Origin of the sequence: Salmonella sp. SJTUF15591, assembly GCF_043356435.1 — a bacterium.
Taxonomy (GTDB): domain Bacteria; phylum Pseudomonadota; class Gammaproteobacteria; order Enterobacterales; family Enterobacteriaceae; genus Salmonella; species Salmonella enterica.
The window spans coordinates 115,344-230,686 of sequence record NZ_JBEUJO010000004.1 but is presented as its reverse complement, the minus strand read 5'-3'; the positions used below and the strand labels follow the sequence as shown (position 1 = coordinate 230,686).

Below are 115,343 nucleotides of genomic sequence, written 5' to 3'. Positions count from 1 at the left end.
GTACTTGCGGCATTCGGTTTCTCGATAAACACGCTGACGATGTTCGGGATGGTGCTCGCCATCGGCTTGCTGGTGGATGACGCCATCGTGGTGGTCGAGAACGTCGAACGTGTTATGACGGAAGAAGGCCTTCCGCCGAAGGAAGCGACGCGCAAATCCATGGGCCAGATTCAGGGCGCATTGGTGGGTATCGCGATGGTACTGTCGGCGGTATTTATTCCGATGGCCTTCTTTGGCGGCTCAACCGGGGCAATTTATCGTCAGTTCTCTATCACCATCGTATCGGCGATGGCGCTGTCGGTGCTGGTCGCGCTGATCCTGACGCCTGCGCTGTGCGCGACGATGCTCAAACCCGTCGCCAAAGGCGATCATGGCGAAGGGAAAAAAGGCTTTTTCGGCTGGTTTAACCGCCTGTTTGATAAGAGCACGCATCACTACACCGATAGCGTAGGCAATATTCTGCGCAGCACCGGGCGTTATCTGCTGCTCTATCTCATTATCGTCGTCGGTATGGCTTATCTGTTCGTTCGTCTGCCAAGCTCTTTCTTGCCAGATGAAGACCAGGGCGTATTCCTGACAATGGTCCAGCTCCCCGCCGGCGCGACGCAAGAGCGCACGCAAAAAGTGCTGGATGAGGTCACGGATTACTATCTGAACAAAGAGAAAGCCAACGTTGAATCGGTATTCGCCGTCAACGGCTTCGGTTTTGCAGGGCGCGGTCAGAATACCGGTATTGCATTCGTGTCGTTGAAAGACTGGGCCGATCGTCCAGGCGAAAAAAACAAGGTTGAAGCGATTACCCAGCGGGCAACCGCAGCGTTTTCACAAATTAAAGATGCGATGGTCTTCGCCTTTAACCTACCGGCGATTGTTGAACTGGGCACCGCAACCGGGTTTGACTTCGAGTTGATTGACCAGGCGGGACTTGGTCATGAAAAACTCACCCAGGCACGTAATCAGTTGTTCGGCGAGGTGGCGAAATATCCTGATCTGCTGGTCGGCGTTCGACCTAACGGCCTGGAAGATACGCCGCAGTTTAAAATCGATATCGACCAGGAAAAAGCTCAGGCGCTGGGCGTGTCTATTAGCGACATTAATACCACGCTGGGCGCAGCATGGGGCGGCAGCTATGTAAACGACTTTATCGATCGCGGTCGTGTGAAGAAAGTTTACGTGATGTCCGAAGCGAAATACCGCATGTTGCCGGATGATATTAACGACTGGTACGTTCGTGGTAGCGATGGTCAGATGGTGCCGTTCTCCGCATTCTCCTCTTCCCGCTGGGAATATGGTTCGCCACGTCTGGAACGCTATAACGGTCTGCCTTCGATGGAAATTCTGGGTCAGGCGGCGCCAGGCAAGAGTACTGGTGAAGCGATGGCGATGATGGAAGAACTGGCCAGCAAGCTGCCGTCAGGCATTGGGTATGACTGGACCGGGATGTCCTACCAGGAGCGGTTGTCCGGCAACCAGGCCCCTGCCCTGTATGCTATCTCGCTGATCGTCGTCTTCCTGTGTCTGGCGGCATTGTATGAGAGCTGGTCTATCCCGTTCTCCGTAATGCTGGTTGTTCCGCTTGGGGTTATCGGCGCGCTGCTGGCTGCGACCTTCCGCGGACTGACTAACGACGTTTACTTCCAGGTGGGCCTGCTCACAACCATTGGGTTGTCGGCGAAGAACGCGATACTTATCGTCGAATTCGCCAAAGACTTAATGGATAAAGAAGGGAAAGGTCTGGTAGAAGCGACGCTGGAGGCCGTCCGGATGCGTTTGCGCCCGATTCTGATGACCTCGTTAGCGTTCATGCTGGGGGTTATGCCGCTGGTTATCAGTTCCGGCGCGGGTTCCGGCGCGCAGAATGCGGTAGGTACTGGCGTACTGGGCGGGATGGTAACGGCAACCGTACTGGCTATTTTCTTCGTACCGGTCTTCTTCGTGGTGGTACGCCGCCGCTTTAGCCGTAAAAGCGAAGATATTGAGCATAGTCATTCGACAGAACATCGCTGATTTGCTCACTGTTGATAAGGCCGCGCAAGCGGCCTTTTTTACGCAAAAATCATAAAATACGCTTATTGTTAGATTGATTATTTTTTGCCATATTAATAAAAGGTATAATCCTTACTGCGTTAAAGGCTTTTCTTAGGAAAGTTGGCCATTTCTTAATTCAGCCATTAATTAAGAAATATTAAGAATATTCCTGGCTATTTTCTCCTGTCAGAGTCTATTGTTTTAGCCTGAAAAGCTAAAAAACGTTAACCCAATGATTACACAAACAATAAAACTGGTTCCTTTTTAGGCGACCGACGATCACTGTTAAAATTCGAAAAAGTATGGCAACACGCGGCTTTCACGCAATTGTAATTTTTCGTAATATGACGATGAAAAGTTTTTTAGAGTAGATTATAGTTAAATCATAAGGTGACGTGGGAAGTACCAGGTTAGTTAGTTGTATCCATCCCGAAGGTGTTCGGTTAGTTTAAGCCACTAAAAAGGGGATGCATTATGGACGAATACTCACCCAAAAGACATGATATAGCACAGCTTAAATTTCTTTGCGAAACCCTGTATCATGACTGTCTTGCAAACCTTGAAGAAAGCAACCATGGCTGGGTTAATGACCCGACCTCAGCAGTCAACCTGCAGCTCAATGAGCTGATAGAGCATATTGCAACTTTCGCGCTTAATTATAAAATTAAGTACAATGAAGACAATAAATTGATTGCGCAGATAGATGAATACCTGGACGACACCTTTATGTTGTTCAGCAGCTATGGTATTAATACGCAGGATTTGCAAAAATGGCGTAAATCGGGCAACCGCCTGTTCCGTTGTTTCGTCAACGCCACCAGGGCTAATCCTGTTAGTTTGTCTTGTTAAAAATTATTACAATCATAGGTAGAATTTATGTCTGATAAACCATTAACTAAAACTGATTATTTGATGCGTTTACGGCGCTGTCAGACAATTGACACTCTGGAGCGCGTCATTGAGAAAAATAAATATGAATTGTCCGACAATGAGCTGGCTGTATTTTACTCAGCTGCGGATCACCGTCTTGCAGAATTGACGATGAACAAACTCTACGACAAGATCCCCTCTTCAGTATGGAAATTCATTCGTTAATCACGCTACATTACTTTTTAGAGAACACGCAGGTGTTATCTGCCTCCTCGTTCTGGCTAATAACACAACGGGCTATTATAGAACAGTGATATAGATCACATACCAATAGCAGGGAACGTTCCCTCTAATACTTTATTATTGCTTCTATTGCGATAATATCCACCAAGGGGAGCGCGCGATGAGTGACGAAAAACAAAAAATGATCGCTGGGGCACTGTATTGCCCGACCGATGAAACTTTATGCCAGGATCGACTGCGGGCGCGTCAACTCATCCATCAATACAATTATACTACGCCTGATGAAATAAATAAGCGTCAGGCGATTTTACGCGACCTGTTGGGTCGATGCGAAGACGCCTATATTGAACCTTCCTTCCGTTGCGACTACGGCTATAATATTTTTCTTGGTCACTCCTTTTACGCTAACTTCGACTGCGTCATGCTTGATGTTTGCCCAATTCATATTGGCGATAATTGTATGCTCGCGCCAGGGGTACATATCTATACCGCCACGCACCCGCTGGACGCCGTCGAACGCAACAGCGGCAGAGAATTAGGTAAACCCGTCACTATCGGAAATAACGTCTGGATAGGCGGACGAGCCGTCGTTAATCCTGGCGTAACCATCGGCGATAACGTCGTCGTCGCTTCAGGCGCTGTGGTGACAAAAAACGTACCGCCAGACGTCGTGGTAGGCGGAAACCCGGCGCGAATCATTAAAAAATTGTAGTCAAAATGATAACTGTTATGCTAATTCGTGGTTAATCTGTTACTTTTTTCACGTTACACCTCCCTTTAAAATGGGCTGTTATTACCCTATGTCGCAGAAATCATGAAGGCAAAAGATGACAGAGATACAGCGCCTGCTTAGCGAAACTATTGATGACTTAAACGTCCGTGAAAAACGCGATAACAGGCCGCGTTTTAGTATCAGTTTTATCCGCAAGCATCCTGGGTTATTTATCGCGATGTATGCAGCCTGGTTTGCGACGCTGGCGGTCATGCTGCAATCAGAAACGCTGGTGGGGTCAGTATGGCTGTTAGTGGTGTTATTTATCGCATTTAATGGCTTCTTCTTTTTCGACATCGCCCCGCGTTATCACTATAACGACATCGATGTGCTGGACCTCCGGGTCTGTTACAACGGCGAATGGTACAACACCCGCTTTGTTCCCCCCACGCTCATTGAGACGATTCTTCAGTCTCCACAGGTGGATAATGAACATAAAGTCCAGCTGCAAAAAATGGTTGCCCGTAAGGGCGAACTTTCCTTCTACGATATTTTTACGCTGGCCCGCGCAGAAGCCAGCCGGTAATAAAAAAGTGCGCACCCTCCCTGGTACGCACTGCTTTCCCTGAACTGTTGGTTTTTTAACGTCTTTTTTTACGCCCCTGAACCGCCTTAAAACGCGGATTTGTTTTACAAATCACGTATAAGCGTCCTTTGCGTTTGACTATCTGGCAATCCGGATGCCGTTGTTTTGCATTGCGAAGTGAGTTTAACACCTGCATTTCATTTACCCCCGTTTAGCGCCGATAAAATGACCGAAACGTTTCTGGAAGCGTGCGGCGCTACTTTCGCTATCAAACGTTTTCTGTCTACCGGTATAAAAAGGATGCGATTTTGATGACACATCAATAGTGACATACGGATATGTCACGCCGTCCAGTTCGATTTCACGTTCAGTTTTGATAGTTGATCCCACTTTCACATATTCATTTGCGCTGGTGTCGTGAAATACGACGGTGCGGTATACAGGATGAATATCAGGTTTCATTGCGCTCTCTCAATTATGTTATAACATAACAATAAAATACGCTATCAACGCTCCTTTTTCAACCGGTAAACATTCACGATCTCTTCCTGGCGGCAAAAGCAACGTGGCGTAACGCGTTAGTCTGGCCCCTGTATCTGTAAAATCGATAAAATAGCTTTATCATTCAAGGGCGCGATTTACGATCGGATATACTTTCTCTACGCTGTGTTTATAAGGACATCACTGTGACAACACGACATCTGGTCAGCCTGGTAACGGGAGTGCTTATCCTGTCTGTCCTTTTCCCGATAGGATTGAGCCTGTGGCTGGCGCACCGTCAAGTTGAAAAAAGGTTTAACGAAGAGCTGGATATCTTCTCGTCCCGGGTGGCGCTACGTACAGAAAGGGTCAGTGACCAGGCAAAAGCCGCGTTAACGCATATTGCCTCCTTTAAAGGCGAGCCCTGCAGCAGCGCCCATTTACTCGCCATGCGCCGCGTGTCTTATAGCTTTCGGTATGTCCAGGAAGTTCTGTATCTTAAAAATTCGATTCCCGTTTGTTCCTCACTTGAAAAAGAGAGCCATATTCCCGCGTTCCCTCCGCCCATGAAAATCACTCGCGACGGTTATCGCGCCTGGTTTACGGCGCAAAACGATCTGGGTATAAAACGCTATATGGCGGCACTCGGGAGCGACAGCTATATCGTGATGATCGACCCGGCGTCCTTTATCGATGTGATTCCGTTTGGCGCATGGCCGATTGACGTCGCTATTATTGGCCGGGAACGCAATACTGTGGTTGCCAGCAGCGGTAACCTTGACCCCGCTATTCTTCCGCTCATTCACCATGAGACGCCCCTGCGGCTGGAAAACCGAGGCATTCAGTATGCTATCCACCCCTTTCCGGAAATGGGCATTACTATCGTAAGCTGGGCACCGACCGCTCCGCTGGAAAGGAGCTGGTATCGACAGGCGTTTATCTGGCTACCGGCGGGCATCGTAACGGGTCTGCTGGCCGCGGCCTTTATTCTGCGTATTTTGCGTCGGCTACAGTCGCCCCGCCACCGTCTCCAGGATGCGATAGACAATCGCGAAATTAACGTACACTATCAGCCTATTGTCTCCCTGAGCAGCGGAAAAATTGTCGGTGCCGAAGCCTTAGCTCGCTGGCAACAGGCGGACGGCACCTTCCTTTCGCCGGAAATTTTTATCGCGCTGGCTGAACAAACCGGGCTCACGGAGCCGCTAACCCGGCTAATCATCGAAACCGTTTTTGAAGACATGGGGAGTTGGTTAAAGTCCCATCCCGAACAACATATTTCAATCAATCTTGAGGCATCCGATCTGGCGTCGGAAACGTTGCCGACGCTGTTAAGCACGCTGCTGAACCGTAGCCAAATTTCTCCGTCGCAAATCGCGCTTGAATTAACGGAACGCGAGTTCGCCGATCCGAAAACCAGCGCGCCAATTGTCGCCAGATACCGTAACGCGGGACATTCAATTTATATTGATGACTTTGGCACCGGCTATTCCAGCCTCAGCTACTTACAAAATCTGGATGTGGATGTCCTTAAAATTGATAAATCTTTTGTCGATGCGCTGGAATATAAAAACGTCACGCCGCATATTATTGAAATGGCGAAAACGCTCAAACTCAAGATGGTCGCAGAAGGCATCGAAACGACCAGGCAAGAACAGTGGCTACGCCAGCATGGCGTACATTATGGTCAGGGCTGGTTATACAGTAAGCCCCTACCCGCTACGGCATTTATTCTTTGGGCGGAACAGCGGCTATAACGTCGCACAGCAGAAAAGAACAGTGTGGAGAGGCACAAATGGGTGGGGGCCCTGCCAGCTACATCCCGGCACACGCGTCATCTGCCTTGGCTGCTTCCTTCCGGACCTGACCTGGTAAACAGAGTAGCGTTGCGGGAGAACCAACAGAGCCCCCATTGAGAGCGTTGTGAACCAACGCGCAGGCGCATTATCACTGCTATATCGTGCAATTGCAACCCATCAGGCATCGGATGCTGGTTTCTTGCGCATCCGGGCTTTCCTCTCCCCTTATTCCAGATTATCCTGAAGCATTAACGCAGGATTCTATTATGGATATTCAGGACACATTTCCTCAACGCGTCTGGCAAATCGTCGCTTCTATCCCGGAAGGATTTGTCACGACCTACGGTGATGTCGCCCGGCTTGCCGGTTCGCCTCGGGCGGCGCGTCAGGTCGGCGGAGTTTTAAAACGTCTGCCGGAAGGCAGCACTTTACCATGGCATCGGGTGGTGAACCGCCACGGCGCAATATCACTTACCGGGCCGGATCTACAGCGGCAACGTCAGGCATTACTGGCGGAAGGCGTGGTGGTGTCGGGAAGCGGACAAATCGATTTACAACGCTATCGCTGGGTGTATTAACCCTCTCCGTAACGGAGAGGGTTGGCGCAGGATTAATACTGGGTAGGCGCAGGAACGGCAGAAGACGGATTGACCTGGGTCGGCGAAGTCGATGGAACCGTCGTCGTCGCACCACCGCCGGCCTGCACAGGCACCGCCGTTTGCTGTACCGGTACCAGCGTCAGATCCGCTTTAGTGCCGCCATTATTAATCACCGGTTTCACGCTATCGGTAATAAATACCAGCTTATTATCAACGGTGATGGCCGCGCTCAGGAGAATGCGCGCGTTAGGTTGAATATCTGATGGGTTAAACGGCAACACAAAACTGAAAGGCGCCTGTTTACCTTCGGTACGTACCGCTTTTTGCGACAGCACCTTAGACGGCGCATCAGCCAGCGAAGCATCTGAAAGCGTCACGGTCAGCACCGCATCTGGCGGCAGAGCGACCTTCTGGCGGATCCAGACGGTACCGGAAACATTGGGTTGCTGAATAGTAGACTGGTTAGCTGTAATCGACATGTTAGGGTTTGGCGCAGGCGTCTGGATATCAGCGCTTTTATCAGCGCAGGCCGCCAGAGATATCGCAACCGCTAAACCACTTACGATGTGCACGAGTTTCATTCAATTCTCCTTATCATCAATGCACCAGCAGGCCTTTCCCCCCGCCGGAAGAGTGGTTAACAGAAACATAACGTGATTAAGTGTGGCACATGTCACTCATTTTTGCCTGGAATTGGTCTGTTATTCAGACTTTTGTACCCATCGGACCACTTGCAAAATTGCGTTATACTCTGCCCTACCTCGCTTCGGCATCGTTGTCACCTGGAGAGTATGTATGAGTCAGACACTGAATAATTTGCTGACATTATTGAATCTGGAAAAAATTGAAGAAGGACTCTTTCGGGGCCAAAGTGAAGACTTAGGGCTGCGCCAGGTATTTGGCGGTCAGGTGGTGGGCCAGGCGCTCTATGCCGCCAAAGAAACGGTGCCGGAAGCGCGACTGGTGCATTCATTCCACAGTTATTTTCTGCGGCCAGGCGACAGCCAAAAACCCATTATCTATGACGTAGAAGTGCTGCGCGATGGGAACAGCTTCAGCGCCCGCCGCGTTGCCGCTATTCAGAACGGGAAACCCATCTTTTACATGACCGCCTCATTCCAGGCGCCGGAACCGGGTTTTGAACATCAAAAAACCATGCCGACGGCAGTCGGGCCGGAAGGACTACCGTCAGAAACGGAAATCGCGCAATCGCTGGCGCATTTACTGCCGCCGATTCTGAAAGAAAAGTTTCTCTGCGATCGCCCGCTGGAAATTCGTCCCGTCGAATTTCACAATCCGTTGAAAGGTCACGTCGCCGCGCCTGTGCGTCAGGTATGGATTCGCGCCAACGGCACCGTTCCGGATGACATTCGCGTCCATCAATATTTACTGGGATACGCCTCGGATCTGAATTTCCTTCCCGTCGCGCTTCAGCCTCACGGCATCGGTTTTCTGGAAAAGGGCATTCAGATCGCCACTATCGATCACTCTATGTGGTTCCATCGTCCGTTCAATTTTAATGAATGGCTACTTTATAGCGTGGAGAGCACTTCCGCCTCCAGCGCCCGGGGCTTTGTTCGCGGCGAGTTTTATACTCAGGATGGCGCGCTGGTCGCTTCAACCGTGCAGGAAGGGGTAATGCGTAATCACAATTAAAAAACATGCTGCTATGCGGCGTTAATGGCCTGATGACGCTGCGCTTATCCGGCCTACGGTAGACTGGGTAAGCGCAGCGCCATCAGGCATGTTGCGCAATCACGCGTTATACGCATTCTCGCCGTGACTGTTCACATCCAGCCCCTCACGCTCCTGCTCTTCCGGTACACGCAGTCCAACAAGGATATCCGCCAGTTTGTAACCAACAAACGCGACAACGCCGGACCAGACGACCGTAATAGCAATACTTTCCAGCTGTACCATCACCTGATGTCCCATCGTAACGCCGTCGACAAAGCCAACGCCGCCCAGCGAACTGGCGGCAAAAACGCCGGTCAGGATACAGCCGACTATTCCGCAAACGCCGTGAACGCCAAATACGTCGCACGGATCATCTACCCGTAGCAGACGTTTAAGCATGGTGACTCCCCACAATCCCGCCAGACCCGCAATAACGCCGATAACCAGCGCGCCGCCAACGCCAACATAGCCACAGGCTGGCGTCACGCCGACCAGACCGGCAATCGCGCCGGAACACGCCCCCAGCAGGGAAGGCTTACCGCGTAGCGTCCACTCGCCGATAATCCACCCCAGAATCGCGGCGGCGGTCGCCACCACGGTGTTCACAAAGGCCAGCGCTGCTATCTCGTTTGCGCTCCCCGCAGAACCCGCGTTAAATCCAAACCAGCCGATATACAGAATCGCAGTACCGATAAAAACCATCGGCAGGTTATGGGGTTTAAATGCTTCTTTCCCAAAGCCGACGCGTTTGCCAATTAAATAAGCCCCCACCAGCCCGGCGATAGCGGCGTTAATATGCACCACCGTACCACCGGCAAAATCCAGCGCGCCGTGAGCAGCCAGCAGGCCGCCGCCCCACACCATGTGCGCAATCGGGATATAAGAGAGCGTGAACCACACCACGACAAAAATCAGTACCGCCGAAAAACGAATACGCTCCGCCAGCGCGCCGACAATCAGCCCGACGGTAATACAGGCGAAAGATCCCTGAAACGCGACATGAATATACTGATAAATCGTACCCGTTACCGCCGTCAACGCGATATTCTTCAACATCGCCCCATCAGCATTACCGAAGAAATGATTCCCTTCGCCAAAAGCCAGCGAATAGCCGTACACCACCCATAAAATACAGACCAGCGCAAAGGTGACGGTCACTTGCGTTAACATTGACAGCACGTTCTTGGCGCGAATTAATCCGCCGTAAAACAGCGCGATACCCGGTATCGTCATGAACAGCACCAGCGCGGTGCAAATCATCATAAAAGCACTATCCGCTTTATCGGCAACCGCTGGCGCGGCTATCGTTAGCCCAGGCAGCAGCGCCAGTGAAGCCAGTGTGGTTTTTATCATCGCTATCTTCATTTTTTCATTTCCTGTTGCTGTGTGGCGGGTCTTACAGCGCTGCTTCGTCAGCTTCGCCGGTACGAATCCGAATAACGCGCATGAGCTCCGCGACGAAAATTTTGCCGTCGCCAATTTTTCCGGTGTAAGCCGCTTTACTGATGATATCGATCACCTCTTCCAGTTGGTCGTCGGCGATAGCCACATCAATTTTGACCTTCGGCAGGAAATTCACGCTGTACTCCGCGCCGCGATACAGTTCGGCGTGTCCTTTCTGACGGCCAAACCCTTTCACTTCGGTGACGGTCAGTCCCTGAATGCCAATGGAAGAAAGCGCCTCCCGCACGTCCTCCAGCTTGAACGGTTTGATAATCACGGTAACCAGCTTCATAGAACCCTCCAGTCAGAATTAGGTAACGGCTGCCGCCGCGCATGGACTCTTCAGAATGGATATTGCAAAGGATGTGCCAGAAGCTGGCGAGCGAGGAAAAGCGCGGTTAGCGGCGCGTCTTTATATTGACGCGCCCCAAAATCGAAGCAGGGAAAGAAAAACGCACCACGACGGTGCATGATGGGCGAGGCTTTGCCCTGTGGTGCCAAACCTTATGCCGCAGGGCCGGGTTCTTCGTGTACGCTGGCGGCTAACTCCTCGCCAACTAACTGTAATTGATACATTTGCCAGTAGCGCCCTTGCGCCGCCAGCAATTGTTGATGCGTCCCGCGCTCCACCGCCTGGCCGCGATGGAGAACCAGAATGGTATCCGCCTCCACGATTGTCGATAGCCGATGGGCAATAACCACCAACGTGGTGCGCTCGCGAATCGCCGCCAGCGCCTGCTGTATCGCCTGCTCAGTGCCGGAATCGATGCTGGCCGTCGCTTCATCAAGAATTAATATTTGCGGGGCGTCAACCAGCACGCGCGCCAGCGCCAATAGCTGTTTTTGCCCGACGGACAACGTATTTCCCTGCTCGCCGAGATGCGTATGCAGCCCGTCGCTCAGCCCGCGCGCCAGGTCTGCCAGTTGTACCGTTTCCAGCGCCTGCCACACCTGCGCCTCGGAGACATCGCGCCCCAGCGTCACATTAGCCAGAAAGGTATCCGCCATCACTACCGGGTCCTGTTGAACCATCGCCACGCCCTGGCGTAAAACGCGATGATTAAGAGAGGCGATTTCTCGCCCATCCAGCCGAATTTCGCCTTGTGTCAGGGGGTAATACCCCATTAATAAGCTGGCGAGCGTGCTCTTCCCGCTGCCGGTGTGCCCCACCAGCGCCACAAAGCTACGGGACGGTACTGATAGCGTAATGTCCTGTAAAACAAGATTATCGTCGCGGTAAGCAAACGACAGATGATCAATATCAATCGCCCCGCTTTGTAACGGCCTGTCGTCGCTGCCATAGCGCTGGCGCGGGCGATCCATCAGTTCAAAAACACGTTCTCCCGCCACAACCGCCTGCTGTAGCATGGATTGCTGGGTGGTCAGTTCAATGAGCGGCTCGTTCAGACGTGACAAATAGCTAATGAACGCATACAGCACCCCGACCTCAATCGTGCCGGCAGACGTAAAGCTGAAAAGCATCAACAGACCGCATAAAATGAGCGCGGAAAAGAGGCTAAGCAGCGGACGCAATAAAAAGCCGTCTAAGCGCAGCGTCTGCATCCGAGCCATGTAGTGCGAGCGGCTGGCCTCGCCCATGCGTTCGCCGAAGCGCGCCTGCTGGCGAAACTGCTGAATTACGCTCATCCCGTTGATGATTTCGTTAAAGCCGTCGTTAATATCCGCCAGGTATGCCCGCACGCGGCGTACAATCGGCGTGCTGTAGCGCTGATAAATGATCATCACGGTCAATACCGCCGGAAAAATCAAAATCGCCACCAGCGCCATCCGCCAGTCAAGGCTGAACATGGCGACCAGCATGGCGCCGATCAACGCCGCGCTACGTAATACCGTTGCGACGACCGTGACGTACAGATCGCGGATGACTTCCGTATCGTTGGTCACACGTGAAATTAATTGTCCGACAGGCTGCGTGTCGAAAGCGCTTAGCGGCTGGCGCAAGGCGGCATCCATGACGTCCGTGCGCAAGGACTGAACCACGCCAACGGCCGCCCGGTTAAATAATAAAGACTGGGCGTAATGGAGACCCGCCGCCAGAAACTGTAGCCCCACATAGGCGGCCGCCAGCCCCGCGACCTTGCCCAACGGTAAATGGTGGCGGGCCACCATGTTATCAATGAAATAGCTGATCAGCAGCGGACCGCTAACCTCCGCCGCCGCCGCAATCCACAGCATCATCACCGCGACAGAGAGCGGTTTTCGCCATGGCGAGCCATACGCCAGCAACCGTTTCAGCGTCGGCCATAGCTGTCCAAAACTACGCATTCACCGCCTCCTCGCCGCGTTCCGGCGCGTCATCCAGAGCGGCCTCCAGTTGCTGATAGCGATACATATCGCGATACCAGCCAATCTGCTGCGCCAGTTGATCGTGATCGCCGCGCTGAACAACATGACCATGTTGCATAACGATAATTTCATTGGCGTCGGTCAGCGCGGATAAACGATGCGCGCTGATGATGACCGTACGCCCTTCGCCCCACTGGCGCAAATTATGCAAAATCTGATGCTCCGTGCGGCCATCTACTGCAGAAAGCGCATCATCGAGAAGCAGAATTTCCGCATTTAACAGTAGCGCTCTGGCAATCGAGATACGCTGTTTTTGCCCTCCCGATAACATGACGCCACGTTCACCTACCTGCGTGTCGTAGCCCTGAGGCAAGCGGAGAATATCCTCATGTACGCTGGCTAAACGCGCCACCTGTTCAATCTCCTCCTGAGTCGCCTCCGGGCGTCCGAGCGCAATATTATTGGCAATAGAGTCCGAGAACAAAAACGGCGTCTGGCTGACGACCGCCAGTCGGCTACGCCAGCTATCCAGTTGCAGATGCGTCAACGGCACGTCATGGAAACGGATCTCTCCCTGCGTCACATCAAAATGGCGCTGGATAAGCGACAATATTGTGCTTTTCCCCGCGCCGGTCGGACCGCATATCCCCAGCATCTGACCCGGTTTAAGACGAAAGTTCACATTCTCCAGCGCCGGATGAGTCGTTTGCGGATAGCAAAACTCACGAATGGCCGCCGTCAGTTCGCCACGCCCCGCCGGGACCGGCTCTTCGCCATCCTTAACTACCGGCGCTTCCGCCAGCATGGCGCGGATGCGGCTGTATGCGGCGCTACCCCGCTCCACGATATTAAACATCCAGGCCAGCGCCAGCATCGGCCAAATCATCAACCCCAGATACATCATAAAGCTGGTGAGTTCGCCCAGCGTCAGGCTGCCGTTAACCACCATCCAGCTTCCGCCGCTAATCGCGAGCAGGTTCGCCATGCCAATGGCGATGTAAATGGTTGGATCAAAACGCGCGTCAATACGCGCCACGCGCATATTTTTCTTGCCGGTATCTTCGGCATCCGCCGCAAACAGCGAAGACTGGCGGTCCTCCAGACCAAACGCTTTGATCATGCGGATGCTGGTCAGACTCTCCTGCGTGCGGTCGTTCAGGCTGGAAAAGGCAGCCTGCGCCAGTTTGAAATAATCATGCAGCCGATCGCCGTAACGTTTGATCATCAGCGCCATAATCGGCATCGGCAACAGCGCTAATAGCGTTAGCTGCCAGCTAATTTGCGTCGACATAACAATCAGTACCGCGCAGCCCATTACCAGCGAGTCAACCAGCGTCAGAACGCCCTCGCCCGCCGCAAATACGACGCGATCCACATCATTCGTCGCGCGCGCGATAAGATCGCCCGTTCGATGGCGCTGATAAAATTCAGGATGCTGACGACTCAGCTGGCGATAATAATCTTCACGCAGTTCGACGGCTAATTGATAAGAAGCACCAAATAGCAGCACGCGCCAGACATAGCGCAACAAATAGACCACTACGGCGATCAGGGCAATGGTGCCAATCCACATCGCTATTCGGCCTGGAGTAAAATGCTGTGCGGTTACGCCATCCACGACAATCCCCACCACTTTGGGCGGGATCAGCTGAAGCATCGCAATAAGCATAAGCAGGGCCACCGCGCCAAGATAGCGACGCCATTCCCGGCGAAAGTACCAGCTTAATTGAGCAAATAATCGCACGCGTTATTTCCTGATATGATTTCCGGCAATACCGGGAGAATTATTCAATGGGCAGAGAGGTGGTGTACTTAATCTGTTCCATCGCAAAACTGGAGGTGACGTCTGACAGTCCTGGGACGCTATTGACCAGACGTTTATAGAAGTCGTCATACCGCTTCATGTCGGCCACCTGAACTCGCATCAGATAGTCGTATTCCCCCGCCATCCGCCAGAAGCCAAGCACTTCCGGCATCTCAGAGACGACGGTCACGAACCGACAGTACCATTCACTGCTGTGGTGCTGCGTTTTTATCAACACAAAAGCGGTTAATCCCAGACCCAGTTTTTCCGGGTCCAGCAGCGCGACCCTGCCAAGCAGGATACCGTCATCTTCCAGGCGTTTAAGCCGCTTCCAGCAAGGCGTTGTCGTCAGATTAACGGCATCCGCCAGCGCCTGCAAAGAGAGGGTACAGTCCTGCTGCAATAAGCAAAGCAGTTTACGGTCAATTTTATCTAACATACCCACTCCATAGAGAATATTTTTCTCCTTACATTGTAATTTAAAGGTCAAATAGCAACAATTTTTTCCGTACTTTTCGCTACTCTTGGCACAAAATGATAAATGGATATTAATGATGAGTAGCAATTGGGTTAAAAATGCCATTAATGAAATTAACGCTGACCACCAGCGCTCGGCGGATACGCATCTTATTCGTTTGCCCCTGTCGGCATTTCCAGGTATCCAGCTTTACCTGAAAGACGAAAGCACGCATCCCACCGGTAGCCTCAAGCATCGTCTGGCGCGCTCGCTGTTCCTTTATGGGCTGTGCAATGGCTGGATTAAAGAAGGCACTCCGATTATTGAAGCGTCATCAGGCTCAACGGCGATTTCCGAAGCCTGGTTCGCGCGTTTACTGGGACTGCCGTTCATCGCCGTCATGCCCGCCTGTACCGCAAAACGTAAAATCGAACAGATTCAATTTTACGGCGGCCACTGTCATTTTGTGGAGAGCGCCTGCGAAATTTATGCCGCCTCCGAGCGGCTGGCGCATGAACTGAACGGTCACTATATGGACCAGTTTACCTACGCAGAACGAGCTACCGACTGGCGGGGCAACAATAATATTGCCGACAGTATTTTCCGCCAGATGCGCAACGAACCCCATCCGGTACCGCGATTTATCGTCATGAGCGCCGGAACGGGCGGAACCTCTGCGACGATTGGGCGCTATATTCGCTGCCAGGGCTATGATACTCAGCTCATGGTGGTGGATCCGGAAAATTCCGTCTTTTTACCTTACTGGCAGGATCGCGACGCTTCATTACGCAGCCCGGTGGGCAGTAAAATTGAAGGAATTGGTCGTCCGCGAGTAGAGCCTTCTTTTATTCCGGATGTCGTGGATGAGATGCTGCGCGTGCCGGACGCCGCCAGCGTTGCCACCGCACACTGGCTGGAAACGCAGCTAGGCCGTAAAGTCGGCGCCTCTACCGGCACGAATATGTGGGGAGCGCTGCAGCTTGCGGCCCGGATGCGCGAGGCTGGAGAAACCGGCGCTATCGTGACGTTATTGTGCGATAGCGGCGATCGCTATCTGGATACCTATTACCATCCGTCCTGGGTTAGCGACCATATCGGCGATTTGACGCCGTGGTCAGCGGCCATCGCAAAATTACTTACCGGCGACTAGAAACCAAAAAAAAGCCAGACTGAATGTCTGGCTTGCTGGAAGAGATCTCTCATTCGGGGGAATAAGGTAGATGCGGATTGTCCAGCCAATGCGTCAAAAAGTGTGATACCGCTTGATTACCACAATGTCCGATAACCGAAAGGTGTGGCAGCGCGGCGATAAGCTGCGGCATGGCATTGCCCATAATGAGCCCCCGCCCGACGCTGCCCAGCATTTCCCGATCGTTCATCGCGTCGCCAAACGCCATGCAATCTGCCAGTGAAAGCCCTAAATGGTTGCTCAATACCGCCAGCGCCGATCCTTTATTGCACCCCAGCGGTAGCACTTCCAGGCAGTCGACGGCAGAGAAACAGAGGTGCGCGCGTTCTTCCAGCGCCTCATTGAGCTGAATGCGCAAACGGATCAGATCGTCATGATCGCCGCAAAAACAGATCTTCGTCACCTGATGGGCCGGAATACTTTTTATATCGATAACCTGATAACGAAAGCCGCTGTAGACGTGCGCCTGGAGTAGCGCGGGGATCTCCTGGCCTGTAAACCAGCCGTTGTCATTAAACACATGCATACTGGCTCGGGTATCCCAGGCATGGTGCATCACCGTATCGGCAACCTGAGGATCGAGATCCTGACGATGCAGCACGTCGCCTTCCAGCGAGTGAATTCGCGTCCCGTTACCGGTAATAAGATAAGCATCCAGTGAAAGCGTCCCCAGAATATGCCGCATCTCCAGCACGTGACGACCCGTAGCGAATGTCAGGGTGATATCGCGTTCGCGCAGACGCGCCAGCGTGGCGATCGTTTCTCTACCCAAATGGTGATCGGGCATTAATAACGTGCCATCCATATCAAATGCTGCCAGACGGGCCATCTCTTTCTCCACACTGTGACGCGGTTAACTTGTTGTTCAGTATTACCTGAGATATACGGAAGTAATAGTGAACAGATAAAAGGAAGTGTTCCGGGTTTCTATGAGGCTACTGAATCGGCTTAATCAATATCAACGCCTCTGGCAGCCTTCCGCCGGGGAAACGCAACATGTCACCGTTAGCGAACTGGCCGAACGCTGTTTTTGTAGCGAGCGCCATCTGCGAACGCTGCTGCGTCAGGCCCAGCAGGCGGGTTGGCTAAGATGGGAGGCGCAGTCCGGGCGCGGGAAACGTGGACGGCTCCAGTTTCTGGTCACGCCGGAATCGCTCCGCACCGCCATGATGGAACAGGCGCTGGAAAAAGGGCAGCAGCTCAACGTACTGGAACTGGCGCAGCTGGCGCCGGGCGAGTTACGGGCGATGCTCCAGCCTTTTATGGGCGGCCAATGGCAAAACGATACGCCGACATTGCGTATTCCCTACTATCGTCCGCTTGATCCGCTGCAGCCGGGTTTTCTGCCAGGACGCGCGGAACAGCATCTCGCAGGGCAAGTTTTTTCCGGGTTAACGCGCTTCGACCGCGACAGTCAATATCCTTGCGGGGATTTGGCGCATCACTGGGAGGTTTCCGCCGACGGTTTACGCTGGGATTTTTATATTCGCTCCACGCTGCACTGGCATAATGGCGATGCGGTGGACACCGCGCAGCTACACGAACGCCTGGAAAGGCTGCTTACCCTACCGGCGCTAAGCAAATTGTTTATTAGCGTCGCACGGATCGAAGTAACGCATCCTCAGTGCCTGACCTTTCTCCTTCACCGACCTGATTACTGGCTGGCGCATCGTCTGGCGAGCTATTGTAGCGGTCTGGCGCATCCTGACCTGCCGCTTATCGGCACCGGTCCTTTTCGCCTGGCGTTGTTCACGCCGGAACTGGTGCGTCTGGAAAGTCATGACCATTATCACCTCAGCCATCCGCTGCTGAAAGCGATTGAATTCTGGATCACCCCGCAACTGTTTGCCCAGGATCTGGGCACCAGTTGCCGCCATCCGGTGCAGATTGCCATCGGCAAACCGGAAGAGCTGGCGACGCTGAGTCAGGTAAGTAGTGGTATCAGCCTGGGCTTTTGTTATTTAACCCTCAAAAAGGGCTCACGGCTCAACGTACAGCAGGCGCGGCGTCTGATACATATTATCCATCATACTTCGCTGCTGAAAACCTTGCCGGTAGATGAGAACTTGATTATGCCAAGTCAGGGGCTGCTACCCGGCTGGACAATCCCGCAATGGCAGGACGTTGATGAAACGCCATTGCCGAAAAAACTTACCCTGGCGTATCACCTTCCCGTAGAGCTGCATACGATGGCGGAACAGCTTCGACATTACCTGGCGACGCTCGGCTGTGAGTTAACGTTGATTTTTCATAATGCCAAAAACTGGGATAACTGCCCTGCGTTGGCGCAAGCGGATCTGATGATGGGCGACAGGCTGATCGGCGAAGCGCCGGAATATACGCTGGAGCAGTGGCTACGTTGCGATCAGATCTGGTCACATGTCCTGGACGCGCCTGCGTTTTCCCATCTGCAGGCTACGCTTGACGCTCTGCAAATTCAGCCCAATGAAAAAGATCGCCGCGCCGCGCTACAACAAGTTTTTGCCAACCTGATGGATGACGCCACACTTACGCCGCTGTTTAATTATCACTATCGCATCAGCGCCCCACCGGGCGTTAACGGCGTTCGACTCACCCCTCGCGGCTGGTTTGAATTTAGCGAAGCCTGGCTTCCGCCGCCTTCGCCGTGAAGAAGCTGGTCGGGATTATCCGTACGCGTTACCATATTGGTTTTCGTCATTGATCAGGATAACTATGAAACGCGCCGTTGTTGTATTTAGTGGAGGTCAGGACTCCACCACTTGTCTGGCGCAAGCGCGGCATCAGTATGATGAAGTGCATTGTGTCACGTTTGATTATGGTCAGCGCCACCGCGCAGAGATTGATGTCGCGCGCGCACTGGCGTTAAAACTTGGCGCACGCGCGCATAAAGTGCTGGATGTCACTTTGCTGAACGAACTGGCGGTCAGCAGCCTGACGCGGGATAGCATTCCGGTGCCGGACTATGAACCGAACGCTGACGGTATCCCCAATACTTTCGTACCGGGACGCAATATTCTCTTTCTGACGCTGGCGGCGATTTACGCTTATCAGGTCAAAGCCGAGGCGGTGATCACCGGCGTTTGCGAGACCGATTTTTCCGGCTATCCAGACTGTCGCGATGAGTTCGTCAAAGCGCTGAATCACGCGGTGAATCTGGGCATGGCGAAAGATATCCGTTTCGAAACGCCCTTAATGTGGATCGATAAAGCTGAAACCTGGGCGCTGGCCGATTATTGGGGCCAACTGGATTTGGTTCGCGAAGAGACGCTGACCTGCTATAACGGCATTAAAGGCAATGGCTGTGGTCATTGCGCGGCCTGTAATCTGCGCGCTAACGGCCTGAATCATTATCTGTCGAATAAAGCGGCGGTGATGGCGGCAATGAAGCAAAAAACCGGGTTAAGGTGATTGTTTTGCCGGATGGCGGCGCACGCGCCTTATCCGGCCTGGCGATATGCACCATGGTCAATATCGCCAGGCCGAACAAGTTCAACGCCATCAGACAGCGAGGCGTTATTGCACCATCTGTTCCAGCTTTTCACGCAATTCGCCTTCCAGCGGCAGCGCTTTTTGCGTTTTTAAATCAATACAAACAAACGTGATGAGCGCATCAGCCACCACCTGCCCTTCTGGCTCCAGCGTAATCGTCTGGCTTAATACGCCGCTTTTACCGTTAAGCTGTTGTACCTGGCTGGTCACGGTCAGTAGATCGCTCAATACCGCCGGGCGACGGTAATTTATATTGATGTTTACCACCACAAAGGCAATATTGCGGGCCGTCATCCACTGAAAGCTGTCGCTGTTTTCCAGCCCATCCCAACGGGCCTCTTCCAGAAACTCCAGATAGCGGGCATTATTAACATGTTGATAAACATCAAGATGATATCCACGAACTTTGATTTGTGTTTGCATAGCGCAATAACCTTACGTTGTTGTTATAAGTAAACGACAAGTACAGAGGTCATAACTGGTATGACCTCTACAGTCTGGCAAATTTTGGCCACTGTGCAAGTGATTACAATGTTAAAACTGCCAGATTACGCTCCACCAGCGCGCTTCCCATTCCCGGCACCTGCTTTAAATCATCCACCGTTTTAAAAGGACCATACTCCTCCCGATAGCTCACAATAGCCTGCGCTTTTTTCAGCCCAACGCCGTTCATCACCCGCGCCAGATCCTCCGCAGACGCGGTATTAATGCTCACCCTGGTACCTTCATCATCGCTGGCTTTAGCAGGTAATGCCGCTTTGGCGGAGGATGAAGAAGGCGTATCCGCTTTTGTTTCCACCGCTGCATTTTTTGCGACAGGCGTCGCCGCCAGCGCGCTATGGGCCATGCCCGCGCAGGTTAAAGAAAGCGTAATAAGCAGTGCTTTAATTCCGTGTTTCATACTGTTTTCTCCTTGTTTGTTAACAGTGCAGCCACGATAGCGGGGCGGAGAAAAACGAACAAACGGCAATTCTCAGAAATGGAAAAGGCCGCGAAAGCGGCCTTTGTGGGATACAACGTTTTGCAATTTTTTGCGAAGCGCCTCGACGATTACTGCTGTTCCAGAGCGTCGCCGATTTTGATTTTCGCCTCTTTACGCAGATTGCTCATCAGCGCCTCAAAGACAATTTGCGCATTGTTCTGCGTGATGCCCTGCACCATCGCTTTTTTCTGCGCTTCCGGCATGGCGCCCGCTTTCACCTCGTCAAACGCCAGCAGAACGACGTTACCCTGCATATCGTTCGCCACGCCATAAACTGGCTTATCTTTCGTCGGAAGGCTTAACGCAAAGGCCGCCTGACTCACCGGATCCTGACTGGTACGACTTAACGTTTTAGGCTCGCCAAAACTCAGACCCGCCGCTTTCATCGCTTCCGCGCCTTTGCCCGCTTTCAGCTCGACCAGCAGTTTTTCCGCATCCAGCTTCGCCTGTTGTTCCGCTTTGTTATGCTTTACCAGGGCAGTGACCTGTTCTTTCACTTCTGCCAACGGCTTCACGGCTTCAGGTTTATGTTCGCTCACGCGCACAACAAAAGCCCGGTCGCCATCTACGGTGATAATGTCTGAATTCGGCCCCGGCGTACCGTTTTCGCCCACCAGACCGCCATTAAAGATAGCATCGGCTACCGGTTTGAAGTTCAGCTCTTCCGGTAAGGTGTCACGGCTAAACCAGCCGGTTTCAACCGCTTTTACGCCAGCGACCTGTTCAGCGCCTGCTAACGACTCATTGTCGTTGCTTGCCGCATCGCTCACCTTCTGCTGCAACGCATAGTAAGCATCCAGCGCTTTTTCTTGTTTCACTTTCGCGGCAATGTCGTCGCGAACCTCGCTTAACGGTTTCACTTTGGCAGGCTGAATATCATCCAGACGCGCCACCAGAAAACCGACAGACGACTTAATCACGCCAGATATCTGGCCTTTTTCTTTTAATCCGGCGTTTTTCAGTTCCGGCACCGTGGCAGACTCTTCCAGCCAGCCCATATCGCCGCCATTACGCGCAGAGATGATATCGGTGGATTTCTCTTTCGCCAGCGTGGCGAAATCTTCGCCCTTGTTCAGCGCATCCAGTACCGCTTTCGCATCATCTTCCGTTTTGGTCTGAATAATGCTGTAACGAATGCGCTCCGGCTGAGTAAACTGATCTACATGCTGGTCATAATAGGCCTGAATATCCGCATCGCTGACCGGTGCCTGCATCGTCGCGGCATCCAGCTTGATATAGCTTACGCGGAACTGTTCCGGCGTCATAAAGCGGACTTTATTCTGATCGTAGTAGCTGGACACTTCCTGATCTGTTACCTGCTGCTTCGCCGCCAGCGCGTTGACATCAATAACGGCTTCACGCACCACGCGCTGTTGAGAGACTAATGCCGCCAGTTCGTCGGTTTCCCCTTTCAGCATAAAATCAGTACCGGCCACGCCGTTGATCAGTTGCTGAGTGGTAAGCTGGTTACGCAGCGCCTGAGCGTACTGATCGGCGGTCATTCCCATCTGATTCACAATCGCGTTATAGCGGTTGTTGTCAAACTTACCGTCCACCTGAAAAGCGGGAGTGGCGAAAATCGCCTGTTTTACCTGCTCATCGCTGATGCCCAGTTTCAGTTCGCGGGAATATTGATCCAACAGCGCTTCATCTATCAGACGATTCAGCACCTGCTGGCGCAGGCTTTTCATATAACCTTCGTTGGCCGCCAGTTCAGAATACCTGTCGCCCAACTGCTGCTGCATACGGTTACGTTCGTTATTAAACGCATTCTCAAACTGTGCCCGGCTGATTTCCTGGCCATTCACTTTTGCGGCGTAGTTATTGCTTCCGCCAATCAGGTAACCACTAACGCCGGTCAAAATGAACGACACGATAATGATAACGAAAATAATCTTGAGCACGAGACTGTTTGCAGCCGTGCGTAAGCTGTCCATCATGGTGTAACCACACTCCGCTGTAGGTGACTTTACACTTTATCTTTCAGGCGGCTTCTCTGCTGGCTACCGAGTGATTCGCTCAGTTGCCGCGTCGACGCAACCTGAATGATTTGCGTATAGAGACTTCACGCGCATCGCATTTTCTGAACGCGGCGCACAAAAGCCTATTGTGACAAGAAACGAGGGCAATTGTCAGCCCGCAACGCACAGAAAGTCCCGAATCGCCAATAAAAAAGGCACATCAGTTGATGCGCCCTTGTACTTTGTCACATCCCCCGAGGGGATCACGCTTAGTTTACCGCGTCTTTCAGCGCTTTACCTGCACGGAAACTCGGCACTTTGGCAGCGGCGATGGTGATCTCTTTACCTGTTTGCGGGTTGCGACCAGTACGGGCAGCACGCTCTTTAACAGCAAAAGTACCAAAGCCTACCAGTGCAACGTCATCCCCTTCTTTCAGAGATTCGGTAACAGAAGCAATAATCGCATCTAACGCACGTCCAGCCGCAGCCTTAGAGATATCAGCCCCTGCAGCAATTTTTTCGATCAGTTGAGATTTATTCACTCTTCTCTTCCTCTTTATAATTTATATCGCACCTGAATCCTTCGAAGTACGACCGCGCAGCAGTTATATCAGGCCTGCCACGCCCTTACAACACCCGTTAATGGTGGCAGACCCAATCAACCATCTAAATTAGCTATACAAAAAAAGGCTGGCAAGTCCGAAATAGCCTGCCAGCCCTGTTTTTATTAGCGCTATTTGCGCGAGGTCACTATTTTGCGGTTACAACCTGCATTCCAGACGGTTCGTTTTGCAGAGCAAGCGTCAGAACTTCCTCAATACGCTTAACCGGATGAATATCCAGATCGGCAATGACGTTGTCCGGAATTTCCTCCAGGTCACGTTTATTTTCGAATGGAATTAAGACCGTTTTAATCCCGCCGCGATGCGCCGCCAACAGTTTTTCTTTCAGGCCGCCGATCGGCAACACCTGACCACGCAGCGTGATCTCACCGGTCATTGCCACATCTGCGCGCACCGGATTACCAGTCAGGCAGGAAACCAGCGCGGTACACATCGCGATACCGGCACTTGGACCGTCTTTCGGCGTTGCGCCTTCCGGCACGTGAACGTGGATATCGCGTTTTTCGTAAAAGTCCGGATTAATACCCAGTTTTTCCGCGCGCGCGCGCACCACGGTCAGCGCCGCCTGAATAGATTCCTGCATCACTTCACCGAGCGAGCCGGTGTAGGTCAACTTGCCTTTGCCCGGTACGCAGGCGGTTTCGATGGTCAACAGATCGCCGCCCACTTCCGTCCACGCCAGGCCCGTCACCTGACCTACGCGGTTTTCGCTATCCGCGCGGCCATAATCAAAGCGCTGCACACCGAGGTAGTCGTGCAGATTATCGCCGTTAATTTCGATATGTTTTAACGACTTATCGAGCAACAGTTGTTTAACCGCTTTGCGGCACAGTTTGGAGATTTCACGCTCCAGACTACGAACGCCCGCTTCACGCGTGTAATAGCGGATAATACCGATAATCGCGCTATCGTCGACCGTCAGTTCGCCTTTCTTCAGCGCGTTACGCTCGATCTGCTTCGGCAGCAGGTGACGTTTAGCAATATTCAGCTTCTCGTCTTCGGTATAACCGGACAGACGGATCACTTCCATACGATCCAGCAGCGGCGCCGGAATGTTCATGGAGTTGGAAGTGGCGACAAACATCACATCGCTGAGATCGTAATCCACTTCCAGGTAATGATCGCTGAACGCCACGTTCTGCTCCGGATCCAGCACTTCCAGCAGTGCGGAAGCCGGATCGCCGCGCATGTCAGAAGACATTTTGTCGATCTCATCGAGCAGGAACAGTGGGTTTTTAACCCCCACTTTGGCCATTTTTTGGATCAGTTTACCCGGCATAGAGCCAATGTAAGTCCGGCGATGACCGCGGATTTCCGCTTCATCACGCACGCCGCCCAGCGCCATACGGATATATTTACGCCCTGTTGCTTTAGCGATGGACTGGCCCAACGAGGTTTTACCTACCCCCGGCGGCCCCACCAGACACAGGATCGGCCCCTTGATTTTATTTACACGGCTTTGAACCGCGAGATACTCAAGGATGCGGTCTTTCACGCGCTCCAGACCATAATGGTCAGTATCGAGGATTTCCTGCGCCTGACGCAGGTCTTTTTTGACCTTGCTACGCGCATTCCACGGCACTTGCACCATCCAGTCGATGTAGCCGCGCACCACGGTCGCTTCCGCCGACATCGGAGACATCATTTTCAGCTTCTGCAGTTCCGCTTCCGCTTTCTCTTTCGCCTCTTTCGGCATTTTCGCCGCGTCGATCTTACGCTTCAGCGCTTCGTTTTCGTCCGGCGCGTCGTCCATCTCGCCAAGTTCTTTCTGAATCGCTTTCATTTGCTCGTTCAGATAGTACTCGCGCTGGGATTTCTCCATCTGCTTTTTCACGCGGTTGCGAATGCGTTTCTCAACCTGCAGCAGATCGATTTCAGATTCCATCATCGCCATCAGATATTCCAGACGTTCGTTAACGTCGGACATCTCCAGTACGGACTGTTTATCCGCCAGTTTCAGCGGCATATGCGCGGCGATGGTGTCAGCCAGACGTGCAGGGTCGTCAATGCTATTGAGTGACGTCAGCACTTCCGGCGGAATTTTTTTGTTCAGCTTGATGTAGCCTTCGAACTGGCTGATAGCGGTACGCACCAGCACTTCTTGTTCACGCTCATCAATGGCTGGCGAATCAAGGTACTCCGCCTTCGCGGAGAAATGTTCGCCGTTGTCAGACAGCGCGGAAATACGCGCGCGCTGTAACCCCTCGACCAGCACTTTTACGGTGCCGTCAGGCAGTTTCAGCATCTGCAAAATAGAGGCCACGGTCCCGACGGTGAAAAGATCGTTTACACCCGGCTCATCCGTTGATGCTTCCTTCTGGGCGACCAGCATGATTTTTTTATCATGGTCCATAGCCGCTTCCAGACAACGGATAGATTTTTCCCGCCCTACAAATAAGGGTATGACCATGTGCGGATAAACCACCACATCGCGCAAGGGCAATACGGGGATTTCAATGCGTTCAGAACGCTCAGGATTCATAGAGCTCTCTCTTAGTTTAGTGTCCGCCAGGTAATCAGATAGTATAGCTGTGCTCCATACCACCTATAACATGTACGTCAGTATATGGGGATGTTTCCCACACATTCAACGGCGTGTTTACAGGAAAAACGAAAGGGGAGATAAAATCCCCCCTTTTTTGGCTAACTGATTGTATGAATGTTTAATTATTCGCCAGAAGCCTGCGCTTCCGGTTTGCCGTAAATCAGCAACGGCTTACTCTGACCGGCAATAACGGACTCGTCGATCACCACTTTTTCGACGTCTTCCATAGATGGCAAATCGTACATGGTATCCAGCAGCGCTGCTTCGACGATAGAACGCAGGCCACGGGCGCCGGTTTTACGCGCCATTGCTTTCCTGGCGATAGCGTCCAGCGCTTCGTCACGGAATTCCAGATCGACGCCTTCCAGGTTAAACAGCGCCTGATACTGCTTGGTCAGCGCATTTTTCGGCTCTTTCAGGATTTGAATAAGCGCTTCTTCGCTGAGTTCGTTCAGCGTCGCCACCACTGGCAGACGACCGATAAACTCAGGAATCAGACCAAATTTGATCAAATCTTCCGGTTCAACCTGCGACAACAGCTCGCCTTCGCTGGCTTTGTCGGACTTCGCTTTCACCGTCGCGCCAAAACCAATGCCGGAGCCGGTTTCAACACGGTTAGCGATCACTTTATCCAGACCGGCAAACGCGCCGCCGCAGATAAACAGAATCTTAGAGGTATCTACCTGTAAGAACTCCTGCTGCGGATGTTTGCGACCGCCCTGCGGTGGAACCGCGGCGACGGTGCCTTCGATCAGTTTCAGCAACGCCTGCTGTACGCCTTCGCCGGAAACATCGCGGGTAATGGACGGATTGTCTGATTTACGCGAAATCTTATCGATTTCATCAATGTAGACAATCCCACGCTGCGCTTTTTGCACGTCGTAGTCGCATTTCTGCAACAGTTTCTGAATGATATTCTCGACGTCTTCACCGACGTAACCCGCTTCGGTCAGCGTGGTTGCATCCGCCATAGTGAACGGCACATCCAGCAAGCGCGCCAGCGTTTCCGCCAGCAGCGTTTTACCGGAACCGGTCGGTCCAATCAGCAGAATGTTGCTTTTGCCTAACTCGACGCCATTGCTGGTATCGCCGTTACGCAGACGCTTGTAGTGGTTATAGACCGCCACCGCCAGCACTTTTTTCGCCTGCTCCTGGCCGATAACGTAATCGTCCAGGTGAGTACGAATTTCATGCGGCGTCGGCAGCGCACTACGTTCACGGTGCGGAGCAACTTCTTTAATTTCTTCGCGAATAATGTCGTTACATAAATCGACGCATTCGTCGCAGATATACACGGATGGACCGGCAATCAGCTTGCGCACTTCATGCTGGCTTTTGCCGCAAAAAGAGCAGTACAACAATTTGCCCGAGCCATCTTTGCGTTTATCTGTCATGAGTCAAAACCTCTTCTTTGTTCTTTGTGCCGCACACGACGACGCAAATGCCATTCTCAGGCGCAAGCCGCTAATCAGCGTTGTGCCGCCCTTCATTAGTATATACACAAAATCATTCGAGCTACATCAAGGCGGCAACTCAGCGACTCCGCAGGCGCTTACATAAGTAAGTCACTGGGAGGCGCGCTGGCAGCCAACACCGAGGTAGCGTGAAGGATGAAGTGTATAGCGGCACACTTGCGTCCAGGGCATCAATTACGATGGGTCAAAATTGAGTCAACCAAACCGTACTCTACCGCTTCAGGCGCGGAGAGGAAGCGATCGCGCTCAGTATCACGTTCAATCTGCTCAAGAGATTGACCCGTATGATGCGCCATAAGTTCATTCATGCGCCCTTTTACTTTCAAAATTTCGCGGGCGTGAATTTCAATATCCGTCGCCTGGCCCTGGTAGCCGCCCAGCGGCTGGTGGATCATGACGCGAGAGTTCGGCAAGCAGAAACGTTTGCCTTTCGCCCCGGCAGTCAGCAAAAACGCCCCCATAGAGGCCGCCTGTCCCATACAAATGGTGCTGACGTCTGGCTTAATAAACTGCATGGTGTCATAGATGGACATCCCCGCAGTAATTACGCCGCCAGGAGAATTAATGTACAGATAGATATCTTTTTCCGGGTTTTCCGCTTCCAGGAACAGCATCTGCGCCACGATCAGGTTAGCCATATGGTCTTCGACCTGGCCGGTCAGAAATATGACGCGTTCCTTAAGTAGACGAGAATAGATATCAAAAGAGCGCTCACCGCGTGAGGTCTGTTCAATGACCATCGGCACCAGCGCCATATGAGGGGCCAAATTATCTCGTTCTCCGCTGTATGACATTTCCGTCTCCTGGATAAAAATTGAAAAAATCTGCTGTACTGATTGTAACCTGATGGACGGATTATCAGCCAGTCCCTCTGTAATGGGTACGGCATCGCCATAATTCAAGCATAACAATCTTTTGCTCTAACGCTAACACTGAAACGCGGTTTTCGCACCCTTACCATGCAAAATGCGTGACAAAAAAAACCCGTCACTGAAAGGTGACGGGTTTTTGTGCAAATTTCGTGCTTTTAACGCGAAAAATTACGCCTGCTGGTTCATCAGCTCATTGAAGGAAGTGGCTTTTTCAGACACTTTCGCTTTTGCCAGAACCGCTTCAACAGCCTGTTCTTCCAGAGCGACGTTACGCATATTGTCCATCAGCTCTTTATTTTTGCTGTAGAACTCAATCACTTCTTTCGGATCTTCGTAAGCAGACGCCATCTCTTCGATCAGGCCTTTAACGCGTTCTTCGTCCGCTTTCAGCTCGTTGGTACGAATGACTTCGCCGAGCAGCAGACCGACAACTACACGACGCTTAGCCTGTTCTTCGAACAGTTCGCGCGGCAGCTCCAGAGCCTGTTTCTCGTTACCACCAAAACGCTGCGCAGCCTGACGACGCAGAACGTCGATTTCGCTGTCGATCAGCGCAGCCGGTACGTCGATGTCGTTAGCTTTTACCAGACCTTCGATCGCCTGAGACTTAACGCGGTTACGCACCGCGCCTTTCAGCTCGCGTTCCATGTTTTTACGTACTTCAGCGCGCAGACCGGCTACGGAACCATCTTCAACGCCGAAACGTTTGATGAATTCTTCGGTCAGTTCCGGCAGTTCGCGTTCTTCAACTTTCTTCAGGTTGATAACGAACTTAGCCGCTTTACCTTTCAGGTTTTCAGCGTGGTACTCTTCCGGGAAAGTCACATCGATAGTGAACTCTTCGCCAGCTTTGTGGCCTTTAACGCCGTCTTCAAAGCCCGGAATCATACGACCCTGGCCCATCGCCAGAACGAAATCGGTCGCTTTGCCGCCTTCGAACTCTTCGCCGTCTACAGAGCCGGTGAAGTCGATGGTCACGCGGTCTTCCGCATCAGCAGCGCCGTCTTTTTCTTTCCAGGTCGCCTGCTGCTTACGCAGGGTGTCCAGCATCACATCAACGTCAGCGTCGGTGACTTCAACAACCGGCTTTTCAACTTCGATAGACTCGAGGCCAGTCAGCTCAACTTCCGGATAGACTTCAAACTCGACGGAGTAAGTGAAGTCTTCACCCACTTTGTATTCGCCCGGAACATAGTTCGGCGCGCCTGCCGGGTTAATTTTTTCTTTGATGATCGCGTCAACGAAGTTGCGGCTCATCAGATCGCCCAGCACGTCCTGGCGAACAGAAGCGCCATAACGCTGAGCGACGATATTCATCGGTACTTTGCCTTTACGGAAGCCGTCAATACGTACTTTTTTCGCTACGTTGACCAGCTCGCTTTTTACAGCGGTCTCGATGCTGTCAGCAGCGATTGTAATCGTTACACGGCGGCCAAGGCCCTGAGTGGTTTCAACTGAAACTTGCATCTTGTTACCTCAAAAAATCACAGTGCTCGGTCAACTCTACTCCGCAAGCACGTGCTATTTGCTTCGCGGAACCGGGATGTTCTCATAATCAATCACATTCCCTGTCGTCAGAATCATCCCGAAGACGTTCATATATAAGACGGCGCATTATAGCGGCATCACTTTTGTGAGTCGAGAACGGTGATTGTGCGATGCTGCGGCGGTTTTCACAATTCTCGGCTAATTTTTGTCTGAATACTGTACGACACGCTCAAAATTCAGACAAAACAAAACGGCCCGCAGGCCGTTTTCACATAATTCTGTAGCAACATACTGGAAAAGCGGAGGTAGTTGCAAATCCGTTTTGCTACGCGATGCTTCCCGCGCCGCGACAAGGAGGCGACGCGAAGATAGTATCCTGCAACCCTTCCCACTCTTTGAGGGTATAAGTATGCAGTGCCAGCGCATGTACGGTTGTGGAGAGTTCCGCCGTTAACGTACCGTAAATCATCCGATGACGATTAAGAAAACGTTCGCCTGTAAAGCGATCGCTCACCAGCACGACCTTAAAATGGCTTTCCGATCCTGCAGGAACATTGTGACGATAGCTTTCATCCACAACTTCGAGAAACACGGGGTCGAACGCTGTCCTTAATTTTTCTTCTATTTGCTCACGTATCATCATGAAAATCTCCTCCGACAACGCTGTGATGTCACCCATCCCTTTAAATACTAGCCGCTTTTACCGTTTCCATTACAGCATGACAACAAAAATTTAGCTTTCGTCTGATTATTTCAGCCAAACGTATGAAGTTTACTGCCTTAATCATTCTTTTAGCGCTCAAAATCCCCGCTCGCGCCGTTATCGATACCAAATCGGACATTACGACGAATTTACCTGCGTTGACCACTTCCCCTCGCCGTTAGCGGTGTTATGATGGCGGGAATTTTTACCTATCACGTTTTAAGCGTCATTGAGAGCCTGAATATGTTAAAAAAACTTCTCTTTCCGTTAGTCGCTCTGTTTATGCTGGCAGGATGCGCCACACCGCCGACGACCATTGACGTCGCGCCGAAGATCACCTTGCCACAGCAGGACCCGAGCCTGATGGGCGTCACCGTTAGCATTACCGGCGCGGACCAGCGCCAGGATCAGGCGTTAGCGAAAGTCACGCGTAACAACCAGCTGGTAACGTTAACAGCCTCCCGCGATTTACGCTTCCTGTTACAAGAAGTCCTGGAAAAACAGATGACGGCACGGGGCTATATGATCGGGCCTAACGGCGCGGTTAATCTGCAGATTATTGTTAACCAACTGTATGCTGATGTTTCCCAGGGCAGCGTGCGCTACAACATCGCGACCAAAGCGGATATCGCGATTATTGCGACCGCGGCAAATGGCAGCAAGATGACCAAAAACTATCGCGCCAACTACTCTATTGAAGGGGCGTTCCAGGCCTCTAACCAGAATATTGCCGACGCGGTAAACAGCGTTCTGACCGATACCATTGCTGATATGTCTCAGGACACCAGTATTCACGATTTTATCAAGCAAAACGCCCGTTAATAGCAACAACAAGACCCGGCAGAAGCCGGGTCTGTAGATGCCTATGTCAAGTCAATATTTACGTATTTTCCAGCAACCGCGCTCAGCCATTCTGCTGATATTGGGTTTTGCCTCTGGCCTCCCGCTGGCGCTCACCTCCGGTACGCTACAGGCGTGGATGACCGTCGAGAATATCGATCTTAAAACGATTGGCTTCTTCTCGCTGGTTGGTCAGGCCTATGTGTTTAAGTTTCTCTGGTCCCCGCTGATGGACCGCTACACGCCGCCTTTTTTAGGTCGTCGTCGCGGTTGGTTACTCGCCACCCAACTGTTGTTACTGGCGGCGATTGCGGCGATGGGCTTTCTTGAACCCGGCACGCAGCTACGCTGGATGGCGGCGCTGGCGGTGGTGATTGCTTTTTGCTCCGCCTCGCAGGATATCGTATTCGACGCCTGGAAAACCGATGTTTTACCCGCAGAAGAGCGCGGCGCTGGCGCGGCAATCAGCGTGCTTGGCTACCGGTTGGGGATGCTGGTTTCCGGCGGACTGGCGCTATGGCTGGCCGATCGCTGGCTCGGCTGGCAGGGCATGTACTGGCTGATGGCGGCATTGCTGATCCCCTGCATTATCGCCACCTTACTGGCGCCGGAACCGACCGATACTATCCCCTCCCCGAAATCGCTGGAACAGGCCGTCGTCGCGCCGCTACGCGATTTCTTTGGCCGTAACAACGCCTGGCTGATTTTACTGCTCATTGTGCTTTATAAACTGGGTGACGCCTTCGCCATGAGCCTGACCACCACCTTTTTGATTCGCGGCGTCGGCTTTGACGCCGGCGAAGTCGGCGTGGTCAATAAAACGCTGGGCCTGCTGGCGACGATCGTCGGCGCGTTATACGGCGGCATATTAATGCAGCGTCTTTCGCTGTTTCGCGCGCTGCTGATTTTCGGCATTTTGCAAGGCGCGTCCAACGCCGGTTACTGGTTGCTCTCCATTACCGATAAAAACATGTTCAGCATGGGCGCGGCGGTCTTTTTCGAAAATCTGTGCGGCGGGATGGGTACTGCCGCCTTTGTCGCCTTATTAATGACGCTATGTAATAAGTCGTTTTCCGCAACACAGTTTGCCCTACTGTCGGCCCTCTCCGCAGTAGGCCGCGTTTATGTTGGTCCTGTAGCGGGCTGGTTCGTTGAAGCGCACGGCTGGCCGACATTCTACCTCTTCTCGGTTGTTGCCGCCGTTCCCGGGCTGTTACTGTTGCTGGTCTGTCGGCAAACGCTGGAATATAGCTGGCAGAGCGAGCGTTTCATTCCCCGCACGCAATACCGTGGCGCCTACAATTTCGCGCTTTCAATCCTGCTCGCGGGCGTCGCTTTGCTGGCGGTATGGGTACTCCTGCTGACCATGAACGCGTTGGATTACACTAACTTCTCATTCCTGTCCGGATTGCTTGAGACTGCGGTAGCGGTTGCCGTGTGCGGCATTGTCTTTGGCGGGTTGCTGGACTACCTGGCGCTACGAAAAACACGCCTGCTGTAAAACATTATTTGCCGTTGTAATAACGACCCGGAATTATAACGGCTAAATAACCATCAATTGATAAAAAATATATTTGTCTTTTTGTGCGCAACAGAATTTTGGAAATTATTGGTAATTTCTACGCTACCTATTTTCTTTACACGATTCAGCCGATTAAATTTAAATTTCTGCCGTTGATTGTCCTTTTATTGATAATAAATTGTTAAGTAATTGTTTTATTTTTACATTGGTTATACCAATTATCCCTCAACATCCCACTTACAGACCTCATCCGTTATAACGCAAAGTTTCAACAGTGTCTTAAAGTTATTTCGACATACTTGGCAACATATGTGACATGCGCGGCAGAACTTGGTAACACAGAACCAATCATGTTTACAGTAATGTAACCTTACCGTAAAATGCCCCTACACTTTAAACGCCACCAGGTCCCGTGGAATTGAGGTCGTTAAATGAGACTCAGGAAATACAATAAAAGTTTGGGATGGTTGTCATTAATTGCAGGCACTGCATTACTCAGTGGCTGTAATTCTGCGCTGCTGGATCCCAAAGGACAGATTGGACTGGAGCAACGTTCGCTGATACTGACGGCATTTGGCCTGATGTTGATCGTCGTTATTCCCGCCATCTTGATGGCTGTTGGTTTCGCCTGGAAGTATCGTGCGAGTAATAAGGATGCGAAGTATAGCCCGAACTGGTCACACTCCAATAAAGTGGAAGCCGTGGTCTGGACGGTGCCTATCTTAATCATCATTTTCCTTGCCGTACTGACCTGGAAAACCACGCACGCGCTTGAACCAAGCAAGCCGCTGGCGCATGACGAAAAACCGATCACCATCGAAGTGGTTTCCATGGACTGGAAATGGTTCTTCATCTATCCGGAGCAGGGTATCGCCACCGTCAACGAGATCGCCTTCCCGGCGAACACGCCGGTTTATTTCAAAGTGACCTCCAACTCCGTGATGAACTCCTTCTTTATCCCGCGTCTGGGTAGCCAGATTTATGCCATGGCCGGTATGCAAACACGTTTGCATCTGATCGCCAACGAACCCGGAACCTACGATGGCATCTCCGCCAGCTATAGCGGCCCGGGCTTCTCTGGTATGAAGTTTAAAGCTATCGCCACCAAAGACCGCGCAGAATTCGACCAATGGGTCGCAAAAGCGAAGCAGTCTCCGAACACCATGAATGATATGGCGGCGTTCGAGAAAGTGGCTATGCCAAGCGAGTACAACAAGGTGGAATATTTCTCCAGCGTGAAACCAGATTTGTTCAAGGACGTTATTAACAAATTCATGGGCCACGGTAAGAGCATGGACATGACCCAACCTGAAGGTGAGCACAGCTCGCATGAAGGAATGGAAGGTATGGACATGAGCCACGCGGAATCCGCCAACTCCAAGGGTTGAGGAAGATAAGATGTTCGGAAAATTATCACTGGATGCAGTACCGTTCCATGAACCTATCGTCATGGTAACGATCGCTGCAATTATCGTCGGGGGACTGGCGATACTGGCAGCGATTACTTACTTCGGTAAGTGGACCTACCTATGGAAAGAGTGGTTAACGTCGGTTGACCATAAACGCCTCGGCATCATGTATATCATCGTCGCGATTGTGATGCTGTTACGTGGTTTCGCCGATGCCATCATGATGCGTAGCCAGCAGGCGCTTGCCTCCGCCGGCGAAGCGGGTTTTCTACCGCCGCACCACTACGATCAGATCTTTACCGCTCACGGCGTAATCATGATCTTCTTCGTGGCGATGCCCTTCGTTATCGGTCTGATGAACCTGGTGGTTCCGCTGCAGATCGGCGCGCGCGACGTTGCGTTCCCTTTCCTGAACAACCTGAGCTTCTGGTTCACCGTTGTCGGCGTTATCCTGGTTAACCTCTCGCTGGGCGTGGGTGAATTCGCGCAGACAGGGTGGCTGGCTTATCCGCCGCTATCGGGAATAGAGTACAGTCCCAGCGTCGGGGTCGATTACTGGATATGGGCGTTGCAACTCTCGGGTATTGGTACGACGTTAACCGGTATCAACTTCTTCGTGACGATCCTGAAGATGCGTGCGCCGGGTATGACAATGTTCAAGATGCCGGTCTTTACCTGGGCTTCTTTGTGCGCCAACGTACTGATCATCGCCTCTTTCCCGATTCTGACGGTTACCGTCGCGTTGCTGACCCTGGATCGCTATCTGGGCACCCATTTCTTTACCAACGATATGGGCGGCAACATGATGATGTACATCAACCTGATTTGGGCCTGGGGCCATCCGGAAGTGTACATTCTGATTCTGCCGGTCTTCGGGGTATTCTCCGAAATCGCAGCGACCTTCTCGCGTAAACGTCTGTTCGGCTATACCTCGCTGGTTTGGGCGACCGTCTGTATTACCGTACTGTCGTTTATCGTTTGGCTGCACCACTTCTTCACGATGGGCGCAGGCGCGAACGTTAACGCCTTCTTCGGTATCACCACCATGATTATCGCCATCCCGACCGGGGTGAAGATCTTCAACTGGTTGTTCACCATGTATCAGGGCCGTATCGTCTTCCATTCCGCAATGATGTGGACCATCGGCTTTATCGTGACCTTCTCGGTCGGCGGTATGACCGGCGTGCTGCTGGCGGTACCGGGCGCGGACTTCGTCCTGCACAACAGCCTGTTCCTGATTGCGCACTTCCATAACGTGATCATCGGCGGCGTGGTGTTTGGCTGCTTCGCGGGTATGACCTACTGGTGGCCGAAGGCGTTTGGCTTCAAGCTGAACGAAACCTGGGGTAAACGCGCCTTCTGGTTCTGGATTATCGGTTTCTTTGTAGCCTTTATGCCGCTGTACGTACTGGGCTTCATGGGCATGACCCGTCGCCTCAGCCAGCAAATTGATCCGCAGTTCCATACGATGCTGATGGTTGCCGCCGCCGGTGCCGCGCTGATTGCGCTGGGTATCCTGTGCCAACTGATTCAGATCTTCGTTTCTATTCGCGACCGCGATCAGAATCGCGATCTGACCGGCGACCCATGGGGTGGCCGTACGCTGGAGTGGTCAACCTCGTCTCCGCCGCCGTTCTATAACTTTGCCGTTGTGCCGCACGTTCACGAACGTGACGCCTTCTGGGAAATGAAAGAAAAAGGCGAAGCGTACCAACAGCCTGGACAGTATGAAGAGATTCATATGCCGAAAAATAGCGGTGCCGGTATTGTTATCGCCGCCTTCGCGACGGTATTTGGCTTCGCCATGATCTGGCATATCTGGTGGCTGGCGATAGTGGGTTTCGCAGGCATGATCATCAGCTGGATTGTAAAAAGCTTTGATGAAGATGTGGATTACTACGTGCCGGTCCCGGAAGTCGAAAAACTGGAAAACCAGCATTTCGATGAGATTACTAAGGCAGGGCTGAAAAATGGCAACTGATACTTTAACGCACGCGACTGCCCACGCGCACGAACACGGGCACCATGACGCAGGCCAGAACAAAATCTTCGGATTTTGGGTCTACCTGATGAGCGACTGCATTCTGTTCTCTATTCTGTTTGCTACCTATGCCGTTCTGGTGAACGGCACCGCTGGCGGCCCGACAGGTAAGGACATTTTCGAACTGCCGTTCGTTCTGGTTGAAACCTTCCTGCTGTTATTTAGCTCCATTACCTACGGCATGGCGGCGATCGCCATGCACAAGAACAACAAGAGCCAGGTTATCTCCTGGCTGGCGTTGACCTTCTTGTTCGGTGCCGGATTTATCGGGATGGAACTCTATGAATTCCATCACCTGATTGTTAACGGTATGGGCCCGGATCGCAGCGGCTTCCTGTCTGCGTTCTTCGCGCTGGTCGGCACGCACGGTCTGCACGTCACTTCCGGTTTGATCTGGATGGCGGTGCTGATGGTGCAAGTTGCCCGTCGCGGTCTGACCAGCACTAACCGTACCCGCATCATGTGCCTGAGCCTGTTCTGGCACTTCCTGGATGTGATTTGGATTTGCGTATTCACTGTTGTTTATCTGATGGGGGCGATGTAATGAGTCATTCTACCGAGAGCGGCGGCGCATCCCACGGCAGCGTAAAAACGTACATGACCGGCTTTATCCTGTCGGTCATCCTGACGGTTATTCCATTCTGGATGGTGATGACCGGCGCTGCCTCTCCGGCCGTTATTCTGGGATCTATCCTGGCAATGGCAGTGGTGCAGATTTTGGTGCATCTGGTGTGTTTCCTGCACATGAACACCAAATCTGATGAAGGCTGGAACATGACGGCCTTCATCTTTACCGTGCTGATCATCGCCATCCTGGTTGTGGGCTCCATCTGGATTATGTGGAACCTCAACTACAACATGATGATGCACTAAGAGCGGCGAGTATGATGTTTAAGCAATACCTGCAAGTAACGAAACCAGGCATCATCTTTGGCAACCTGATCTCGGTGATCGGGGGATTTCTGCTGGCCTCAAAGGGCAGCATTGACTATCCCCTGTTCATCTATACGCTGGTCGGGGTGTCACTGGTTGTGGCGTCGGGTTGTGTATTTAACAACTACATCGACAGGGATATCGACAGGAAGATGGAAAGGACCAAGAATCGGGTGCTGGTCAAAGGCCTGATTTCTCCTGGCGTCTCGCTGGTATACGCCACCCTGCTGGGTATTGCTGGCTTTATGCTGCTGTGGTTTGGCGCTAATCCTCTGGCCTGCTGGCTGGGGGTGATGGGCTTCGTGGTCTACGTTGGCGTGTACAGCTTGTACATGAAGCGTCACTCCGTCTACGGAACGCTGATTGGTTCTCTCTCCGGCGCAGCGCCGCCGGTGATTGGCTACTGCGCCGTAACGGGCGACTTTGACAGCGGCGCGGCGATTCTGTTGGCTATTTTCAGCCTCTGGCAGATGCCGCACTCTTACGCCATCGCCATTTTCCGCTTTAAGGACTATCAGGCGGCCAATATCCCGGTTCTGCCGGTGGTAAAAGGAATCTCAGTCGCTAAAAACCACATTACGCTGTACATCATTGCGTTTGCCGTTGCAACGCTAATGCTCACGTTGGGTGGTTATGCCGGTTACAAATACCTGGTGGTCGCCGCGGCGGTCAGCGTTTGGTGGCTCGGCATGGCGCTACGCGGTTACAAAGTGGAAGATGATAAGGTCTGGGCGCGCAAGCTGTTCGGCTTCTCTATCATTGCGATTACCGCGCTGAGTATCATGATGTCCGTTGATTTTATGGTGCCGAATTCGCAGAATCTGCTGACTTACGTCTGGTAACAAGCGTTGCTATTGAAAAAACCGCCGTGTCACAAACGGCGGTTTTTTTATTCATTTCATCAGGCAGTAACGCCCCACGACTTATCAATTCTGAATAATATGTAAATTATCCGTTTTCAGTAAATCAACTTTTTTACCATTGATTGTTGCCGTCGCTGACTTCACGGTGAAAGTAAGTTTATGGTAATCACACAAGTCACCGTTTTTCATCAAGATATATCCCATCGACTTAAAAGAATCCCCCATACCCTGTTCAGCACCCAGAGTATTGAGACCCAAAGGAGGAAAAGCGACCATTCTTTCGTCGCTAACTCCAACATCATTTTTTAATATCAATTCCACACGTAAGTTCGCAACATGAATTAACTTATTCGTATTGACAACAAATCCAATCTGACACAGAGGAATATTATCAATCCTGCCAAATAATCCCGCATATTTTTCTAATGTTAACTCAGGAAGTTGCTGACTAAAATCATTACGGCGCTTTCGATCTTTTTCACAATAATCAAGATAATCGCGTTGTGTCATCTTTTTTATATAGCTGTTATCGTAATAGTGCCAGGATTGTTGGCAATCGACATCTACACTCTGGCCATTAAAATACATCTGTGCTAAATAATCAGCGGCCGCCTGTAATTCTTTATCATAAGCTTTTTTAAAAAAATACAGCGCTTTATCGTAATCAACGTTAACCATTACGCCAGAATAGTACATACGACCTAACGTATACAATGCTTCTCCATTACCTTGCTGCGCCGCCATTTCATACCATTTCCGGGCTTTCTCTCCATCTGGTTGTAATCCCAATCCGGCGTGTTCATAAAGAAAACCTAACAGCGTCTGTGAGTCGGCATCCCCCTTCTCGGCCGAAATTCGGAGCCATTTCAGCGCTTCAGCAATATCTATCGTTTTCGTTTCATTATTAAAATACAAAGTAGAGACCAGTTTTGCCGTCTGATACGCGACCTCAGGATCACCCTCTCTCGCCCAGAGTATCGCTATCCGCGCAAGATGTGATGAGTCAAAACCTATTCGACTCAGCAGTTTTCGCTCATCTGATTGCGGGGCATAAAAATAGAAACTTAAGCCTTGAATAAAATGAGGACGAAATGAAAGGTCTCTATATGCCTCAAGTTTATTACTATAAACACTCCCAATTATACGTTCACTCACCTTTTTATCGAGATTGATATTGGATAGATTAATTTTTTCTCTAAGCTGTTTTGCTAATGTTTTCGCTTGCGTAATGTCCTTTTGGGTACCGATGCCATATTCATAGAAATAAGCCGCATTAAAGCAACCATAATCACCGTCCAAATCACAAGCCTGCTCGTAGTACTTTATTGCTTGCGGAATATCCACAGATACTGAAACGCCGTACTCATAAATAAACCCCAGTTCTGCCAGCGCCTGGGCGTTATTATCTTTGGCTAACGCTTTTAGCTCATTTAGCGCCTGAATATCTTTCTGCGCAATACGGCTATACAACGCGTCAATATCATCACCTGCCTGGCATACCGATGCGAAAGAAAGCCCAAGCAGAAGCAAAAGATTCCATTTCCGTTTTATCATTTTTCATTCCCTTATTCTTTATCTAAAAAGCGCACACTGTCAGCTTTCAGTAAATCGACATTCTTACCGTTAATCGTTGCCGTAGCGGATTTCAGCGTAAAATGGATATCGTCAATCCCGTGACAAAAATCTTGCGTATACAGCGGGAGATCGTATGGGGTAACGAGAGGATCAACATCATGATTTTGCATATCTATCCCCAGAGTATTCAAACCGAATGGCGGAATCATCAACGTTTCCTCAGTTGCCATTCCATCAGCATTCTTCAGTTCAAGCGTAATATGCAAATTCGCCATGTTACGGATTTTATCTGTGCCAATCTGAAAAATTAGTGCGCATTCTTTCGGTTTAGCCGTTATCCCGCGAGAGAAAATACTCTCTTTTTTCAGGGTTACTTTAGGTAAAGCATCCGCGTTGTTTTTTCGACTCTGAATATCCGCTGCGCATTTACTTAAAAATATTTTTTCCTCAACTTTCTTACCTACATATCGAGATGCTTTCTTGTAATACGACCAGGCTTTATCACAATCAGGTGCAGTACCTAAACCGTTATAATACATCCAACTCAACGGCATCGTTGAGCGCGAATTAGTACCATCATTTTCAACCTGCGTAAATAATGCCAGCGCTTTAGCGTAATCAGTGCGCCCTGTTGCGCCAGAATAATAGATTTTACCTAACGCAGTCTGTGCATCGCTGTCCCCCTGCTTAGCCGCCTGTCCATACCATTTTTGTGCTTCCTGAATGTCTGGCTTAATCCCCCACTCATCGCCCTCTCCCCCCGAATAAATACCCCCCAAGAGAGATTGGGCCTCAACGACGCCTTTTTCCGCGGCGGCGCGAAACCATTTCAACGAGGCTGGCCTGGCCTTATAAGGCTCATCCACATAATGACCAGAGAAATCATTAAGGGTGAGTAACCCCAGTTGATAATCCATTTGTGGATCGCCGTCCTGCACCCATAGCGTAGCAAGGCGGAACGTTTTTTCCTGATTAAATCCGATACGACTAAAAAAAAGCGCATCGCTCTCTGGCCTATTATTTAGAAGATTAAATAGTGCATTAATAAATTCTGGTCGCTGCGATTTATCCGTATCGGCCAATACTTTTGCCGTGAAAATTTCTTGCGAAAACTTATCGATATATTCTTGCTCAATCAATAAATTATCCAGATTCATTTTTTTAGCATACTTATTGGCCTGAGCGCTATCTTTGGCCACTCCGTCGCCATACTGATAAGCATACTTCACATTATAACAGCCGTAGTTACCGCCAAGTTCACAGGCCTGCTTGTAATACTGCAACGCCCGCTCGCGATTCATCGGCACACCAATACCGTATTCATGGATAAACCCCAGTTCATCCAGAACCGAAGCTCTTTTTTCCACAGGCAAAGCATCAAGATCCTTCTGGGTAAGCGCAGCATATTTTACATCATCTTTACCGTTGTTATCTGAAGCATTCACCTGGCTAACAAATAAAATACCCGCCAAAATACATAATGATAAATATTTAATTTCCATAACGAATTCACTCCTTGAATAATATAATAAATGCGACTGCTGACGAACCTTCTGCCTGATAAACGCGCGCCATCACGCAGAAAGTTTGCTATCAGTCTCGGCGTTGTTGAATAAATCAAATTATCAGAAGATGGACGAATCTGATCATTGCAGTCGTTTCAGAATCGGGTTCCTATGGCAAAGCAAAAGTTTAAAATCACCCACCGGCCAGCCACACTCAGGCAGCGCGGTTCGCTGACAGTCTGGCTTGACGAGTTCTGCTATTGCAACAGGGAGCAACAGCGCACACAGCCTGAAGGCCGTGGCTAACCGCTACACTATACTGATATGGCTCAGATAGCCACTACAGCTCAAGGAGATCGGAATATGAATGAGCACAAGGCTATGCTGGCTCTCCCGATCGCCCCTATCGTGTTAACAATTTATCTCTTGTTTAGCTCAACTGTTTCAAAAACATAATATTTGCTAATTAACCCTCTATTTACCCGGCACACTCCCCGCACTACACTACTCCCAGCTTTTATACAGAGGTGGCAATGAACGATTATAAAATGACGCCAGGGGAGCTGCGCGCCACATGGGGTTTAGGGACCGTCTTTTCGTTGCGTATGCTGGGCATGTTTATGGTTCTACCAGTACTGACCACATACGGTATGGCGCTACAGGGCGCCAGCGAAGCATTAATCGGCATTGCGATCGGCATTTACGGGCTGGCGCAGGCTATCTTTCAAATTCCCTTTGGGCTGCTGTCCGACCGCATTGGCCGCAAACCGCTGATTGTCGGCGGACTGGCGGTATTTGTCGCGGGTAGCATCATTGCCGCGCTCTCCCACTCTATCTGGGGCATTATTCTGGGGCGAGCACTACAGGGGGCCGGCGCTATTGCCGCCGCCGTCATGGCGCTCCTGTCTGACCTGACCCGCGAGCAAAACCGCACCAAAGCGATGGCGTTTATCGGCGTCAGCTTTGGTATCACCTTCGCGATTGCGATGGTATTAGGGCCGATCGTTACCCATAGTCTGGGATTGAACGCGTTGTTCTGGATGATCGCCGCCCTCGCCACTCTGGGCATTCTTCTGACGATCTGGGTGGTTCCCAACAGTACCAACCATGTGCTGAATCGCGAATCCGGGATGGTCAAAGGCAGCTTCAGTAAAGTGCTGGCGGAGCCGAGGCTGCTCAAGCTCAATTTCGGCATTATGTGTCTGCATATTTTATTGATGTCCACCTTTGTCGCCCTGCCCGGCCAGCTTGCCGATGCCGGTTTCCCTGCCGCCGAACACTGGAAGGTGTATCTGGCAACCATGGTGATCGCCTTTGCCGCCGTCGTGCCTTTTATCATCTATGCTGAAGTCAAACGGCGGATGAAGCAGGTATTCCTGTTCTGCGTGGGGCTCATTATCGTCGCGGAAATCGTGTTGTGGGGAGCGGGCCAGCATTTCTGGGAGCTGGTGATTGGCGTACAACTCTTTTTCCTCGCCTTTAATCTGATGGAGGCGCTGCTGCCTTCGCTGATTAGCAAAGAGTCGCCCGCGGGGTATAAAGGAACGGCGATGGGCGTCTATTCTACCAGTCAGTTTCTTGGCGTGGCGCTTGGCGGCTCGCTGGGCGGCTGGATAGACGGCACGTTTGATGGGCAAACCGTTTTCCTTGCCGGGGCCGTACTGGCGATGGTATGGCTGGCAGTGGCAAGTACCATGAAAGAACCGCCCTATGTCAGCAGCCTGCGCGTGGAAATTCCAGCGGATATTGTTGCTGACGACAGGCTAAAACAGCGGCTGTTAGCAATGAAAGGCGTAAGCGAAGCGCTGATCGTGGCGGAAGAGCATTCCGCTTACGTCAAAATCGACAGCAAAGTGACCAATCGCTTTGAAGTTGAACAGCTTATCAGCAAAGGATGAATGCTGCATTGCCGGATGGCGGCGAGGCTCTATCCGGCATAACAACTTAATCGCGGAAGTTTTTGAACTGGAACGGCTGGCCCAAATCGCCGCCGCGAACCAGCGCCATTACCGATTGCAGATCGTCACGTGATTTGCCCGTCACGCGAATCTCTTCCCCCTGAATTTGCGCCTGCACCTTCAGTTTGCTGTCTTTAATCAGCTTGACGATTTTCTTCTGCACGGCGCTTTCAATGCCCTGCTTCAGCTTCGCTTCCACATACCAGGTTTTACCGCTATGCACGAACTCGTCCGATACATCCAGCGAAGCGCCTTCAATACCGCGTTTAAGCAGCTTGGCGCGCAGAATATCGAGCAACTGATTGACCTGGAAATCAGACTCGCTCAGCACCTTGATGGTTTTATTGGCATCGTTCAGTTCAATAGTCGCCTCTACGCCACGAAAGTCAAAACGAGACTCAACCTCGCGAACCGCGTTATCCACGCCGTTACGCGCTTCCTGCAGATCAACTTCAGAAACAATATCGAAAGATGGCATCTTTTCTTCTCCCTTCATTTTCGTTGCGTTGCATAATACCTGCAACGAGGCTTAACGAGAAGCTTAGCTGATGACGCTATAATTAGCGCCATAACACCTGGCGCTGTTGCAGGTGAGGAGGAACAATGAAAATTACTGTACTGGGATGCGGAGCCTTAGGACAACTTTGGCTTTCGGCACTGTGCAAACACGGACATGACGTACAGGGCTGGCTACGGGTGCCACAACCTTATTGCAGCGTAAATCTGATCGATACCGATGGTTCCTTTTTCAACGAATCACTGACGGCAAACGATCCGGATTTTTTGGCGAAGAGCGAACTGTTATTAGTCACGCTGAAAGCGTGGCAGGTTTCCGACGCAGTACGAACCCTGGCGTCAACCCTACCGGTGACGTCGCCTATCCTGCTCATTCATAATGGAATGGGAACCATAGAAGAACTGCAAAATATCCAACAGCCGATGTTGATGGGGACTATCACCCATGCTGCGCGCCGCGACGGTAATATCATTATTCATGTCGCTAACGGTACTACGCATATTGGCCCGGCGCGCGAGCAAGACGGCGATTACAGTTATCTCGCCGATATCCTGCAGGGGGTACTGCCCGATGTCGCCTGGCATAACAATATCCGCGCAGAGATGTGGCGCAAACTGGCCGTCAACTGTGTTATCAACCCGCTCACCGCGCTTTGGAACTGCCCGAACGGCGAGCTGCGCCATCATACTGATGAAATCAACGCAATTTGCGAAGAGGTCGCCGCCGTGATTGAACGTGAAGGCTACCACACATCGGCAGACGATTTACGCTATTATGTTGAGCAAGTGATTGACAGTACGGCAGAAAACATCTCATCCATGTTGCAGGACGTGCGCGCCATGCGCCATACCGAAATTGACTACATCACCGGTTATTTACTCAAGCGCGCCCGCGTGCACGGTCTCGCCGTTCCGGAAAATAGCCGCCTGTTTGAAATGGTAAAGCGAAAGGAGAGTGAGTATGAGCGCTCAGGCACTGGTATGCCTCGCCCCTGGTAGTGAAGAGACCGAAGCGGTCACCACTATCGATCTGCTGGTTCGCGGCGGAATCCACGTCACTACCGCCAGCGTCGCCAGCGATGGCAACCTGACGATTGTCTGCTCGCGCGGTGTAAAGCTACTGGCGGATGCGCCGCTGGTTGAAGTTGCCGACGGCGATTATGACATCATCGTGTTGCCCGGCGGAATTAAAGGCGCCGAGTGCTTTCGCGACAGCCCGCTGCTGGTCGAAACCGTAAAGCAGTTTCACCGCTCCGGGCGCATTGTCGCAGCCATTTGCGCCGCAGCCGCTACAGTGCTCGTGCCGCACGATATCTTCCCTATCGGCAATATGACCGGTTTTCCGGCGCTGAAAGATAAGATCCCCGCCGAACAGTGGCAGGATAAGCGTGTGGTGTGGGATGCGCGGGTAAAATTATTAACCAGCCAGGGACCGGGTACCGCTATCGATTTTGGCTTGAAAATCATCGACTTGTTGGCTGGTCGTGAAAAAGCGCATGAAGTGGCTTCGCAACTGGTGATGGCGGCGGGGATTTATAACTACTACGAGTAAGAATGATTGCCGGATGGCGGCGTAAACACCTTATCCGGCCTACAAAACGGTACAGTCTGTAGGCCGAATAAGCGGCAGCGCCATCCGGCAGTTATTTTACGGGCGTTCGCCCTGCGCCAGACGCGCATTAATATGCGCAATCACCCCAGGTAAATCCGCCAGTGAATCCACCACGTAATGCGCCCCGGCGGCGTACAGCTTGCTGGCCGCGTGCTCGCGGCGGACCGCAACGTCCTCTTTCGACATTGTCTGATAGGCGTCCCATGTTGCGCCGAATTCGTTACCCGATACCGCCAGCCCCACCGTCCACATCCCCGCGTTAAGCCCCTCGCTAATGCCCGGCGCGGCATCATCTACCTTCACGCAGTGCGCGACCGCATCAATGCCCAGCGCAATCACGTTTTGCAGCGCCATCCACGGCCCCGGGCGGCCACCCGCGGCCAGGTCGTCCGTTGCCACCCAATGATCCGGACAATAGCCATGCCCGGCGGCGGCGGGGACCAGGCGCTCCATCACCGCTCGTGGGTAACCGGAGCAGGAGCCTATCTTAATGCCCTCGGCTCGTAGCGCCGCGATCGTGTCGATAACTCCGGCAATAGGAGAAGAAAAATCGACAACTTTAGCAATCTGTAACGGCATGAAGGCGGCATAGATGGCATCAATATCTGCTGCGCTCATGGAGCGGCCAAACTTTGCCTGCCAGCGCGCGTCAACAGCAGGTAATTTTCCCAGCGCTTCAATGTGTTGCCATTTACCCAGCCCCATTGGCACGCGTGCTTCGGCGAGGGTGATCTCTACATCAAATGCCTGACGGAACGCCTCGACGAAAATTTGCGTCGGCGCGAAGGAGCCAAAATCGACGGTGGTGCCCGCCCAGTCGAGAATAACAGCGTGAATACGGTTCATCATGGTTCCTTATTTCGTCCAGTACATGGCGGTACGAATGGCGGTCAGCAGGGCCGTGATATCGGCGGCATATACTTCGCCAATGTTGCCGATGCGGAAGCAGTCGCTTTGCGACACTTTGCCAGGATAGATAACAAAGCCCTGCTCTTTGAGGCGGCGATAAAATTCGCTAAAGCGATACTGCGGGTCTTCCGGTGAATAAAAGGCGGTGATAATGGGCGAGTGAAGTTCGTCATCCAGCAGCGTGTTAAAGCCCAGCGCCCGCATTCCGGCCACCAGGCTGCGCTGATTTTGCTGATAGCGTTGATGACGTGCCGCCACGCCACCTTCTTCCGCCAGCTCTTTCAGCGCCTGTGCAAACGCCAGGACGGTATGTGTGGGCGAAGTAAAACGCCATTTGCCGTGGTTATCCTCCATGCAGCGCCACTGGGCGTAGAGATCTAACGACAGCGAGCGGGAATGCCCTTTGCACGCGGCCAGTTTTTGCTCGCGGGCAATCACGAAGGCAAAACCCGGCACGCCCTGAATGCATTTATTGGCGGAGCTGATCAGATAGTCGATGTGTAATGCTGCAATATCCATGGGGATGCCGCCGAAGCTGCTCATGGCGTCAACAATGTAGGTTTTGCCATAGCGATGCGCCAGAGCGCCCACCTCATCAATGGGGTTGAGCATCCCGGTGGTCGTTTCGCTATGCACCATGGCGATATGGCTGATCGTCGGGTCGGCGTTGAGGATCGCGTCGATCGCCTGCACGTCCGGGCGCGCAACTTCGCCGCAGTCGTAAGCGTGATGGGCGATACCCATAAGGCCGGCCATCTCGACCATTCGTGCGCCGTATGCACCGTTGCTGACGATCAGCACCTTATCCTGCGGACCCAATGCGCTGCCCAGTACGGCTTCCACAGCATAGCTGCCGCTGCCTTGCAGCAGTACGGAGGTGTAGCCTTCGGAGGCCGTTGCCAGTGCGGTCAACTGCTGGCGGATCTGTTCTACCACGCCGATATTGTAATCATCATCCCAGGTACAGCTATCGAACAACATCGCTTCTTTCACGGTGCGAGAGGTGGTGAGCGGGCCAGGAGTCAGCAGCAGATAGTTACGCGAAGTCATGTTATTTACCTTTGGTCTATACCAGATTGCATTTATCATGACGATCTTTGCCGCGACGGGTCAAAGAGAAAATCGCGCTGCAACAAAAAATTCATCTCTGCTTGTATAATGGCGGCAGGTAAAACGGAAGCGAGTAAGCATGAAATCTATCCCGGGCGATATCCCGCAGTACCTGTTGATCAAGGCGCAGCTTCAGGCGCGTATTCAGAGCGGTGCGTTGAAAAGCGGTGATAAACTGCCCTCTGAACGCGAACTGTGCGCGATCTTCAACACCACGCGCATTACTATTCGCGAAAGCCTGGCGCAGCTGGAGTCCAGTGGGCTTATCTGGCGCGCCGATCGTCGCGGTTGGTTCGTTACGCCGGAACGCCTGTGGCTGGATCCGACCCAGAACACCAACTTCCATAAGCTTTGCCGCGAGCAGGGGCGGGAGCCAAAAACCGCGCTACTGAGCGGCGTGTTAACCACCGTGCCTGTCGAGGTCATGGAGCCCCTCCAGCTCCAGCCGTTTGATCAAATCTATCTGCTGACCCGTCTGCGTTACGCCGATGGCCGCGCCGTGTGCTACTGCGAAAACCATTGTTTGCCCGCCCGCGTGCCTGAGCTGCTGCAGTACGATCTCAACGGCAGCCTGACCGAGGTATACGAGTCGCACTACAACCTCGTCTATACCAGCATGCATCTGTCGTTCTACCCCACCGCCATGCCTGCGCAGGCCGCACATGCGCTGGGAGTTATGGAAGGGCGCCCGGCGCTGTTGCTGCGCCGTCTGAACTACGATCAACACGGGCGAGTGCTGGATCTGGATATCGAATACTGGCGTCACGACAGCCTGCGCATTGAGGTAGATACCCACTAGCGGGTGCGCCGGATGTTGGCTGCGGGACTTATCCGGCCTGTCAATCGTATCGTCTCACGGCTATCCGGATAAGCGCAGCATCATCCGGCGTGGACTGATTTATTTCTCTTTCATCGTTTTGTCATATAAGCCGTTTAGCGTAAAAAGCAAACCTGGTATAGGCCAGAAAATGCAACGTACGCTATGAGGCTATTACGATGAAACTTTCCCGACTTGCTCTGCTGTCTGTCTTCGCTCTCGCCAGCGCCCCGTCATGGGCGGAATCAGTGGTCACGGTGTACTCCATCGACGGGCTGCACGATGGCGATAACAGCTGGTACCAGGTGCAGTTTGACGCATTCACCAAAGCGACCGGCATTACCGTACGCTATGTTGAAGGCGGTGGTGGCGTGGTAGTGGAACGTCTGGCAAAAGAGCGTACGAATCCGCAGGCCGACGTGCTGGTAACCGCGCCGCCATTCATTCAGCGCGCCGCCGCCGAAAAGCTGCTGGCGAACTTTAACACCGACGCCGCATCGGCTATCCCCGATGCCAACAACCTTTATTCGCCGCTGGTAAAGAACTATCTGAGCTTTATCTACAACAGCAAGCTGCTGAAAACTGCCCCGGCGAGCTGGCAGGATCTGCTTGACGGTAAATTCAAAAATAAACTCCAGTATTCCACGCCAGGCCAGGCCGCTGACGGCACGGCGGTAATGCTGCAGGCTTTCCACAGCTTCGGCAGTAAAGATGCCGGTTTTGCGTATCTCGGCAAGCTGCAGACCAATAACGTCGGGCCATCTGCCTCTACCGGCAAGCTAACCGCGCTGGTTAATAAAGGTGAAATCTACGTCGCTAACGGCGACCTGCAAATGAACCTCGCGCAAATGGAACGTAACCCGAACGTGAAAATCTTCTGGCCGGCCAACGACAAAGGCGAGCGCAGCGCGCTGGCCATCCCTTATGTCATTGGCCTGGTCCAGGGGGCGCCGCAGAGTGAAAATGGTAAAAAGCTGATTAACTTCCTGCTGAGTAAAGAAGCGCAGACTCGCGTCAGCGAACTCTCCTGGGGAATGCCGGTACGCAGCGACGTGACGCCGAGCGACGAACATTATAAGGCCGCCACTGCCGCGTTAGAAGGCGTGCAGAGCTGGCAGCCAAATTGGGATGACGTAGCCGTTTCGCTGTCGGCAGATATTAGCCGTTGGCACAAAGTGACCGAAAGCGAGTAAGCCTGATGCTGATGAAAACGACTGCCGTTCACGCCCCTGCATCGCAGGGGACATCGGGGATAGTCCTCGACTCGCTGCGCGTTGCGTATCACGGCAACGTGGTGCTTAAACCGCTCTCTTTGACGATTGAACCTGGCGAAGTGCTGGCGCTGATTGGCCCATCAGGATCTGGAAAAACGACGGTGCTGCGTGCGGTTGCGGGCTTTGTGCAGCCTGCAGGCGGTCGTATTCTGATTGGCGATACGGACGTCACCCATCTGCCACCCTATAAACGCGGGTTGGCGATGGTGGTGCAGAACTACGCCTTGTTCCCGCATCTGAAAGTGGAAGACAACGTCGCTTTTGGCCTGCGTGCGCAGAAGCAGCCAAAGGCGCTAATTAATGAGCGTGTAACGCAGGCGCTGAAAACGGTTGGCATGAGTGATTACGCCGCCCGTTATCCGCATCAACTTTCCGGCGGCCAGCAGCAACGCGTGGCCATCGCCCGCGCGATTGCCGTGCGCCCGCGCGTGCTGTTGCTGGATGAACCACTGTCAGCGCTGGACGCACAGATTCGTCATAATATGGTGGAAGAAATCGCCCGTCTTCACCGTGAGCTGCCGGAACTCACTATTCTCTACGTCACCCACGATCAAACGGAAGCGCTCACTCTGGCCGATAAAATCGGCATTATGAAGGATGGCTCGCTGATTGCTCACGGCGAAACCCGCGCGCTATATCAGCATCCGCCCAATCGTTTTGCCGCCGAATTCTTAGGTCGCGCCAATATTCTCTCCGCCATCGCGCTGGGGATAACGGAGGCTCCGGGGCTGGTGGACGTCAGCTGCGGCGGTGCGGTGATTCGCGCGTTCAGCCGGGGCAGCCACCACGGTTACAACAAACTGCTGTGCATTCGTCCTCAGCACCTCAGCCTGACGCCGCGTTCGGCCGACAGCAACCGCTTCAACGCCACACTGCAATCGGTACACTGGCAGGGCGATTTAACCCATCTGTTGTGTGACGTTGCTGGCGAAACGGTGCGGATGGTGTTGACGCATGTCAATCCGCTGCCGCGCGTGGGTGACAAGCTGGCGCTGTGGTTCGAACCGGATGATGCGGTCCTGATTGAGGTATAACCATGTCACTCATTTTACCTCTGGAAAAACCGGCGCTTAACCTACGCCCGCTGCTGTGGCTGCTACTCCCGTTGCTGGTGCTGGCGACGCTGTTTTTCTGGCCTCTGTCGCTCATCGTTGAACAGGCGCTACGCGGTGCCAATGACGAGATCGGGCTCGAGACCTTCCGCCAGGTGGTCGACTCGAAACGCTTTGTCGGCGCGTTGCTGAACACGTTGCAAATCGCCTTTTTCGCCACCGCCGGTTGCCTGCTGCTGGGCAGCGTGATGTCGCTGATTCTGGTGTTTATTCCTTTCCCCGGCAGCGAGTTGATTGGTCGGGTCGTCGATACTTTTATTGCGCTGCCGACCTTCCTGATTACGCTGGCGTTCACCTTTATTTATGGGTCAGCGGGTCTGCTCAACGGTACGCTGATGAGCCTGTTTGCCTTTGAGCTACCGCCGGTAGATTTTCTCTACTCGATGCAGGGCGTCATTCTGGCGGAGATCACGGTGTTCACTCCGCTGGTGATGCGGCCACTGATGGCCGCGCTGCGGCAAATTGATAAAAGCCAGCTAGAGGCAGCCAGCATTCTGGGGGCGCACCCGTTACGGGTGATTGGGCAGGTGATTTTCCCGGCGGCGCTACCGGCGCTGATGGCTGGTGGCAGCCTGTGCCTGCTGTTGACCACTAACGAGTTTGGCATCGTACTGTTTATTGGCGCGAAGGGAGTTAACACCCTGCCGATGATGGTTTACAGCAAAGCGATTCTGGAGTCCGACTATACGGTCGCCTGCATGATTGCGTTGATTAACATTGTCTTGTCGCTGGGACTGTTCTCCCTCTATCGCCTGGCGGCATCGCGTACCGGCGTAAGGAGCTAGCCATGCTAATTTGGTCACCTAAAGGACGCGCAGCGGCGGGCGTTGTGGCTAGCGTACTGTTTATCGTGTTCTTTTTCCTGCCGCTGGCGGTGATTCTGATGTCCAGCCTTAGCCAGCAGTGGAACGGTATTCTGCCGAGTGGCTTCACGCTGAACCACTTTGTTAACGCTCTGCACGGTGCGGCATGGGATGCCCTACTTGCCAGCCTCACGATTGGCTTTTGCGCCAGCCTGTTTGCGCTGCTTTGCGGCGTTTGGGCGGCGCTGGCGCTGCGTCAATATGGGGTGAAAACGCAGAAATGGTTAAGTATGGTGTTCTATCTGCCGAGTGCGATTCCGTCAGTGTCCGTGGGCCTGGGCATTCTGGTTGCTTTCAGCCAGGGGCCATTGCAAATGAACGGCACCCTATGGATTGTGCTGACAGCGCACTTTGTGCTGATTTCCGCCTTTACCTTCAGTAACGTGTCGACCGGACTGGCGCGAATTTCCGCCGATATTGAAAACGTCGCGTCGAGTCTGGGGGCATCGCCCTGGTATCGTCTGCGTCACGTGACGTTGCCGTTATTGATGCCGTGGATGATGTCAGCGCTGGCGCTGAGTTTATCGCTCTCCATGGGGGAGTTGGGCGCGACGATGATGATTTATCCGCCGGGCTGGACGACGCTGCCAGTGGCTATCTTTAGCCTGACCGACCGTGGAAATATCGCCGACGGCGCGGCGCTGACCATTGTGCTGGTGGCCATGACGCTGCTGCTGATGATGAAGCTGGAGCGCATTGCAAAACGGTTGGGGCAGAAATAAAACAGTAGGCCGGGTAGGACATAGCCGCCACCCGGCAAAGGAATTACGGACGATACACTTTCACGTTTTCAAAGCCCTGCTCGCGCAGATAGAGCGCCTGCAGGCGGCTCATTACCCCGCGTTCGCACCACAGCAGCCAGGTTTTGCTCTGATCGAGGTCGCCAAATTTAGTGCTCAGCTTGTAGAAAGGCAGCGAAACGACGTCCACACCTTCCACTTTCAGCGGCTTGTCATCCTGCTCATCCACAGAACGGATATCCAGAATCACATCGTTGGCGCCAAAACCGCTCACGGTTTCTACTTCCACCACCTCCTGCTGGGTCTGCTGGGCGATTTCACGAATATCGACGTTGCTCGCTTCTTCTACCACCTTATCGAGAATACTGAAGTCGAAATTTTCTTCTTCGGCTTCAATTTTCGCTTTAATGGCTTTCACCGTCGGACTTTTTGAAATCACGCCACAGTATTCCGGCATCGTACGGGCAAAATCTTCCGTACCAATCTGGCGCGCCAGGTTGATAATGTGCTCTTTATCGTAAGAGATCAGCGGGCGCAGGATCAGCGTGTCAGACACGTTATCGATCAAGCGCAAGTTGGTTAGCGTCTGGCTGGACACCTGGCCCAGCGCTTCGCCGGTCACCAGCGCCTGTACGCCGTAACGTTCCGCCACTTTCGACGCCGCGCGTACCATCATACGTTTGAGCACCACGCCCATCTGGCCGTCGTCAACTTTCTCCAGAATCTCGCCGACCACCGGTTCGAAGTTAATCGCCACAAAACGCACGCGATGGGAGCTGCCAAAGCGGTTCCACAGGTAATGCGCCACCTGGCGAACGCCGATTTCATGCGCCGCGCCGCCAAGGTTAAAGAAGCAGTAGTGTACGCGGCAGCCGCGACGCATCAGCATATAGCTGGAGACGCCGGAGTCAAAACCACCGGAGATCAGAGACAGCACATCTTCCTGGGTGCCAATCGGGAAACCGCCAATACCTTCATAACGCCCTTTGATCAGCAGCAGGCGATCATCTTCCACTTCCAGATGCACCGTCACATCCGGGTTAGTGAGCTTCACGCGCGCCGATTCAATATGCTGATTTAATCCGCCGCCAACATAGCGCTCCACCTCAATGGAGCTAAACTCATGCTTACCGCGACGTTTTACGCGCACGCAGAAGGTTTTGCCTTCAAGCTGCTCGCGATACTGCGCCAACGCTTTCTCGAAAATGTCGTGCATATCGGTGAACGGCACATCTTCGACTTCAAGAATATGGTGAATCCCCGGAATGCGGGTCAGCGCGTCGCGAATCGCCAGACGCTGGTTTTCATCTTTGGCGCGAACTTCAATGTTATCCCAGTGACGGACAACCGCGAGGGTCTCATCGTAGTGCTTTAAAACGTTACGGATGTTCCCGGTTAAAATTTTTATAAAGCGCAAACGCACAGATTGGCTTTTGATAGTGATTTCCGGGAACAATTTAATGATAAACTTCATGGCGGCAATGGTTCTTTAGCAAGCTATCTAAGGCTTGTCGTGGAGAAATAGTACAGCAGCCCATACCTACGGCTGCATCCAGGCGCGGAAGTATATCACTATCACGGACATCTTGCGCATTTCCCCTTACCATTGCGCGTTATTTGCTTATCAGTGTGAGTCCGTTACCATAGACTTGTGCTGCCATTACAGAGAGTCAAACAGTCATCATGCCGAAGAAAAATGAGGCGCCCGCCAGCTTTGAAACTGCGCTGAGCGAGCTGGAACATATTGTTACCCGCCTGGAAAGCGGCGATTTGCCGCTGGAAGACGCGCTGAATGAATTCGAGCGCGGCGTACAGCTGGCGCGTCAGGGGCAGGCAAAACTGCAGCAGGCGGAACAGCGCGTGCAAATTTTGCTGTCTGATAATGAAGAGGCTTCACCTGAGCCTTTTATCGCGGATAATGAGTAAATGGACTTTACGCAGCAGCTACAGGCTTGCGTAACGCAAGCGAATCAGGCGCTGAGCCGTTTTATCGCGCCACTGCCCTTTCAGAACACTCCCGTGGTCGAAGCCATGCAGTATGGCGCATTATTAGGCGGTAAACGCCTGCGGCCATTTCTGGTTTACGCCACCGGTCAAATGTTTGGCGTCAGTACGGCAACGCTGGATGCGCCAGCTGCGGCGGTCGAATGCATTCATGCCTATTCGCTGATCCATGACGACCTGCCAGCAATGGACGATGACGATTTGCGTCGCGGCCTGCCGACTTGCCATATTAAATTTGGCGAAGCCAACGCAATCCTGGCGGGAGACGCGTTGCAGACGCTGGCGTTTGCCATTATCAGCGACGCGCCGATGCCGGAAGTCGCCGATCGCGATCGTATCGCGATGATCGCCGAACTGGCGAACGCCAGCGGCATCGCCGGTATGTGCGGCGGTCAGGCATTGGATCTGGCGGCAGAAGGCCAGCGGATCACTCTGGACGCGCTGGAACGCATTCATCGCCATAAGACCGGCGCGCTCATTCGCGCCGCCGTTAGACTTGGCGCGTTGAGCGCGGGCGATAAAGGACGGAATACTCTGCCGATACTTGACCACTATGCAGAGAGTATCGGCCTTGCCTTCCAGGTTCAGGATGACATTCTGGATGTGGTGGGCGATACTGCAACGTTAGGTAAACGTCAGGGCGCAGACCAGCAGCTTGGCAAAAGTACCTACCCTGCACTTCTGGGTCTTGAGCAAGCCCGGAATAAAGCCCGGGACCTGATAGAGGACGCCCGTCAGTCGTTACATCAGCTGGCCGCGCAATCACTGGACACCTCGGCACTGGAAGCGCTAGCGAACTACATAATCCAGCGTGATAAATAAACCCCATATCCAATGAGCTTGCGATGAGTTTTGATATAGCCAAATACCCTACCCTGGCATTGGTCGACTCCACCCAGGAGTTACGACTGTTACCGAAAGAGATTCTGCCGAAACTCTGCGACGAGCTACGCCGCTACTTACTCGACAGCGTAAGCCGTTCCAGCGGGCACTTCGCTTCCGGGCTGGGCACGGTAGAACTTACCGTGGCGCTGCATTATGTCTACAACACCCCGTTTGACCAGCTAATCTGGGATGTTGGACACCAGGCTTATCCACATAAAATCCTTACCGGTCGTCGCGACAAAATCGGCACCATTCGTCAGAAAGGCGGTCTGCACCCGTTCCCGTGGCGCGGAGAAAGCGAATACGATGTGCTGAGCGTTGGGCATTCCTCCACTTCCATCAGCGCCGGTATCGGCATTGCCGTGGCGGCGGAGAAAGAAGGCAAAGATCGCCGCACCGTCTGTGTGATCGGCGACGGCGCCATCACCGCCGGTATGGCGTTTGAAGCAATGAATCACGCAGGCGATATCCGGCCCGACATGCTGGTCATTCTGAACGACAATGAAATGTCGATTTCGGAAAACGTCGGCGCGCTCAACAACCATCTGGCGCAGCTACTTTCCGGTAAGCTTTACTCTTCTCTGCGCGAAGGCGGAAAAAAGGTCTTCTCCGGCGTACCGCCAATTAAAGAACTGCTCAAGCGTACCGAAGAACATATTAAAGGCATGGTTGTGCCGGGCACACTGTTCGAAGAGCTGGGCTTTAACTACATCGGGCCGGTCGATGGTCACGATGTCATGGGGCTTATCAGCACATTGAAGAACATGCGCGACCTGAAAGGCCCGCAGTTCCTGCATATCATGACCAAGAAAGGCCGCGGCTATGAGCCCGCGGAAAAAGATCCGATCACTTTCCATGCGGTGCCTAAATTTGATCCTTCCAGCGGATGTTTGCCGAAAAGCAGCGGCGGTCTGCCAGGTTATTCAAAAATCTTCGGTGACTGGCTGTGTGAAACCGCCGCCAAAGACAGCAAGCTGATGGCGATCACCCCAGCAATGCGCGAAGGTTCCGGCATGGTGGAATTTTCACGTAAATTCCCGGATCGCTATTTTGACGTCGCCATCGCCGAGCAGCATGCCGTCACCTTCGCCGCAGGCCTGGCGATTGGCGGCTATAAGCCCGTCGTGGCGATCTACTCTACTTTCCTGCAACGCGCCTACGATCAGGTTATCCATGACGTCGCTATCCAGAAACTGCCGGTCATGTTCGCCATCGATCGCGCCGGTATCGTTGGCGCGGATGGACAAACGCACCAGGGCGCGTTCGATCTCTCCTATCTGCGCTGCATCCCGGATATGGTGATCATGACGCCAAGCGACGAAAACGAATGTCGCCAGATGTTATTTACCGGGTATCACTATAACGACGGCCCGACGGCAGTACGTTATCCACGCGGTAATGCGCAGGGCGTGGCGCTAACCCCGCTGGAAAAACTGCCTATTGGTAAAGGCCTTGTGAAGCGTCATGGCGAAAAACTGGCGATTCTGAACTTTGGCACCTTAATGCCTGAGGCGGCGAAAGTCGCCGAAGCGCTGAACGCCACGCTGGTCGACATGCGCTTTGTTAAACCGCTGGACGACACGTTAATTCTGGAGATGGCCGCGCAGCATGACGCGCTGGTGACGCTGGAAGAAAACGCCATTATGGGCGGCGCTGGCAGCGGCGTAAACGAAGTGCTAATGGCCCATCGTAAACCTGTACCTGTGCTGAATATCGGTCTTCCGGATTTCTTTATCCCGCAAGGAACGCAGGAAGAAGCCCGCGCGGAACTAGGGCTCGACGCCGCAGGCATTGAAGCCAAAATCAAGGCCTGGCTGGCATAATCCCCTCTTTGCTCCTGCTATGCTTGAAGAGTGACGGGTATAACAGGAGCGGAGTCATGCAATACAACACGTTAGGAAATACAGATCTTCGGGTGTCCCGCCTTTGTCTGGGCTGCATGACATTCGGCGAGCCGAGTCGCGGCAATCACGCCTGGACGCTTCCCGAAGAGAGCAGCCGTCCCATCATCAAGCGCGCCCTGGAGGGCGGCATTAACTTTTTTGATACCGCCAACAGCTACTCCGACGGCAGCAGCGAAGAGATTGTCGGTCGCGCGCTGCGTGATTTCGCCCGGCGCGACGAGGTGGTGGTAGCGACGAAAGTCTTCCATCGCGTCGGCGATCTGCCGGAAGGATTGTCCCGCGCGCAAATCCTGCGCTCTATTGACGATAGCCTCACCCGTCTGGGAATGGAGTATGTCGATATCCTGCAAATCCACCGCTGGGATTACACCACGCCGATAGAAGAAACTCTGGAAGCGCTAAACGACGTGGTGAAGACGGGTAAAGCCCGCTATATCGGCGCTTCCTCAATGCACGCCTCACAATTTGCCCAGGCGCTGGCGCTACAAAAACAACACGGCTGGGCGCCGTTTGTCACCATGCAGGATCACTATAACCTGATCTACCGCGAGGAAGAGCGAGAGATGCTACCGCTGTGCTGGCAGGAAGGCGTCGCCGTGATTCCGTGGAGTCCGCTGGCGCGCGGGCGCTTAACTCGCCCCTGGGGAGAAACCACGGCCCGGCTGGTCTCGGATGACGTGGGCAAAAATTTATACGCTGAAAGCGATAAAAATGATGCGCAAATAGCGGAACGGCTGGCTGGCGTCAGCGAGGCGCTTGGCGCAACGCGAGCGCAGGTTGCGCTGGCCTGGCTACTCAGTAAACGAGGCGTCGCCGCGCCGATTATCGGCACTTCGCGTGAAGAGCAGTTAGATGAGTTGCTGAATGCCGTTGATTTAACGCTCAAACCGGAGCAGATTGCTGAACTCGAAACGCCGTACAAACAACATCCGGTGGTGGGATTTAAATAATCTGCCATTGCCCGATGGCGCGGCGCTTATCGGGCCTGCGAAATCGACATATTGTTCGGGGATAGGCCGGATAAGGCGTTTACGCCGCCATCCGGCAAACCCTTTAAATAATACCGAGCGGCCAGTGATGACCGATAAAATACAGTATGCCGGCGGATATCACCCCGGCGACGATATCATCGATCATAATCCCCATGCCGCCGTGCACGTTGCGATCAAACCAACGGATCGGCCAGGGTTTCCACATATCCAGAATGCGGAAAATAACGAACCCGGCAGCCACCCACTGCCAGTCCGTCGTCGGCAACGCCATCAGCGTTATCCACATACCGATAAATTCATCCCAGACAATACTGCCGTGGTCGTGTACGCCCATATCTTTCGCCGTCTGATGGCAAAGATAAACGCCAATGCAGATCCCAAACATCACGACCAGCGAATAAAGCTGCCACGGCAGAAACGTCATCAGATACCAGAAGGGGATCGCCGCCAGCGAGCCCATCGTGCCCGGCACCACGGGGCTCAGCCCGCTGCCAAAGCCGGTAGCGAGCAGGTGCCACGGATTGCGCAAATTCAGGCGGCTTTTCGCAACATCTTTATGGCGTGGCAAAATGGTCATATCCTTTCCAGTCAAAGGTGACAGGCATTCCGTCACGTACAAAATTCAGCCCTTCAATATCTGCGCTCATTTGACCTATGCAGGTAAAGGGAACACCCAGTTGACCAATGGCGACATCCAGCGCGCCACGATTCAGTTCCGGCACCGTAAAGCACAGCTCATAGTCTTCGCCGCCGGAAAGCGCCCAACGCAGCGCCTGCCCGTCATCAACATGGCGCATCATCGCATCGGATTTTGGCAGCGCATCAACATCTACTCTTGCCCCACAGCCGCTGGCCTTGACGATATGCCCCAGATCGGAAATCAAACCATCGGAAAGATCGATAGCCGCGCTGGCGATATCACGCAGCGCCTGGCCGTGTAAAATACGCGGCGTCGGGCGTAAATGCCGTTGAATTAAATAGTGAGCGTCTGTCTCCTCCGACACCTGTAGCCGGTTTTGCAAAACCGCCAGCCCGGCAGCGCTGTCGCCCGGCGTACCGGTGATATAAATCCAGTCGCCCGGCTTCGCGCCAGATCGCTTGAGCGCGCGCCCTGCCGGGATATAACCGTGGATACCCAGCGTCATCGACAGCGGTCCACGCGTGGTGTCGCCGCCAATGAGCTGCATATCGTAGTAATTCAATAGCGCAAACAGACTGTCGCTAAAAGCCTCCAGCCACGGCTCATCCACTTCCGGCAACGTTAACGCCAGCGTTAACCAGGCCGGGTCGGCCCCCATCGCGGCCAGATCGCTTAAATTCACCGCCAACGCTTTATAAGCCAGATCGGCAGGATCGATATTGGGGAGGAAGTGGTTGCCCGCCACCAGCGTATCGGTACTGATCGCCAGGGTCTGCTTTTCAGGAATATTCAGGAGCGCGCAATCGTCGCCAATACCGGTTTCAACATCAAGACGAGAGCTTCTTACACGGTCAAAATAACGGGCAATCAGGGAAAACTCGCCACATGCCATACGTTATGCCTCAGCAGAAAAAAAGAAAAGGCCGGAGACGGCGGGTATCGATCGCCCGCTATCTTTCCGGCCTGTGAATCACTTTTTGTTAGGACGAATCACCGGAGCTGCTTTATCCAGTACGCCGTTGACGAATTTGTGGCTGTCTTCAGCGCCAAAGGTTTTCGCCAGTTCAATCGCTTCGTTGATGGCCACTTTATAAGGCACATCGCTGCGTTTTGACAGCTCAAACAACGCAATACGCAGCACGGCTTTTTCAACCTGTCCCAGCTCTTCAAGCAGGCGGGACAGATACGGTTTCATTAAACCATCCAGGTACGCGCTGTTAGTCGCCACCCCGGATAGCAGTTCACGGAAATAGAGAACGTCGACGTCTTTTACGTCCTGTTCCGCCAGGAACTGGTATTCAACATCAGCGATGTCGTTCTGGGACAACTGCCAGGAGTAAAGCGCCTGGACGGCACACTCACGGGCGCGGCGACGAGCAGCAGGTTTCACGGAATTCCCCTTACAAAAAATCAGGCCTTAATGGCTTTCAATACATTAATCATTTCAAGCGCGGTCAGCGCAGCTTCTGCGCCTTTATTACCGGCTTTTGTACCAGCACGTTCGATGGCTTGTTCAATACTCTCGGTGGTCAGAACACCAAAGGCTACCGGCACGCCACTGTCCTGGGCAACGCTTGCCAGGCCATTGCTGGCGCCGCCTGCCACATATTCAAAGTGCGCAGTCCCCCCGCGAATCACGGTTCCCAGCGCAACCACGGCGTCATATTTACCGCTTTTCGCCAGCGCTTCGGTCGCCAGCGGCAGTTCATAGGCGCCAGGCACCCACACTACGGTAATATTATCATCTTTTACCTGACCAATACGCGTCAGGGCATCAACCGCGCCATCCAGCAGGCTGTCGTTGATAAACTGATTGAAACGCGCAATAGTGATGGCGACGCGAGCGTCAGGGGCTGCAACGTTAGCTTTAATAATGTTCATATTCTCTCTTCCAGGGTTCATTTGGCCCCGCAGGGGGGCGGATTTTATCATAATAATTTGAGCGCTGCTCCCCTTTCGACGGGAGAACTCATGCGCTCACCATATGCAGGCAAACATCCGGGCCGACATGTCGTATTTCGCTGAAGGTAAATTGCGGTGCGTCGGCGAGCTTCTCAAGCCCCGGCAATTCGCATAATCCCCGCGCCTGGGTTCCCAACAATTTAGGCGCGACATAGACAATCAGTTCATCCACCAGCCCGGCTTGCAGCAACGCGCCCGCCAGTCCCGGTCCGGCTTCAACCCATATGCTATTAATCTGCTGCCTGCCTAACTGCATCATCAGCACAACCAGATCCAAATGTCCGTTGTGCGCCGGCACGCTGATAGTACGAACCGAATCGGGCCACGTGCGGCTATCTTCCTGGGTACGCGCAATCCACGTTTCGCCAGGCTGCTGCACAATACGATGCGCAGGCGTTACCCGGTTTTGGCTGTCGATAACAATTCGCACCGGCTGGCGCAGATTTTCCTGCGGGTAAGACGCCTGCGTAGAAGCGTCTAACTCTGTCCAACGCACCGTCAAGGCCGGATCGTCAGCCAATACCGTCGCGCTACTGGTTAAAATAGCGTGGCTTTGCGCACGCAAGCGCTGAACGTCGCGCCGGGCCTGCGGCGAGGTGATCCACCGGCTTTCGCCGCTGGCCATCGCCGTCCGTCCATCCACGGAGGCGCCCAGTTTAAGCTGAAGATAAGGGAATCCGGTACGCATCCGTTTGAGGAAGCCTTTATTGAGCGCCTCCGCTTCACTCATCATTAACCCGTGGCTGACCGCAATACCCGCCTGTTGCAGACGATACAGTCCGCGCCCGGCGACCTGTGGGTTCGGGTCCTGCATCGCGGCGACCACGCGCGCGACGCCGGCCGCAATCAGCGCATCGCAACATGGCGGCGTTCGCCCATGATGGCTACAGGGTTCAAGCGTGACATAGGCGGTTGCGCCTTTGGCTTTTGCGCCCGCCATCCGCAGCGCATGAACCTCGGCGTGCGGCTCTCCGGCGCGATGGTGATAACCTTCGCCGACGATGTCGCCATTGTTAACAATGACACAGCCGACATTAGGGTTCGGGTGAGTGGTGAAACGTCCACGCTGCGCCAGTTTTAGCGCTCGCGCCATGTAAAACTCATCCTGCATGGCTTAGTCCTGTAGGCGAGCGATTTCTTCGCCAAAGTCTTTGATATCTTCGAAACTGCGATAGACGGAGGCAAAGCGAATATACGCGACTTTATCGAGTTTTTTCAGCTGCTCCATGACCAGGTTGCCAATCATCTTGCTGGGAACTTCACGCTCCCCAGTGGCTCGTAATTGTGACTTAATATGGTTCAATGCCATTTCAACATCATCTGCGCTGACGGGTCTTTTTTCCAGCGCTCTCAACATGCCGCTACGCAGCTTATCCTCATTAAAGGGTTCGCGCACATCGTTGCTTTTTATCACGCGCGGCATGACCAGTTCAGCCACTTCAAAGGTCGTAAAGCGTTCATTACACACCAGACACTGCCGACGGCGGCGCACGGACGAGCCCTCGCCTACAAGACGAGAGTCAATGACTTTGGTATCTACGGCGAAACAAAATGGGCAATGCATACGGCGTCCTGACCAGATGATTTAGAAAACACTATTTTACCCTGAACTGGCGCGACAACAAAGGCGGAGCGCTTTTGAGATAAAGGATCGGTGCCTTTGTGCGTATAGCGCACTACCATTACGCTATCGGACCACGAAGGAAATGATCGACATGACAAGACGTTACCTAAGAATTCTCCTGGTGGGAAGTCTCTTGAGCCTGACCGCCTGCGCGCCGCAGAGCGAAGTTCGCCAGATGCATCAAAGCATTAGCACCCTGAATAAAGAGATGACCCAACTGAATCAGGAAACGGTAAAAATTACCCAACAAAATAAGCTGAATGCGGAGTCAACCCGCGGCGTCTATTTGTTGCCTGGCGCCAATACGCCTGCCCGGCTGGAGAGTCAGATCGGTACGCTACGTATGACATTGCTGGAAATTACGCCTGTCGCAGACGGCGCTCACGCAACGTTACGCATTCAGGGCGAGTCCCGCGATCCGCTGCCGGCATTCAGCGCTACCGTAGAGTACGGGCAAATTCAGGGCACTACGGAGAACTATCAGGAGGTGAATGCACAGAGCCTTCTGGTAAATGCCCCTGCCAGTTTGCTGGCGCCCAGTGATGTCAATATTTCGTTACCGTTGAAGGGGATCACACCGGCGCAGTTAGGCTTCATTCGCATCCATGATATTCAGCCTGTTAATCAATAAACGTTCTGGCGGAGCGTTTTGTGCGTTCCGCAACATCCCCCGCACGACTTTTGTTGCCCTACTGACATTTCCGTCATTTATGACATGGATTGGTAATATTCATGAAAGATAGTACTGTCGCCTCGCCTAAAGTGCGCAAACGTGAACGCAATCGATTACGTAAATGATAGATATGTGAAACAAGACATATTTTTGTGAGCAATGATTTTTATAATAGGCTCCGCAGAAACACGAAATATTTAGAAACGCAAATTGCGTTCTTTTCACTCCCGCAAGGGATTTCAAACAGTGGCATACATATGAAAAAAACTTTACTCGCAGTCAGCGCAGCGCTGGCGCTCACCTCATCTTTTACTGCTAACGCAGCAGAAAATGATCAGCCGCAGTATTTGTCCGACTGGTGGCACCAGAGTGTAAACGTAGTAGGCAGCTACCATACCCGCTTCTCGCCGAAGCTGAACAACGACGTCTATCTGGAATATGAAGCATTTGCCAAAAAAGACTGGTTTGATTTCTACGGCTATATCGATATTCCCAAAACCTTTGATTGGGGTAACGGCAACGATAAAGGTATCTGGTCCGACGGTTCTCCGCTGTTCATGGAAATCGAACCGCGTTTCTCGATTGATAAGCTGACCGGCGCAGACCTGAGCTTCGGCCCGTTTAAAGAGTGGTATTTCGCCAACAACTACATCTACGATATGGGCGATAACAAAGCCAGCCGCCAGAGCACGTGGTATATGGGTCTGGGGACCGATATCGACACCGGCCTGCCGATGGGCCTGTCGCTGAACGTGTATGCGAAATATCAGTGGCAAAACTACGGTGCTTCCAATGAAAACGAATGGGACGGCTACCGTTTCAAAGTGAAATACTTCGTCCCCATCACCGATCTGTGGGGCGGTAAACTGAGCTATATCGGCTTTACCAACTTTGACTGGGGATCTGATTTAGGCGACGATCCGAACCGTACCAGCAATTCCATCGCTTCCAGCCATATCCTGGCGCTGAACTACGATCACTGGCACTACTCGGTCGTTGCGCGTTACTTCCATAACGGCGGACAGTGGCAGAATGGCGCAAAACTGAACTGGGGCGACGGCGATTTCAGCGCGAAATCTACCGGCTGGGGCGGCTACCTGGTCGTGGGTTACAACTTCTAAACCTGCAAAAAAGGCCAGAGGTCGCCCTCTGGCCCGTTTCGGGCGCATGCTGCCATGCGGCGGCGAGTCGCGCCCACTTCACATTACTTCCGGCGATGCCACCAGCCTAAAAACAGACCTGTCGCAATCCCGACCAGCGTTGGTGCCGCCAGATCATGCCAGATAGTAATGCTCAACTCTGTGAGCGTCATATTGCCGCCTTTGTTGCAATGGCAACGGTTCGCGGCTATCCTCAACTTGTCTAGGGTCAAGTTAGCCCCCGTAATGTTGCCGGTGAATACCGAACAACGTGCGGGGGTTTTCTCTTTCCAGCGACAAGGCCACCGGGGATCAAGCCCCCGCAACATTGCGCCTCACCGGGTTGCCCCGGCTTACCGCTGATTCTACTCTGCTCGCCAGTATCGGCAGGACTTAAAAACAAAAAAATCCCAACCTTGCGATCGGGATTCCAGTGACAATGTATGCGTTACAGGACGTTTGGGGCTGGCGACAAACTCCGGGGCTGAAAAAATGTCGGATTGCATCCGACCTACGAAAACCAATAATTCATTTATATTGCGGATTCCGTTGGGTGGAGCGAAGCGTAACCTAACATTCAACAGCACCAACAGCTTTGTCAGCAGCCTGCTTATTTCTTTTTGTTCATCATCGCTTTCAGATCGGCAAACGGGTTATAAGTCGCCTCGCCGACATCTTTTTGCGCATCTTCCCCGGCAATGACCGTCGAACCGTACTGATCGGCTTCGGTATATTTAGAATGCTCATGATCGTGGCAGTAGAGGCACAATAGCTCCCAGTTGCTGCCGTCTTCCGGATTATTGGTGTGGTCATGATCGATATGATGCACCGTCAGCTCACGCAGATTTGAATACACAAACTCACGGGAACAACGTCCGCATACCCACGGAAACAGCTTCAGCGCTTTTTCACGATAGCCGCTTTCCAGGCGCGCATAGTTTTTGGGGATGATAGCCATAATTAACAGGTACCTGAATAATACAAAGAGTTATGCGCAGTTTCCCGCGAAGCCGGGCTTTTAGCAATGATTCTGTGCAACTTATATATCCAGGTAAGGAAGGCCATTTCAGGCAAACTGATGACCAATCAACCCGTTTTACAAGCGTTGGAGTATCGCTATCACATCTTACGGCATTTTTTCGTGCTCGACTTTTCGCAAAAAATCACGCAAAGAACGGTCGATTGTTTCACGAAATCGCCGGTTAAGCGGAGTAATTTGTAAACAGCGATCGAGGCGAAAACACCGATAGTCTTCCCGTCTCTCACACCAGGCAACCAGTAGCCAGTGCTCTCCCCAGAAAAACAATCCCAGCGGTTGTATATCCCGCGAAGAGAGATGCCCCGCTTCATCACGATAATGTAGCGCCAACACCTGCTGCGCCGAAACGGCCTGATGGATAAGATCAAACGCGCTGCGCGAATGTGGAGATGTACCCAAATCCGGAGCGTAAATCCGTGTCTGCTCCGCTTTACGACGGCTCTCTTCCGGTAAAATAGCCAACACTTTTTCCTGGGCGGATTCAAGCTCGCGCGATAGCGAATCGCCGCCCCAGGTTTTCAATAACCGTATAGCCACCATCAGTGCTTCCGATTCACGATGGGTAAGCATCAAGGGCGGCAGATCAAAACCCGCCATTAAACGGTATCCGCTCCCCGCTTCACCTTCGACAGGCACACCGGATAACGACAGATCGCGAATATCGCGATAAATTGTCCGTTCAGAAACCGCAAGCCGCTGTGCCAACAGCGCTGCCGTCGTCAGTCGTCTACCCCGCAAAATTTGCACGATCTGAAACAAACGGTCAGCGCGTCTGGTCATATTGACTCTCTACATTTAGCAAATATCACGCAGGTTGATGTAAACCTATTCGGTTACCTTCGCTGTCAATAAACAACGCGATGGTTCCAATGTCATCTCCGGGAACCATGGGTTCCAGAACACACTTACCACCAGCAAGGACGACACGTTCAATCGAGGCTAACAAATCGGCGGTATGCAGATAAATAACGACTCCCTGCGCAACTGGAGCGACATCATCCTGCTTTATCAGCGCTCCGCCGGGTCCGGGTTCAGCATACGGGAATACGGCCAGGTCCGCCCCATCCATGGTTTCCCGACGTAACGATATCTGCATCACTTGCTCATAAAAGGCGATTGCACGCGCCATATCAGTAACTGGAATTTCAAACCAGTTAATCAAGTTTTTCATACATCCTCCTGCGAGTGTGGGTAAATTCATGAGGAGTGTATGGCAGGGCTCCTGACAGCATACTGTCAGTAATGTTTATCGTCATGGTACATAAAAAAAATCCCGATCGCATGACCGGGATTCAGATAACACTTAAATACGTGTTTACGGCAGAATGGACGGCTGATCCGCCCCTTCTTTTTCGACTTTCTGCTGCAGCATATGCTCGCGCTTCATACCGAGTTTCAGCGCCAGCGCCGATGCGACATAGATAGAAGATGCCGTACCAATAGAGACACCGATCAGCATCGTCAGCGAGAAGCCTTCCAGTACCGGACCGCCGAAGAGGTACAGCATCAGAATTACCACTAACGTCGTACCGGAGGTAATCAACGTACGGTGTAGCGTCTGGGTCAGCGACACGTTAAAGATTTCGTAAGGCGTCCCGCGACGGATTTTGCGGAAGTTTTCACGAATACGGTCGGAGACCACAATACTGTCGTTCAGCGAGTAACCGATCACCGACATCAACGATGCCACAATGGTCAGGTCAATCTCGATATGGAAAAGCGACAGTATCCCCAGCGTAATGATCACGTCGTGCGCCAGCGCGATGACCACCCCTGCCGCCAGTCGCCACTCAAAGCGGAAACCGACATAAACGAGGATAGAGATCAACGCCACCAGCAGCGCCATGGCGCCGGTTTGCGCCAGATCGGCGCCCACGCTTGGCCCCACGAATTCAATACGCTTCACGGCCGCGTTCTGGTTGGTGGCTTCATTAATGATCGTCACCACTTTGCTACCCAGTACCTGACCGCCGGTTTCACCTTCGGTTGGCGGCATACGCACCATAATGTCGTGACTGCTGCCAAAGTTCTGCAACTGCGGCTCTTCATAGCCCGCTTTTTGCAGCGCTTCGCGCATCACGTCCATTTCAGCCGGTTTTTCCAGCGTGATTTCAATTACCGTGCCACCGGTGAAATCCAGCCCCCAGTTAAACCCGCGTACGCCCATAATGACAATGGCCGCGATCAGCAACAGCCCGGAGATGCCGAATGCCCAGAAGTCCCAGCGCATAAAGTCATAGACTTTACGGCCGTGGTTTAGTTGTTCAACAGTGTATTCCTGTGCCACATCGCACTCCTCAGATTGACAGCTTAGTGACGCGCTTGCCGCCATATAGCAGGTTTACGATAGCACGCGTACCGATAATCGCGGTAAACATCGACGTCGCCACACCGATACCGGTCGTAATCGCGAACCCTTTAATTGCCCCGGTACCGACAGCATACAGAATGATGACTTTAATCAGCGTCGTGATGTTCGCATCGAAGATGGAACTGAAGGCGCCGGCATAGCCTTCGTTTATCGCCTGCTGTACCGTGCGGCCATTACTCAACTCTTCTTTGATACGTTCGTTAATCAGAACGTTGGCGTCGACCGCCACCGCAAGGGTTAACACGATACCCGCAATCCCCGGCATACTGAGCGTTGCCCCCGGCAACAGCGACATGATACCGACAATCAACACCAGGTTAGCCACTAACGCGCTGGTCGCAATCAGACCAAACTTCTTATAGAAGAAGATCATGAACAGGATGGAGACCACCAGACCGGCCAGACAGGCTTCCAGGCCCTGCTTAATATTTTGCATACCCAGAGTCGGGCCAATGGTGCGCTCTTCAACGATCTGAATCGGCGCAATCAGGGCACCCGCACGCAGCAACAACGAGAGCTGACGCGCTTCGTTCGGGTTGCTGATACCGGTAATACGGAAGCTGTTACCCAGCCGAGACTGGATGTTGGCAATGTTAATCACCTCTTCCTGTTTCACCAGTACGGCGCGACCGTTAGCGTCTTTCTTACCGCTGTCTTTATACTCCACAAACAGGGTCGCCATCGGTTTGCCGATATTGTCCTTAGTGAAGTTAGACATGATATTGCCGCCTGCGCTATCCAGCGAGATGTTAACCTGCGGTTGGTTATATTCATCCTGGCTGGACGTCGAGTCGGTGATATGGTCGCCGGTGAGGATCACGCGTTTGTACAATACCACCGGCTGACCTTCGCGGGTCTGTTTCACTTCGGAATCGCCCGGTACGCGCCCGGCAGCAGCGGCGGCCTGGTCAACGTTGGTATTCACCAGACGGAATTCCAGCGTCGCGGTCGCGCCGAGAATTTCTTTCGCGCGAGCGGTATCCTGGATACCCGGCAGCTCAACCACAATACGGTCTGCGCCCTGGCGTTGTACGACAGGCTCCGCGACGCCCAGTTGGTTAACACGGTTACGCAGAATATTAATGTTCTGCTGAACGGCGTATTCACGCGCTTCGCTCAGGCGCGCATCGGTCATTACCGCGCGAAGTTGATTGCCGCTCTGGCTGGAAATCACCAGGTCACGATGACGCGGCGTCAGATAGGCGATCGCCTCATCACGCGCTTTGCTGTCACGGAACGTGATGCTCAGCCCATAATTATTTTCTTTACGAACGGTGGTATAAGGAATGCCTTTTTCACGCAGATCGCTGCGCAGGCTATCGATATTTTGTTCCTGGAGTTTACCTAACGCGGTATCCATATCCACTTCCATCAGGAAGTGAACGCCGCCGCGCAGATCAAGACCGAGCTTCATCGGATCGGCGTGAATAGCCGCCAACCAGCGCGGCGTAGCCGGCGCAAGGTTAAGCGCCACGACATATTTATCCCCCAGCACGCTCATCAGCGCTTCACGGGCGCGTAGCTGGGTATCGGTGGTGTCGAAGCGCGCAAGAATAGCGCCCTCTTCCAGTGCCACAGACTTAGCGGGAATTTTTTCTTCTTGTAACGTTTTCTGGACCTGGATCAGCGTTTGCTCACTGGCGGCGACGCCGCGCACGCCAGTGATTTGAACAGCCGGATCCTCACCATACAGGTTGGGAAGTGCGTAAAGCAGGCCGACGATAATCACGACGACCAGCATGATGTACTTCCACAAAGGATAACGGTTTAACACGGCAGTTCCCTTTGGGAAAACGAAATATTACAGCGCCTTCATGGTGCCTTTCGGCAGAACGGCAGCTACGAAGTCACGTTTGATAACCACTTCCGTGGTGTCATTCAGCGCGATGGCAATGTAGCCGGCTTCCGCTACTTTGGTCACTCGACCGACCAGACCGCCATTCGTCAGAACTTCATCACCTTTCGCAATGGAGTCCATCAGCTTTTTGTGCTCTTTGGTGCGCTTCTGCTGCGGGCGCAGGATCATGAAATAGAAAATCAGACCAAACACCACCAGCATTAAAATCAGAGACATCGGGCTGCCCTGCGCCGGAGCACCTGTTGCCGCTACCGCATCAGAAATAAAAAAGCTCATTCAAATTCCCTCATTATTAAAATTAATCAACGTTCAAAGGTGGAACGGGTCGCCCCTGACGTTGGTAAAACTCGGTTACGAAGCTCTCTAATTTACCCTCTTCAATAGCCTTGCGTAAACCCGCCATCAAACGCTGGTAGTAACGCAAGTTATGAATGGTATTGAGACGCGCGCCTAATATTTCGTTGCAACGGTCGAGATGATGCAAGTAAGCGCGTGAATAATTGCGACAAGTGTAGCAATCGCACTCGGCGTCAAGCGGGCTGGTGTCGCTCTTATGCTTTGCATTACGAATCTTCACCACGCCGTCGGTCACAAACAGATGACCATTACGGGCATTTCGCGTTGGCATGACACAGTCAAACATATCAATACCGCGACGCACCCCTTCCACCAGATCTTCCGGTTTACCCACGCCCATCAGGTAACGCGGTTTGTCAGCCGGGATCTGCGGGCAAACGTGCTCCAAAATACGGTGCATATCTGCTTTCGGCTCACCGACAGCCAAACCGCCGACAGCGTAGCCATCAAAGCCAATCTCTACCAGACCTTTCACCGAGATATCGCGTAAATCTTCGTAAACGCTGCCCTGAATGATGCCAAAAAGCGCATTCTTATTGCCAAGGCTATCAAAACGGTCGCGGCTACGCTTCGCCCAACGCAACGACATCTCCATCGAGCGTTTAGCATAGTCCCAGTCTGCCGGATACGGCGTACATTCATCAAAGATCATCACGATATCGGAACCGAGATCGTACTGGATCTCCATCGACTTTTCCGGATCGAGGAAAATCGGATCGCCGTTGATCGGGTTACGGAAGTGCACGCCTTGCTCGGTAATCTTACGAATATCGCCGAGGCTGAAGACCTGGAAGCCGCCGGAATCGGTGAGAATCGGCCCTTTCCACTGCATGAAATCGTGCAGATCGCCATGCAGCTTCATGATTTCCTGACCCGGGCGCAGCCACAGGTGGAAAGTGTTGCCGAGAATAATCTGCGCGCCGGTCGCTTCCACTTCTTCCGGCGTCATGCCTTTTACCGTACCGTAAGTACCCACAGGCATAAAGGCAGGCGTTTCCACTACGCCACGATCAAACACCAGACGACCGCGACGCGCGCGACCATCGGTGGTATCTAACTCAAATTTCATTATCACTCCTGCGTCAGAAAAACAGTCCGACGTTTAACGACTCGCTACGGAATGATTCCATAGCTAATAAATTCCCGAAGGCGTCATCGGCGCAGCCAGTTTGGGGTCGACCAGCGCACAGCCACCGGAGCGTACACGCAGTACGTGAGGATGGTGAGCACTGCCCGGCGTCAAAATGGCAAGTGAGATAGCCTTCTTACGGACGCTCAGAAATAGCCTGCGGATTGTACGTGATAAACATCGCATCCCCGTAGCTAAAAAAGCGATATTTTTGTTCTACCGCAGTCTTATAGGCATTCATGGTGTGTTGATAACCGGCAAATGCGGAAACCAGCATAATCAACGTCGATTCCGGCAGATGGAAGTTGGTGATCAGCGCATCAATCACTTTGTATTGATAACCTGGATAAATAAAGATTTGCGTATCGCCGAAAAACGGCTCTATCAAATCGCTTTTTGCCGCCTGCGCCGCGCTTTCCAGCGAGCGTACCGAGGTCGTGCCGACGGCGATAACCCGGTTGCCGCGCGCTTTCGCCGCCAGCACCGCGTCGACTACCTCTTGCGGCACCTCAGCATATTCGGAGTGCATGATGTGATCTTCGATTGTGTCGACACGCACCGGCTGGAAAGTGCCCGCGCCTACGTGTAGCGTAACAAACGCCATTTCGACACCTTTCTCACGAAGCGCCGCCAGCAGCGGCTCATCAAAGTGCAGCCCTGCGGTCGGCGCGGCGACGGCGCCCGGTTTTTCACTGTAGACCGTCTGGTACAGTTCGCGGTCGGCGTCCTCGTCCGGACGGTCGATGTACGGCGGCAACGGCATATGGCCGATGGCGTTGAGAATATCCAGCACCGGACGCGGGTCATTAAACTCAACTTCAAACAGAGCGCCGTGACGCGCGGTCATGGTCGCGTGGATACTTTCGTCGTCGCCCAGCAGCAGTTCCGTGCCCGGTTTTGGCGCTTTAGAAGCGCGAATATGCGCCAGGATGCGTTTATCATCGAGCATACGTTCGACCAGCACTTCTATCTTGCCGCCGCTGGCTTTACGGCCAAAGAGCCGCGCCGGGATCACGCGGGTATTATTGAAGACCAGCAAATCGCCAGGGTTGAGCTTATCGAGCAGATCGGTGAAAGTACCGTGCGTCAGCGCGCCCGTCGGCCCCTCTAATGACAGCAAACGGCAGCGACTGCGTTCCGGCTGTGGGTAGTGGGCAATCAGGGATTCGGGTAGTTCAAAGGAAAAATCGGTAACGCGCATGACTCTGACTCAGACTAAAATAAGAGGCGGGTAGTCTAGTGCCGGGGCGTTCCCGCTGCAACCGTTACCCGCTTTTTGGACAGAGAATCAATAATGAATTTTCTTGCTCACCTGCATCTGGCGCACCTTGCCGACAGCTCGCTTTCCGGTAATCTGCTGGCCGATTTTGTCCGCGGTAACCCGGCAACGCATTATCCTCCTGACGTGGTAGAGGGTATTTATATGCATCGGCGTATTGACGTCATGACCGACAACCTGCCGGAAGTTCGTGAGGCGCGAGAGTGGTTCCGCCATGAAACGCGGCGCGTGGCGCCCATTACGCTGGACGTCATGTGGGATCATTTTTTATCGCGCCACTGGACGCAAATCTCTCCTGATTTTCCACTTCAGGCGTTTGTCGGCTACGCCCATGCGCAGGTCGCGACGATTTTGCCCGACTCCCCGCCGCGCTTTGTCAACCTGAATGATTATCTTTGGTCAGAAAAATGGTTAGAGCGGTATCGCGATATGGATTTCATTCAAAACGTGCTGAATGGCATGGCGAATCGCCGTCCCCGGCTGGATGCCTTGCGTGATTCCTGGTACGATCTGGACGCGCACTACGACGCGTTAGAAGAGCGCTTCTGGCATTTTTATCCGCGTATGATGGCACAGGCCGCCCGCAAAGCGCTGTGACGGCCTGATAGCGAGGGCGTGCGTCAGATCCGCCGTTGGCAGAAAGATGGTTCGCTGTCATAAAGGGGTCATCATTACGATTTATAATGACCCGATCGATAGGCAAAAGCTGTCTCATTGATTGTCAAGACCGCATTGTTTTGTCGCTTCGCCCTCCCTATACTGCCCGCGTTGCGTTCTAAAACCCTTAATATTGCAGGAGAATTATTATGGTACTGGTTACTCGTCAGGCCCCGGATTTCACCGCTGCGGCGGTACTGGGTAGCGGTGAGATTGTTGACAAATTCAACTTCAAACAGCACACCAATGGTAAAACGACCGTTCTGTTCTTCTGGCCGATGGACTTCACTTTTGTTTGCCCGTCTGAGCTGATCGCCTTCGATAAACGTTATGAAGAATTCCAGAAGCGCGGCGTTGAAGTGGTCGGCGTTTCTTTCGACTCTGAGTTCGTCCACAACGCATGGCGTAACACCCCTGTCGATAAAGGCGGCATTGGCCCGGTGAAATACGCAATGGTTGCTGACGTGAAGCGTGAAATTCAGAAAGCTTACGGTATCGAACATCCGGACGAAGGCGTTGCGCTGCGCGGCTCTTTCCTGATTGACGCTAACGGTATTGTTCGCCATCAGGTCGTAAACGATCTGCCGCTGGGTCGTAACATCGACGAAATGCTGCGTATGGTCGACGCGCTGCAGTTCCACGAAGAGCACGGCGATGTCTGCCCGGCGCAGTGGGAAAAAGGCAAAGAAGGCATGAACGCCTCTCCGGACGGCGTGGCTAAATACCTGGCTGAGAACATTTCCAGCCTGTAAGTCAGTACATTGATAAAAGGCTCGCAATCGCGAGCCTTTTTTATGCGTGAGGTGTTACGAACCACCTCGCCTCAACGATTCATCCATACGGTCGCGGAAATCGCGGGTAAACTAAGTCTTCCCTCGCGGATGTCACCGCTTCCCGTTTTACATTGCCATCCGGCCACGTTCAGCAACGGCAACGCTTCCAGCGCCACTTCACAGGCCTCGCCCCGGTTAATCGCCACCAGCGCCCGCTGCTGCTGATAAACTCGCACGAATACCACTACGTCACCTTCGGCATACAGCGCCTGGCATCCGCCACGACGCAGCGCCAGACTGCGCTGACGCAGTTTCGCCATACGCTGGTACAGCGCCAGCAAGTTGCCGTCCTGCCTGCGTTCATCCCACGGGAACGGTTTGCGGCACATGGGGTCATTTGCGCCGTCCACGCCGACTTCATCGCCGTAATAAATACATGGCACGCCGGGCCAGGTAAACAGCCAGACCACCGCCAGCGGCAGGCGCGCCACGTCTTTACCGAGCAGGGTTTTAAAGCGCGCAGTATCATGGCTGTCGAGTTGATTAAACATGCGTAGTTGTTGCTGATGTGACAGCCCGGCGCGGTAGTTATCCATCCACGCGATACAGGTCCGGGCATCGATATGCTGTGGTTCGTAAGCGATATCAGTATTGGCGAGAAATCCCCACAGCGGGAAGGTGAAGCCGCGATAATTCATGGCGGCATCTTCCGCATCGGCCTGTAGCCACTGCCGCGCATCGCCGAAATGTTCCCCCACAATATAGGCTTCGGGCTGCGCCTCTTTTGCCGCCCGGGTAATACCGGCGACGTGCTGCAAATTATGGCGCGCCCCGCCCGCCTCGCCCAGCATATGTACGACATCCAGCCGCCAGCCGTCCATATTCCACGGAGCCTTTAGCCAGTGACGAACGATACTGTCCTCACCGCGATAGATCTCATCGACCAGCGTTTCTGATTGATAATCGAGTTTCGGCAGGCTCGGATAACCCAGCCAGTCCAGCGCCACGCCTTGTGGTGAAAAGGAGTACCAGTCGCGCCACGGCGAGTCCGGGTGATGGCACGCGCCGCCAGTGCTGCGGTTATGCCTGTCAAACCACGCATGCGAGTCGCCACTATGATTAAACACGCCATCCAGCACCAGCCTCATGCCCTGCGCCTGGGTTTCACGCCGCAGGCGCAGCAGCGCCCGATCGCCGCCAAATTGCGGATCGACATGGCGATAATCTTCCGTGTCGTACTTATGGACGCTCGGCGCGGTAAATACCGGATTCAGATATAGCGCTGTGACGCCCAGTGTTTTCAGATACGGCAGCTTCTCACAAATGCCATTCAGACAGCCGCCGTAAAAGGTGGAACCGCCCGCCTGGGGGGTGAGCGGTTCATCCCACTCTTTACGCACGATGTCGTGACCGGCAGCATGGTGGTAATACACCTTATCCTGCCCGGCTTCACGAGACTGGCTGCGGGCAAAACGATCCGGGAAGATCTGATAAAAAATTTGATCGGCGACCCACTGCGGGCCGCTATCCGGCGCATCAACGGCAAATTGTTCCAGACGCGCAGGCGGAAAACGGCTAAATCCCTGTGGCGTAAACCAAAGCTGGCGGTCGTGCCAAAGCAATTTAAAGCTGTAACGGCGACGGGGCTGCCCTAACGCGATATTGAGCGTCGCTCGCCACGCCGTCACGCCCGGCTGCGGCTGGCGGCGCTGTTTGCGCATCGCCAGTGAGATTTCTTCATTATCGAATTCTGAGCGCAACGTCACGCGAGACGGCGGATTTTCTCCGCTCAGCCACAGCGTAATGGTTAATTTATCGTTATGTTGCTTCACAAATGGGGCAACCGGTAAGTGCCAGGCATTCAACATCTCGTATCCCCTCTACTGAAAATGGGGCCACCTTGCCACAGAGATTTAAAGGATAACTCATCATCCAGGGGTTTATTAGGGGAGGAGGCTCCAGGAGGAGAAGCGGCTCCGCTTATCCGGTCTACCGTTGCCTGCAGACCGGATAAGGCAGAGAAAAACGACTACGCCTGCGCCAATTGACGGTCGCGACGGCGTTTAAACATCCAGCCAATCAACAGCAGAACTATCCAGGCGAAGCCCACGTACAGTGAGATGCGGGTATCCGGATGGTAGCCGATAAGCGCAATAATGAAGACCAGGAAAATCAGACCCGCTATCGTCGTTACGACACCGCCCGGCACCTTAAACTTCAGCGCTTTTACCTCTTCCGGTGGTAAACGACGACGGAAAGCGATTTGCGACAGCAGGATCATAATCCATACCCATACCGTCGCAAACGTCGCCAGCGAAGCAATCACCAGGAAGACGTTTTCCGGCATGATGTAGTTCAGGTAAACCGCAAACAGCAGCGCAATCGTCATCACCAGCACAGTAACCCACGGAATACCACGGCGTGACGTTTTAGCAAAGATTTTCGGCGCGCTCCCCTGCTCCGCCATACCATGCAGCATACGGCCTACACCAAACACATCAGAATTGATAGCGGAAAGCGAGGCGGTCAATACCACAAAGTTCAGAATGCTGGCGGCAAAGGTAATCCCCATATGCTGGAACGTCAGCACAAATGGACTGCCGTTTGTGCCGACCTGATTCCACGGATAGATAGACATAATGACGAACAGCGTGCCGACATAAAATACCAGGATACGCATCGGTACTGAGTTAATGGCGCGCGGAATGGATTTCTCCGGGTCTTTCGCTTCCCCGGCGGTGATACCGATAATCTCAATCCCGCCGTAAGCGAACATCACCATTTGCAGCGACATGATCATTCCCAGCCAGCCATTGCTGAAGAAGCCGCCGTTGCTCCACAGGTTATGAATGCCGGTCGGCTGCCCGCCGTTGCCAATTCCCCACACAATGATGCCGATACCCGCGACAATCATGATAATAATGGTGGCGACTTTGAAGAAGGAGAACCAAAACTCCAGCTCGCCGAACACCTTGACGCTCATCAGGTTGATGGCGCAAATGATCAGCACCACGCTAAGCACCCAAATCCAGTGCGGCACGGCGGGGAACCAGACTCCCATGTAAATGCCGAACGCGGTCACGTCGGCAATGGCGACGATCAGGATCTCAAAACAGTAGGTCCAGCCGGTAATATAGCCCGCAAGCGGGCCGAGGTTTTCCTGCGCATAGCGCGAAAATGAGCTGGCGGCAGGGTTGTGAACGGACATTTCCCCCAATGCGCGCATAATGATATATGCCGCGACCCCGCCAATAATATAGGCCAACAGCACGCTCGGCCCCGCCATTTTGATGGCGTCCGCCGAGCCGTAAAACAGGCCGGTGCCGATTGCCGAACCTAATGCCATAAAGCGAATGTGCCGGGTGCTCAGCCCACGCTTTAGCTTATTATTGCTTTCCATCAATTTCTGACCTATCAACACAATAAAAAACCACGGGGCGTTAAGCCCCGTGGTGTACACATATGTCAGCGATTTTAGTGAGCGCTGGAGGTCACCTGCCGACCCGCCGCGCGATCCCAGATAATCGCCAGGATCACCATCACCACCGTTGGCATCAACCACGCCAGTCCCTGTTCCGCCAGCGGCAAACGCTGACTCCAGGCTGGCAGCATATCGCCAAAAGCAGATGCTTTGATGCCGTCAAGGATACCAAAAAGCAGACTGATAAACATGGCCGGCGCGATGATACGGGTGGAATTATGCCACCATGAGCGGGTAAAACTTAATACAACCAGTGCGATACACGGCGGATAGATGGCCGTCAGCACCGGAATGGAGATTTGAATCAGATGGCTCAGTCCGAGGTTTGACACCACCATAGAGAAGCCGCCGAGAATAAAGACCAGCGTGCGGTAAGACAGCGGAATATACTGCGCGAAAAACTCAGCGCAGGCGCAGGTCAGCCCCACCGCCGTCACCAGACACGCGATAAAGATCAGCGCCGCCAGCAGGAAGCTTCCCGCGCCGCCAAAGGTATGCTGAACGTAGGCATGAAGAATCGCCGCGCCGTTCGCTGACTGATCGACCAGCGTCGCGCTATCAGAACCTAAGCGGAACAAGGCAAGGTAAAGCAGCGTCAGCCCCACGCCCGCCATCAGGCCGGCCCAGACCGTGTAACGCGTCAACAGGCGCGCTTCGGTAACGCCGCGAGAACGCGCCGCGTTCACAATAACGATACCAAACACCATCGCGCCCAGCGTATCCATCGTCAGATAGCCGTTCACAAATCCGTTAGAAAAGGCCGCATTCTGATAAGCGTCAAGGGCGTTGCTGATTGGACCGGCAGGCCAAACGATAGCCGCGACGGAAAGGATGACCAGCGCAATAATTTTCAACGGCGCCAGGAAATTCCCCACCGTATCCAGCAGCTTACCCGGATAGAGGGAAACCAGAATAACGATAGCGAAATAGACCACGCTGTAAATCAGCAACGGCATTGCAGAATCGCCGGTCAACGGAGCGATACCGACCTCAAACGACACCGTCGCGGTACGCGGCGTCGCAAATAACGGCCCGACGGCCAGATAGCAAACGGTCGCCAGCAGGAGTCCCGCCACTTTACCAATCGGCGTACTGAGGCTGTCTACGCCGCCGCCGACTTTCGCCAGCGCCACAACAGTAAGAACCGGTAGCCCTACGGCGGTAATCAGAAAACCAATAGCGGCTGTCCAGACGTGTTCACCCGCCTGCAAACCGACCATAGGAGGAAAGATAATATTGCCTGCGCCAACGAACAGCGCAAATGTCATAAAGCCCAGGGCGATGATATCGCGCGATTTTAACTGATGGGTCATAAAGTCTTACTGCCTGTGGATGGTGATGTTGTAAACATTAAAATTTTTGCCTTTCCCGGAGGATTATAAAGCGGCGTTTTTTATCAATTTCAGCGGGAAAAGCTCCCGGACCGATGCGGCGAAGAATTGTTTTTCGATTTACCGCGCAAATGCAGTCGTAATGACAGCACCTGAAGCGCAATTTAAACGCTTATAACGTTTTAAAGCAAGGTGGGATCTAAAAACCAGATGAATATAGCGATATGAAATTTACAACCAGAATAAAACACCATTCTCATGAAAAAGTTATGGCTAATCATGCGAACAAAAAATCACCAAACGTTGAATGTTTCAACGAGCCCGTCTTAACTGCAAAGAAAATAAGCCAGCATCCGCTGGCTTATGGAAAGTTATACTTACGAAAGGCAATTAATCGCTATTTTTGGCAATTAAACGTTCCGGCAGCACAAAGCTAAATCGCGTTCCTTTGCCAGGCGAACTGTCGATTTCAAGGCGGCTTTCATGGTGATTCAACGCATGTTTCACAATCGCCAATCCCAGGCCGCTGCCGCCCGTTTGCCGCGAACGCGCTTTATCGACGCGGTAGAAGCGTTCGGTCAGACGAGGAATATGCTCGGCAGCAATCCCCGGACCGTTATCTTGAATGCAAAATTCAGCGCCATGCACGGCACGTCGCCAGCTCACCGTAATATGCGTTCCCGCCGGCGTATGGTTTACCGCGTTATACACCAGGTTTGAGATCGCGCTACGTAGCTGCTCTTCATTGCCCAGAACGCTAAGACTATCGTCGACCTCAAACGTAAAGGTATGTTTCTGCTGGCTGAGCGTCTGCGCTTCACGCTCCACGACCCGCAGCATCATCGGTACATCCACTTTTTCATTTAATAACAGCGCCGGGGCCGCCTCAATTTTAGACAGCGTAAGTAGTTGTTTTACCAGCCCTTCCATACGATACGTTTGCTCGCGCATCGTATGCAGCGCTTTCTCTCGCGTCGCCCCTTCCAGCGCCTGTTCCTGCATCATTTCCAGATAGCCTTGCAATACCGTCAAGGGCGTACGCAACTCATGGCTAACGTTGGCGAAAAAGTTACGTCTGGCGCCTTCAAGCTGATGCATTTGCGTCACATCGCGCGCCACCATCAGGAGTTGTTTATCGGTATAAGGCATGACGCGGATCTCCAGATGCCGCCCGGTATTGAGCACCAAATGAAGCGGACGGGTGAAATCACGCGTTTTTAAATACTGGGTAAACTCCGGATAACGCAGTAGATTGAGAATATTCTGCCCGTTGTCATCCGGCCAGCGTAGCCCCAGTATCTGTTGCGCCAAACCGTTACACCAAAAAATGCCGCCCTCTTCTGTGGTCAGTACCACGGCATCAGGCAGCGACTCCGCGCCGCTGCGAAAACGTTTAATCAGGTTCCCCAGCTCGCGGCGACGCTTCTTATTTCGCAACTGCATCTGGTGTAAACCGTATAACAGCGGTTCCCAACTTCCCCGTCCCGGCGGCGGCGTCATACTTCTGTCGACCCAAAGCCACCAGGAGAGGCGTAATAAATTCCAGAAATGCCAGATAAGCAGTCCCGTCACCGCCGCCAGTAAAAACCACGGCAGATAACCAAAAAAAGCGCTAAGGATAAGCGCGGGGATGCAACAGAGCACCAGCTCCAGCACCAGCCTTTTCCATGACAGCCGTTCCAGCACGCGTCATACTCCCTCAAGAATGGAAAGCCTTCTCCGCCAGAAACCTGTGTTCTACTGGCGGAAAAGGCATTAAAAGCGGGTCGAAAAACGATACCCTGTCCCGCGTACCGTTTGCACCATCCGGTCGTGGCCGCTGTGCTCCAGCGCCTTACGCAAACGGCGAATATGCACGTCGACCGTCCGGTCTTCAACGTACACATTGGTGCCCCAGACATGATTGAGTAGCTGTTCGCGGCTGTAAACCCGTTCCGGGTGCGTCATAAAGAAATGGAGTAATTTAAATTCGGTCGGCCCCATATCCAGCGGGCTGTCGCCGGTCATCACGCGGTGAGAGCCGGGATCAAGGCTCAGTCCCTGCATCTCGATCACCTCTTCGACCGCCATCGGCGAGATGCGCCGCATAACGGCTTTAATGCGCGCCACCAACTCCTTGGGGGAAAACGGCTTGGTAATGTAATCGTCAGCGCCGGTTTCCAGTCCGCGCACACGATCTTCTTCCTCACCTCTTGCGGTCAGCATAACCACCGGAATATCCCGGGTCAGGGCTTCACGTTTGAGATGTTTAATAAACTGTAACCCTGACCCGCCGGGCAACATCCAGTCAAGAAGGATGAGATCCGGCCAGGGTTCATTAAGTTTATTCACCGCACTGTCATAATCTTCGGCTTCTACGGGCTGAAAGCCATTTTGTTCGAGCACGAAGCACACCATTTCACGGATCGGCGCCTCATCTTCTACGACCAGAATACGTCTCGCCATAATTTGCCCTGTTAGTCGTTAGTTATCAATGCCGCGCCATTATGCGTCAGATTTATGACAGATTTATGAAAAAAAAAGGCGGCATTGAAAGCATGTTGATGATTTATGACACCGGTGAAACCGTGCATTACCGTGTACCGGCGGTAAATTGCGCCCAAAAATGGAGGGGATGACGTGTATAATCCCGTTCACGCTTTTTTTGCATGGAACAATTATGCGCATCCTCCACACCTCTGACTGGCATCTGGGACAAAATTTCTACAGTAAAAGCCGCGCCGCGGAGCATCAGGCTTTTCTGGACTGGCTGCTGGAGACCGCGCAGGCCCATCAGGTGGATGCCATTATTGTCGCTGGCGATATTTTTGATACCGGTTCGCCGCCAAGCTATGCCCGAGAACTTTATAACCGTTTCGTCGTTAATTTACAGCAAACGGGCTGTCATCTGGTGGTGCTGGCCGGTAATCATGATTCCGTCGCCACGCTAAACGAATCGCGCGACATTCTGGCATTTCTCAATACAACCGTGATCGCCAGCGCGGGCTATGCGCCGCGGCTACTTCATCGTCGCGACGGTTCTCCGGGCGCCGTACTGTGCCCCATTCCCTTTTTGCGCCCGCGCGACATTCTTACCAGTCAGGCGGGATTATCCGGCAGCGAGAAACAGCAGCAACTTCTTCATGCGATTGCCGATTATTATCAACAGCAGTATCGGGAAGCGTGCCAGCTACGCGGCGAACGAAAGCTGCCGGTTATCGCGACGGGGCATTTAACCACCGTCGGCGCCAGCAAAAGCGATGCGGTTCGCGACATTTATATCGGTACGCTGGATGCCTTTCCGGCGCAGCATTTCCCGCCAGCGGATTATATCGCATTGGGACACATTCACCGCGCGCAATGTGTCGGCGGCACGGAGCATATCCGCTATTGCGGCTCGCCCATTGCCCTCAGCTTTGATGAGTGCGGCAAAAGCAAATGCGTGCATCTGGTGACCTTCGAGCAGGGGAAATGGCAAAGTACCGAAAGTCTGGCTGTCCCCGTGACTCAACCGTTGGCGGTTTTAAAAGGCGACCTGGCGTCAATTACCGAACAGCTTGAGCAGTGGCGCGGCGTTGAGCAATCGCCCCCCGTCTGGCTGGATATTGAAATCACCACCGACGATTATCTGCACGATATCCAACGCAGAATACAGACGCTAACGGAGTCGCTACCCGTAGAGGTATTACTGGTGCGCCGTAGCCGCGAACAGCGCGAGCGCTCGCTGGCGAACGAACGGCGGGAAACATTAAGCGAGCTTAGCGTGGAGGAGGTTTTTGCGCGGCGTCTGGCGCTGGAAGCGTTAGATCCCCCGCAGCGCGAGCGCCTGAATCAGCTCTTTTCCAGCACGCTCTACGCGTTGAATGAGGAGCATGAGGCATGAAAATTCTCAGTTTGCGTCTGAAAAACCTGAACTCGCTGAAAGGAGAATGGAAGGTCGATTTTACCGCCGAACCGTTTGCCAGTAACGGGTTATTCGCCATTACCGGCCCGACCGGCGCGGGAAAAACCACCTTGCTTGACGCCATCTGTCTGGCGCTGTACCACGAAACGCCGCGCCTGAATACGGTATCGCAGTCGCAAAACGATTTGATGACGCGCGATACGGCGGAATGTCTGGCCGAAGTGGAGTTTGAGGTAAAAGGCGAGGCCTGGCGCGCGTTCTGGAGCCAGAACCGAGCCCGAAATCAGCCTGACGGCAATCTCCAGGCCCCACGCGTGGAGCTGGCGCGGTGTTCAGACGGAAAGATCTTTGCCGATAAGGTAAAGGATAAACTGGAGATGATCGCCACGTTGACCGGGCTGGACTACGAGCGCTTCACCCGTTCGATGTTGTTATCACAGGGGCAGTTCGCCGCCTTTCTTAACGCCAAAGCGAAAGAGCGCGCAGAGCTTCTGGAGGAGCTCACCGGCACTGAGATTTACGGGCAGATCTCCGCACAGGTATTTGAAAAACATAAATCAGCCCGTCTCGAACTGGAAAAGTTACAAGCGCAGGCCAGCGGCGTCGCCCTATTGGCGGACGAACAGTTACAGCAACTGGAAGCCAGTTTGCAGGCGCTTACTGACGAAGAGAAACGCCTGCTGGCCGACCAGCAAGGACAGCAGCAGCACCTTCACTGGCTGACCCGAAAAAACGAGCTCCACACTGAATTACACGCCCGGCAGCAGGCGCTGTACGCGGCGCAAGAGGCGCGAGAAAAAGCGCAGCCGCAGCTCGCGGCGCTGACGCTGGCGCAACCTGCTCGCCAGTTGCGCCCGCATTGGGAGCGCATTCAGGAACAAACCCGCGCCGTTGAGCGTGTTCGCCAGCACAGTGATGAAGTGAATGCTCGCTTACAAAGCGCGTATCGCCTGCGCCAGCGTATCCGCGCCTGCGCGCATCGACAATTCACGCAACTGAACGCCACAGGGCAGCGGTTGAAGACATGGCTGGCGGAACACGACGGCATCCGCGTCTGGCGCAGCGAACTGGCGGGGTGGCGAGCATTATTAACACAACAATCCCACGATCGGGCGCAACTGAGCCAATGGCAACAGCAGTTGCTGAGCGATACGCGTCAGCGTGATGCGCTACCGCCGCTCACGCTCGACCTCACGCCACAGGCGCTGGCGGAAGCCAGAGCATTGCATACCCGGCAGCGTCCGCTACGCCATCGTCTCGCCGCGCTTCAGGGGCAAATTGTCCCGAAACAAAAGCGTCAGGCGCAGCTACAGGCAGCTATCGCGCGTCATCATCAGGAGCAGACGCAATACACCCAACGTCTGGCGGATAAGCGACTGAGTTATAAGACTAAAGCGCAGGAGCTTGCGGACGTTCGCACTATTTGCGAGCAGGAGGCGCGCATCAAAGATCTGGAAAGCCAGCGGGCGCACTTACAGTCCGGCCAGCCGTGTCCGCTTTGCGGCTCGACGACGCACCCCGCCATCGCCGCCTATCAGGCGCTGGAACTGAGCGCGAATCAAACCCGCCGCGACGCGCTGGAAAAAGAGGTCAAAACGCTGGCGGAAGAAGGCGCGGCGCTGCGAGGACAGTTAGATGCCTTAACGCAACAATTACAGCGGGATGAAAGCGAGGCGCAGTCGTTGTTGCAGGAGGAGCAAGCGCTTACTGAGGAATGGCAAACGCTGTGCGCTACGCTGGGCGTTCAGCTCCAGCCGCAAGAAGACCTCGCGGGCTGGCTGACCGCCGCGGAAGAGCATGAGCAACAGTTGGATCAGCTCAGCCAGCGTCATGCTCTACAAACGCAAATCGCGGCGCATACTGAACAGGTAGCGCGCTTTACCGCGCAGATTGCGCAGCGTCAGGCGTCGCTGACGGCTGATTTGGCGCAGTATACGCTTTCCCTTCCAGCGCCAGAAGACGAGGCTTCGTGGCTGAATGAGCGCGCCGACGAAGCGAAAATATGGCAACAGCGTCAGACCGAGTTCGCGGATTTGCAAACGCAGATCGACAGGCTTGCCCCGTTGCTGGAAACGCTACCGCAAACGGATACCGCGGATTCCGACGACGACGTGCCGCTGGATAACTGGCGGCAGGCGCATGATGAGTGCGTGTCATTACAAAGCCAGTTGCAAACCCTGCAGGAACAGACGACGCAGGAACAGCAGCGCGCCGCCGAGGCGATAGCGCACTTTGATGCGGCGTTAAAAAATAGCCCGTTTGACAGCCAGGCAACGTTCCTGGCGGCGTTGTTGGATGAAGAGACCGTGACCCGTCTGGAAAAACAACAACAAACGCTGGAAAGTCAGCTACAACAAGCGAAGGCGTTAAGCGCGCAGTCCGCGCAGGCGCTGGCTGACCATCAGCAACAGCCGCCCGCCGGTCTGGACCCAACGTGTACGGCGGAGCAGCTCGCGCAGCGGCTGGCGCAGTTGGCGCAACAACTGCGCGAGAACACGACACGCCAGGGGGAAATCCGCCAGCAAATTAAACAGGATGCAGATAATCGGCAGCGCCAACGCGCGCTGATGGCAGAAATGAAACAAGCCTCTCAGCAAGTGGAAGACTGGGGCTATCTCAATGCGCTGATCGGCTCTAAAGAAGGTGATAAGTTCCGCAAATTCGCCCAGGGACTGACGCTGGATAATCTGGTCTGGCTGGCGAATCATCAGCTCACCCGCCTGCATGGCCGCTATTTATTGCAGCGCAAAGCCAGCGACGCGCTGGAACTGGAGGTTGTCGATACCTGGCAGGCCGACGCCGTGCGCGATACGCGAACGTTATCAGGCGGCGAAAGTTTCCTGGTCAGCCTGGCGCTGGCGCTGGCGTTATCAGATTTGGTCAGCCATAAAACGCGCATTGATTCTTTGTTCCTCGACGAAGGCTTCGGCACGCTTGATAGCGAAACGCTGGACGCCGCGCTGGATGCGCTCGACGCGCTGAATGCCAGCGGGAAGACCATCGGTGTGATTAGCCACGTGGAAGCCATGAAAGAACGTATCCCCGTGCAGATAAAAGTGAAAAAAATCAATGGGCTTGGTTATAGCAAACTGGACAAAGCGTTTGCCGTGGAGTAACGCGAGTGTCATCCTGCGCACAGCATACCGTCATGACATAGCATAATAATGAATACACAAAGACGGATAAGGAATGGTATTACCTCGCGCTTATCCGCAAGCTATACGTTGATTGGCTGTGACAATTCACAGCCACAGCGCGCAACATGCGCCTTTATTTTCGGCAGGTGGTATGAAAAAAGTTATTTTTTCTTTGGCGCTGGGTACGTTCGGACTGGGGATGGCCGAGTTTGGCATTATGGGCGTGTTGACGGAGCTGGCACGCGATGTCGGGATAACGATTCCCGCCGCCGGGCATATGATCTCGTTTTACGCCTTCGGCGTCGTGCTGGGCGCGCCTGTTATGGCGCTCTTTTCCAGCCGCTTTTCGCTTAAACATATACTGCTGTTTCTGGTCACGCTGTGCGTGATGGGCAATGCCATATTTACCTTTTCCTCGTCATATCTGATGCTCGCCGTCGGCAGACTGGTTTCCGGCTTTCCGCACGGCGCCTTTTTTGGCGTCGGCGCCATTGTCCTGTCAAAGATTATCCGCCCCGGGAAAGTCACCGCCGCCGTCGCGGGTATGGTTTCAGGGATGACGGTGGCGAATCTGGTGGGCATTCCGTTCGGCACTTACCTGAGCCAGGAATTTAGCTGGCGCTACACCTTTTTATTGATCGCGGTTTTCAACATCGCCGTGCTCACCGCGATTTTCTTCTGGGTGCCGGATATCCGTGACAAAGCCCAAGGCAGCCTGCGCGAGCAGTTCCACTTCTTGCGTAGTCCTGCACCGTGGCTCATTTTCGCCGCCACGATGTTCGGCAATGCGGGCGTTTTTGCCTGGTTCAGCTATATCAAGCCATTTATGATGTACATCTCCGGTTTTTCGGAGACGAGCATGACGTTTATTATGATGCTGGTCGGGCTGGGGATGGTGTTAGGCAATCTGTTAAGCGGCAAACTCTCCGGCAGATATACTCCGCTGCGCATCGCGGTAGTGACTGACCTCATTATCGTGCTCTCTCTCATGGCGCTCTTTTTCTTCAGCGGATACAAAACAGCATCGCTGACTTTCGCGTTTATCTGCTGCGCTGGTCTGTTTGCGCTCTCTGCGCCGCTGCAAATCCTGCTGCTGCAAAACGCCAAAGGCGGCGAACTGCTGGGCGCGGCGGGAGGGCAAATCGCCTTTAATCTCGGTAGCGCGATTGGCGCCTGGTGCGGCGGGCTGATGCTGACGCTAGGTTTTGCGTACCACTATGTGGCGCTTCCCGCCGCCCTGCTCTCGTTTTCCGCCATGTCGTCGTTGCTGGTATACGGACGTCTAAAACACAAGCAGCCATCGGTCACGCCGGTTGCCGGATGATGCCATCCGGCTAAAAACGTTACGCCAGCGGCCACAGCCAGGCCGCGCCGCGCACGCCGCTTGAATCGCCATGCCGCGCCTTACGTACCGGCGTCTCGCACTCGCCGCCAAAAACAAACGATTTCATCAGCGACGGAACCGTCTTGTACAGGCGCTCAACATTGCTCATACCGCCGCCCAGCACAATGACATCCGGATCCAGAATATTCACGACATGAGATAATGCTTTCGCCAGCCGCAGCTCATAACGGCTTAACGCCAGTTCCGCCACGGCGTCCTGCGCGTCGACCAGACGAATAATCTCATCGCCTTTTAGCGCGTTACCGCTCAAACGCTGGTAATCCGTGGCAAATCCCGTACCGGAAATAAAGGTTTCGATACAGCCTTGTTTACCGCAATAACAGGGAATTTCTTCGCGGTAACGCAACTCATCGTCATCCATCCACGGCAACGGATTGTGGCCCCATTCACCTGCCGTACCGTTGCCGCCGATGTGCGCCCGGCCATTTAGCGCTACGCCCGCGCCGCACCCGGTACCGATAATCACCGCAAATACCGTTTGCGCCCCCGCCGCCGCGCCATCTACCGCTTCCGATACCGCCAGGCAATTGGCATCGTTGGCTAACCGCACTTCACGCTTCAGACGACGGCTCACATCGCTATCGAACGGCTGGCCGTTAAGCCACGTAGAGTTAGCGTTTTTTACCACGCCAGTGTAAGGCGAGAGAGAACCGGGAATGCCAATGCCAACGCTACCGGTCTGGCCGGTCGCCTGTTCCGCCATGTCGACCAGCGTAGCGATGGTTTCTATCGTTTGCTGATAATCCTCCCGCGGCGTAGGCAGACGATGGCGAAACCGCTGCTCTCCTGCATCATCAAGCGCAATGACTTCCGTTTTTGTGCCGCCTAAATCGATACCAATACGCACATACCGCTCCTCATTTTTTGGGAATATCAACAGGGTAGAATTCACCGTTCTGATTGGCAATGCAAGCCTGCCGACAATTCGTTACTATACCGCCTGGATTTAACGACAAGGCCGTGGAAATTATCATGCTGTGGTTCAAAAATTTAATGGTTTACCGTCTTAGCCGCGATATTACATTACGCGCCGAAGAGATGGAGAAACAGCTCGCCTCAATGACGTTTACCCCATGCGGTAGCCAGGATATGGCCAAAATGGGCTGGGTTCCGCCGATGGGCTCTCACAGCGATGCGTTAACGCACACCGCCAATGGCCAAATTATTATTTGCGCGCGCAAAGAAGAGAAAATCCTGCCATCGCCAGTGATCAAACAGGCTCTGGAGGCGAAAATCCAGAAACTGGAAGCCGATCAGGGACGCAAGCTGAAGAAGACGGAAAAAGATTCCCTGAAGGATGAAGTGTTGCATTCGTTGCTGCCGCGCGCGTTTAGCCGCTTCAGTCAGACAATGATGTGGATTGATACCGTTAACGGCCTGATTATGGTTGACTGCGCCAGCGCGAAAAAAGCGGAAGATACTTTGGCGCTACTGCGTAAAAGTCTTGGCTCGCTGCCGGTCGTCCCGCTGGCGCTGGAAAATCCGATTGAGCTGACGCTCACAGAATGGGTGCGCTCCGGTACGGTCGCTCAGGGTTTCCAGTTGCTGGACGAAGCCGAATTGAAAGCGATGCTGGAAGATGGCGGCGTGATCCGCGCGAAAAAGCAGGATCTGGTCAGCGACGAGATCGCCGTTCATATTGAAGCGGGTAAAGTGGTCACGAAGCTGGCGCTCGACTGGCAGCAGCGTATTCAATTCGTCATGTGCGACGACGGCTCCATTAAGCGTCTGAAATTCTGCGATGAGCTGCGCGATCAGAACGAAGATATCGACCGGGAAGATTTTGCCCAACGTTTTGACGCGGACTTTATCCTGATGACCGGCGAGCTGGCGGCGCTGATTCAAAGCCTGGTGGAAGGATTAGGCGGCGAAGCGCAGCGCTAACCAGAGGGTCCCTCTCCGCCGGAGAGGGGACTCACCGTTACAAATAGCGGCACAGATACGAGGTGGGCTCAGCAACCTGGAGATGAAACTCGCTGTGGCCAGGCACGTTAAACACCTCACCGGCTGTATACACTTTCCATTCGACAGTTCCCGGCAACAGTACCTTCAACGCGCCGCTCACAACCGTCATCTCTTCGGGTTCGGCGGTGCCAAAGGTATACTCCCCTTCCGCCATCACACCAACGCTGGCCCGGCCGGTGCTACTGCTGGTAAATCCAATAGACTTCACTTTCCCGGAAAAGTATTCATTGCTTTGTAGCATAATCAGGCCCCGTCTCATTATTAAATTAACACCCAATATAGAGTCCTGACGTTCGGCCTGTCACGTAAAATTAGACAAGCAGTTCTGAAGCTAACCGCGCAATCAAAACATTAGAGAGTAAAACCGGCACATCCAGCGCCTGCTGTAAAATATCCCGATGACGCTGATGAAAACCCAGACAATCCAGCATAATGACGTCCGCGCCTTGATCCAGTAGCGCCTGCCCGGCATCAATTAACTGTTGCTCAGAACCGTGAACCGGATTCGCCAGCGAATACACCGGCGGCATTTGCAATACCTGCCACTTTTTCTCCTGGGCCGCCAGAAGTTCTGCAACAGGCACAATCACGCCCACCTGATGCCCATCCACAATAGAGGCGACAAGCGGTGGAATAATACGCAGCGGTTCAAGCAAAATAGAATTACGGGCTGCCATACTTTTAATCGCCGCGGTGCTCATCAGTATAATGACGTCATAACCCTGGTTATCCAGCACCTCGACAACGCTCTGTAAATCTCGCTCCACCTTCTGGCGGGAAACATGGGCTATCTGGTTATCATTCAGCAACGTCAAAAGCGGATCGTCGCCAGGCTCTACAGCGTAATCCGCCATAACGTCTTCCCGGCTCATTTTTCCCAGCAGGCTATGATGGGTGATGTGTTGTTCGTCGATGTATTCCGTCAGAAGCGGTAACACTTCGCTCATTGGCACAACGCCGATTGTGAGGATTGCCAACGACGCACTCATTTTTATTCCACCTTATTACTTCGTCGTAATTCCCGGGCAAATATTCACACGCTCACCGCGCTACCTGCCCTACAAATCTCAGAAAGCGTAGCAGCAGATGAGCAACGTATTGTGTAAAGATTCCAAATAACTCCAATATTGTATTGTTATCGCTTAATTTACGGTTTTAGTTGCCAGTATAAATGTTTCAAGAATGTGATGGAGATACAATTTAGGGGTACCCGGAATCCCTTCCGAGTGGTTCATGCGTCTATGATTTATCCGGATCTTCGTAACGTTTTTTCGCATCCATCGCTTCTTCTGCGGTCGGATGCTCGCTGATGAGCGAATCAGGTTTCGGATGGTCAGCCCGTAGCTGATACCACGTCACCGTCTGGCCCGGCGTGCCTTTTTCAATGGTGACGATATAAGCTTCCCGCGGATAAGGTGGTCTGGTTGGCATAGCGTTTCCTTTATTCTGGGTGAGCGTTAAGTATAGACATCTCCCTGTAACCGTTGCGTCGACAGCGGCAGCGCCGCAATAATTTCAGAAACGACCTGGGCCGGCGCTTTCGTCGCGTCAATAATGTAATGCGCCGTTTCGCGATACAACGCGTCACGCTGCTCAAGCACTTCCCGAACCTCTTCGCTCAACGGCTTGCCGGTGAGGGTCGGGCGCAGATCCGCTTCAGGTTCAGCCTCAAGCCGGTTAACCAGCGTGGATACCGGCGCGCACAGATAAATCACTACGCCAACACGGTGCATATAACGTCGGTTATACTCCGTGAGAATAATACCGCCTCCCGTCGCCACGACAGTCGAAGGCGCGCTTACCGCCTCCAGGGCCGCGGTTTCCCGAGCGCGGAACCCTCCCCAGCCTTCTTTTTCAACGATATCAGCGACGCTCATCTGCACGTGCGATTGCAGCCAGCGGTCGGTATCTGCAAACCGAAAACCGGTTGCCTGCGCCAGCGCCATACCGATGGTGGTTTTCCCACAGCCCCGCGGGCCAACAAGATAAAGAGGTTGCATCATAGCAGGCGTTCCCCCAGGAACTGCGCATACGCAGGATTTGATATCAGCAATGTTATAATCATATCATCTAACTAGTACAACGCATAAATGTAAATAATAATTTACACAAAAATACTAAAGTCACAATATTAGTACTATAACAAGAATCAGAAATGAATAAACTGTAAATTTTTCATTACAGGATTTATTTTTTACGCTGGCTTTCCAGCCACCACTTATCCAGCTCGGCGGCAAAATGCTGACGATCGCGCGGCGAGAGAGTGTTTGGTCCCCCCGTTTGTACGCCGCTGGCGCGTAGCGTGTCCATAAAGTCACGCATCGTCAGACGTTCGCGAATCGTGGCGTCGCTATAGCGTTCTCCCCGGGGATTAAGAGCCGCAGCGCCTTTTTCCAGCACTTCAGCCGCCAGCGGAATATCCGCGGTAATCACCAGATCGCCCGCTTCGCATTGACGCACGATTTCGTTATCCGCCACGTCAAACCCGGCGGCCACGCGGAGCGTGCGGATAAAACGCGAAGGCGGCACGCGCAAGGCCTGATTGGCAACCAGAATAAGCGGCAACTGCATCCGCTCGGCGGCGCGGTACAAAATTTCTTTAATGACATTCGGACACGCATCCGCATCCACCCAGATGGTCATAATGTCTCCCGTACGATATACAATCTTTTATTGTCTCGCGCTTTTGCCTTTCATCAAAGTGCTGTTTCTCCTTCTGCCCGTTTTCAATCCGCGTTAAGCTAACCATTCCCCATAACACACAAACATAGGGAGTGACGAGATGGAGAAGAAAATCGGTTTTATTGGCTGCGGTAATATGGGCAAGGCTATTCTTGGCGGACTGATTGCCAGCGGTCAGGTACTTCCCGGCCAGATCTGGGTCTACACCCCCTCCCCCGATAAAGTTGCCGCCCTGCATGACCAGTACGGCATTAATGCGGCGCAAAGCGCGCAGGAGGTCGCTCAGGTCGCGGATATCGTTTTCGGCGCGGTAAAACCAGGCATTATGGTGAAAGTGCTCAGTGAAATCTCCTCCAGCCTGAACAAAGACTCACTGGTGGTCTCTATCGCCGCAGGCGTAACGCTTGATCAGCTTGCGCGCGCGCTGGGACACGACCGTAAAATCATTCGCGCTATGCCGAATACGCCGTCGCTGGTCAACGCAGGAATGACCTCCGTCACGCCCAACGCGCTGGTCACACCGGAAGATACGGCTGATGTGCTGAATATTTTCCGCTGCTTTGGCGAGGCGGAAGTGATTGCTGAGCCGATGATCCATCCGGTGGTTGGCGTGAGCGGATCTTCGCCGGCCTATGTCTTTATGTTTATCGAGGCGATGGCGGACGCAGCCGTTCTTGGCGGTATGCCTCGCGCTCAGGCTTATAAATTCGCCGCGCAGGCCGTCATGGGGTCGGCGAAAATGGTACTCGAAACCGGAAAGCATCCCGGCGAACTGAAAGATATGGTGTGCTCGCCTGGCGGAACGACGATTGAAGCCGTACGCGTTCTGGAAGAACGTGGCTTCCGCGCTGCGGTAATAGAAGCGATGACGAAGTGTATGGAAAAATCAGAGGCGCTCAGTAAATCCTGAAGCCCGGCTGGACGTCATGCCGCCACTTCGGTGCGGTTACGTCCGGCATTCTTTGCTTTATAAAGCGCCATATCCGCAGACTTTAACCACTCCCGATAATGACCGATTTGTGGCGTTAACGGCGCCACGCCCACGCTGATACGTAACATGACCTGCGGCGCGCCCGGCAAGCGTAAGGTATTTAGCCGTTCATGCACTCGCGACATGGCGGTAATCGCGCTGTCTGCCGGCGTTCCGCACATAATCACCGCAAATTCGTCGCCGCCAAAGCGCCCGATAATATCACTCCCGCGTAGCGTTATCTGTAATTGACGCGTCAGGGCGATAATAGCCTCATCCCCAACATCATGCCCCCAGGTGTCGTTAATGCTCTTAAAATGATCGATGTCGATAATCAATAATGTCGCCTCCCGATGGTGGCGTCGGCTGTGATCGAATTCATTACGTAATAAAATTTCCCAGTGGCGTCGGTTATAGACGCCGGTCATGCCATCCCGCGAGCTCATCGCCTGCAAGCGTCGCTTATGTTCCGCTAATTTAATGGCCGTTTGGTAACTTACCCAGGCGAACAGAAGCGGATACAACATAATGACGGGCAAAGAGAGCGTGACTTCCAGCGACGAGCTTCGCATCGCGACGGGTAGCCCGGTAAGCTGCAACGTCACCAGACATGACGCCAGCAAAAGGCCCATTCCGACAGTGAATAGCCGCCGCCCGCCAGCGCCCATCAGATTCATGCTCATCATCATAAACAGCGCGGCGGCAGGCAACATATTGACGCCCATCAACGCGATCCACATGCCGGAGAGGATCGCATCCACTTTCAGGTTGTAAATTTCCTGGCGTAGCGGATCAAGGGCTTTCGCCGCCCACTGCCACGCCAGATGCGGCCAGACAAAAGACCAGCCGACCAGCAATAGCCACCAGCCGCCAAAGACAGGTTGCGACACTAACACGGCGGCCACTGGTAAAAACATCCCCCCTAACCCCACCGCGCGCGGTAGCCTGATGCGCCGGGCGAAGCGCAATCCGGAGCGCTGACGATCATCAGAAGGGTCAGGCGGCGCTACCGCCTGTTCAACCGCTTTTCGGTAAAAATTTTCATCATTCATTATTTTTGGGAACATTTAGAAACAATTTTCCCAAATTATAGAAACAGAGCGCATGGAGGAAGTATGAAATTTCGGGTGAGTGTTTTTCAGGGCTCACCCGATAGCACTACGCCGCTTTTTTCAGGCAGGCGCTCATAAACTTGCTACGGTCATCGCCTTTCAGTGATTGTTCCGTCGCCTGAACATTGCATTCACGCATTTTCTGCTGTTGCGGCGTCAGGCTTTTCTCGCCAGGGGCTGACTGGCTGTTTTTCAGGCAGTCGCTAAGGTAAGTTTTACGCGCATCGCCTTTCAATGCTTGCGCTGTCGCCTGCTGATTACAGGTCGTCATGCGCTGCTGTTGCGGCGTTAACGGTTTCTCGGTTGCGCCGACGGTCGTTAAAAAGACCAGGCCAAAAAGTAAAGTCACCAGTAATGTTATTTTCATAGCACCATCCTTTTGTCAGTGTACGCATTACACGTTGTCCCTTTGGGAAATATCCCAGGGACTTTATATAAGTCTGGCTGTTACTGGCAAAAATACCACCCGGCAGTAAAAGTATTACTTACCGTGAGCAATATATGTTTTATTGATTGACAAACCGTAGGCTAATGTGCAACTCGATTATCCACAGTCACGCAGGATGCAGAAGAACAACGCATAACGTTACACTGTTATTACCATAGCCGCTTCGTTTTTATTTTGCTCTGTATTAACCAGAAGAAAATAAAAACGAAGCGGCTATGGTATTTCATAAAAGTAACGTTATAACAACTGTATTGTTTTAAAATACGATTAGTGCCGGGGGTGTCTCAGCAACTTTTTTACATATTGGCGCAGCAATTCCGTATCGTGATCAGGAACGCTGGCATCCGGCTTTACGCCTTCAAGTGCCCCCTCTACCTGACGTATCAACATCTCCTGCTCGTTTTGCGCCATGTTACGTAACATTGCTGTGACGATAATCTCTAACGCTTCTACCTGAGCAACCAGTTCTTTCGACTCTTCTTCTTTTTGGGCTAGCTTAAGCAACAACTCTGCTATGAGATTTTTCATGACCATATTTCCTTATTAGTTCCAGGGTGACGTTATCACTATGAAGAACCACTGCCTAGAGGCTGAAAGTACTATTTTTATGATACAGGAAGAACTTTACACAAATAATTATCACTGTCGCCGCAGCGAAACGTTTCTCAGACCGAAAACGAGACGATAATAAACCATCAAAAAACAATAATCACGCTATATCATAATTTAAGGTTATGCCATCTATAGAAAAACTTCACGGATAAAGAATATATCTTTTAATTTAAACCATATCGTAACGGCAGAAGCGCCGTTACGATGCACCGCTATTGGCCTTTCGCTTTTTGCGCGTTACGCCGACGACGTAACGCCAGGGTCAGTTGTCCAATATTGATCAACACGATCGCCGCCGTAGCGATAAAAACCCAGCGGAAACCGGCCATCGCCGATACCGTCGCGCCCATCAACGGCCCAACCACGTTGCCCAGGTACATAAATGACTGGTTGTAGCCAAAAATACGTCCGGTAATTTGGTCGCTGGAGTATTTCACCAATAACGTTTGTACGGCGGGTAACATCGCGCCATCGGCAAAGCCCAACAAGAAACGCAACAGTCCCAACTGGAACGGCGTGGTGACCCAGGACATCGCGAAGAAAAGCAGCACTGCGCAGATAAGCGTGGCCATCAGAATTCTTTCCGTGCCGATTCTGTCGCCAAGTTTTCCCAGGCGAGGCGCGGAGATAAGCGCAGAGATACCGGGCACCGAGGCAATTAACCCGCTAAGAAAGGCGATGTTATTACTGTCCGGCATCATTGATTTGATAAACAGCGCCAGGATTGGACTGATGGAACCATTACAGAGTTGAATGACCATCGTGGTAAAAAACAAACTGATCACCAGCGCAGGATAAGGTAACGACGCAAAAACGGCTTTACCGCTCAGGCGTTCGCTTTTTCTGATGACCGGACGCACGCCTTCTTTAATTAAAAATAGCGTGACCAGAAAGCTCACCACCAACAGCATGGCAGTAATCAGAAATACCGCCCGCAGCCCGATATGATCCGCGACAAAACCGCCCATTAACGGCCCGCCGATAACGCCGCTGATCTGCGCGGTAGAAAGCGTACTGAGCGCCCAGCCGCTACGTTCGCGTGGTACCTGAGAGGCTACCAGCGCCATGGCATTGGGGATATAGCCTGACGTTAACCCCATGATTCCGCGCAGCAGGAAAAGTTGCCAGACATGGGTCGCAAATGCCTGCAGTAGAATAGCTATCGCCATCCCGAGCGACGCGCGCAATAGCATCAGTTTACGCCCTTTACGATCGGCGAGACTGCCCCACATCGGCGACACAATGGCGGAAATAAGAAACGTGATGCTAAACGTTAACCCGGACCACATTGATAACGCTTCATGGGAAGAGACGCCAAGCTGGGAAATATAAAGAGGTAAGAATGGCAGGATTTGGCTGATTGCCAGCCCGGTAAAAAAACATCCAAACCAAACGGAAATTAGATTAACTTTCCAGGATTCCATAAGACTCGTAACGGTAAGTAGCTGAAAATACGCGTTAGCTTAGCAAGTTCTCTTTTTCCTGGTGGTTCCAGAGGTGCGATACGTCACACTTTGCTATTTTGTCTCCCCGTTCATCATTTTTGTGAAACATGTCACATTATATAGCCGCGCAAGGCAGACGTTTATGCTTTAACGACACACGCCGTAGCCCCGCATTCCAAGATGAAAATGGTTAGCATGAGCAGCGTTATAGTCAGGCCCGAGCCCATTGCCATAATAATGGCAACTGGCGTTTAACATAGCGCGTAACCAGGGCCCCGTCTCCTCACGCCCCCAGCCGCGCAGAACAGTGATTTTTCGGCCATCTGATAGCTGAAACCCGCTGACATCCAGCGCTTCTGCGCTGGCATGTTCACTGCGACGCGCATCCGGGCGGTGATAAATATTACGGCAGGCATAGCTGCCCAGATGTTCGATGCGGGTCAGGCGGCGCTTCATCCACGTTTCTGTTAAAGGTTTTGCCTGCTGTTCGACAAACAGCGCGGAGCGCAGCGCCAGCGGGCAGGAGGCTAAAAAACTGCTGCTCAGTTTAACCTGGCCAAAATCTCTGACGCGCACAACATGGGACAAGGGACATTCACCAGCGCTATCCGCAACAGGTTGTGATGAAATTAATCCCTGTTGATTGGCCGCCGTCAAAAGCTCCCGGCACTGCGACGGCGTCAGGCGCTGTAGTTTGAAGGTCGTGATCCAGCCTGGCGGATCGGCAAGTTGTAGCGGAGCAAAAGGATTATAATAAGAGGGAAGATAACGATATCCCAGCCCGCCAATGCCGCCCAACAGCACAATAATCAGAAAACCCTTACCTCTCACGCGGCCTCCGTTCTCACATCCCATAAACATTATGGCAGAACCCCGCGAAACCCGCGTTTTGTCGTGGTAATGTATACGCTTTGCATTCGATGGAATGGGTTTTTAAGATGGCGAAATTGCGGGTAGGAATAGTATTTGGCGGTAAGTCGGCGGAACATGAAGTGTCTTTGCAATCAGCGAAAAATATCGTTGATGCGATCGATAAAACCCGCTTCGACGTGGTGCTGTTAGGGATAGATAAGGCAGGACAATGGCATGTTAACGATGCGGAAAATTATTTGCAGAATGCAGACGATCCGGCACATATCGCGCTACGTCCTTCGGCAATCAGTCTGGCCCAGGTGCCTGGCAAACACCAACACCAATTGATTAACGCTCAGAACGGGCAGCCGCTACCGACGGTAGATGTTATTTTTCCTATCGTCCACGGAACGCTGGGCGAAGACGGCTCATTGCAGGGGATGCTGCGCGTCGCAAACTTACCGTTTGTCGGTTCAGACGTGCTGAGCTCCGCAGCCTGCATGGATAAAGACGTCGCCAAACGACTGCTACGCGATGCAGGACTGAATATCGCCCCGTTTATTACACTCACCCGAACGAATCGTCACGTGTTTAGTTTTGCCGAGGTTGAATCCCGTCTGGGACTGCCGCTGTTCGTTAAGCCCGCCAATCAGGGCTCTTCGGTCGGCGTTAGTAAAGTCACTAACGAAGCGCAATATCAGCAGGCGGTCGCGCTGGCTTTCGAATTCGATCATAAAGTGGTGGTGGAGCAAGGGATCAAAGGGCGCGAGATCGAATGCGCCGTATTAGGTAACGATAACCCACAGGCCAGTACCTGCGGCGAAATCGTACTGAATAGCGAATTTTACGCCTACGATACTAAGTATATTGATGATAACGGCGCACAAGTTGTCGTGCCTGCGCAGCTTCCTTCCGGGGTAAATGACAAGATCCGCGCGATCGCGATCCAGGCTTATCAGACACTGGGATGCGCGGGTATGGCGCGTGTCGATGTCTTCTTAACGGCAGACAATGAGGTCGTGATTAACGAGATTAATACGCTGCCAGGTTTTACCAATATCAGTATGTATCCAAAACTCTGGCAGGCGAGCGGATTGGGCTATACCGATTTGATCAGCCGTCTGATTGAGCTGGCGCTGGAACGCCATACGGCGAATAACGCCTTAAAAACCACGATGTAATACCGCACGCCCGATAGCGCAACGTTTATCGGGCGTCTTTTACCTCGTCATCTTCGCGCCGGCGAATGATGAACCCCGCCAGCCAGAAGCTAATAATCCACGTTACCAGCCCAACGCCATAGGTTTGCCATCCTTTCGCCTCAAATCCCAGCAATCCTACGACGCCATTCAAAATAAAGATAAGGCCAATAGAGAAGGCATAGTAGTGCCAGTCACGACGAATTTTTACAGGCAAACGCATAACGACTCCGACGTATTAACAGCAACAAAAACGTATTTTTGCATACTTCTGGCGGGCGAGTCTGTGGGGGGATACGGAATTTCTTAAATGTTAATTGATTTTGATAAAAGTGATCATTTTGTGACAACTAACAAAAATTTACGCGATGGATACATTCCGTATGTGAAATTACCATGATTCTGATATTGACAAACACAATGACCTGTCAGACTTCACAGTAAGCCGATGGCATAACGCCAGATCGTAGCCGATCATCCTGGAGGTCTTTATGGCTGATTTCACTCTCTCAAAATCGCTGTTCAGCGGGAAGCATCGAGAAACCTCCTCTACGCCCGGAAATATTGCTTACGCCATATTTGTACTGTTTTGCTTCTGGGCCGGAGCGCAACTCTTAAACCTGCTGGTTCATGCGCCGGGCATCTATGAGCATCTGATGCAGGTACAGGATACAGGTCGACCGCGGGTAGAGATTGGGCTGGGCGTCGGGACGATTTTTGGCCTGGTGCCCTTCCTCACGGGCTGCCTCATTTTCGCCGTTATCGCCGCGTTTTTACGCTGGCGTCACCGTCACCAATAAACCTTAGCGCGCTGGAGAAAATATCCCAGCGCGAAATTTATCGCCCCATACACCGCGCCCGCCGCTCATCAACTCGTTTAGCAAACCAGGCGGTCGTCAGCTTGCGCGTGATCTTCGGGCTTTCCAGTTGAATACCGGGCAACATTTCCCGCGCAAGCGTCTTGCCCGTTTTGGCCTCGGCCAGTTTATAGACTTTCTTGTAGAGCGCCGTTTTTTCAAACGCCAGGCTATCGCCTTTCTCCAGTTGGCTGCGAATTTCGCGCTCACTCATTCCCAACTGCCCTGCCAGTTTGCGCACCGCTAACTCTGTTTTGCCCGGTTCCTTGCTGTTATAACGAATCAGATCACCATCCAGCGCCAGTTTTACCCCACTGGCTTTACTGACGGCATTCTGGAACGCAGCGTTACGGCTGGCGTACCATCCCGCGTTGAAGTCGGCGAAGCGGAAAACAGGCGCGCTGTAGTTCGCCGGGTAATTCAGCAAATGGTAGGTTCCAAACCACAATCCGCCACGGCGCGTAAAGACCTCCTGACGTACCGTACCCGCCATCTTCCACGGATAGCCTTTCGCGTGCTGTTCGGCAAAGGCAATGCTGACCTGCATCGGGCCGCCCGTATGCACCGGGTTATATGAGCCAAATAGCGTCTGCCCCATAGGGACCATATTGATAAAGTCGTCAAAAATAGCGCTAAGCTGTTTTTCGGTTTTTACCGTGTCCAGGCGTTCGCTATAGCTCTTGCCGTTGGGGGAGTTAATTTTCAGCGCGGTGTGCACCAGAAACAGAGGAATGTGTAGTCGTTCAGCGCGGCGATCAATCTCCTGCCAGGCGATTTTACTTAGCCCCGGCACGACAGGATCCGCCTGATAACCGGACTCCTGCTGGGCGACAGCCAGCACCGAACAGATATTTTCTACCGTCGGCGCCAGCCCCTGGCTCTTAAATGTTGTCGCGATATCTTTCGCCCAGGCCTCTCTGTCTTTGACAGTGGCTGGCATTTTCTGACGAACTACGCTTGCCACGTCGACAGGCTTCTCGCCCTTGCTCACCGGCTGCCCGGATTGACTACTACAGCCAGCCAATATGGCGACCGCCAGAAAAGGCAGAGGATAAAGACGGGACGCCGCCGACATAACGTTTCCTTCTGTTAGCTAAAAGAGTGGGTCACTTCCTGAACTGGCTGACCATCCAACTGACGTTCAAAGCTACGTAAACGTTTATAAATAGACATCAGCTCCACCAGCGTCGTCCAGGAGTTAATCAAATACTGGAACGAACCGCGCACCTGGCCAAACACGTTGGTGATTTGCGTCATCAGACCCAGCGTAATCGTACCGGCAACAATGGAAGGAAACAGCAGGAACAAACCGAAAACGTTATCGACCTGCAAATAGAGAATGCGCGCGATGTTGAAATACATATAGTGAAAGTAGAGACGGAAGTAGTTATGACGCACCGCGCTAAACAGTTCACGGACGGTGGGCGGCGTGGCGCGGCTGGCGTCATCTTCACCGTAGACCAGCTCCTTACGATAAGCTGCTTCCACTCGCTGATTTTTAAATTCCAGCCCCGGCAATTTGATCCCGACGACCGCCAGCAGGCCCGTCCCCATTAATGACCAGACTATGGCGGCAATGACCAGGCCGTAAGGGATATGTCCTACGATGGGTAAATCCGGCACATGCGCTGACAGGGTGACTAACACCGGCAGAAAGGCGATGAGCGTCATGATGGCATTGATAAAACTCACGCCCATATTCTCCAGTGTAGAGGCAAAACGCATGGTGTCCTCCTGCACACGCTGGGCGGCCCCTTCGATATGGCGCAGGTACTGCCAGTGCGCCATATAGTGCTCATTCATTGCGGTACGCCAGCGAAATACATAGTGGCTGACAAAGAAGTTGTTCAGCACGCCGATCACCACGGCGATAAGCGCAATACCGAGAAACACCCCCACTTCATGATAAAATTGACCAAGAGTGACCTTGTGCGGCGAGCTGAGCGCCGTTTGAATCAAATCATAGAACGGCGCGTACCAGGCGTTAACCGCAACGCCAACCTCCACCAAAAACCAGGTGACAAAAATAATGAGCGAGGTGCCAAGTATCGACCAGTACTGCCAGCGGTGCGGGCTATAGATGAACCAGAACGTTGCAAATAATCCCACGCAAATCAGGTAATAAGCATAAAAAATCAGATAGTCCAGCGACCAGAAGCGCGCTGCGCTGATAGGCACTTCATCGGATGCCCCTACAAGTCGCGCCACCCAATCTCCTCCTCCTGCCTGCCAGAAAATGACGGCGATCAGCGCCCAAACAAACGCCGACATGAAAAACGGCCCTGGCTTTGGGAAAAAAGATTTAAACATCATGCTCTCCTGCTAACTTCTTCTCTTTATTACGGCTGCTGTGATGACGGCAATATCACGCCATGCCCACGCAAATGAAAGGGCTAAACCAGGCATTGTGACCTACGTTGTGACGCTTAGTTCGCACTTCTGCTCAACAGAATTGTTTCGACGAGTTTCATCCTAAGCAGGCAGGCTGACGCTATCAGGTTATCACAAGCGCTCTATCACAAAAGTAAACATTCTCCATCACGAAAACCCGCCTGTTACGTTTTTTCACCCACTTTTTTCTCTTTAACGTTTTGCAATGTGCCGCCGGGTAGTATAAATACGCATAACCACCGTTATTTCACTTATGGACATCACCGTTGAAACGTAGTCTGCTTTTTACTGCCATGCTGTTTGCGGCATCACTTACTTCTGTCCAGGCGGCTCAGCCGATTGCCGATCCGGTTTTTGCCTCTGATATCGTTGATCGTTATGCCGAGCATATCTTTTATGGTAGCGGCGCCACGGGCATGGCGCTGGTGGTGATCGACGGCAATCAACGCGTGTTTCGTAGTTTCGGTGACACCAGACCGGGCAATAATGTTCGTCCACAGCTTGATTCGGTCATTCGTATCGCTTCGCTCACCAAGCTCATGACCAGTGAAATGTTGGTAAAATTGCTCGATCAGGGAACGGTAAAATTAAACGATCCTCTCAGCAAATATGCGCCTCCCGGCGCGCATGTCCCGACGTATCAAGGCACGCCGATTACGTTGGTCAACTTAGCAACCCACACCAGCGCGCTTCCGCGAGAACAGCCAGGCGGCGCGGCGCATCGTCCGGTATTTGTCTGGCCAACCCGCGAACAACGCTGGAACTGGCTCTCCACAGCAACGTTAAAAGTCGCGCCCGGTTCACAGGCGGCCTATTCCAATCTGGCGTTCGACCTGTTAGCCGACGCGCTGGCGACCGCCTCCGGCAAACCTTATACGCAACTGTTTGAAGAAAAGATTACCCGCCCGCTGGGAATGAAAGACACCACGTTTACCCCTTCTCCCGATCAGTGTAAGCGTCTGATGGTGGCAGAAAAAGGCGCAAGCCCCTGTAATAATACGCTGGCTGCCATTGGCAGCGGCGGGGTCTATTCTACGCCAGGAGATATGATGCGCTGGATGCAACAGTATCTGTCGTCAGATTTCTATCACCGTAGCCAACAGGCCGATCGTATGCAAACGTTGATTTATCAGCGCACACAGTTAAAGAAAATCATCGGGATGGACGTACCGGGTAAAGCCGACGCGCTCGGTCTGGGTTGGGTCTATATGGCACCAAAAGACGGACGTCCTGGCATTATCCAGAAAACAGGAGGAGGCGGCGGTTTTATTACCTATATGGCGATGATCCCGCAATATAATATTGGCGCTTTTGTGGTCGTAACCCGTTCCCCCCTCACTCGTTTTACCAATATGAGCGACGGGATTAACGATTTGGTTACTGAGCTAAGCGGCAATAAACCGGTTGCTATTCCTGCATCCTGAGTCGTCGCGCCTCGCGCTATATCAGACGAGGCGCAACATTCTTGTTAATATTCGGAGGGCAAACGGTTAATACTGATCAGTTTGCCTTTATTCATTTCAATGTAATTACCCTTACGCAGGGCCGCGAGAACTTCCGCCACCACCGATCGCGATACGCGCGTTCGTTGATGAATATAATTCATAACACCAATACGTGAGCGAAGTTCTTCATCCCACTCAATCATTGTCATTAACGTCGCACGAATCTGGTCGTAAGAATTATTACCAATGAGCTGCTTGTCACGAAGTTCCAGTACCTGACTTTTCCATACTATCCAACAGAAGGCTTCACGCCACAGTTGGTTCTGCTCAATGATGGCGAGAGTTTGTGATGATGAGAGGCGATAACCGATGCAACCGCTCTCCGCAATTAATTTATATTGTGCCTCTTTTTTCGCCACACCATCGGCTAAGCCGAAAATAAAGGGGGCCTGCACAATACCAATAAGAACTTTATCACCGCGAACTAACGAAACAACCCCCTCTAAAATAACAAAGGTATGGGTATTACTTTCATCAGGTGAACAGATAATCTCTTTATCATTAACAAACTCGAAACGCGTACCATGCTTAGAAAGGCATTTATCGAGTCTGTAGAATTCCTGTAGTGGCTTGCTTAAAGATAACATATGCATTCCTTGCAATAATGCCCGTCAAGTCCTTGACGGGCATTTTTCAGTTTAAATTACCTTTATTTCTCCTGAGAGAAAATGATTACCAAGTATATTTAACACCAACGTTTGCAGACCAGTCTTGATCAACATCACCGCCGCCGAGGTAGTTAGCATCGGTGTAGGCGCTGAAGTTCTTCGTGAAGCTGAACTGAGTACCCAGACCAACACGTACCGCAGAACCTTCTACGCCGTTGTCGATAGAGTCGCCGTTTACGTCAGCATCGTTGTTGGAGTCGTCGTAAACGTAAGCCAGTTTGAAGTACGGCGTCAGCGCCTGATCTTCGCTGTAAGTGAAGGTATAACCTGCATCTACACCGATTTCATAACGCATGCTGTCGTAGGACTGACCGTCAACTTTCATGTCGTTGCTCAGCTGGTAGTCGTCGCCAGACTGGAACAGACCGGATACGCTGCCGTAAGGCGTTACGTAGCCTGCATCACCCAGCTTCAGATCATAACCCAGTTTCAAGCCAAAGCCCCAGGCGTCAGAAGAGGTGTTGCCGTCAACGTAAGTACCGTCGCTCATGTTAGCAGACAAATCGTTGTTGAAGTGAGAGTAGCTCAAGTTACCATCAACAAAGATGTTGTTTGCGAAACGAGCGGAAGAGTAGATGTAGGCAGACTGGCTGTCCTGATCCACCTGACCGGTACGATCGCTCAGATCGCCTTTCGCGAAGCCTGCTGCCGCACCAACGATCCACTTAGCGTTGTTACCGTCAACTTTGGTATCAACACCGACCATGATGCCATTAACATCCTGATCGTAGTTAATGGTGCCGTTGTCGCCGTTGAAGTTACCGCCGAAGTAGCTTACCCATGCGCCGCCGTTATCCGCCAGGCCATGACGAGCGTTGGTCAGACGAGTACCAACGGTGTCTTGTTCCAGGTTCCAGATATTGGTGTTCGCAGAAGGAATGCTCAGCGCCATGTTAGCGTAGTCGGTCAGTTCCATCTGTTCCAGCACGACAGTGTTGCCTTCCTGCTTAGCCTGATAGGTGTAAGCACCCAGGTCAGCTTTGTTTGCTGCAGAGAAGGTTGCGTCGGTGTTTACGTCATTGACATAAATCAGCTCGTTGCCTTTGTAATCTGCAACAGAACCGGCACCAGTAGCGTTGTCGATGCGAACTTTATAGTTACCGGTAGCCGCTACAACATTGTCAACAGAGCTGTTATCCAGTTCGTCGCCGTTGTTGATATCGCCATTACCGTTGATGGTCAGGTGACCGTCAGAGTTCATCGCGATAGTACCGTAACCATAGTTAGCCTGAGTGGTATCCCAGGTACGGTCGTTCACCAGGTCAGCGTTCAGAACATAATCGCTGCTATGGATATTGAACACACCAGAAACAACATTACCGTTGTGATCAGCAGTATTGCCGCTGGTCAGTTCCAGTTTATCAGTGCTGAATACTTCGGTATCAAACTGACCAACATTCACATCCAACATACCACCGTTAGTTACAGTAATGGTATTGGCATACAGATTGGAATAAGTGCTCCATCCAGTAGATTCGGTCAAACCAACAGTACTATAGGAGTCAATTGTCAGGTGATCGGTGTCAACATAACCATCTTCACCAATGTTCAGTGAAGAACCATTAGTCAAATTAATGGTGTCTGATGTTAAATCAGAATTAGAAACATTAACCTGAGAACCATTGTTTACAGCCAGAGTATCAACAGTCGAGTCCCCAACGGTGTCCCATTCAGAACCATTGTTCAGCGTCACGTTAAACACGCCGCTCTGGAAAACTTCATTACCAACGATACGATTCCAGGCATTATCTTCCAATGTTGCGCCTGGAGTAAGGCTGTTCGTTTCAACATCATACATACGGGACGTTGTATCAACAGTATAAGTCGCCTGACCAACCCACTTACTGCCATTATCAAGTGTAAGGTTCAGTTCGTCGACGTTGAGGCCGTCATCAGCCCAGCCATGGTTGGTATCAGGAACACCATCACCGTTAGTATCATCACCATCTTCATCGAAATTGAGGTTCCAGGTACTGGTAAATTTGACATCACCCATCAGCGTAGAATTACTGAAGTACACATTGTTCTTCATTGCATAGTCTGAAGCACCATTGTCATCAGTGAAAGATAATGCAACGTCGCCAGCACCAGTATAATCGCTCGGCTCATCGGAATTGCCAAAGTGACCTGTGCCAAAAGTACCAGTGTCAGTAGTATAAGCACTATCCAGGATATAATCTGAACCGGAAGTTACAGTAGAGTCAAATACATTAATATTGTTATCCCAGTTATGGGATTCCGTCGTGTAAGTGTTGTTGTAAGTATTTCCCTGAGACAAGGCAATACCTGCAACACGGGAATTGTTGGAAATATTGATGTTACTTTCTACATCAAGATTCACCGCCACGCCTTCGCTGACATCGAATGTTTCATTTGTGTACTTAGTTACATCACCATCCTTATAGGAATCAGTGAAGTAAAACGCTTCATAATCATCATCAATGGTGGAATTAGCGATGTTCAGCGTGAACACATCACCGTCATACCAGTTTCCGTCAACAGTATCAGTACCGTTGTTGAACCGATAATATTCAGAATACCCATCGTGATCCAACGTATCAAAACGATCGTAATAACCAATCGGCAGCATGGAAGTAATCGAGCCATGAATAACTGAATTACTAATATTCAGCTCATTACTGGTTGCGTCATTATAATCATGGTTCAGATAATAGGTAGAAATCGTACCGTTAACAGTGTCACCGTTGAACGTCTGATCGAAATCACCATTGGCATTGTTGTAGTAAACGAAACCGCTATAGTTTACATAGTTACCATCAACAGTGCCTGCGGCATCCATATTATTCCAATCAAGCGCGGTGGTAGGATTGTCGTAATAAGTCCAGGTATCGTAAGTAGTAGCATTCGCCTGAGAAGTGATTGCCAGAGTGCAAGCCAATGCTAATTGTGAGACTACAAGTTTCTTTTTCCAGGAGTGCATTTGTCATCCCTCCTCAGGGACGTAATATAGTTGATCCATCAATTATCAATGCATAAAAACATATAGATGTTTAGCAAGGAGGATTATGCGGCGTCATTGCTAAAAGGTTCAATTATTCTTTATCCTCAGTCCGGATTCGGACATGAATTAAAAAGACGTAATAAAAGGAAAATAGATAATTAAAAATCATTCTTTTTCATGAGGTTACAAGAAAATAAAAAAATAAAATACATATGAGATAAATATGGATTAAAGAAAAATAAAATAAATATGAATAATGTTAAAACCCACATTTACTTAAATGACGATGAAATAAAACTAAAAACAACGTAAAACTAATTCTTATTTAAAATGATATAGTACCTGAGGTATTAATCTCCGGTATATAAAAGAAGCGCCATGTTCTGCCGCCGCTGGGGCTGCGCCTGCTACGTTAAGGACCGTTTTCGTAAAACATCTGCCTGCAGATTCAGGTATACTGGGCCTTCGATTCCACAAACATCAGGCAGACCATGACAGACCTTATCCATCGCCCTCGCCGCCTGCGCAAATCCGCTGCGCTGCGCGCTATGTTTGAAGAGACAACACTTAGCCTGAACGACCTGGTGTTGCCGATCTTTGTTGAAGAAGAACTCGACGATTACAAAGCTATTGATGCCATGCCCGGCGTAATGCGTATCCCGGAAAAGCAGCTGGCGCGAGAGATTGAACGTATCGCAAATGCTGGTATTCGTTCCGTTATGACCTTCGGCATTTCCCACCATACTGATGACACCGGCAGCGATACCTGGAAAGAAGACGGTCTGGTGGCAAGAATGTCCCGCATCTGTAAGCAAACCGTGCCGGAGATGATCGTCATGTCCGACACCTGCTTCTGCGAATACACCTCGCACGGCCACTGCGGCGTGTTGTGCGAACACGGTGTGGATAACGATGCGACGCTGGCCAACCTCGGCAAGCAGGCCGTTATCGCGGCGGCGGCTGGAGCAGATTTTATTGCGCCCTCCGCGGCCATGGATGGACAAGTCCAGGCTATCCGCCAGGCGCTGGATGCCGCCGGTTTTACCGATACGGCAATAATGTCCTACTCCACCAAGTTCGCCTCTTCTTTCTACGGCCCCTTCCGTGAAGCAGCGGGTACCGCGTTAAAAGGCGACCGCAAGACGTATCAAATGAATCCGATGAACCGCCGTGAAGCGATTCGCGAATCACTGCTCGACGAAGCCCAGGGCGCGGATTGCTTAATGGTGAAACCGGCCGGCGCGTATCTGGACGTGCTGCGTGAAATCCGCGAACGCACAGAGTTGCCGCTTGGCGCTTACCAGGTGAGCGGTGAATACGCCATGATTAAATTTGCTGCTATGGCTGGCGCCATTGATGAAGAAAAGGTCGTGCTGGAAAGTCTGGGCTCGATTAAACGCGCCGGCGCCGATTTGATTTTCAGTTACTTCGCGCTGGATCTGGCTGAGAAAAATATTCTGCGTTAATTCTGTTACAGGGCGGCGCGCTGCCGCCCTTTCCCGACGTTCCCCCCCCCCCACTATTCAGTCGCTGACGCTAACCCGTTGCCGGACGCGGCTTATCGGCTTACGGCTATTCCTCGATCGCCTGGCGAATTTGCTGCAACGATGCGGGATCGTCAATGGTTGTCAGATCGCCCGGATCGCGGCCTTCACAGATTGCCTGGATCGTGCGGCGAAGCATCTTTCCGGAACGCGTTTTGGGGAGCTGCGAGACAAACCAGACATGCGCCGGACGACCAAAGTGACCGATCTGGTTGTCCACCAGCGCCATAATCGCGTTTTCCTCGTCGCGCGCCGCCTCGCGATCCGCCAGCGTATCGCTCTGCTTCGGAATGACAAACGCCACCGCCACCTGCCCTTTCAGAGCGTCTTTTATCCCCACTACCGCCACTTCCGCTACGTTCGGGTAGCTGGAGATACTTTCTTCTATTTCTCGCGTCCCCAGCCGATGACCCGCAATATTAATCACATCATCGGTACGGCCCAGAATAAAGTAATACCCCTCGGCGTCGCGGATTCCCCAGTCGAAGGTGGCATAAACCTGACGGGTAAACAGCGACCAGTAAGTCTTCACAAAACGCGCATCGTCGCCCCAGATAGTCTGAATACAGCCCGGCGGCAGCGGCCCCTCGATCACCAGCATCCCCTTTTCATTTATGCCGCAAGGTTCGCCGGTGACTTCATTGAGTAGCTGGACGTTATAACCGTACATCGGCACGCCGGGACTTCCCAGACGCGGCGGCCTGTCATCCAGCGCACGCGCCAGCGCCATGATCGGCCAGCCGGACTCCGTCTGCCAATAATTGTCGATAACCGGCACACCCAGCGTCTCCGTCACCCAACTGGCCGTCGGCTCGTCCAGCGGCTCACCGGCCAGATAAAGCGCCTCCAGCGAGGAGAGATCGTGATTGCGGATTTGCGCCGTCGGAAATTTTTTCAGCACGCGAATCGCGGTCGGGGCGGAAAACATCCGGTTAACCTGGTATTTCTCGACAATTTTCCACCAGACCCCGCAATCCGGGTACGTCGGCAGTCCTTCGTAAACAATAGTCGCCATGCCTGCCAGCAGCGGCGCGTAAACGATATAGGAGTGGCCGACGACCCAGCCGATATCCGATGCGCAAAAGAATACGCCGCCCGCCTTGCCGCCAAAAATGGTGTCCATCGAGGTTGCCAGCGCCACCGCATAACCGCCGACGTCGCGCTGGACGCCTTTCGGTTTGCCGGTAGTGCCGGAGGTGTAAAGAATGCACGAGGTTTCATTGGATTCCAGCCACGCCACCGGCACGCTCGCACCGAGATGCTGCTGGCGCAACGTGGCAAAATCCAGATCGCGCCCATCCACCCACGCCATTTTCGCCAGCCCTCTGTCCACCAGCAGAACGTGTTTCGGCTGATGCTGCGCCTGCGCAATAGCGTCATCAAGCAGCTTTTTATACGGCAGGATTTTACCGCCCCGCGCTCCGGCATCCGCCGACACAATCAGCGCCGGTCTGGCATCGTCAATGCGCGCCGCCACGCTGTGCGAGGCAAAACCGCCAAAGACCACCGAATGGATCGCGCCAATGCGCGCGCAGGCCAGCAGGGTTATCTGCGCTTCGGCAATCATCGGCATATAGACCAATACGCGATCGCCACGCTGCACGCCCAGCGACAGCAGCATAGCGGCCACAGCGTTGACTTCATCATGCAACTGGCTGAAGGTAAATGTACGCTCTTCATCGGTCTCTGATGAGACGGCAATCAGCGCCAGCGCCTCCGGCTGTTTATCCAGCCAGCGGTCAACGGCGTTATGACATAAGTTAGTGGTGCCGCCGCAAAACCAGCGGGCAAACGGTGGACGGCTATGATCCAGCGTCTGCGTAAACGGCTGTCGCCAGTCGATACGTCGGGCCTGCTTGGCCCAGAACGCCTCCGGTTCGTTAATGGAACGCTGATAAAATTCGCTAAAAGACATCACGCTCTCCTGTTGAACTTACGCCTTATTGCTGGCTGGCTCAGATGACATATAAATCGAGGTATTCGTTAACCGGCATCTGCTCCAGGCGGGCTCTGTCCAGGGAGACATCCAGAATGCGTTGCTGCTGGCGAGTCGGGAACTGACGCGCCAGGTTAATTTTAAATTTTTCGATAAGCTTCGGAATACCGTCGGCGCGGCGACGCGCATGACCAATCGGATACTCCACGACAACCTCGCCAAAGCGTGAGCCATCAGTAAACTCCACGGTGATCGCATTGCCGATAGCACGTTTTTCCGGGTCGTGATAGTCGGCGGTAAAAGCCGGGTCCTCATAACACACGATTTTCTCGCGCAGGGCGTCAATACGCTTGTCCTGCGCCACCTCGTCTTCATAATCCGCCGCGGTTAACCGTCCGAACAGCAGCGGCACGGCGACCATATACTGGATACAGTGATCGCGGTCCGCCGGGTTATTGAGCGGGCCTTTTTTATCGATAATGCGGAGACAGGCTTCGTGGGTGCGGATGGTCACTTTCTCGATATCCGCTGCCGTTTTGCCCGCGGCCTGCATCTGCTCGTACAGCGTCATCGCCGCTTCGACGGCGGTTTGCGAGTGGAATTCTGCCGGGAAAGAAATTTTGAACAGCACGTTTTCCATCACGTAGGAGCCGTAAGGGCGCTGGAAACGGAACGTTTCACCTTTGAATGAAACGTCGTAGAAGCCCCAGGTTTTGGCGGTGAGCGCCGAGGGATAGCCCATCTCGCCGGTTTTCGCCATCAGCGCCAGACGTACCGCGCGCGAAGTCGCATCGCCCGCCGCCCAGGATTTGCGCGTACCGGTATTCGGCGCATGACGATAGGTACGCAGCGACTGGCCATCCACCCACGCCAGCGATACCGCGTTGAGGATCTCATCGCGCGTCAGCCCCAGCATTTCAGCGACCACCGCGGTCGAGGCCACTTTGACCAGCAGCACATGATCAAGCCCGACACGGTTGAAGGCGTTTTCCAGCGCGATGCAGCCCTGAATTTCATGGGCTTTGATCATCCCGCTCAATACCTGTTTCATGGTCAGCGGCGCTTTGCCGGCGGCGACGGCGTTGCGTGACAGCCAGTCCGCAATCGCCAGAATACCGCCGAGGTTATCAGAAGGATGGCCCCATTCGGCGGCAAGCCAGGTATCGTTAAAATCGAGCCAGCGGATCATCGCGCCAATGTTAAAGGCTGCCTGTACCGGATCGAGCTGGAACTGGGTGCCCGGCACGCGTGCGCCGTTGGGCACCACCGTGCCTGGCACGATTGGCCCAAGCAATTTTTTACAGGCCGGGTATTCCAGCGCTTCCAGACCACAACCGAGCGTGTCGAGCAGACAATAATGCGCGGTGTCGTACGCCACCTTTGAGGTGATGTCGTAGTTCATCACGTAATCCACGATATCGACGATTTCGCGGTCAAATTCCGGGCGGATGTTCAGTTCTTGGGTAGACATAGGGTACGTTTCCTGCGTTTTATTTTTAATAAGAGTGAGTTAGCAACGATCGTCTATCGAGACAAACGGACGATCTTCCGGCCCGGTATAGTTGGCAGAGGGGCGAATAATTTTGTTGTCCTGACGCTGTTCAATAATGTGCGCCGCCCAGCCGGTAACGCGGGCGATGACAAACAGCGGGGTGAACATTTCGGTAGGGACGCCCATCATGTTGTAGGAGACCGCCGAAAACCAGTCGAGATTCGGGAACATCTTTTTGGTCTCCCACATCACCGTTTCCAGACGGTCGGCGATGTGGTACATCTTCAGCGAGCCGCCTTCTTCTGAAAGCTGTTTCGCCACCCGTTTAATCACCTGATGGCGCGGGTCGGCGATGGTGTAAACCGGATGTCCAAAGCCAATCACCACCTCTTTGTTTTCCACGCGCTTACGGATATCCGCCTCTGCCTCGTCCGGCGTTTCATAACGCTGTTGAATTTCCAGCGACACCTCATTCGCCCCGCCGTGTTTCGGGCCGCGCAGCGCGCCAATCGCGCCGATAATCGCGGAGTAGACATCCGAGCCGGTCCCGGCAATCACCCGACTGGTAAACGTCGAGGCGTTGAACTCATGCTCGGCATACAGCACCAGCGAAATATGCATCGCCTTTTCCCAGCTTTGGGTTGGCTTTTCACCATGCAGCAGATGCAGGAAATGGCCGCCGATGGAATCATCGTCGGTTTCCGGCTGAATACGTTCGCCGTTGTGGCTGTAGTGATACCAGTAAAGAAGGATAGAGCTGAGCGAGGCCAACAGCTTATCGGCAATATCGCGCGCGCCGGAGACGGTATGTGCCTCTTTTTCCGGCAGGGTACAGCCCAGCGCGGAAACGCCGGTACGCATCACGTCCATCGGGTGCGAGGCCGCCGGTAACGCTTCCAGAACGGTACGGACATTGGCGGGTAATCCGCGCAGCGCTTTTAACTTGCTTTTATACGCGTTCAGCTCGTCGCGGGTCGGTAATTTTCCGTGGATCAGTAAATGCGCGACTTCTTCAAATTCGCAGTGCTCCGCCAGATCGAGAATGTCGTAACCGCGATAGTGCAGATCGTTACCGCTTTTTCCCACGGTACACAGAGCGGTATTTCCGGCAGGTACGCCGGAAAGCGCGACCGATTTTTTGGGCTTAATGACATGGTTATTATTTTGCAGGATCGTGGTGTCGCTCATAGTGTCCTCGTCATTTTTTTAATGTGTAGGATATTGAGGCGTGTAGGCCGGATAAACGTAGTGCCATCCGGCATTGCCTGATGGCGGCTTCGCCTTATCAGGCCTACAGGCTACGATTTTTTATTCCTGTACAGCGCGTCCAGCTTCTCTTCGAACTGGTAGTAATTGATGCTTTCGTACAGCTCGTTGCGGGTCTGCATGATGTCGATCACGTTCTTTTGCGTCCCTTCCTGGCGCAGCACGGTATAGACTTTTTCTGCGGCGCGGTTCATGGCGCGAAACGCCGACAACGGATAGAGCGCCATCGCCACGTTTGCGCTGCGCAACTCGTCGGTCGTAAACAGCGGCGTCGCGCCAAACTCAGTGATGTTGGCGAGGATCGGCACCTGCGCCACGTCGGCGAACTGGCGGTACATCGACAGTTCGGTGATCGCCTCCGGGAACAGCATGTCAGCCCCCGCGTCCACGTAAGCCTGCGCACGATCGAGAGCCGCCTCCAGCCCTTCCACCGCCAGCGCATCGGTACGCGCCATGATCACAAAGTTCGGATCGGTGCGCGCATCCACTGCCGCCCGAATTCTGTCTACCATCTCCTCTTTCGAGACGATCGCTTTGTTGGGACGGTGTCCACAGCGCTTAGCGCCAACCTGGTCTTCAATATGCAGCGCGGCGGCGCCCGCTTTGGCTATGGACTTTACCGTCCGCGCGACATTAAAGGCGGAGGAGCCAAAGCCAATATCCGCATCCACCAACAGCGGCAGCGGGCAAACATCCGTGATGCGCCGGATATCGGTTAACACATCATCCAGCGTCGAAATCCCCAGATCCGGCAGTCCGAGCGAGCCCGCCGCTACGCCGCCGCCAGAAAGATAGATAGCCTGATACCCGGCCCGTTGGGCCAACAGAGCATGGTTGGCATTAATAGCGCCGACAATTTGTAATGGATTCTCTTTAGCGAGCGCGGCGCGAAATGCCTGCCCCGGCGAATGTAAAGACATATCTCGTCCTCATGTTAGTAAATTGTTACTCAGAATGTATTCACCAAAGCAAAGGCTATGCCAGGCAAAGAGGCAGCGAGAAAATTAAATACAATGAGATTTAAAAACAGGTAATTACAGTAATGCCTGTTATGAATAAGCGCGATTAAGGGAAAAGAAAAACGTGTCAGCTAACGTTTCATGAAACGAATCACCCCGTTTCATTGCAACATTTATGAAACACGTTTAAAACAAAAAATCGCCCCTTAAAGATGAGCCTACTGCGATGACGACTGCTCACAGCGCTCCGCGCGATAATAGCGATAAACCGGTGATCTGGACGGTCTCCGTAACGCGTCTGTTCGAACTGTTTCGGGATATCAGTCTGGAATTCGATCATCTGGCGACCATCACGCCTATTCAACTCGGCTTTGAAAAGGCGGTGACCTACATTCGCAAAAAACTGGCGACCGAGCGCTGCGACGCGATTATCGCGGCGGGTTCGAATGGGGCCTATTTAAAAAGCCGCCTGTCAATACCGGTGATCCTCATCAAGCCCAGCGGATTCGATGTATTACAGGCGCTGGCGAAAGCGGGAAAGCTCACCTCGTCTATCGGTATCGTGACCTATCAGGAGACCATTCCGGCTTTACTTGCCTTTCAGAAAACGTTTCACCTCCGTCTTGAACAGCGAAGCTATGTCACCGAAGAGGACGCGCGCGGGCAAATTAACGAACTTAAGGCCAACGGTATTGAGGCCGTCGTCGGCGCGGGATTAATTACCGATCTGGCGGAAGAAGCGGGAATGACCGCCATCTTTATTTATTCCGCGGCGACCGTTCGTCAGGCTTTTCATGATGCGCTGGATATGACCCGTCTGACACGGCGCCAGCGCGTGGATTACCCATCCGGCAAGGGATTACAAACCCGGTATGAACTGGGCGATATACGCGGCCAGTCGCCGCAAATGGAGCAGCTCCGCCAGACGATTACGCTCTATGCCCGCTCCCGTGCGGCAGTGCTGATTCAGGGGGAAACAGGGACCGGAAAAGAGCTGGCGGCGCAGGCGATTCACCAGACGTTTTTTCACCGCCAGCCTCACCGTCAGAATAAGCCATCCCCTCCCTTTGTCGCCGTCAATTGCGGCGCGATTACCGAGTCGTTGCTGGAAGCGGAACTGTTTGGTTATGAAGAGGGCGCGTTTACCGGTTCACGACGAGGAGGCCGGGCGGGGCTGTTTGAAATCGCACACGGCGGCACGCTGTTTCTGGATGAAATCGGCGAAATGCCCTTGCCGTTACAAACCCGACTTTTGCGCGTACTGGAGGAAAAAGCCGTCACTCGCGTCGGCGGACACCAGCCGATCCCGGTGGATGTCCGGGTGATCAGCGCTACGCATTGCGATCTGGATCGGGAGATAATGCAAGGACGTTTTCGCCCCGATCTCTTTTATCGCCTGAGTATTCTGCGTCTGACGCTTCCTCCTTTGCGCGAGCGGCAGACTGATATTTTGCCGCTGGCGGAAAGCTTTTTAAAACAGTCGCTGGCGGCGATGGAAATTCCGTTTACCGAATCGATACGTCATGGATTGACACAGTGTCAGCCGCTTTTGCTGGCCTGGCGCTGGCCCGGTAATATTCGCGAACTGCGTAATATGATGGAGCGCCTGGCACTTTTTTTAAGCGTCGATCCCGCGCCAACGCTGGACAGGCAATTTATGCGGCAGTTATTACCTGAGCTTATGGTGAACACAGCAGAACTGACGCCTTCAACCGTGGATGCGCACGCGTTACAGGATGTACTGGCGCGCTTTAAGGGCGATAAGAGCGCCACGGCGCGTTATCTGGGGATTAGCCGCACCACTCTGTGGCGTCGTTTAAAAGCAGGTGCCAAAGACCAGTCGGGTAATTAAGACAAATGACCGCGTCCTGAATGCCTGATGGCGCTACGTTTACTGCAGGCCGTCATCCGGCAAAACGGATGCCGGTTGCCAGGAATAAATATACCCGCCGGAAACCCAGGCGGGTATTTTTATGATGCAACGCTTTTATTTCTTTTTATAAATATCAGCCGTACCATGAATTTTATTTTCTGTCTGCCCG

General features: G+C 52.9%; 109 protein-coding genes, 1 other RNA gene and 3 pseudogenes (2 of these 113 cut by a window edge). 46 read left to right on the top strand and 67 right to left on the bottom strand.

Annotated elements, in window-relative coordinates:
• From acrB to ABVM99_RS11180, 5 genes are all read left to right on the top strand, one after another.
• On the top strand, positions 1-2,007 hold the 3' portion of the coding sequence (acrB, locus tag ABVM99_RS11200) for an efflux RND transporter permease AcrB (RefSeq protein ID WP_001132508.1). 1,143 nt of this gene lie to the left of the window's left edge; 2,007 of the gene's 3,150 nt are visible here — the last part of the coding sequence; the start codon falls outside the window, past its left edge; the stop codon is at positions 2,005-2,007.
• 495 nt (positions 2,008-2,502) lie between these two features.
• Complete coding sequence (gene tomB, locus ABVM99_RS11195; RefSeq protein WP_000344807.1) at positions 2,503-2,877, top strand: Hha toxicity modulator TomB; 375 nt, start codon at positions 2,503-2,505, stop codon at positions 2,875-2,877.
• 27 nt (positions 2,878-2,904) lie between these two features.
• Positions 2,905-3,123 carry an HHA domain-containing protein gene (locus ABVM99_RS11190; protein ID WP_001280991.1) on the top strand — a complete coding sequence of 73 codons (219 nt, stop codon included), beginning with the start codon at positions 2,905-2,907 and terminating at the stop codon, positions 3,121-3,123.
• Positions 3,124-3,301: 178 nt separating this feature from the next.
• Entirely contained in the window at positions 3,302-3,853 is a 552-nt protein-coding gene (maa, locus tag ABVM99_RS11185; RefSeq protein ID WP_001278793.1) for a maltose O-acetyltransferase, read from the top strand.
• A 115-nt stretch (positions 3,854-3,968) separates the two neighbouring features.
• A complete protein-coding gene (locus tag ABVM99_RS11180; RefSeq protein ID WP_000136183.1) occupies positions 3,969-4,439 on the top strand; it encodes a YlaC family protein in 471 nt (156 codons plus the stop codon).
• Positions 4,440-4,494: 55 nt separating this feature from the next.
• Here ABVM99_RS11180 and ykgO read toward each other — a convergent pair whose 3' ends face one another.
• Together ykgO and ABVM99_RS11170 are read right to left on the bottom strand one after the other, a co-directional pair.
• The gene (gene ykgO, locus ABVM99_RS11175) at positions 4,495-4,635 is read right to left on the bottom strand and encodes a type B 50S ribosomal protein L36 (protein WP_001197749.1); all 141 of its coding nucleotides are present in this window, start codon (positions 4,633-4,635) and stop codon (positions 4,495-4,497) included.
• Positions 4,636-4,640: 5 nt separating this feature from the next.
• Entirely contained in the window at positions 4,641-4,901 is a 261-nt protein-coding gene (locus ABVM99_RS11170) for a type B 50S ribosomal protein L31 (RefSeq protein WP_000801415.1), read from the bottom strand.
• A 224-nt stretch (positions 4,902-5,125) separates the two neighbouring features.
• On the opposite strand from ABVM99_RS11170, the gene ABVM99_RS11165 reads away from it, so the two are divergent.
• On the top strand, positions 5,126-6,676 hold the full coding sequence (locus ABVM99_RS11165) for an EAL domain-containing protein (protein ID WP_000213145.1): 1,551 nt from the start codon (positions 5,126-5,128) through the stop codon (positions 6,674-6,676).
• 49 nt (positions 6,677-6,725) lie between these two features.
• On the opposite strand, the gene ffs is transcribed toward ABVM99_RS11165, so the two are convergent.
• An RNA gene (ffs, locus tag ABVM99_RS11160) (signal recognition particle sRNA small type) lies at positions 6,726-6,822 on the bottom strand.
• 84 nt (positions 6,823-6,906) lie between these two features.
• Between ffs and ABVM99_RS11155 the strand changes: the two genes are divergently transcribed.
• The gene (locus tag ABVM99_RS11155) at positions 6,907-7,296 is read left to right on the top strand and encodes an MGMT family protein (RefSeq protein WP_000961285.1); all 390 of its coding nucleotides are present in this window, start codon (positions 6,907-6,909) and stop codon (positions 7,294-7,296) included.
• Between the two features lie 32 nt (positions 7,297-7,328).
• On the opposite strand, the gene ABVM99_RS11150 is transcribed toward ABVM99_RS11155, so the two are convergent.
• Complete coding sequence (locus tag ABVM99_RS11150; RefSeq protein ID WP_000779801.1) at positions 7,329-7,898, bottom strand: YbaY family lipoprotein; 570 nt, start codon at positions 7,896-7,898, stop codon at positions 7,329-7,331.
• Between the two features lie 214 nt (positions 7,899-8,112).
• On the opposite strand from ABVM99_RS11150, the gene tesB reads away from it, so the two are divergent.
• Positions 8,113-8,973, top strand: coding sequence for an acyl-CoA thioesterase II (gene tesB, locus ABVM99_RS11145; RefSeq protein WP_000084176.1), 861 nt, complete (start codon positions 8,113-8,115; stop codon positions 8,971-8,973).
• A 99-nt stretch (positions 8,974-9,072) separates the two neighbouring features.
• Here the strand turns inward: tesB and amtB are convergent, their stop codons facing one another.
• From amtB to decR, 5 genes are all read right to left on the bottom strand, one after another.
• Positions 9,073-10,359, bottom strand: coding sequence for an ammonium transporter AmtB (gene amtB, locus ABVM99_RS11140; protein ID WP_000684907.1), 1,287 nt, complete (start codon positions 10,357-10,359; stop codon positions 9,073-9,075).
• A gap of 31 nt (positions 10,360-10,390) precedes the next feature.
• Entirely contained in the window at positions 10,391-10,729 is a 339-nt protein-coding gene (gene glnK / locus ABVM99_RS11135) for a P-II family nitrogen regulator (RefSeq protein WP_000780341.1), read from the bottom strand.
• 212 nt (positions 10,730-10,941) lie between these two features.
• Positions 10,942-12,723 (bottom strand): SmdB family multidrug efflux ABC transporter permease/ATP-binding protein, encoded by a 1,782-nt coding sequence (locus ABVM99_RS11130; RefSeq protein WP_001256070.1) that lies wholly within the window; start codon positions 12,721-12,723, stop codon positions 10,942-10,944.
• A complete protein-coding gene (locus tag ABVM99_RS11125; RefSeq protein ID WP_001235566.1) occupies positions 12,716-14,488 on the bottom strand; it encodes a SmdA family multidrug ABC transporter permease/ATP-binding protein in 1,773 nt (590 codons plus the stop codon). The genes ABVM99_RS11130 and ABVM99_RS11125 overlap by 8 nt, the downstream gene beginning before the upstream one ends.
• A 40-nt stretch (positions 14,489-14,528) precedes the next feature.
• On the bottom strand, positions 14,529-14,987 hold the full coding sequence (gene decR / locus ABVM99_RS11120) for a DNA-binding transcriptional regulator DecR (RefSeq protein ID WP_000884593.1): 459 nt from the start codon (positions 14,985-14,987) through the stop codon (positions 14,529-14,531).
• Between the two features lie 112 nt (positions 14,988-15,099).
• Here decR and cdsH point away from each other — a divergent pair, with 112 nt between their 5' ends.
• Positions 15,100-16,155, top strand: a complete 1,056-nt coding sequence (cdsH, locus tag ABVM99_RS11115) for a cysteine desulfhydrase (protein WP_000987850.1) — start codon at positions 15,100-15,102, stop codon at positions 16,153-16,155.
• 49 nt (positions 16,156-16,204) lie between these two features.
• Here the strand turns inward: cdsH and cof are convergent, their stop codons facing one another.
• Positions 16,205-17,023, bottom strand: a complete 819-nt coding sequence (gene cof, locus ABVM99_RS11110) for an HMP-PP phosphatase (protein WP_000113030.1) — start codon at positions 17,021-17,023, stop codon at positions 16,205-16,207.
• A gap of 100 nt (positions 17,024-17,123) precedes the next feature.
• Between cof and ABVM99_RS11105 the strand changes: the two genes are divergently transcribed.
• Positions 17,124-18,824 (top strand): SgrR family transcriptional regulator, encoded by a 1,701-nt coding sequence (locus tag ABVM99_RS11105; RefSeq protein WP_001238163.1) that lies wholly within the window; start codon positions 17,124-17,126, stop codon positions 18,822-18,824.
• A 64-nt stretch (positions 18,825-18,888) separates the two neighbouring features.
• The gene (gene queC / locus ABVM99_RS11100; protein ID WP_023194844.1) at positions 18,889-19,584 is read left to right on the top strand and encodes a 7-cyano-7-deazaguanine synthase QueC; all 696 of its coding nucleotides are present in this window, start codon (positions 18,889-18,891) and stop codon (positions 19,582-19,584) included.
• Positions 19,585-19,689: 105 nt separating this feature from the next.
• Here queC and fadM read toward each other — a convergent pair whose 3' ends face one another.
• The 9 genes from fadM to bolA all read right to left on the bottom strand — a co-directional run bounded on the left by fadM (position 19,690) and on the right by bolA (position 30,254).
• A complete protein-coding gene (gene fadM, locus ABVM99_RS11095) occupies positions 19,690-20,088 on the bottom strand; it encodes a long-chain acyl-CoA thioesterase FadM (RefSeq protein ID WP_001194543.1) in 399 nt (132 codons plus the stop codon).
• Positions 20,089-20,191: 103 nt separating this feature from the next.
• Positions 20,192-20,566: a helix-hairpin-helix domain-containing protein gene (locus ABVM99_RS11090; RefSeq protein WP_000680322.1), complete on the bottom strand. Its 375-nt coding sequence runs from the start codon at positions 20,564-20,566 to the stop codon at positions 20,192-20,194.
• Between the two features lie 149 nt (positions 20,567-20,715).
• Positions 20,716-22,587, bottom strand: coding sequence for a peptidylprolyl isomerase (gene ppiD / locus ABVM99_RS11085; protein ID WP_000969434.1), 1,872 nt, complete (start codon positions 22,585-22,587; stop codon positions 20,716-20,718).
• A gap of 290 nt (positions 22,588-22,877) precedes the next feature.
• Positions 22,878-23,168 carry a nucleoid-associated protein HU-beta gene (hupB, locus tag ABVM99_RS11080; protein ID WP_254888479.1) on the bottom strand — a complete coding sequence of 97 codons (291 nt, stop codon included), beginning with the start codon at positions 23,166-23,168 and terminating at the stop codon, positions 22,878-22,880.
• A gap of 190 nt (positions 23,169-23,358) precedes the next feature.
• Positions 23,359-25,713: an endopeptidase La gene (gene lon, locus ABVM99_RS11075; protein WP_001067723.1), complete on the bottom strand. Its 2,355-nt coding sequence runs from the start codon at positions 25,711-25,713 to the stop codon at positions 23,359-23,361.
• Between the two features lie 185 nt (positions 25,714-25,898).
• Complete coding sequence (gene clpX, locus ABVM99_RS11070; protein ID WP_000130314.1) at positions 25,899-27,170, bottom strand: ATP-dependent protease ATP-binding subunit ClpX; 1,272 nt, start codon at positions 27,168-27,170, stop codon at positions 25,899-25,901.
• A gap of 251 nt (positions 27,171-27,421) precedes the next feature.
• Positions 27,422-28,045 (bottom strand): ATP-dependent Clp endopeptidase proteolytic subunit ClpP, encoded by a 624-nt coding sequence (clpP, locus tag ABVM99_RS11065; RefSeq protein WP_000122257.1) that lies wholly within the window; start codon positions 28,043-28,045, stop codon positions 27,422-27,424.
• Between the two features lie 246 nt (positions 28,046-28,291).
• Complete coding sequence (gene tig, locus ABVM99_RS11060; RefSeq protein WP_001198403.1) at positions 28,292-29,590, bottom strand: trigger factor; 1,299 nt, start codon at positions 29,588-29,590, stop codon at positions 28,292-28,294.
• 346 nt (positions 29,591-29,936) lie between these two features.
• The gene (bolA, locus tag ABVM99_RS11055) at positions 29,937-30,254 is read right to left on the bottom strand and encodes a transcriptional regulator BolA (protein WP_000973433.1); all 318 of its coding nucleotides are present in this window, start codon (positions 30,252-30,254) and stop codon (positions 29,937-29,939) included.
• 303 nt (positions 30,255-30,557) lie between these two features.
• On the opposite strand from bolA, the gene ABVM99_RS11050 reads away from it, so the two are divergent.
• The 7 genes from ABVM99_RS11050 to cyoE all read left to right on the top strand — a co-directional run bounded on the left by ABVM99_RS11050 (position 30,558) and on the right by cyoE (position 37,901).
• On the top strand, positions 30,558-31,136 hold the full coding sequence (locus ABVM99_RS11050) for a lipoprotein (RefSeq protein ID WP_001537832.1): 579 nt from the start codon (positions 30,558-30,560) through the stop codon (positions 31,134-31,136).
• Between the two features lie 43 nt (positions 31,137-31,179).
• Positions 31,180-32,655, top strand: coding sequence for a muropeptide MFS transporter AmpG (gene ampG, locus ABVM99_RS11045; protein WP_000098479.1), 1,476 nt, complete (start codon positions 31,180-31,182; stop codon positions 32,653-32,655).
• Positions 32,656-33,107: 452 nt separating this feature from the next.
• Positions 33,108-34,064: a cytochrome o ubiquinol oxidase subunit II gene (cyoA, locus tag ABVM99_RS11040; RefSeq protein WP_001239449.1), complete on the top strand. Its 957-nt coding sequence runs from the start codon at positions 33,108-33,110 to the stop codon at positions 34,062-34,064.
• A 10-nt stretch (positions 34,065-34,074) separates the two neighbouring features.
• Positions 34,075-36,066: a cytochrome o ubiquinol oxidase subunit I gene (gene cyoB, locus ABVM99_RS11035; RefSeq protein WP_000467158.1), complete on the top strand. Its 1,992-nt coding sequence runs from the start codon at positions 34,075-34,077 to the stop codon at positions 36,064-36,066.
• Entirely contained in the window at positions 36,056-36,670 is a 615-nt protein-coding gene (locus ABVM99_RS11030; protein WP_000179833.1) for a cytochrome o ubiquinol oxidase subunit III, read from the top strand. The genes cyoB and ABVM99_RS11030 overlap by 11 nt, the downstream gene beginning before the upstream one ends.
• Entirely contained in the window at positions 36,670-36,999 is a 330-nt protein-coding gene (locus ABVM99_RS11025) for a cytochrome o ubiquinol oxidase subunit IV (RefSeq protein ID WP_000019878.1), read from the top strand. Before ABVM99_RS11030 ends, ABVM99_RS11025 begins: the two co-directional genes overlap by 1 nt.
• A gap of 11 nt (positions 37,000-37,010) precedes the next feature.
• On the top strand, positions 37,011-37,901 hold the full coding sequence (gene cyoE, locus ABVM99_RS11020) for a heme o synthase (protein WP_000971352.1): 891 nt from the start codon (positions 37,011-37,013) through the stop codon (positions 37,899-37,901).
• An 84-nt stretch (positions 37,902-37,985) separates the two neighbouring features.
• On the opposite strand, the gene ABVM99_RS11015 is transcribed toward cyoE, so the two are convergent.
• Complete coding sequence (locus ABVM99_RS11015) at positions 37,986-39,476, bottom strand: tetratricopeptide repeat protein (protein WP_023195356.1); 1,491 nt, start codon at positions 39,474-39,476, stop codon at positions 37,986-37,988.
• A gap of 11 nt (positions 39,477-39,487) precedes the next feature.
• Positions 39,488-40,999: a tetratricopeptide repeat protein gene (locus ABVM99_RS11010; protein WP_023195355.1), complete on the bottom strand. Its 1,512-nt coding sequence runs from the start codon at positions 40,997-40,999 to the stop codon at positions 39,488-39,490.
• Between the two features lie 174 nt (positions 41,000-41,173).
• Between ABVM99_RS11010 and ABVM99_RS11005 the strand changes: the two are divergent.
• Positions 41,174-41,305: pseudogene (locus ABVM99_RS11005) on the top strand (IS5/IS1182 family transposase); the annotation flags it as partial.
• A 230-nt stretch (positions 41,306-41,535) separates the two neighbouring features.
• The gene (locus tag ABVM99_RS11000; RefSeq protein ID WP_023195354.1) at positions 41,536-42,900 is read left to right on the top strand and encodes an MFS transporter; all 1,365 of its coding nucleotides are present in this window, start codon (positions 41,536-41,538) and stop codon (positions 42,898-42,900) included.
• Positions 42,901-42,946: 46 nt separating this feature from the next.
• Here ABVM99_RS11000 and ABVM99_RS10995 read toward each other — a convergent pair whose 3' ends face one another.
• Positions 42,947-43,438, bottom strand: a complete 492-nt coding sequence (locus tag ABVM99_RS10995) for a YajQ family cyclic di-GMP-binding protein (RefSeq protein WP_001138914.1) — start codon at positions 43,436-43,438, stop codon at positions 42,947-42,949.
• 125 nt (positions 43,439-43,563) lie between these two features.
• On the opposite strand from ABVM99_RS10995, the gene panE reads away from it, so the two are divergent.
• Together panE and yajL are read left to right on the top strand one after the other, a co-directional pair.
• Positions 43,564-44,475, top strand: a complete 912-nt coding sequence (gene panE, locus ABVM99_RS10990; protein ID WP_000705816.1) for a 2-dehydropantoate 2-reductase — start codon at positions 43,564-43,566, stop codon at positions 44,473-44,475.
• A complete protein-coding gene (gene yajL / locus ABVM99_RS10985; protein WP_001275807.1) occupies positions 44,438-45,028 on the top strand; it encodes a protein deglycase YajL in 591 nt (196 codons plus the stop codon). Before panE ends, yajL begins: the two co-directional genes overlap by 38 nt.
• Positions 45,029-45,036: 8 nt before the next feature.
• Here the strand turns inward: yajL and ABVM99_RS10980 are convergent.
• The 3 genes and pseudogenes from ABVM99_RS10980 to phnW form a co-directional block, all read right to left on the bottom strand.
• Positions 45,037-45,119, bottom strand: a pseudogene (locus ABVM99_RS10980) (hypothetical protein); the annotation flags it as partial.
• A 5-nt stretch (positions 45,120-45,124) separates the two neighbouring features.
• Positions 45,125-45,934 (bottom strand): phosphonoacetaldehyde hydrolase, encoded by an 810-nt coding sequence (phnX, locus tag ABVM99_RS10975; RefSeq protein WP_023195353.1) that lies wholly within the window; start codon positions 45,932-45,934, stop codon positions 45,125-45,127.
• Between the two features lie 9 nt (positions 45,935-45,943).
• The gene (gene phnW / locus ABVM99_RS10970) at positions 45,944-47,047 is read right to left on the bottom strand and encodes a 2-aminoethylphosphonate--pyruvate transaminase (RefSeq protein ID WP_023182335.1); all 1,104 of its coding nucleotides are present in this window, start codon (positions 47,045-47,047) and stop codon (positions 45,944-45,946) included.
• 139 nt (positions 47,048-47,186) lie between these two features.
• Between phnW and phnR the strand changes: the two genes are divergently transcribed.
• From phnR to phnV, 5 genes are all read left to right on the top strand, one after another.
• Positions 47,187-47,906 (top strand): phosphonate utilization transcriptional regulator PhnR, encoded by a 720-nt coding sequence (phnR, locus tag ABVM99_RS10965; protein WP_001628453.1) that lies wholly within the window; start codon positions 47,187-47,189, stop codon positions 47,904-47,906.
• 197 nt (positions 47,907-48,103) lie between these two features.
• A complete protein-coding gene (phnS, locus tag ABVM99_RS10960; protein WP_023195352.1) occupies positions 48,104-49,117 on the top strand; it encodes a 2-aminoethylphosphonate ABC transporter substrate-binding protein in 1,014 nt (337 codons plus the stop codon).
• Positions 49,118-49,122: 5 nt separating this feature from the next.
• A complete protein-coding gene (phnT, locus tag ABVM99_RS10955; RefSeq protein WP_023195351.1) occupies positions 49,123-50,232 on the top strand; it encodes a 2-aminoethylphosphonate ABC transport system ATP-binding subunit PhnT in 1,110 nt (369 codons plus the stop codon).
• 2 nt (positions 50,233-50,234) lie between these two features.
• Positions 50,235-51,095 (top strand): 2-aminoethylphosphonate ABC transporter permease subunit, encoded by an 861-nt coding sequence (gene phnU / locus ABVM99_RS10950; RefSeq protein WP_052938344.1) that lies wholly within the window; start codon positions 50,235-50,237, stop codon positions 51,093-51,095.
• Between the two features lie 2 nt (positions 51,096-51,097).
• Positions 51,098-51,895 carry a 2-aminoethylphosphonate ABC transport system, membrane component PhnV gene (phnV, locus tag ABVM99_RS10945; RefSeq protein ID WP_000909792.1) on the top strand — a complete coding sequence of 266 codons (798 nt, stop codon included), beginning with the start codon at positions 51,098-51,100 and terminating at the stop codon, positions 51,893-51,895.
• A gap of 43 nt (positions 51,896-51,938) precedes the next feature.
• On the opposite strand, the gene thiI is transcribed toward phnV, so the two are convergent.
• Positions 51,939-53,387 carry a tRNA uracil 4-sulfurtransferase ThiI gene (thiI, locus tag ABVM99_RS10940; protein ID WP_000668656.1) on the bottom strand — a complete coding sequence of 483 codons (1,449 nt, stop codon included), beginning with the start codon at positions 53,385-53,387 and terminating at the stop codon, positions 51,939-51,941.
• 209 nt (positions 53,388-53,596) lie between these two features.
• On the opposite strand from thiI, the gene xseB reads away from it, so the two are divergent.
• The 5 genes and pseudogenes from xseB to ABVM99_RS10915 form a co-directional block, all read left to right on the top strand.
• Positions 53,597-53,839: an exodeoxyribonuclease VII small subunit gene (gene xseB / locus ABVM99_RS10935; RefSeq protein ID WP_001124944.1), complete on the top strand. Its 243-nt coding sequence runs from the start codon at positions 53,597-53,599 to the stop codon at positions 53,837-53,839.
• On the top strand, positions 53,840-54,739 hold the full coding sequence (ispA, locus tag ABVM99_RS10930) for a (2E,6E)-farnesyl diphosphate synthase (RefSeq protein WP_000348073.1): 900 nt from the start codon (positions 53,840-53,842) through the stop codon (positions 54,737-54,739).
• 23 nt (positions 54,740-54,762) lie between these two features.
• Positions 54,763-56,625: a 1-deoxy-D-xylulose-5-phosphate synthase gene (gene dxs / locus ABVM99_RS10925; protein ID WP_000006768.1), complete on the top strand. Its 1,863-nt coding sequence runs from the start codon at positions 54,763-54,765 to the stop codon at positions 56,623-56,625.
• Between the two features lie 56 nt (positions 56,626-56,681).
• A complete protein-coding gene (locus ABVM99_RS10920) occupies positions 56,682-57,656 on the top strand; it encodes an aldo/keto reductase (protein WP_023195350.1) in 975 nt (324 codons plus the stop codon).
• A 7-nt stretch (positions 57,657-57,663) separates the two neighbouring features.
• A pseudogene (locus tag ABVM99_RS10915) lies at positions 57,664-57,755 on the top strand (hypothetical protein); the annotation flags it as partial.
• A 4-nt stretch (positions 57,756-57,759) separates the two neighbouring features.
• On the opposite strand, the gene pgpA reads toward ABVM99_RS10915, so the two are convergent.
• From pgpA to nrdR, 6 genes are all read right to left on the bottom strand, one after another.
• Entirely contained in the window at positions 57,760-58,275 is a 516-nt protein-coding gene (gene pgpA / locus ABVM99_RS10910) for a phosphatidylglycerophosphatase A (protein ID WP_000154063.1), read from the bottom strand.
• Positions 58,253-59,230 carry a thiamine-phosphate kinase gene (gene thiL, locus ABVM99_RS10905; RefSeq protein WP_000752146.1) on the bottom strand — a complete coding sequence of 326 codons (978 nt, stop codon included), beginning with the start codon at positions 59,228-59,230 and terminating at the stop codon, positions 58,253-58,255. The genes pgpA and thiL overlap by 23 nt, the downstream gene beginning before the upstream one ends.
• Positions 59,231-59,308: 78 nt before the next feature.
• On the bottom strand, positions 59,309-59,728 hold the full coding sequence (gene nusB / locus ABVM99_RS10900; RefSeq protein ID WP_000801129.1) for a transcription antitermination factor NusB: 420 nt from the start codon (positions 59,726-59,728) through the stop codon (positions 59,309-59,311).
• Between the two features lie 20 nt (positions 59,729-59,748).
• Positions 59,749-60,219 (bottom strand): 6,7-dimethyl-8-ribityllumazine synthase, encoded by a 471-nt coding sequence (gene ribE / locus ABVM99_RS10895; protein ID WP_001021372.1) that lies wholly within the window; start codon positions 60,217-60,219, stop codon positions 59,749-59,751.
• Between the two features lie 88 nt (positions 60,220-60,307).
• Entirely contained in the window at positions 60,308-61,411 is a 1,104-nt protein-coding gene (gene ribD, locus ABVM99_RS10890) for a bifunctional diaminohydroxyphosphoribosylaminopyrimidine deaminase/5-amino-6-(5-phosphoribosylamino)uracil reductase RibD (RefSeq protein WP_023195349.1), read from the bottom strand.
• Positions 61,412-61,414: 3 nt separating this feature from the next.
• Positions 61,415-61,864, bottom strand: coding sequence for a transcriptional regulator NrdR (gene nrdR, locus ABVM99_RS10885; RefSeq protein WP_000543533.1), 450 nt, complete (start codon positions 61,862-61,864; stop codon positions 61,415-61,417).
• Positions 61,865-62,015: 151 nt separating this feature from the next.
• On the opposite strand from nrdR, the gene ABVM99_RS10880 reads away from it, so the two are divergent.
• The gene (locus ABVM99_RS10880) at positions 62,016-62,555 is read left to right on the top strand and encodes a DUF3251 domain-containing protein (protein WP_000198486.1); all 540 of its coding nucleotides are present in this window, start codon (positions 62,016-62,018) and stop codon (positions 62,553-62,555) included.
• A gap of 299 nt (positions 62,556-62,854) precedes the next feature.
• On the top strand, positions 62,855-63,718 hold the full coding sequence (locus ABVM99_RS10875; protein ID WP_000752021.1) for a nucleoside-specific channel-forming protein Tsx: 864 nt from the start codon (positions 62,855-62,857) through the stop codon (positions 63,716-63,718).
• An 83-nt stretch (positions 63,719-63,801) separates the two neighbouring features.
• On the opposite strand, the gene ABVM99_RS10870 is transcribed toward ABVM99_RS10875, so the two are convergent.
• From ABVM99_RS10870 to queA, 9 genes are all read right to left on the bottom strand, one after another.
• Positions 63,802-63,909, bottom strand: a complete 108-nt coding sequence (locus ABVM99_RS10870) for a type I toxin-antitoxin system toxin Ldr family protein (protein WP_000176312.1) — start codon at positions 63,907-63,909, stop codon at positions 63,802-63,804.
• Positions 63,910-64,346: 437 nt separating this feature from the next.
• The gene (gene yajD, locus ABVM99_RS10865) at positions 64,347-64,694 is read right to left on the bottom strand and encodes an HNH nuclease YajD (protein ID WP_000974818.1); all 348 of its coding nucleotides are present in this window, start codon (positions 64,692-64,694) and stop codon (positions 64,347-64,349) included.
• 168 nt (positions 64,695-64,862) lie between these two features.
• A complete protein-coding gene (locus ABVM99_RS10860) occupies positions 64,863-65,555 on the bottom strand; it encodes a YafY family protein (protein WP_000198318.1) in 693 nt (230 codons plus the stop codon).
• A 25-nt stretch (positions 65,556-65,580) separates the two neighbouring features.
• Positions 65,581-65,946 (bottom strand): VOC family protein, encoded by a 366-nt coding sequence (locus ABVM99_RS10855; protein WP_000793035.1) that lies wholly within the window; start codon positions 65,944-65,946, stop codon positions 65,581-65,583.
• Positions 65,947-66,090: 144 nt separating this feature from the next.
• On the bottom strand, positions 66,091-67,062 hold the full coding sequence (gene secF / locus ABVM99_RS10850) for a protein translocase subunit SecF (protein ID WP_000046629.1): 972 nt from the start codon (positions 67,060-67,062) through the stop codon (positions 66,091-66,093).
• A 10-nt stretch (positions 67,063-67,072) separates the two neighbouring features.
• Positions 67,073-68,920 carry a protein translocase subunit SecD gene (gene secD / locus ABVM99_RS10845; RefSeq protein ID WP_000934811.1) on the bottom strand — a complete coding sequence of 616 codons (1,848 nt, stop codon included), beginning with the start codon at positions 68,918-68,920 and terminating at the stop codon, positions 67,073-67,075.
• A gap of 27 nt (positions 68,921-68,947) precedes the next feature.
• Entirely contained in the window at positions 68,948-69,280 is a 333-nt protein-coding gene (gene yajC / locus ABVM99_RS10840) for a preprotein translocase subunit YajC (RefSeq protein ID WP_000007628.1), read from the bottom strand.
• 22 nt (positions 69,281-69,302) lie between these two features.
• Positions 69,303-70,430: a tRNA guanosine(34) transglycosylase Tgt gene (gene tgt / locus ABVM99_RS10835; protein WP_000667305.1), complete on the bottom strand. Its 1,128-nt coding sequence runs from the start codon at positions 70,428-70,430 to the stop codon at positions 69,303-69,305.
• A gap of 196 nt (positions 70,431-70,626) precedes the next feature.
• Positions 70,627-71,691 (bottom strand): tRNA preQ1(34) S-adenosylmethionine ribosyltransferase-isomerase QueA, encoded by a 1,065-nt coding sequence (gene queA, locus ABVM99_RS10830; protein WP_001266530.1) that lies wholly within the window; start codon positions 71,689-71,691, stop codon positions 70,627-70,629.
• Between the two features lie 93 nt (positions 71,692-71,784).
• Here queA and acpH point away from each other — a divergent pair, with 93 nt between their 5' ends.
• Together acpH and ABVM99_RS10820 are read left to right on the top strand one after the other, a co-directional pair.
• Positions 71,785-72,366 (top strand): ACP phosphodiesterase, encoded by a 582-nt coding sequence (gene acpH / locus ABVM99_RS10825; protein ID WP_001009858.1) that lies wholly within the window; start codon positions 71,785-71,787, stop codon positions 72,364-72,366.
• Between the two features lie 209 nt (positions 72,367-72,575).
• Complete coding sequence (locus tag ABVM99_RS10820) at positions 72,576-73,178, top strand: peroxiredoxin (RefSeq protein ID WP_000244731.1); 603 nt, start codon at positions 72,576-72,578, stop codon at positions 73,176-73,178.
• Between the two features lie 71 nt (positions 73,179-73,249).
• Here the strand turns inward: ABVM99_RS10820 and malZ are convergent, their stop codons facing one another.
• From malZ to phoB, 5 genes are all read right to left on the bottom strand, one after another.
• A complete protein-coding gene (gene malZ, locus ABVM99_RS10815; protein WP_052938342.1) occupies positions 73,250-75,067 on the bottom strand; it encodes a maltodextrin glucosidase in 1,818 nt (605 codons plus the stop codon).
• 161 nt (positions 75,068-75,228) lie between these two features.
• Entirely contained in the window at positions 75,229-76,599 is a 1,371-nt protein-coding gene (gene proY, locus ABVM99_RS10810; protein ID WP_001727981.1) for a proline-specific permease ProY, read from the bottom strand.
• 74 nt (positions 76,600-76,673) lie between these two features.
• Positions 76,674-77,993 carry a branched-chain amino acid transporter carrier protein BrnQ gene (brnQ, locus tag ABVM99_RS10805; RefSeq protein ID WP_000149625.1) on the bottom strand — a complete coding sequence of 440 codons (1,320 nt, stop codon included), beginning with the start codon at positions 77,991-77,993 and terminating at the stop codon, positions 76,674-76,676.
• 408 nt (positions 77,994-78,401) lie between these two features.
• Positions 78,402-79,697 (bottom strand): phosphate regulon sensor histidine kinase PhoR, encoded by a 1,296-nt coding sequence (gene phoR, locus ABVM99_RS10800; protein WP_023194558.1) that lies wholly within the window; start codon positions 79,695-79,697, stop codon positions 78,402-78,404.
• Between the two features lie 69 nt (positions 79,698-79,766).
• Positions 79,767-80,456 (bottom strand): phosphate response regulator transcription factor PhoB, encoded by a 690-nt coding sequence (gene phoB, locus ABVM99_RS10795; RefSeq protein WP_000113918.1) that lies wholly within the window; start codon positions 80,454-80,456, stop codon positions 79,767-79,769.
• A gap of 214 nt (positions 80,457-80,670) precedes the next feature.
• On the opposite strand from phoB, the gene sbcD reads away from it, so the two are divergent.
• From sbcD to araJ, 3 genes are all read left to right on the top strand, one after another.
• Positions 80,671-81,873 carry an exonuclease subunit SbcD gene (gene sbcD, locus ABVM99_RS10790; protein WP_001221266.1) on the top strand — a complete coding sequence of 401 codons (1,203 nt, stop codon included), beginning with the start codon at positions 80,671-80,673 and terminating at the stop codon, positions 81,871-81,873.
• A complete protein-coding gene (gene sbcC, locus ABVM99_RS10785) occupies positions 81,870-85,010 on the top strand; it encodes an exonuclease subunit SbcC (protein WP_023194557.1) in 3,141 nt (1,046 codons plus the stop codon). Before sbcD ends, sbcC begins: the two co-directional genes overlap by 4 nt.
• 172 nt (positions 85,011-85,182) lie before the next feature.
• Positions 85,183-86,355, top strand: a complete 1,173-nt coding sequence (gene araJ, locus ABVM99_RS10780; RefSeq protein WP_023194556.1) for an MFS transporter AraJ — start codon at positions 85,183-85,185, stop codon at positions 86,353-86,355.
• 19 nt (positions 86,356-86,374) lie between these two features.
• On the opposite strand, the gene mak is transcribed toward araJ, so the two are convergent.
• Entirely contained in the window at positions 86,375-87,283 is a 909-nt protein-coding gene (gene mak / locus ABVM99_RS10775) for a fructokinase (RefSeq protein ID WP_001219277.1), read from the bottom strand.
• A 125-nt stretch (positions 87,284-87,408) separates the two neighbouring features.
• On the opposite strand from mak, the gene rdgC reads away from it, so the two are divergent.
• Positions 87,409-88,320, top strand: a complete 912-nt coding sequence (gene rdgC / locus ABVM99_RS10770) for a recombination-associated protein RdgC (protein WP_000964305.1) — start codon at positions 87,409-87,411, stop codon at positions 88,318-88,320.
• Positions 88,321-88,357: 37 nt separating this feature from the next.
• Here the strand turns inward: rdgC and ppnP are convergent, their stop codons facing one another.
• The 5 genes from ppnP to ABVM99_RS10745 form a co-directional block, all read right to left on the bottom strand.
• Positions 88,358-88,642, bottom strand: a complete 285-nt coding sequence (gene ppnP, locus ABVM99_RS10765; RefSeq protein WP_000941953.1) for a pyrimidine/purine nucleoside phosphorylase — start codon at positions 88,640-88,642, stop codon at positions 88,358-88,360.
• A gap of 70 nt (positions 88,643-88,712) precedes the next feature.
• Positions 88,713-89,390: an AroM family protein gene (locus tag ABVM99_RS10760; protein ID WP_001276437.1), complete on the bottom strand. Its 678-nt coding sequence runs from the start codon at positions 89,388-89,390 to the stop codon at positions 88,713-88,715.
• Positions 89,391-89,640: 250 nt separating this feature from the next.
• A complete protein-coding gene (gene yaiA, locus ABVM99_RS10755) occupies positions 89,641-89,832 on the bottom strand; it encodes a protein YaiA (RefSeq protein WP_001143161.1) in 192 nt (63 codons plus the stop codon).
• 26 nt (positions 89,833-89,858) lie between these two features.
• Positions 89,859-90,404, bottom strand: a complete 546-nt coding sequence (gene aroL, locus ABVM99_RS10750) for a shikimate kinase AroL (RefSeq protein ID WP_000983568.1) — start codon at positions 90,402-90,404, stop codon at positions 89,859-89,861.
• A gap of 184 nt (positions 90,405-90,588) precedes the next feature.
• Positions 90,589-91,044, bottom strand: coding sequence for a YaiI/YqxD family protein (locus ABVM99_RS10745; protein ID WP_000158137.1), 456 nt, complete (start codon positions 91,042-91,044; stop codon positions 90,589-90,591).
• 139 nt (positions 91,045-91,183) lie between these two features.
• Between ABVM99_RS10745 and proC the strand changes: the two genes are divergently transcribed.
• On the top strand, positions 91,184-91,993 hold the full coding sequence (gene proC / locus ABVM99_RS10740) for a pyrroline-5-carboxylate reductase (RefSeq protein WP_000412193.1): 810 nt from the start codon (positions 91,184-91,186) through the stop codon (positions 91,991-91,993).
• A gap of 14 nt (positions 91,994-92,007) precedes the next feature.
• Here the strand turns inward: proC and adrA are convergent, their stop codons facing one another.
• From adrA to ABVM99_RS10715, 5 genes are all read right to left on the bottom strand, one after another.
• Positions 92,008-93,120 carry a diguanylate cyclase AdrA gene (gene adrA, locus ABVM99_RS10735; protein WP_000484097.1) on the bottom strand — a complete coding sequence of 371 codons (1,113 nt, stop codon included), beginning with the start codon at positions 93,118-93,120 and terminating at the stop codon, positions 92,008-92,010.
• 91 nt (positions 93,121-93,211) lie between these two features.
• Complete coding sequence (gene psiF / locus ABVM99_RS10730) at positions 93,212-93,532, bottom strand: phosphate starvation-inducible protein PsiF (RefSeq protein ID WP_017441686.1); 321 nt, start codon at positions 93,530-93,532, stop codon at positions 93,212-93,214.
• A 348-nt stretch (positions 93,533-93,880) separates the two neighbouring features.
• The gene (gene iraP / locus ABVM99_RS10725; RefSeq protein WP_001518423.1) at positions 93,881-94,141 is read right to left on the bottom strand and encodes an anti-adapter protein IraP; all 261 of its coding nucleotides are present in this window, start codon (positions 94,139-94,141) and stop codon (positions 93,881-93,883) included.
• Between the two features lie 296 nt (positions 94,142-94,437).
• Positions 94,438-95,649, bottom strand: a complete 1,212-nt coding sequence (locus ABVM99_RS10720; RefSeq protein ID WP_000446772.1) for a multidrug efflux MFS transporter — start codon at positions 95,647-95,649, stop codon at positions 94,438-94,440.
• Between the two features lie 168 nt (positions 95,650-95,817).
• Entirely contained in the window at positions 95,818-96,531 is a 714-nt protein-coding gene (locus tag ABVM99_RS10715; protein ID WP_000480792.1) for an extensin family protein, read from the bottom strand.
• 77 nt (positions 96,532-96,608) lie between these two features.
• Here ABVM99_RS10715 and ddlA point away from each other — a divergent pair, with 77 nt between their 5' ends.
• Positions 96,609-97,703, top strand: a complete 1,095-nt coding sequence (gene ddlA, locus ABVM99_RS10710) for a D-alanine--D-alanine ligase (RefSeq protein ID WP_023194554.1) — start codon at positions 96,609-96,611, stop codon at positions 97,701-97,703.
• A gap of 25 nt (positions 97,704-97,728) precedes the next feature.
• Here the strand turns inward: ddlA and ABVM99_RS10705 are convergent, their stop codons facing one another.
• A complete protein-coding gene (locus ABVM99_RS10705; protein WP_001239240.1) occupies positions 97,729-97,944 on the bottom strand; it encodes a DUF2754 family protein in 216 nt (71 codons plus the stop codon).
• Positions 97,945-98,212: 268 nt separating this feature from the next.
• On the opposite strand from ABVM99_RS10705, the gene ABVM99_RS10700 reads away from it, so the two are divergent.
• On the top strand, positions 98,213-98,521 hold the full coding sequence (locus ABVM99_RS10700) for a YaiY family protein (RefSeq protein ID WP_000763139.1): 309 nt from the start codon (positions 98,213-98,215) through the stop codon (positions 98,519-98,521).
• A gap of 37 nt (positions 98,522-98,558) precedes the next feature.
• On the opposite strand, the gene yaiW is transcribed toward ABVM99_RS10700, so the two are convergent.
• Positions 98,559-99,653, bottom strand: coding sequence for a surface-exposed outer membrane lipoprotein YaiW (yaiW, locus tag ABVM99_RS10695; protein ID WP_023194553.1), 1,095 nt, complete (start codon positions 99,651-99,653; stop codon positions 98,559-98,561).
• 14 nt (positions 99,654-99,667) lie between these two features.
• Positions 99,668-100,888, bottom strand: coding sequence for a peptide antibiotic transporter SbmA (gene sbmA, locus ABVM99_RS10690; protein WP_000477023.1), 1,221 nt, complete (start codon positions 100,886-100,888; stop codon positions 99,668-99,670).
• 347 nt (positions 100,889-101,235) lie between these two features.
• Here sbmA and ampH point away from each other — a divergent pair, with 347 nt between their 5' ends.
• Positions 101,236-102,393 carry a D-alanyl-D-alanine-carboxypeptidase/endopeptidase AmpH gene (gene ampH / locus ABVM99_RS10685; RefSeq protein ID WP_023194552.1) on the top strand — a complete coding sequence of 386 codons (1,158 nt, stop codon included), beginning with the start codon at positions 101,236-101,238 and terminating at the stop codon, positions 102,391-102,393.
• Positions 102,394-102,437: 44 nt separating this feature from the next.
• On the opposite strand, the gene iprA is transcribed toward ampH, so the two are convergent.
• The gene (iprA, locus tag ABVM99_RS10680; RefSeq protein ID WP_000950242.1) at positions 102,438-103,061 is read right to left on the bottom strand and encodes a hydrogen peroxide resistance inhibitor IprA; all 624 of its coding nucleotides are present in this window, start codon (positions 103,059-103,061) and stop codon (positions 102,438-102,440) included.
• A gap of 85 nt (positions 103,062-103,146) precedes the next feature.
• Positions 103,147-106,083, bottom strand: coding sequence for an autotransporter outer membrane beta-barrel domain-containing protein (locus tag ABVM99_RS10675; RefSeq protein WP_000556521.1), 2,937 nt, complete (start codon positions 106,081-106,083; stop codon positions 103,147-103,149).
• 512 nt (positions 106,084-106,595) lie between these two features.
• Here ABVM99_RS10675 and hemB point away from each other — a divergent pair.
• Complete coding sequence (gene hemB / locus ABVM99_RS10670) at positions 106,596-107,570, top strand: porphobilinogen synthase (RefSeq protein ID WP_000130724.1); 975 nt, start codon at positions 106,596-106,598, stop codon at positions 107,568-107,570.
• Positions 107,571-107,676: 106 nt separating this feature from the next.
• Here the strand turns inward: hemB and prpE are convergent, their stop codons facing one another.
• From prpE to prpB, 4 genes are all read right to left on the bottom strand, one after another.
• Positions 107,677-109,563: a propionate--CoA ligase gene (gene prpE / locus ABVM99_RS10665; RefSeq protein WP_023194551.1), complete on the bottom strand. Its 1,887-nt coding sequence runs from the start codon at positions 109,561-109,563 to the stop codon at positions 107,677-107,679.
• 40 nt (positions 109,564-109,603) lie between these two features.
• Positions 109,604-111,055, bottom strand: a complete 1,452-nt coding sequence (locus ABVM99_RS10660) for a bifunctional 2-methylcitrate dehydratase/aconitate hydratase (protein ID WP_000107076.1) — start codon at positions 111,053-111,055, stop codon at positions 109,604-109,606.
• Between the two features lie 39 nt (positions 111,056-111,094).
• Positions 111,095-112,264: a 2-methylcitrate synthase gene (prpC, locus tag ABVM99_RS10655; protein ID WP_023194550.1), complete on the bottom strand. Its 1,170-nt coding sequence runs from the start codon at positions 112,262-112,264 to the stop codon at positions 111,095-111,097.
• A 110-nt stretch (positions 112,265-112,374) separates the two neighbouring features.
• Positions 112,375-113,262: a methylisocitrate lyase gene (gene prpB / locus ABVM99_RS10650; protein ID WP_000052223.1), complete on the bottom strand. Its 888-nt coding sequence runs from the start codon at positions 113,260-113,262 to the stop codon at positions 112,375-112,377.
• 265 nt (positions 113,263-113,527) lie between these two features.
• Between prpB and prpR the strand changes: the two genes are divergently transcribed.
• Positions 113,528-115,153 carry a propionate catabolism operon regulatory protein PrpR gene (gene prpR / locus ABVM99_RS10645; protein ID WP_052938265.1) on the top strand — a complete coding sequence of 542 codons (1,626 nt, stop codon included), beginning with the start codon at positions 113,528-113,530 and terminating at the stop codon, positions 115,151-115,153.
• A gap of 135 nt (positions 115,154-115,288) precedes the next feature.
• On the opposite strand, the gene yahO is transcribed toward prpR, so the two are convergent.
• Positions 115,289-115,343, bottom strand: the 3' portion of a protein-coding gene (yahO, locus tag ABVM99_RS10640; RefSeq protein WP_000848026.1) for a DUF1471 family periplasmic protein YahO. 221 nt of this gene lie beyond the right edge of the window; only the last 55 of its 276 coding nucleotides appear in the window; its start codon lies off the right edge, out of view; its stop codon occupies positions 115,289-115,291.

Bases quoted from the DNA above. Each gene is read 5' to 3' on its own strand.
- tig (WP_001198403.1), bottom strand. From the start codon at position 29,590: ATGCAAGTTTCAGTTGAAACCACTCAGGGCCTTGGCCGCCGTGTAACG.
- ispA (WP_000348073.1), top strand. From the start codon at position 53,840: ATGGACTTTACGCAGCAGCTACAGGCTTGCGTAACGCAAGCGAATCAG.
- araJ (WP_023194556.1), top strand. From the start codon at position 85,183: ATGAAAAAAGTTATTTTTTCTTTGGCGCTGGGTACGTTCGGACTGGGG.
- thiI (WP_000668656.1), bottom strand. From the start codon at position 53,387: ATGAAGTTTATCATTAAATTGTTCCCGGAAATCACTATCAAAAGCCAA.
- lon (WP_001067723.1), bottom strand. From the start codon at position 25,713: ATGAATCCTGAGCGTTCTGAACGCATTGAAATCCCCGTATTGCCCTTG.
- ABVM99_RS10760 (WP_001276437.1), bottom strand. From the start codon at position 89,390: ATGAGTGCGTCGTTGGCAATCCTCACAATCGGCGTTGTGCCAATGAGC.
- prpB (WP_000052223.1), bottom strand. From the start codon at position 113,262: ATGTCTTTACATTCGCCGGGGCAGGCATTTCGCGCCGCGCTCGCTAAA.
- cof (WP_000113030.1), bottom strand. From the start codon at position 17,023: ATGGCCCGTCTGGCAGCATTTGATATGGATGGCACGTTATTAATGCCC.
- ABVM99_RS11170 (WP_000801415.1), bottom strand. From the start codon at position 4,901: ATGAAACCTGATATTCATCCTGTATACCGCACCGTCGTATTTCACGAC.
- xseB (WP_001124944.1), top strand. From the start codon at position 53,597: ATGCCGAAGAAAAATGAGGCGCCCGCCAGCTTTGAAACTGCGCTGAGC.
- proC (WP_000412193.1), top strand. From the start codon at position 91,184: ATGGAGAAGAAAATCGGTTTTATTGGCTGCGGTAATATGGGCAAGGCT.
- iraP (WP_001518423.1), bottom strand. From the start codon at position 94,141: ATGAAAAATCTCATAGCAGAGTTGTTGCTTAAGCTAGCCCAAAAAGAA.
- ABVM99_RS11025 (WP_000019878.1), top strand. From the start codon at position 36,670: ATGAGTCATTCTACCGAGAGCGGCGGCGCATCCCACGGCAGCGTAAAA.
- ABVM99_RS10875 (WP_000752021.1), top strand. From the start codon at position 62,855: ATGAAAAAAACTTTACTCGCAGTCAGCGCAGCGCTGGCGCTCACCTCA.
- ampG (WP_000098479.1), top strand. From the start codon at position 31,180: ATGTCAAGTCAATATTTACGTATTTTCCAGCAACCGCGCTCAGCCATT.
- ABVM99_RS11150 (WP_000779801.1), bottom strand. From the start codon at position 7,898: ATGAAACTCGTGCACATCGTAAGTGGTTTAGCGGTTGCGATATCTCTG.
- phnX (WP_023195353.1), bottom strand. From the start codon at position 45,934: ATGAACCGTATTCACGCTGTTATTCTCGACTGGGCGGGCACCACCGTC.
- ABVM99_RS11050 (WP_001537832.1), top strand. From the start codon at position 30,558: ATGTTAAAAAAACTTCTCTTTCCGTTAGTCGCTCTGTTTATGCTGGCA.
- iprA (WP_000950242.1), bottom strand. From the start codon at position 103,061: ATGTTATCTTTAAGCAAGCCACTACAGGAATTCTACAGACTCGATAAA.
- bolA (WP_000973433.1), bottom strand. From the start codon at position 30,254: ATGATGATACGTGAGCAAATAGAAGAAAAATTAAGGACAGCGTTCGAC.
- rdgC (WP_000964305.1), top strand. From the start codon at position 87,409: ATGCTGTGGTTCAAAAATTTAATGGTTTACCGTCTTAGCCGCGATATT.
- yaiW (WP_023194553.1), bottom strand. From the start codon at position 99,653: ATGTCGGCGGCGTCCCGTCTTTATCCTCTGCCTTTTCTGGCGGTCGCC.
- tgt (WP_000667305.1), bottom strand. From the start codon at position 70,430: ATGAAATTTGAGTTAGATACCACCGATGGTCGCGCGCGTCGCGGTCGT.
- ykgO (WP_001197749.1), bottom strand. From the start codon at position 4,635: ATGCAGGTGTTAAACTCACTTCGCAATGCAAAACAACGGCATCCGGAT.
- ABVM99_RS10855 (WP_000793035.1), bottom strand. From the start codon at position 65,946: ATGAAAAACTTGATTAACTGGTTTGAAATTCCAGTTACTGATATGGCG.
- thiL (WP_000752146.1), bottom strand. From the start codon at position 59,230: ATGGCATGTGGCGAGTTTTCCCTGATTGCCCGTTATTTTGACCGTGTA.
- ABVM99_RS10820 (WP_000244731.1), top strand. From the start codon at position 72,576: ATGGTACTGGTTACTCGTCAGGCCCCGGATTTCACCGCTGCGGCGGTA.
- sbmA (WP_000477023.1), bottom strand. From the start codon at position 100,888: ATGTTTAAATCTTTTTTCCCAAAGCCAGGGCCGTTTTTCATGTCGGCG.
- ABVM99_RS10745 (WP_000158137.1), bottom strand. From the start codon at position 91,044: ATGACCATCTGGGTGGATGCGGATGCGTGTCCGAATGTCATTAAAGAA.
- phnT (WP_023195351.1), top strand. From the start codon at position 49,123: ATGCTGATGAAAACGACTGCCGTTCACGCCCCTGCATCGCAGGGGACA.
- ABVM99_RS11180 (WP_000136183.1), top strand. From the start codon at position 3,969: ATGACAGAGATACAGCGCCTGCTTAGCGAAACTATTGATGACTTAAAC.
- ribE (WP_001021372.1), bottom strand. From the start codon at position 60,219: ATGAACATTATTAAAGCTAACGTTGCAGCCCCTGACGCTCGCGTCGCC.
- ppiD (WP_000969434.1), bottom strand. From the start codon at position 22,587: ATGATGGACAGCTTACGCACGGCTGCAAACAGTCTCGTGCTCAAGATT.
- ABVM99_RS11090 (WP_000680322.1), bottom strand. From the start codon at position 20,566: ATGAAACACGGAATTAAAGCACTGCTTATTACGCTTTCTTTAACCTGC.
- brnQ (WP_000149625.1), bottom strand. From the start codon at position 77,993: ATGACCCATCAGTTAAAATCGCGCGATATCATCGCCCTGGGCTTTATG.
- pgpA (WP_000154063.1), bottom strand. From the start codon at position 58,275: ATGACCATTTTGCCACGCCATAAAGATGTTGCGAAAAGCCGCCTGAAT.
- ABVM99_RS11030 (WP_000179833.1), top strand. From the start codon at position 36,056: ATGGCAACTGATACTTTAACGCACGCGACTGCCCACGCGCACGAACAC.
- decR (WP_000884593.1), bottom strand. From the start codon at position 14,987: ATGTTAGATAAAATTGACCGTAAACTGCTTTGCTTATTGCAGCAGGAC.
- ABVM99_RS10700 (WP_000763139.1), top strand. From the start codon at position 98,213: ATGGCTGATTTCACTCTCTCAAAATCGCTGTTCAGCGGGAAGCATCGA.
- amtB (WP_000684907.1), bottom strand. From the start codon at position 10,359: ATGAAGATAGCGATGATAAAAACCACACTGGCTTCACTGGCGCTGCTG.
- psiF (WP_017441686.1), bottom strand. From the start codon at position 93,532: ATGAAAATAACATTACTGGTGACTTTACTTTTTGGCCTGGTCTTTTTA.
- phnV (WP_000909792.1), top strand. From the start codon at position 51,098: ATGCTAATTTGGTCACCTAAAGGACGCGCAGCGGCGGGCGTTGTGGCT.
- clpX (WP_000130314.1), bottom strand. From the start codon at position 27,170: ATGACAGATAAACGCAAAGATGGCTCGGGCAAATTGTTGTACTGCTCT.
- ABVM99_RS11015 (WP_023195356.1), bottom strand. From the start codon at position 39,476: ATGATAAAACGGAAATGGAATCTTTTGCTTCTGCTTGGGCTTTCTTTC.
- ABVM99_RS11190 (WP_001280991.1), top strand. From the start codon at position 2,905: ATGTCTGATAAACCATTAACTAAAACTGATTATTTGATGCGTTTACGG.
- phnU (WP_052938344.1), top strand. From the start codon at position 50,235: ATGTCACTCATTTTACCTCTGGAAAAACCGGCGCTTAACCTACGCCCG.
- prpE (WP_023194551.1), bottom strand. From the start codon at position 109,563: ATGTCTTTTAGCGAATTTTATCAGCGTTCCATTAACGAACCGGAGGCG.
- ABVM99_RS10920 (WP_023195350.1), top strand. From the start codon at position 56,682: ATGCAATACAACACGTTAGGAAATACAGATCTTCGGGTGTCCCGCCTT.
- maa (WP_001278793.1), top strand. From the start codon at position 3,302: ATGAGTGACGAAAAACAAAAAATGATCGCTGGGGCACTGTATTGCCCG.
- dxs (WP_000006768.1), top strand. From the start codon at position 54,763: ATGAGTTTTGATATAGCCAAATACCCTACCCTGGCATTGGTCGACTCC.
- ABVM99_RS11010 (WP_023195355.1), bottom strand. From the start codon at position 40,999: ATGGAAATTAAATATTTATCATTATGTATTTTGGCGGGTATTTTATTT.
- cyoE (WP_000971352.1), top strand. From the start codon at position 37,011: ATGATGTTTAAGCAATACCTGCAAGTAACGAAACCAGGCATCATCTTT.
- ABVM99_RS10705 (WP_001239240.1), bottom strand. From the start codon at position 97,944: ATGCGTTTGCCTGTAAAAATTCGTCGTGACTGGCACTACTATGCCTTC.
- cyoB (WP_000467158.1), top strand. From the start codon at position 34,075: ATGTTCGGAAAATTATCACTGGATGCAGTACCGTTCCATGAACCTATC.
- yaiA (WP_001143161.1), bottom strand. From the start codon at position 89,832: ATGCCAACCAGACCACCTTATCCGCGGGAAGCTTATATCGTCACCATT.
- tesB (WP_000084176.1), top strand. From the start codon at position 8,113: ATGAGTCAGACACTGAATAATTTGCTGACATTATTGAATCTGGAAAAA.
- queC (WP_023194844.1), top strand. From the start codon at position 18,889: ATGAAACGCGCCGTTGTTGTATTTAGTGGAGGTCAGGACTCCACCACT.
- queA (WP_001266530.1), bottom strand. From the start codon at position 71,691: ATGCGCGTTACCGATTTTTCCTTTGAACTACCCGAATCCCTGATTGCC.
- tomB (WP_000344807.1), top strand. From the start codon at position 2,503: ATGGACGAATACTCACCCAAAAGACATGATATAGCACAGCTTAAATTT.
- ABVM99_RS11155 (WP_000961285.1), top strand. From the start codon at position 6,907: ATGCTGGTTTCTTGCGCATCCGGGCTTTCCTCTCCCCTTATTCCAGAT.
- yajC (WP_000007628.1), bottom strand. From the start codon at position 69,280: ATGAGCTTTTTTATTTCTGATGCGGTAGCGGCAACAGGTGCTCCGGCG.
- ABVM99_RS10675 (WP_000556521.1), bottom strand. From the start codon at position 106,083: ATGCACTCCTGGAAAAAGAAACTTGTAGTCTCACAATTAGCATTGGCT.
- panE (WP_000705816.1), top strand. From the start codon at position 43,564: ATGAAAATTACTGTACTGGGATGCGGAGCCTTAGGACAACTTTGGCTT.
- yajL (WP_001275807.1), top strand. From the start codon at position 44,438: ATGAGCGCTCAGGCACTGGTATGCCTCGCCCCTGGTAGTGAAGAGACC.
- phnW (WP_023182335.1), bottom strand. From the start codon at position 47,047: ATGACTTCGCGTAACTATCTGCTGCTGACTCCTGGCCCGCTCACCACC.
- ABVM99_RS10660 (WP_000107076.1), bottom strand. From the start codon at position 111,055: ATGTCTACCCAAGAACTGAACATCCGCCCGGAATTTGACCGCGAAATC.
- cdsH (WP_000987850.1), top strand. From the start codon at position 15,100: ATGATGAGTAGCAATTGGGTTAAAAATGCCATTAATGAAATTAACGCT.
- ABVM99_RS11000 (WP_023195354.1), top strand. From the start codon at position 41,536: ATGAACGATTATAAAATGACGCCAGGGGAGCTGCGCGCCACATGGGGT.
- fadM (WP_001194543.1), bottom strand. From the start codon at position 20,088: ATGCAAACACAAATCAAAGTTCGTGGATATCATCTTGATGTTTATCAA.
- proY (WP_001727981.1), bottom strand. From the start codon at position 76,599: ATGGAAAGCAATAATAAGCTAAAGCGTGGGCTGAGCACCCGGCACATT.
- ABVM99_RS10715 (WP_000480792.1), bottom strand. From the start codon at position 96,531: ATGTTTATGGGATGTGAGAACGGAGGCCGCGTGAGAGGTAAGGGTTTT.
- ABVM99_RS10720 (WP_000446772.1), bottom strand. From the start codon at position 95,649: ATGGAATCCTGGAAAGTTAATCTAATTTCCGTTTGGTTTGGATGTTTT.
- ABVM99_RS10880 (WP_000198486.1), top strand. From the start codon at position 62,016: ATGACAAGACGTTACCTAAGAATTCTCCTGGTGGGAAGTCTCTTGAGC.
- adrA (WP_000484097.1), bottom strand. From the start codon at position 93,120: ATGTTCCCAAAAATAATGAATGATGAAAATTTTTACCGAAAAGCGGTT.
- glnK (WP_000780341.1), bottom strand. From the start codon at position 10,729: ATGAAGCTGGTTACCGTGATTATCAAACCGTTCAAGCTGGAGGACGTG.
- phnS (WP_023195352.1), top strand. From the start codon at position 48,104: ATGAAACTTTCCCGACTTGCTCTGCTGTCTGTCTTCGCTCTCGCCAGC.
- acpH (WP_001009858.1), top strand. From the start codon at position 71,785: ATGAATTTTCTTGCTCACCTGCATCTGGCGCACCTTGCCGACAGCTCG.
- ppnP (WP_000941953.1), bottom strand. From the start codon at position 88,642: ATGCTACAAAGCAATGAATACTTTTCCGGGAAAGTGAAGTCTATTGGA.
- phoB (WP_000113918.1), bottom strand. From the start codon at position 80,456: ATGGCGAGACGTATTCTGGTCGTAGAAGATGAGGCGCCGATCCGTGAA.
- sbcD (WP_001221266.1), top strand. From the start codon at position 80,671: ATGCGCATCCTCCACACCTCTGACTGGCATCTGGGACAAAATTTCTAC.
- prpC (WP_023194550.1), bottom strand. From the start codon at position 112,264: ATGAGCGACACCACGATCCTGCAAAATAATAACCATGTCATTAAGCCC.
- clpP (WP_000122257.1), bottom strand. From the start codon at position 28,045: ATGTCATACAGCGGAGAACGAGATAATTTGGCCCCTCATATGGCGCTG.
- yajD (WP_000974818.1), bottom strand. From the start codon at position 64,694: ATGGCTATCATCCCCAAAAACTATGCGCGCCTGGAAAGCGGCTATCGT.
- ddlA (WP_023194554.1), top strand. From the start codon at position 96,609: ATGGCGAAATTGCGGGTAGGAATAGTATTTGGCGGTAAGTCGGCGGAA.
- phnR (WP_001628453.1), top strand. From the start codon at position 47,187: ATGAAATCTATCCCGGGCGATATCCCGCAGTACCTGTTGATCAAGGCG.
- aroL (WP_000983568.1), bottom strand. From the start codon at position 90,404: ATGATGCAACCTCTTTATCTTGTTGGCCCGCGGGGCTGTGGGAAAACC.
- sbcC (WP_023194557.1), top strand. From the start codon at position 81,870: ATGAAAATTCTCAGTTTGCGTCTGAAAAACCTGAACTCGCTGAAAGGA.
- ribD (WP_023195349.1), bottom strand. From the start codon at position 61,411: ATGCAGGATGAGTTTTACATGGCGCGAGCGCTAAAACTGGCGCAGCGT.
- hemB (WP_000130724.1), top strand. From the start codon at position 106,596: ATGACAGACCTTATCCATCGCCCTCGCCGCCTGCGCAAATCCGCTGCG.
- nrdR (WP_000543533.1), bottom strand. From the start codon at position 61,864: ATGCATTGCCCATTTTGTTTCGCCGTAGATACCAAAGTCATTGACTCT.
- malZ (WP_052938342.1), bottom strand. From the start codon at position 75,067: ATGTTGAATGCCTGGCACTTACCGGTTGCCCCATTTGTGAAGCAACAT.
- ABVM99_RS10860 (WP_000198318.1), bottom strand. From the start codon at position 65,555: ATGACCAGACGCGCTGACCGTTTGTTTCAGATCGTGCAAATTTTGCGG.
- ABVM99_RS10995 (WP_001138914.1), bottom strand. From the start codon at position 43,438: ATGCCATCTTTCGATATTGTTTCTGAAGTTGATCTGCAGGAAGCGCGT.
- ABVM99_RS10870 (WP_000176312.1), bottom strand. From the start codon at position 63,909: ATGACGCTCACAGAGTTGAGCATTACTATCTGGCATGATCTGGCGGCA.
- cyoA (WP_001239449.1), top strand. From the start codon at position 33,108: ATGAGACTCAGGAAATACAATAAAAGTTTGGGATGGTTGTCATTAATT.
- ABVM99_RS11130 (WP_001256070.1), bottom strand. From the start codon at position 12,723: ATGCGTAGTTTTGGACAGCTATGGCCGACGCTGAAACGGTTGCTGGCG.
- prpR (WP_052938265.1), top strand. From the start codon at position 113,528: ATGACGACTGCTCACAGCGCTCCGCGCGATAATAGCGATAAACCGGTG.
- ABVM99_RS11105 (WP_001238163.1), top strand. From the start codon at position 17,124: ATGAGGCTACTGAATCGGCTTAATCAATATCAACGCCTCTGGCAGCCT.